The organism is uncultured Sutterella sp., from assembly GCF_937923675.1.
In the GTDB taxonomy this organism is placed as follows: Bacteria; Pseudomonadota; Gammaproteobacteria; order Burkholderiales; family Burkholderiaceae_F; genus Sutterella.
In genome coordinates, this window is the sequence record NZ_CALDXB010000029.1 from 115344 (window position 1) to 227877 (window position 112534).

102 protein-coding genes and 4 tRNA genes (2 of these 106 only partly in view) are annotated in these 112534 nt (G+C 60.0%); 47 read left to right on the forward strand and 59 right to left on the reverse strand.

Annotated elements, in window-relative coordinates; all coding sequences use genetic code 11:
* The 4 genes from Q0106_RS03445 to Q0106_RS03460 form a co-directional block, all read left to right on the forward strand.
* Positions 1 to 2996: the 3' portion of a YhdP family protein gene (locus tag Q0106_RS03445; protein ID WP_297608848.1), read on the forward strand. It extends 1099 nt beyond the left edge of the window; 2996 of the gene's 4095 nt are visible here — the last part of the coding sequence; its start codon lies off the left edge, out of view; its stop codon occupies positions 2994 to 2996.
* A 9-nt stretch (positions 2997 to 3005) separates the two neighbouring features.
* A complete protein-coding gene (locus Q0106_RS03450) occupies positions 3006 to 3323 on the forward strand; it encodes a thioredoxin family protein (RefSeq protein ID WP_297608851.1) in 318 nt (105 codons plus the stop codon).
* 106 nt (positions 3324 to 3429) lie between these two features.
* Positions 3430 to 4023 (forward strand): lysophospholipid acyltransferase family protein, encoded by a 594-nt coding sequence (locus Q0106_RS03455; protein ID WP_297609144.1) that lies wholly within the window; start codon positions 3430 to 3432, stop codon positions 4021 to 4023.
* Positions 4020 to 4991, forward strand: coding sequence for a phosphatidate cytidylyltransferase (locus tag Q0106_RS03460; RefSeq protein ID WP_295488566.1), 972 nt, complete (start codon positions 4020 to 4022; stop codon positions 4989 to 4991). Before Q0106_RS03455 ends, Q0106_RS03460 begins: the two co-directional genes overlap by 4 nt.
* A gap of 110 nt (positions 4992 to 5101) precedes the next feature.
* Here Q0106_RS03460 and infA read toward each other — a convergent pair whose 3' ends face one another.
* Entirely contained in the window at positions 5102 to 5362 is a 261-nt protein-coding gene (gene infA, locus Q0106_RS03465) for a translation initiation factor IF-1 (RefSeq protein ID WP_139688113.1), read from the reverse strand.
* A 511-nt stretch (positions 5363 to 5873) separates the two neighbouring features.
* On the opposite strand from infA, the gene hemG reads away from it, so the two are divergent.
* Together hemG and Q0106_RS03475 are read left to right on the forward strand one after the other, a co-directional pair.
* Entirely contained in the window at positions 5874 to 6413 is a 540-nt protein-coding gene (gene hemG / locus Q0106_RS03470) for a menaquinone-dependent protoporphyrinogen IX dehydrogenase (protein ID WP_297608856.1), read from the forward strand.
* 167 nt (positions 6414 to 6580) lie between these two features.
* Entirely contained in the window at positions 6581 to 8260 is a 1680-nt protein-coding gene (locus Q0106_RS03475; RefSeq protein WP_297608859.1) for an AMP-binding protein, read from the forward strand.
* 128 nt (positions 8261 to 8388) lie between these two features.
* Here Q0106_RS03475 and Q0106_RS03480 read toward each other — a convergent pair whose 3' ends face one another.
* Positions 8389 to 9654: a M20/M25/M40 family metallo-hydrolase gene (locus Q0106_RS03480; RefSeq protein WP_297608862.1), complete on the reverse strand. Its 1266-nt coding sequence runs from the start codon at positions 9652 to 9654 to the stop codon at positions 8389 to 8391.
* 42 nt (positions 9655 to 9696) lie between these two features.
* On the reverse strand, positions 9697 to 9948 hold the full coding sequence (locus Q0106_RS03485; RefSeq protein ID WP_297608864.1) for an RNA-binding S4 domain-containing protein: 252 nt from the start codon (positions 9946 to 9948) through the stop codon (positions 9697 to 9699).
* A 171-nt stretch (positions 9949 to 10119) separates the two neighbouring features.
* On the opposite strand from Q0106_RS03485, the gene Q0106_RS03490 reads away from it, so the two are divergent.
* Both Q0106_RS03490 and Q0106_RS03495 read left to right on the forward strand, forming a co-directional pair.
* Positions 10120 to 10476 (forward strand): CidA/LrgA family protein, encoded by a 357-nt coding sequence (locus Q0106_RS03490; RefSeq protein WP_297608867.1) that lies wholly within the window; start codon positions 10120 to 10122, stop codon positions 10474 to 10476.
* Positions 10477 to 10481: 5 nt separating this feature from the next.
* Positions 10482 to 11216: an LrgB family protein gene (locus tag Q0106_RS03495; protein WP_297608870.1), complete on the forward strand. Its 735-nt coding sequence runs from the start codon at positions 10482 to 10484 to the stop codon at positions 11214 to 11216.
* A gap of 69 nt (positions 11217 to 11285) precedes the next feature.
* On the opposite strand, the gene Q0106_RS03500 is transcribed toward Q0106_RS03495, so the two are convergent.
* A complete protein-coding gene (locus Q0106_RS03500; RefSeq protein WP_297608873.1) occupies positions 11286 to 12398 on the reverse strand; it encodes a nitronate monooxygenase in 1113 nt (370 codons plus the stop codon).
* 75 nt (positions 12399 to 12473) lie between these two features.
* Here Q0106_RS03500 and mnmA point away from each other — a divergent pair, with 75 nt between their 5' ends.
* Positions 12474 to 13562 (forward strand): tRNA 2-thiouridine(34) synthase MnmA, encoded by a 1089-nt coding sequence (gene mnmA / locus Q0106_RS03505; protein ID WP_297608876.1) that lies wholly within the window; start codon positions 12474 to 12476, stop codon positions 13560 to 13562.
* A gap of 84 nt (positions 13563 to 13646) precedes the next feature.
* On the opposite strand, the gene Q0106_RS03510 is transcribed toward mnmA, so the two are convergent.
* The 3 genes from Q0106_RS03510 to recA form a co-directional block, all read right to left on the reverse strand.
* Positions 13647 to 14420, reverse strand: a complete 774-nt coding sequence (locus Q0106_RS03510; protein ID WP_297608879.1) for a TerC family protein — start codon at positions 14418 to 14420, stop codon at positions 13647 to 13649.
* An 82-nt stretch (positions 14421 to 14502) separates the two neighbouring features.
* On the reverse strand, positions 14503 to 15534 hold the full coding sequence (recX, locus tag Q0106_RS03515) for a recombination regulator RecX (RefSeq protein ID WP_297608882.1): 1032 nt from the start codon (positions 15532 to 15534) through the stop codon (positions 14503 to 14505).
* A gap of 59 nt (positions 15535 to 15593) precedes the next feature.
* Positions 15594 to 16739, reverse strand: a complete 1146-nt coding sequence (gene recA / locus Q0106_RS03520) for a recombinase RecA (RefSeq protein ID WP_297608885.1) — start codon at positions 16737 to 16739, stop codon at positions 15594 to 15596.
* A gap of 364 nt (positions 16740 to 17103) precedes the next feature.
* On the opposite strand from recA, the gene Q0106_RS03525 reads away from it, so the two are divergent.
* From Q0106_RS03525 to trmB, 7 genes are all read left to right on the forward strand, one after another.
* Positions 17104 to 17179 (forward strand) — tRNA-Lys (locus tag Q0106_RS03525).
* A gap of 24 nt (positions 17180 to 17203) precedes the next feature.
* Positions 17204 to 17279 (forward strand) — tRNA-Lys (locus Q0106_RS03530).
* Positions 17280 to 17325: 46 nt separating this feature from the next.
* Positions 17326 to 17401, forward strand: a tRNA-Lys gene (locus Q0106_RS03535).
* 209 nt (positions 17402 to 17610) lie between these two features.
* Positions 17611 to 18654, forward strand: coding sequence for a methionine ABC transporter ATP-binding protein (locus Q0106_RS03540; protein ID WP_297608888.1), 1044 nt, complete (start codon positions 17611 to 17613; stop codon positions 18652 to 18654).
* Entirely contained in the window at positions 18647 to 19300 is a 654-nt protein-coding gene (locus Q0106_RS03545; protein ID WP_297608891.1) for a methionine ABC transporter permease, read from the forward strand. The genes Q0106_RS03540 and Q0106_RS03545 overlap by 8 nt, the downstream gene beginning before the upstream one ends.
* Positions 19301 to 19463: 163 nt before the next feature.
* Positions 19464 to 20204 carry a Fic family protein gene (locus Q0106_RS03550; RefSeq protein WP_297608894.1) on the forward strand — a complete coding sequence of 247 codons (741 nt, stop codon included), beginning with the start codon at positions 19464 to 19466 and terminating at the stop codon, positions 20202 to 20204.
* A 100-nt stretch (positions 20205 to 20304) separates the two neighbouring features.
* Positions 20305 to 21024, forward strand: coding sequence for a tRNA (guanosine(46)-N7)-methyltransferase TrmB (trmB, locus tag Q0106_RS03555; protein ID WP_297608897.1), 720 nt, complete (start codon positions 20305 to 20307; stop codon positions 21022 to 21024).
* Between the two features lie 56 nt (positions 21025 to 21080).
* Here trmB and Q0106_RS03560 read toward each other — a convergent pair whose 3' ends face one another.
* Positions 21081 to 21920 (reverse strand): undecaprenyl-diphosphate phosphatase, encoded by an 840-nt coding sequence (locus Q0106_RS03560; protein WP_297608900.1) that lies wholly within the window; start codon positions 21918 to 21920, stop codon positions 21081 to 21083.
* Between the two features lie 203 nt (positions 21921 to 22123).
* On the opposite strand from Q0106_RS03560, the gene Q0106_RS03565 reads away from it, so the two are divergent.
* On the forward strand, positions 22124 to 22828 hold the full coding sequence (locus Q0106_RS03565) for a UPF0149 family protein (protein ID WP_297608903.1): 705 nt from the start codon (positions 22124 to 22126) through the stop codon (positions 22826 to 22828).
* A 98-nt stretch (positions 22829 to 22926) separates the two neighbouring features.
* Here the strand turns inward: Q0106_RS03565 and ettA are convergent, their stop codons facing one another.
* The 4 genes from ettA to Q0106_RS03585 all read right to left on the reverse strand — a co-directional run bounded on the left by ettA (position 22927) and on the right by Q0106_RS03585 (position 26439).
* On the reverse strand, positions 22927 to 24591 hold the full coding sequence (ettA, locus tag Q0106_RS03570) for an energy-dependent translational throttle protein EttA (RefSeq protein ID WP_297608905.1): 1665 nt from the start codon (positions 24589 to 24591) through the stop codon (positions 22927 to 22929).
* A gap of 139 nt (positions 24592 to 24730) precedes the next feature.
* Positions 24731 to 25417, reverse strand: a complete 687-nt coding sequence (locus Q0106_RS03575) for a hypothetical protein (RefSeq protein WP_297608907.1) — start codon at positions 25415 to 25417, stop codon at positions 24731 to 24733.
* A 110-nt stretch (positions 25418 to 25527) separates the two neighbouring features.
* Positions 25528 to 25932, reverse strand: coding sequence for a hypothetical protein (locus Q0106_RS03580; protein ID WP_152158003.1), 405 nt, complete (start codon positions 25930 to 25932; stop codon positions 25528 to 25530).
* 72 nt (positions 25933 to 26004) lie between these two features.
* Positions 26005 to 26439: a universal stress protein gene (locus tag Q0106_RS03585; protein WP_139688134.1), complete on the reverse strand. Its 435-nt coding sequence runs from the start codon at positions 26437 to 26439 to the stop codon at positions 26005 to 26007.
* A gap of 472 nt (positions 26440 to 26911) precedes the next feature.
* On the opposite strand from Q0106_RS03585, the gene Q0106_RS03590 reads away from it, so the two are divergent.
* Together Q0106_RS03590 and Q0106_RS03595 are read left to right on the forward strand one after the other, a co-directional pair.
* Entirely contained in the window at positions 26912 to 27811 is a 900-nt protein-coding gene (locus Q0106_RS03590; protein ID WP_297608909.1) for a universal stress protein, read from the forward strand.
* Positions 27812 to 28045: 234 nt separating this feature from the next.
* The gene (locus tag Q0106_RS03595; protein WP_297608911.1) at positions 28046 to 28765 is read left to right on the forward strand and encodes a response regulator transcription factor; all 720 of its coding nucleotides are present in this window, start codon (positions 28046 to 28048) and stop codon (positions 28763 to 28765) included.
* A 9-nt stretch (positions 28766 to 28774) separates the two neighbouring features.
* Here the strand turns inward: Q0106_RS03595 and moaC are convergent, their stop codons facing one another.
* Complete coding sequence (moaC, locus tag Q0106_RS03600; protein ID WP_297608914.1) at positions 28775 to 29260, reverse strand: cyclic pyranopterin monophosphate synthase MoaC; 486 nt, start codon at positions 29258 to 29260, stop codon at positions 28775 to 28777.
* 191 nt (positions 29261 to 29451) lie between these two features.
* On the opposite strand from moaC, the gene Q0106_RS03605 reads away from it, so the two are divergent.
* The gene (locus Q0106_RS03605; protein ID WP_297608916.1) at positions 29452 to 30957 is read left to right on the forward strand and encodes a M48 family metalloprotease; all 1506 of its coding nucleotides are present in this window, start codon (positions 29452 to 29454) and stop codon (positions 30955 to 30957) included.
* Positions 30958 to 31101: 144 nt separating this feature from the next.
* Positions 31102 to 32184 carry an NAD(P)/FAD-dependent oxidoreductase gene (locus Q0106_RS03610; RefSeq protein WP_152158009.1) on the forward strand — a complete coding sequence of 361 codons (1083 nt, stop codon included), beginning with the start codon at positions 31102 to 31104 and terminating at the stop codon, positions 32182 to 32184.
* 100 nt (positions 32185 to 32284) lie between these two features.
* On the opposite strand, the gene apbC is transcribed toward Q0106_RS03610, so the two are convergent.
* Positions 32285 to 33373 (reverse strand): iron-sulfur cluster carrier protein ApbC, encoded by a 1089-nt coding sequence (gene apbC, locus Q0106_RS03615; RefSeq protein ID WP_297608918.1) that lies wholly within the window; start codon positions 33371 to 33373, stop codon positions 32285 to 32287.
* A gap of 246 nt (positions 33374 to 33619) precedes the next feature.
* Between apbC and Q0106_RS03620 the strand changes: the two genes are divergently transcribed.
* From Q0106_RS03620 to Q0106_RS03630, 3 genes are all read left to right on the forward strand, one after another.
* Positions 33620 to 34609 (forward strand): tripartite tricarboxylate transporter substrate binding protein, encoded by a 990-nt coding sequence (locus Q0106_RS03620; RefSeq protein WP_297608922.1) that lies wholly within the window; start codon positions 33620 to 33622, stop codon positions 34607 to 34609.
* Positions 34610 to 34779: 170 nt separating this feature from the next.
* A complete protein-coding gene (gene metG / locus Q0106_RS03625) occupies positions 34780 to 36837 on the forward strand; it encodes a methionine--tRNA ligase (RefSeq protein WP_297608925.1) in 2058 nt (685 codons plus the stop codon).
* Between the two features lie 137 nt (positions 36838 to 36974).
* Positions 36975 to 38717, forward strand: coding sequence for a SulP family inorganic anion transporter (locus Q0106_RS03630; RefSeq protein ID WP_297608928.1), 1743 nt, complete (start codon positions 36975 to 36977; stop codon positions 38715 to 38717).
* A gap of 65 nt (positions 38718 to 38782) precedes the next feature.
* Here the strand turns inward: Q0106_RS03630 and Q0106_RS03635 are convergent, their stop codons facing one another.
* The 6 genes from Q0106_RS03635 to Q0106_RS03660 all read right to left on the reverse strand — a co-directional run bounded on the left by Q0106_RS03635 (position 38783) and on the right by Q0106_RS03660 (position 46281).
* Positions 38783 to 39754 carry a ScpA family protein gene (locus Q0106_RS03635; protein WP_297608931.1) on the reverse strand — a complete coding sequence of 324 codons (972 nt, stop codon included), beginning with the start codon at positions 39752 to 39754 and terminating at the stop codon, positions 38783 to 38785.
* 85 nt (positions 39755 to 39839) lie between these two features.
* A complete protein-coding gene (locus tag Q0106_RS03640) occupies positions 39840 to 40817 on the reverse strand; it encodes an energy transducer TonB (protein WP_297608934.1) in 978 nt (325 codons plus the stop codon).
* Positions 40777 to 41172, reverse strand: coding sequence for a TonB system transport protein ExbD (gene exbD / locus Q0106_RS03645; protein WP_152158014.1), 396 nt, complete (start codon positions 41170 to 41172; stop codon positions 40777 to 40779). Before exbD ends, Q0106_RS03640 begins: the two co-directional genes overlap by 41 nt.
* Positions 41173 to 41601 (reverse strand): TonB-system energizer ExbB, encoded by a 429-nt coding sequence (exbB, locus tag Q0106_RS03650; RefSeq protein ID WP_297608938.1) that lies wholly within the window; start codon positions 41599 to 41601, stop codon positions 41173 to 41175.
* Positions 41602 to 41729: 128 nt separating this feature from the next.
* Entirely contained in the window at positions 41730 to 43889 is a 2160-nt protein-coding gene (locus Q0106_RS03655) for a TonB-dependent receptor (RefSeq protein ID WP_297608941.1), read from the reverse strand.
* Positions 43890 to 44256: 367 nt separating this feature from the next.
* Positions 44257 to 46281, reverse strand: coding sequence for a TonB-dependent receptor (locus tag Q0106_RS03660; RefSeq protein WP_297608944.1), 2025 nt, complete (start codon positions 46279 to 46281; stop codon positions 44257 to 44259).
* A 431-nt stretch (positions 46282 to 46712) separates the two neighbouring features.
* On the opposite strand from Q0106_RS03660, the gene Q0106_RS03665 reads away from it, so the two are divergent.
* The 5 genes from Q0106_RS03665 to Q0106_RS03685 are packed head-to-tail and all read left to right on the forward strand — an operon-like array spanning position 46713 to position 51529.
* The gene (locus Q0106_RS03665; protein ID WP_297608946.1) at positions 46713 to 47759 is read left to right on the forward strand and encodes an iron chelate uptake ABC transporter family permease subunit; all 1047 of its coding nucleotides are present in this window, start codon (positions 46713 to 46715) and stop codon (positions 47757 to 47759) included.
* Positions 47756 to 48742 carry an iron chelate uptake ABC transporter family permease subunit gene (locus Q0106_RS03670; protein ID WP_295491225.1) on the forward strand — a complete coding sequence of 329 codons (987 nt, stop codon included), beginning with the start codon at positions 47756 to 47758 and terminating at the stop codon, positions 48740 to 48742. Before Q0106_RS03665 ends, Q0106_RS03670 begins: the two co-directional genes overlap by 4 nt.
* A 6-nt stretch (positions 48743 to 48748) precedes the next feature.
* Complete coding sequence (locus Q0106_RS03675) at positions 48749 to 49504, forward strand: ATP-binding cassette domain-containing protein (RefSeq protein WP_297608949.1); 756 nt, start codon at positions 48749 to 48751, stop codon at positions 49502 to 49504.
* A 50-nt stretch (positions 49505 to 49554) separates the two neighbouring features.
* The gene (locus Q0106_RS03680; RefSeq protein ID WP_297608951.1) at positions 49555 to 50523 is read left to right on the forward strand and encodes an ABC transporter substrate-binding protein; all 969 of its coding nucleotides are present in this window, start codon (positions 49555 to 49557) and stop codon (positions 50521 to 50523) included.
* Between the two features lie 19 nt (positions 50524 to 50542).
* Entirely contained in the window at positions 50543 to 51529 is a 987-nt protein-coding gene (locus tag Q0106_RS03685; protein ID WP_297608954.1) for an ABC transporter substrate-binding protein, read from the forward strand.
* A gap of 192 nt (positions 51530 to 51721) precedes the next feature.
* Here Q0106_RS03685 and Q0106_RS03690 read toward each other — a convergent pair whose 3' ends face one another.
* From Q0106_RS03690 to Q0106_RS03730, 9 genes are all read right to left on the reverse strand, one after another.
* On the reverse strand, positions 51722 to 53341 hold the full coding sequence (locus Q0106_RS03690; RefSeq protein WP_297608957.1) for an NAD-dependent malic enzyme: 1620 nt from the start codon (positions 53339 to 53341) through the stop codon (positions 51722 to 51724).
* Positions 53342 to 53633: 292 nt separating this feature from the next.
* Entirely contained in the window at positions 53634 to 54383 is a 750-nt protein-coding gene (gene ybgF, locus Q0106_RS03695) for a tol-pal system protein YbgF (RefSeq protein WP_297608960.1), read from the reverse strand.
* A 104-nt stretch (positions 54384 to 54487) separates the two neighbouring features.
* Complete coding sequence (pal, locus tag Q0106_RS03700) at positions 54488 to 55009, reverse strand: peptidoglycan-associated lipoprotein Pal (protein ID WP_152157639.1); 522 nt, start codon at positions 55007 to 55009, stop codon at positions 54488 to 54490.
* Positions 55010 to 55053: 44 nt separating this feature from the next.
* A complete protein-coding gene (tolB, locus tag Q0106_RS03705; RefSeq protein WP_366139473.1) occupies positions 55054 to 56361 on the reverse strand; it encodes a Tol-Pal system beta propeller repeat protein TolB in 1308 nt (435 codons plus the stop codon).
* A gap of 176 nt (positions 56362 to 56537) precedes the next feature.
* Complete coding sequence (gene purH / locus Q0106_RS03710; RefSeq protein WP_152157640.1) at positions 56538 to 58091, reverse strand: bifunctional phosphoribosylaminoimidazolecarboxamide formyltransferase/IMP cyclohydrolase; 1554 nt, start codon at positions 58089 to 58091, stop codon at positions 56538 to 56540.
* 2 nt (positions 58092 to 58093) lie between these two features.
* Positions 58094 to 58381, reverse strand: a complete 288-nt coding sequence (locus Q0106_RS03715) for a helix-turn-helix domain-containing protein (RefSeq protein WP_366139475.1) — start codon at positions 58379 to 58381, stop codon at positions 58094 to 58096.
* 65 nt (positions 58382 to 58446) lie between these two features.
* Positions 58447 to 59448 (reverse strand): tRNA dihydrouridine synthase DusB, encoded by a 1002-nt coding sequence (gene dusB, locus Q0106_RS03720; RefSeq protein ID WP_297608967.1) that lies wholly within the window; start codon positions 59446 to 59448, stop codon positions 58447 to 58449.
* A complete protein-coding gene (locus Q0106_RS03725; protein WP_297608970.1) occupies positions 59445 to 60140 on the reverse strand; it encodes a nucleotidyltransferase family protein in 696 nt (231 codons plus the stop codon). The genes dusB and Q0106_RS03725 overlap by 4 nt, the downstream gene beginning before the upstream one ends.
* Before the next feature lie 6 nt (positions 60141 to 60146).
* A complete protein-coding gene (locus tag Q0106_RS03730) occupies positions 60147 to 61154 on the reverse strand; it encodes a phosphotransferase (protein ID WP_297608973.1) in 1008 nt (335 codons plus the stop codon).
* A 169-nt stretch (positions 61155 to 61323) separates the two neighbouring features.
* On the opposite strand from Q0106_RS03730, the gene Q0106_RS03735 reads away from it, so the two are divergent.
* From Q0106_RS03735 to rsmA, 4 genes are all read left to right on the forward strand, one after another.
* Complete coding sequence (locus Q0106_RS03735; RefSeq protein ID WP_297608976.1) at positions 61324 to 63639, forward strand: LPS-assembly protein LptD; 2316 nt, start codon at positions 61324 to 61326, stop codon at positions 63637 to 63639.
* Positions 63632 to 65068 (forward strand): peptidylprolyl isomerase, encoded by a 1437-nt coding sequence (locus Q0106_RS03740; protein ID WP_297608979.1) that lies wholly within the window; start codon positions 63632 to 63634, stop codon positions 65066 to 65068. The genes Q0106_RS03735 and Q0106_RS03740 overlap by 8 nt, the downstream gene beginning before the upstream one ends.
* Positions 65069 to 65186: 118 nt before the next feature.
* Complete coding sequence (gene pdxA / locus Q0106_RS03745) at positions 65187 to 66158, forward strand: 4-hydroxythreonine-4-phosphate dehydrogenase PdxA (RefSeq protein WP_297608982.1); 972 nt, start codon at positions 65187 to 65189, stop codon at positions 66156 to 66158.
* A complete protein-coding gene (gene rsmA, locus Q0106_RS03750; RefSeq protein ID WP_297608985.1) occupies positions 66139 to 66945 on the forward strand; it encodes a 16S rRNA (adenine(1518)-N(6)/adenine(1519)-N(6))-dimethyltransferase RsmA in 807 nt (268 codons plus the stop codon). The genes pdxA and rsmA overlap by 20 nt, the downstream gene beginning before the upstream one ends.
* Here rsmA and Q0106_RS03755 read toward each other — a convergent pair whose 3' ends face one another.
* From Q0106_RS03755 to Q0106_RS03825, 15 genes are all read right to left on the reverse strand, one after another.
* Positions 66946 to 68382: a SprT family zinc-dependent metalloprotease gene (locus Q0106_RS03755; RefSeq protein WP_297608988.1), complete on the reverse strand. Its 1437-nt coding sequence runs from the start codon at positions 68380 to 68382 to the stop codon at positions 66946 to 66948.
* Between the two features lie 58 nt (positions 68383 to 68440).
* Entirely contained in the window at positions 68441 to 69154 is a 714-nt protein-coding gene (locus Q0106_RS03760; protein ID WP_297608990.1) for a lysophospholipid acyltransferase family protein, read from the reverse strand.
* Between the two features lie 120 nt (positions 69155 to 69274).
* On the reverse strand, positions 69275 to 71365 hold the full coding sequence (glyS, locus tag Q0106_RS03765) for a glycine--tRNA ligase subunit beta (protein ID WP_297608993.1): 2091 nt from the start codon (positions 71363 to 71365) through the stop codon (positions 69275 to 69277).
* A 26-nt stretch (positions 71366 to 71391) separates the two neighbouring features.
* Complete coding sequence (glyQ, locus tag Q0106_RS03770; protein WP_139688165.1) at positions 71392 to 72303, reverse strand: glycine--tRNA ligase subunit alpha; 912 nt, start codon at positions 72301 to 72303, stop codon at positions 71392 to 71394.
* A gap of 205 nt (positions 72304 to 72508) precedes the next feature.
* Positions 72509 to 74050 carry an apolipoprotein N-acyltransferase gene (gene lnt / locus Q0106_RS03775; RefSeq protein ID WP_297608997.1) on the reverse strand — a complete coding sequence of 514 codons (1542 nt, stop codon included), beginning with the start codon at positions 74048 to 74050 and terminating at the stop codon, positions 72509 to 72511.
* A gap of 13 nt (positions 74051 to 74063) precedes the next feature.
* Positions 74064 to 74900: a transporter associated domain-containing protein gene (locus tag Q0106_RS03780; RefSeq protein WP_297609000.1), complete on the reverse strand. Its 837-nt coding sequence runs from the start codon at positions 74898 to 74900 to the stop codon at positions 74064 to 74066.
* Positions 74901 to 74947: 47 nt separating this feature from the next.
* A complete protein-coding gene (gene ybeY / locus Q0106_RS03785) occupies positions 74948 to 75400 on the reverse strand; it encodes an rRNA maturation RNase YbeY (protein ID WP_297609003.1) in 453 nt (150 codons plus the stop codon).
* 2 nt (positions 75401 to 75402) lie between these two features.
* Positions 75403 to 76452 (reverse strand): PhoH family protein, encoded by a 1050-nt coding sequence (locus Q0106_RS03790; protein ID WP_297609148.1) that lies wholly within the window; start codon positions 76450 to 76452, stop codon positions 75403 to 75405.
* 49 nt (positions 76453 to 76501) lie between these two features.
* On the reverse strand, positions 76502 to 77827 hold the full coding sequence (miaB, locus tag Q0106_RS03795; protein WP_297609006.1) for a tRNA (N6-isopentenyl adenosine(37)-C2)-methylthiotransferase MiaB: 1326 nt from the start codon (positions 77825 to 77827) through the stop codon (positions 76502 to 76504).
* Between the two features lie 73 nt (positions 77828 to 77900).
* Positions 77901 to 77977: transfer RNA gene (locus Q0106_RS03800), tRNA-Met, on the reverse strand.
* Positions 77978 to 78046: 69 nt separating this feature from the next.
* Positions 78047 to 78880, reverse strand: a complete 834-nt coding sequence (gene thiD / locus Q0106_RS03805) for a bifunctional hydroxymethylpyrimidine kinase/phosphomethylpyrimidine kinase (RefSeq protein ID WP_297609008.1) — start codon at positions 78878 to 78880, stop codon at positions 78047 to 78049.
* Positions 78841 to 80154: a 3-deoxy-D-manno-octulosonic acid transferase gene (locus Q0106_RS03810; RefSeq protein WP_297609011.1), complete on the reverse strand. Its 1314-nt coding sequence runs from the start codon at positions 80152 to 80154 to the stop codon at positions 78841 to 78843. The genes thiD and Q0106_RS03810 overlap by 40 nt, the downstream gene beginning before the upstream one ends.
* Before the next feature lie 14 nt (positions 80155 to 80168).
* Complete coding sequence (gene waaC, locus Q0106_RS03815; protein WP_297609014.1) at positions 80169 to 81140, reverse strand: lipopolysaccharide heptosyltransferase I; 972 nt, start codon at positions 81138 to 81140, stop codon at positions 80169 to 80171.
* Complete coding sequence (locus tag Q0106_RS03820; protein ID WP_297609017.1) at positions 81137 to 82606, reverse strand: glucose-6-phosphate isomerase; 1470 nt, start codon at positions 82604 to 82606, stop codon at positions 81137 to 81139. The genes waaC and Q0106_RS03820 overlap by 4 nt, the downstream gene beginning before the upstream one ends.
* Positions 82607 to 82618: 12 nt before the next feature.
* Positions 82619 to 84001: a phosphomannomutase/phosphoglucomutase gene (locus tag Q0106_RS03825; RefSeq protein ID WP_297609020.1), complete on the reverse strand. Its 1383-nt coding sequence runs from the start codon at positions 83999 to 84001 to the stop codon at positions 82619 to 82621.
* A gap of 212 nt (positions 84002 to 84213) precedes the next feature.
* Between Q0106_RS03825 and rfaE1 the strand changes: the two genes are divergently transcribed.
* From rfaE1 to rfaE2, 4 genes are all read left to right on the forward strand, one after another.
* Complete coding sequence (gene rfaE1 / locus Q0106_RS03830) at positions 84214 to 85137, forward strand: D-glycero-beta-D-manno-heptose-7-phosphate kinase (RefSeq protein WP_297609023.1); 924 nt, start codon at positions 84214 to 84216, stop codon at positions 85135 to 85137.
* 63 nt (positions 85138 to 85200) lie between these two features.
* Entirely contained in the window at positions 85201 to 86202 is a 1002-nt protein-coding gene (rfaD, locus tag Q0106_RS03835) for an ADP-glyceromanno-heptose 6-epimerase (RefSeq protein ID WP_139688176.1), read from the forward strand.
* Entirely contained in the window at positions 86202 to 86774 is a 573-nt protein-coding gene (gmhB, locus tag Q0106_RS03840; protein WP_297609027.1) for a D-glycero-beta-D-manno-heptose 1,7-bisphosphate 7-phosphatase, read from the forward strand. The genes rfaD and gmhB overlap by 1 nt, the downstream gene beginning before the upstream one ends.
* Positions 86771 to 87265 carry a D-glycero-beta-D-manno-heptose 1-phosphate adenylyltransferase gene (rfaE2, locus tag Q0106_RS03845; protein WP_297609031.1) on the forward strand — a complete coding sequence of 165 codons (495 nt, stop codon included), beginning with the start codon at positions 86771 to 86773 and terminating at the stop codon, positions 87263 to 87265. The genes gmhB and rfaE2 overlap by 4 nt, the downstream gene beginning before the upstream one ends.
* 83 nt (positions 87266 to 87348) lie before the next feature.
* On the opposite strand, the gene galU is transcribed toward rfaE2, so the two are convergent.
* Positions 87349 to 88188: a UTP--glucose-1-phosphate uridylyltransferase GalU gene (galU, locus tag Q0106_RS03850; RefSeq protein ID WP_297609034.1), complete on the reverse strand. Its 840-nt coding sequence runs from the start codon at positions 88186 to 88188 to the stop codon at positions 87349 to 87351.
* Positions 88189 to 88330: 142 nt separating this feature from the next.
* Here galU and Q0106_RS03855 point away from each other — a divergent pair, with 142 nt between their 5' ends.
* Positions 88331 to 89152 (forward strand): symmetrical bis(5'-nucleosyl)-tetraphosphatase, encoded by an 822-nt coding sequence (locus Q0106_RS03855; protein ID WP_297609037.1) that lies wholly within the window; start codon positions 88331 to 88333, stop codon positions 89150 to 89152.
* A gap of 71 nt (positions 89153 to 89223) precedes the next feature.
* Here Q0106_RS03855 and Q0106_RS03860 read toward each other — a convergent pair whose 3' ends face one another.
* The gene (locus tag Q0106_RS03860) at positions 89224 to 90066 is read right to left on the reverse strand and encodes a lysophospholipid acyltransferase family protein (RefSeq protein WP_297609040.1); all 843 of its coding nucleotides are present in this window, start codon (positions 90064 to 90066) and stop codon (positions 89224 to 89226) included.
* 3 nt (positions 90067 to 90069) lie between these two features.
* Positions 90070 to 90489 carry a Holliday junction resolvase RuvX gene (ruvX, locus tag Q0106_RS03865; protein WP_297609043.1) on the reverse strand — a complete coding sequence of 140 codons (420 nt, stop codon included), beginning with the start codon at positions 90487 to 90489 and terminating at the stop codon, positions 90070 to 90072.
* A gap of 157 nt (positions 90490 to 90646) precedes the next feature.
* Between ruvX and Q0106_RS03870 the strand changes: the two genes are divergently transcribed.
* Genes Q0106_RS03870 through Q0106_RS03880 form a run of 3 tightly spaced genes read left to right on the forward strand, consistent with a single transcriptional unit; the run spans position 90647 to position 92103 of the window.
* The gene (locus Q0106_RS03870; protein WP_297609047.1) at positions 90647 to 91150 is read left to right on the forward strand and encodes a YbaK/prolyl-tRNA synthetase associated domain-containing protein; all 504 of its coding nucleotides are present in this window, start codon (positions 90647 to 90649) and stop codon (positions 91148 to 91150) included.
* A gap of 14 nt (positions 91151 to 91164) precedes the next feature.
* Entirely contained in the window at positions 91165 to 91620 is a 456-nt protein-coding gene (locus tag Q0106_RS03875) for a DUF2721 domain-containing protein (RefSeq protein ID WP_297609050.1), read from the forward strand.
* A 12-nt stretch (positions 91621 to 91632) separates the two neighbouring features.
* Entirely contained in the window at positions 91633 to 92103 is a 471-nt protein-coding gene (locus tag Q0106_RS03880) for a DUF2721 domain-containing protein (protein WP_139688185.1), read from the forward strand.
* A 74-nt stretch (positions 92104 to 92177) separates the two neighbouring features.
* Here the strand turns inward: Q0106_RS03880 and Q0106_RS03885 are convergent, their stop codons facing one another.
* The 5 genes from Q0106_RS03885 to Q0106_RS03905 all read right to left on the reverse strand — a co-directional run bounded on the left by Q0106_RS03885 (position 92178) and on the right by Q0106_RS03905 (position 95509).
* On the reverse strand, positions 92178 to 92606 hold the full coding sequence (locus Q0106_RS03885) for a cyclophilin-like fold protein (protein ID WP_297609054.1): 429 nt from the start codon (positions 92604 to 92606) through the stop codon (positions 92178 to 92180).
* Positions 92607 to 92682: 76 nt separating this feature from the next.
* Positions 92683 to 93729: an alpha/beta hydrolase gene (locus Q0106_RS03890; RefSeq protein ID WP_297609057.1), complete on the reverse strand. Its 1047-nt coding sequence runs from the start codon at positions 93727 to 93729 to the stop codon at positions 92683 to 92685.
* 24 nt (positions 93730 to 93753) lie between these two features.
* Positions 93754 to 94161, reverse strand: coding sequence for a cytochrome P460 family protein (locus Q0106_RS03895; RefSeq protein WP_297609059.1), 408 nt, complete (start codon positions 94159 to 94161; stop codon positions 93754 to 93756).
* Positions 94162 to 94247: 86 nt separating this feature from the next.
* Positions 94248 to 95006, reverse strand: coding sequence for a carboxymuconolactone decarboxylase family protein (locus Q0106_RS03900; protein WP_297609062.1), 759 nt, complete (start codon positions 95004 to 95006; stop codon positions 94248 to 94250).
* Entirely contained in the window at positions 95003 to 95509 is a 507-nt protein-coding gene (locus Q0106_RS03905; RefSeq protein WP_297609065.1) for a cupin domain-containing protein, read from the reverse strand. The genes Q0106_RS03900 and Q0106_RS03905 overlap by 4 nt, the downstream gene beginning before the upstream one ends.
* Positions 95510 to 95693: 184 nt before the next feature.
* Between Q0106_RS03905 and Q0106_RS03910 the strand changes: the two genes are divergently transcribed.
* Positions 95694 to 96587, forward strand: a complete 894-nt coding sequence (locus tag Q0106_RS03910; RefSeq protein WP_297609068.1) for an AraC family transcriptional regulator — start codon at positions 95694 to 95696, stop codon at positions 96585 to 96587.
* A gap of 7 nt (positions 96588 to 96594) precedes the next feature.
* Here the strand turns inward: Q0106_RS03910 and Q0106_RS03915 are convergent, their stop codons facing one another.
* A complete protein-coding gene (locus tag Q0106_RS03915) occupies positions 96595 to 98862 on the reverse strand; it encodes a patatin-like phospholipase family protein (protein WP_297609071.1) in 2268 nt (755 codons plus the stop codon).
* A gap of 135 nt (positions 98863 to 98997) precedes the next feature.
* On the opposite strand from Q0106_RS03915, the gene galE reads away from it, so the two are divergent.
* On the forward strand, positions 98998 to 100029 hold the full coding sequence (gene galE, locus Q0106_RS03920; protein ID WP_297609074.1) for a UDP-glucose 4-epimerase GalE: 1032 nt from the start codon (positions 98998 to 99000) through the stop codon (positions 100027 to 100029).
* Here the strand turns inward: galE and Q0106_RS03925 are convergent.
* Both Q0106_RS03925 and uvrA read right to left on the reverse strand, forming a co-directional pair.
* Positions 100020 to 100988 (reverse strand): sugar nucleotide-binding protein, encoded by a 969-nt coding sequence (locus Q0106_RS03925; protein ID WP_297609077.1) that lies wholly within the window; start codon positions 100986 to 100988, stop codon positions 100020 to 100022. The genes galE and Q0106_RS03925 overlap by 10 nt on opposite strands.
* Positions 100985 to 103789: an excinuclease ABC subunit UvrA gene (gene uvrA / locus Q0106_RS03930; RefSeq protein ID WP_297609080.1), complete on the reverse strand. Its 2805-nt coding sequence runs from the start codon at positions 103787 to 103789 to the stop codon at positions 100985 to 100987. The genes Q0106_RS03925 and uvrA overlap by 4 nt, the downstream gene beginning before the upstream one ends.
* A 113-nt stretch (positions 103790 to 103902) precedes the next feature.
* Here uvrA and Q0106_RS03935 point away from each other — a divergent pair, with 113 nt between their 5' ends.
* The 4 genes from Q0106_RS03935 to Q0106_RS03950 all read left to right on the forward strand — a co-directional run bounded on the left by Q0106_RS03935 (position 103903) and on the right by Q0106_RS03950 (position 107985).
* Positions 103903 to 105117 (forward strand): MFS transporter, encoded by a 1215-nt coding sequence (locus Q0106_RS03935; RefSeq protein WP_297609084.1) that lies wholly within the window; start codon positions 103903 to 103905, stop codon positions 105115 to 105117.
* A 39-nt stretch (positions 105118 to 105156) separates the two neighbouring features.
* Positions 105157 to 105660 (forward strand): single-stranded DNA-binding protein, encoded by a 504-nt coding sequence (locus tag Q0106_RS03940; RefSeq protein WP_297609087.1) that lies wholly within the window; start codon positions 105157 to 105159, stop codon positions 105658 to 105660.
* 11 nt (positions 105661 to 105671) lie between these two features.
* A complete protein-coding gene (locus Q0106_RS03945) occupies positions 105672 to 105947 on the forward strand; it encodes a metal-sensing transcriptional repressor (RefSeq protein WP_297609089.1) in 276 nt (91 codons plus the stop codon).
* 142 nt (positions 105948 to 106089) lie between these two features.
* Positions 106090 to 107985, forward strand: coding sequence for a cation-translocating P-type ATPase (locus Q0106_RS03950; RefSeq protein WP_297609092.1), 1896 nt, complete (start codon positions 106090 to 106092; stop codon positions 107983 to 107985).
* Positions 107986 to 108077: 92 nt separating this feature from the next.
* On the opposite strand, the gene Q0106_RS03955 is transcribed toward Q0106_RS03950, so the two are convergent.
* The 4 genes in view from Q0106_RS03955 to Q0106_RS03970 are tightly spaced (at most 23 nt apart) and all read right to left on the reverse strand, a layout consistent with a single transcriptional unit that may run on beyond the window.
* Positions 108078 to 109286, reverse strand: coding sequence for an ABC transporter permease (locus Q0106_RS03955; RefSeq protein WP_297609097.1), 1209 nt, complete (start codon positions 109284 to 109286; stop codon positions 108078 to 108080).
* A complete protein-coding gene (locus Q0106_RS03960; RefSeq protein ID WP_297609100.1) occupies positions 109283 to 110026 on the reverse strand; it encodes an ABC transporter ATP-binding protein in 744 nt (247 codons plus the stop codon). Before Q0106_RS03960 ends, Q0106_RS03955 begins: the two co-directional genes overlap by 4 nt.
* 23 nt (positions 110027 to 110049) lie before the next feature.
* Positions 110050 to 111354, reverse strand: coding sequence for an efflux RND transporter periplasmic adaptor subunit (locus Q0106_RS03965; protein WP_297609102.1), 1305 nt, complete (start codon positions 111352 to 111354; stop codon positions 110050 to 110052).
* A 21-nt stretch (positions 111355 to 111375) separates the two neighbouring features.
* Positions 111376 to 112534, reverse strand: partial view of an efflux transporter outer membrane subunit gene (locus tag Q0106_RS03970; RefSeq protein ID WP_297609105.1) — the 3' portion only. Its footprint extends 254 nt past the window's final position; only the last 1159 of its 1413 coding nucleotides appear in the window; its start codon lies beyond the right edge, outside the window — the gene reads right to left on this strand; its stop codon occupies positions 111376 to 111378.

Sequence of the window (112534 nt, forward strand, 5' to 3'; positions counted from 1 at the left end):
GCGCGAAAAACGCTGCCGAGGACGTAAGTTCATGCAATTTCGGTGCGTCTGAAGTCTCCATCGGAACGCTCGCCAAAATCGCCTCATCGCTTCCGCTGCCTCACGACGCGCTCGACTTTCTCTCCGAGCGCCCGATCTCCGGCATCCTCCAGGAAGCGAGCGCCTCATTTCACAGCGACTATAAAAATCCAAGCAACTGGAGCTTCGCAGGGGTCTTTCGCGGCATCACGGTTCCTCCGGGTGAGGACGGGCTCCCCGGCATACGGAACCTTTCCGGCTCTGTCCGCACGGATACCCCCGGCGAATTCGACATCACGCTCGACATGCATTACGGCGCGCTCTATTTTCCGGGCGTCTTCAGAAATCCGCAGCTCAACGTGACGAGCCTTACGGGCCGGGTAAAGGCATCCATTCACTCGGAAGTCAATCTGGCCTTTGAAGACATCAAGGTCGCCAACGACGATCTCGCCGCGCGGGCAGAAGGGACCTGGAAAAATTCCGGCGGCGCGGGCTCGATCGACATTTCGGGTTCGGTCGAGCGCGGCATCGGCGCCTCCGTCATCAAGTATCTTCCCAACGTCATCGGCGATCCGGCGCTCGACTACGTCGAGGCCGCAATCATGGGCGGCCGGATTACGGGGGGCAGATTCGTCGTCCGCGGACCCCTGAATGCCTTCCCCTGGGACGGCTGGAATCCGGCCGAGGGCGAATTCCGGATTGAAGGCGATGTCGCTGACGGCTCCATGGACTTCATGCCGACGCGCGAAAGAACGAAGGACGGCAAAGCCTGGGTCCGGGGCGGCGAATTCCCGGTGCTCACCCGCGTCGGCGCGCATCTCGCCTTTGTCGGCAACCGGATGACCATTACCGGAAATTCCGCGAGGTGCGGAGCGCTCTCGGCAACAGACGTCAAGGTTGAAATCCCGTCCTTTGTTTCCAATCCGCCGCTCCTTACGGTTGACGGGAAAATCAATGGCGATTTCGGTGAAGCGCTCGGCTACCTCGGGAGAGCCGGATTCCTCGCTGATCTGATCGGGAAGCCTTTTGAGGAATCCCGCGGAAGCGGCGCAACTGAGGCCGTCCTTTCGCTTCGGGTCCCGCTCGGAAACGGCACTACCGAATATTCGGTCGACGCCGCGCTCTCCCAGGGCACCTTCGCTTATCTGCCGTTCCTCCCGGAGGTGAAGAACCTGTCGGGCAGGCTCACCGTGTCCTCGAAAGGCATTTCAACGCCTCAGGTCTTCCGCGGCAGCACTGCCGCCGGCCCCGTCACGGCATCAGCACAGTCGGACAAAAACGGCGTCACGCTCGACATTCATTCGGCGGCAATCCCGGAGGACCTCCAGAGGCTCGTAGATGCCGACTGGGTCACGCCCTGGTTCGGCGCGCTCTCCGGGAAAACTGAAGTCCGCACCCGCGCCACGATTCCCTGGGATTCGAAGAAGCCTCTCAGAATTGAAGGTGACTCGTCCCTTGAAGGACTTGCGAGCGAACTTCCCGAACCTCTCGGAAAATCAGCTCAGGCAAAAATTCCCGCCAGATTCACCTATGAACACGACGGGACTCATGCCTCGCTCTCAGTCTCAGCGTCGCCCCTCATTAATCTGAATTTCGGCTGGCAGGGAGAGAAGCTCACGCGCGGCTATATTGGCCTCGGCGCACCGATGCGCAGCGTTGCTTCGGGTCTCGAAGCCGCAATCCGCACCGACAAGCTCGACCTCACGCACTGGACCGGGCTCTGGACGAAGCTCCAGAAAACGCCGGCAGCGCCGCAAAAGGAAGCTTCCCCGGCGAGCGCCGTACCGGACATTTCCAAGCTTGATTTTTATGCGGGGAACGTCACCTGGAAGGACCAGTCGCTCGGCACCATTGACGGCGTCTGGCGGCAGCTTCCGGGACTCTGGCATCTGCGGGTTCACGGCGACATGGCAATGGGGCAGGCCGAATATGCCTATGAAACTTCGAATGCCGCGCCGAGGCTTACGCTCAAGCTCAACAGCCTGCGCCTTCCGGAAATTGCTGAAGACAAGCCGGAATCCGTCCCGACAGGCACCGGCACTCTGCCGCTTTCGGCTGCAGTACCCCCTGAAAATCATTCCGCTCTTGCCGGCGCGCTCGAAAAACTTCCCCTGCTGCCGGATCTGCGCATTGTGATCGATGAACTTGTCTACGGAAAAAGAAACGTAGGCAAAGTCGAGCTCTCCGCAGACAACCGGATTGCGCCGGAGGGCGGGCGCGACTGGACGCTCAACGCGCTCACGATCCGCAATGCAGGCGGCACGCTTACGAGTTCAGGCCGCTGGCACCGCGTGAGCATGGACGATCCCGGGCGTTCCACGATCAATTCCGTCATCGATGTCCGGGACGCCGGCAATGTTCTTTCGAGCCTCGACATCAAGGGCGTCCTTCGGGAAGCGCCCGGCGAAGCGAAGATCAATCTTTCCTGGATCGGCCGACCGAGCGGATTCAACCTTCAGACGCTCTCTGGCGAGGTATCCGCGCATACGGGTGCCGGGCAGCTCCTTCAGGTTGAGCCCGGCGCCGGCCGGCTGCTCTCGCTCCTTTCGATGCAGCACCTTCTCAGGCGGCTCACGCTCGACTTCCGCGACGTCATCTCACAGGGCTTCCGATTCGATTCCTTCTCCACCAGTTCCGAAATAGAGAACGGCGTCATTCACGTGAAGCGCACCACTGTCGCCGGAAGCGCAGCAACAGTGGTGACCTCGGGCGACGTCGATCTCGTCAACAATATCCTTGACCTGAAGGCGCTCGTTCTCCCGAGCATCAACGCCGAAGGCGCCTCGCTCGCGCTTGCCATTGCCAATCCCGCCGTCGGTCTCGGCACGCTCCTCGCGCAATGGGTGCTGAAGGACCAGATCTCGAACTTCCTCTCTACGGAATATGAGGTGAAGGGTTCGATCGACGACCCGGCGATCGAGAAGATTCCCTTTGCGCAGCGTCAGGCGGGATCCGGCACGCCGCAAGTGAATCACTGAAAAAAAATCATGTCAGATTCTCCAGCCATTCTTGCTCTCACGCGCCGCATCGCGTCGGGCGCGCCCGTATTTCTCTTCTTTTCGGGGAGCTGGTGCGGCGCCTGCCGCGCAATGAAGCCAATCTTTCTCGAAGCTGCTGAAACGCATGCGCGAGAAGCTGAATTTGCCGTCGCCGACATCGAGGAAGCAAACTATCTCGCCGCCGACTGCGGCGTTTCGTCGCTTCCCGCCATCGTCTTCTTCAAAGACGGCGACGATGTAGACATGCTCTCAGGGCGATTCTCCAGAGCAGAACTCGAGACTTTCATTTCCCGCATGCTTCTCTGATCTGCGCTCAAATGCCGCCTTGCTTCGGCAAACCCGCGCCGACTGCAGGATAATGTCGGGATTCACTCATTCAGACGGAAAAGAAGTGTTCAGTCCCTTCAAGCTGATGACTCCGATCGTGTGGCTTACGCGCCTTCTCGTTGGCGCCTATCCGCACTGGCAGGGCTGCGCCCCATCGCCGAAGCAGCGCATTTACTTCGCCAATCACACGAGCCACCTCGATACCATCGTGATCTGGGCCTCTCTCCCCCCGGCGCTTCGCCGGCACGTACGCCCGGTCGCAGCTAAAGACTATTGGGAAAAAGGCCTCCTCAGACGCCGCATCGCGCTCGATGAACTCCACTGCGTGCTGATCGACCGGCGCCGCACCGAGCACACGAACCCGCTCGACCCGCTGCGCGAAGCCCTGCGTCAGGGAGACTCCCTCATCATCTTCCCGGAAGGCACCCGGCGGCCCCAGCCGCTGCCGAGTCCCTTCAAATCCGGCATCTGGCACCTGATGACTGAATTCCCGAATGTCGAATTCATCCCGGTCTACATTGAGAACCTGCACCGCGCAATGCCGAAGGGCGTCCTGATTCCCGTACCCACCGTCTGCTCGGTGCGCTTCGGGGTTCCGGTCGAGCATTCGCCTCAGGACCTCAAGGAAGATTTTCTCAACCGTGCGCGCGACGCCGTTATTGAACTTTCAAAAGCATGAGACTCGGATTCACCATTCAGGAGGCGTACACCTTCCTCTTCTTCGGACTGGTGCTGCTCGCGGCGCTCGGCACCTTCTATGTTTCCTGGGCGCTTGACCGGGCAACAGAACCCGAACGCCAGCAGAGGCTGCGCGCCGTGAGTTCGCGCCTGCGCATGGCCTGGTGGCTGATCGTCGTCTTTACGATCGCTTTTCTTCTCGGACAGCCCGCGCTTCTCGTCTTCTTCGCCTTCATCAGCTTCTTCCTGCTGAGGGAATTCATCGCCATTACGCCGACAAAGCCCACGGACCACTATGCGCTCGTGGTTGCGTTCTATCTGGCGATTCCGCTTCAGTACCTTGCGATCGGGTTCGATCAGCCCGAGATCTACACGCTCTTCATCCCGGTCTACCTCTTCCTGGTGCTGCCGGTGATCATGGCGTTTTCGCGCGACACGGACCGCTACCTCGAGCGCGTCGCCAAGGTCCAGTGGGGCCTCATGCTCTGCGTCTTCTGCCTCTCGCATGCGCCGGCAATCGCCATGCTTGATCTGACGCGCTACGGCTCCTCCGGCCCGCTTCTCATGCTCTTCTTCCTGCTCGTGATCTTCGTCTCCGACCTCACGAGCTCGATTGCGAGTTCCATGCTCGGCGGCAGAACGCTGCGCTTCAACATGAACCGCACGGTCGTCGGCAACGTGATCGGCGGCTTGGGCGGCATCATCGCGAGCGCGCTCATGTTCTGGATTACGCCCTTCCGCTTCTGGCAGGCGCTTCTCATGGCGCTTGCCGTCGTGATCGCGGGCGTTCTCGGCGACATGGTCTTCAACTGCGTCCGCCGCAGCATGGGCGGCGAACGGCTTGCCGGCGAAGGCGACATCTACATCACGCGCGGGCTCCTCGCCCGCCTTGCGCCCATCACTTTTGCCGCCCCCGTCTTCTATCACCTGACGACGATCTTCTTTATTACCTATAAGGACGTCTTCTAAGAAGCCATTGCGCAGAACGCAAAAAAGCCCGCTTCAGGGAATTCCTGGAGGCGGGCTTCTTTTTTTGCCCCGGGAACCGGACGTGCGGCTTCCTCAGGGTTTAAAGACCATCAGCGGCGGCGCTGCTGGCCCTGGGGCGCCGGAGCGCGGCCCTCAATATGACGGAAGGTAATGCGGCCCTTCGTGAGGTCATACGGCGAGAGCTCAAGCGAGACGCGGTCGCCGGCGAGAATGCGGATATGGTGCTTGCGCATCTTGCCGTTGGTGTAAGCGATAAGTTCGTGACCGTTGTCGAGCTTCACTCGGTAGCGGGCGTCCGGGAGCACTTCCAGGACCTGACCCGACATCTCAATGAGATCTTCCTTTGCCATATGAATCCATGTGTATGGGGAAACGTAAATCCCGGCATCCTGAGGCTGAACCTCTCCCCTCCGGGAGAGCCCGCCCATGCCGGACATGCTTCTGCGCCGCAGCCATTCAAAAATGAATGAGTAATGCGGCAAGCAACATCTTCGAAGCGCAGGATTTTACACCTACCATTTGCAAATCTGCGATTCTTGGGCGAATTTTTCGCTTTCTTCCATCCAAAAAGCTCCCTCGCACCGAAATGGCAGTAATCCTCCTTAAGAACTAGAAAATCGCCGCGGGGTAATATTCTTTTCGTACCCCTCGGGCTTCGAGGCATTCCGACGCCCCGGAGCGCACGATTCGGTCAGCTTTCCGGCCGCACCATGCAATTTCCAAGCGCCTCACCAGGAAGCCAAGCGGCACACCCTCAGAAGATTTGGCGGGTACGGGTCTTGCCTCTAAACCCCATGCGCAGGACTCCTGCACCATTGTCTTTTCTGCAAAAGCAATTTATCGGAGCAAAGGAATAATCCTATGAAGTCAGTCCTCGTTCTTTACCACAGCAATTCCGGCCACACCGCCCGCATTGCGCGCCGCATCTGGGAAACGGTCATTGCCGAAGGCAATCAGGCTGATCTGATGTGCGTCATGGAAGCGGATCGCGAAGGGCTTGACTGGAACAAGTACGATCTCGTGATCGTCGGCGCTCCGGTTTTCTACGGCAAGTTCAGCCGTCAGCTCGTGGCCTTCGTCAATCGCTTCAAGTCCGTTCTGGATGCCAAGGCGACGAGCTTCTTCTCGGTCTCTGTCGTCGCCCGTACGCCTGCCAAGTGCACGCCTGAAGGCAACGTCTACACGCGCAAGTTCCTCCAGGGCAATCCCTGGAAGCCGAAGGATGCGCACTGCTTCGCCGGCAAGGTCGACTACCCGAACTGGGGCTGGCTCGACACCAAGATGATCCAGATGATCATGAAGATGACGAAGGGCCCGACGGAGCCGACCGCCATCATCGACTACACCGACTGGAAGGATGTCGAGGACTACGCCCGCCACTGCCTGACGCTTGAAGCCTGAGAATCCTCTGGCGCAGTACGCCCTTGAGGCGTGATCCCCGCAAATGCCGGTTTTTCTGATTCGGGTTATCCCCGAAGAGAAGACCGGCATTTTGCATTCTGACGGGGCGTTTTTGTCGCTCCAATCGACTACACTGCGCTCCACCCTGATTTTTCTAAAAATTGCCCATGTCCGATTTCCTTTGGTACGGCGCCTATCCTGCCGGCATTCCTCACACCATCGATCCTGACAGCATTGCAAACATCCCGGCGATTCTCGATGCTGCGGCGAAGAAGTTCCCGAAGCGCACGGGCTACACGAACCTCGGCGCCAACCTGAGCTACGCCGACGCGGCAAAGCGCTCCAAGGAATTTGCGGCATATCTGCAGTCGCTTCCTGAATTGAAGCCCGGCGACCGCGTCGCCGTCATGATGCCTAATCTCCTGCAGTACGTAATTGCGGTCTTCGGCATCCTGCGCGCGGGCATGACGGTCGTGAACATCAACCCGCTCTATACGGCGCGAGAAGTTCACCATTCGCTCAAGGACTCAGGCGCCAAGGCGATCGTGATCATCGAAAACTTCGCCCGCACGCTCGAACAGGCCCTGCCTGGGACGAACTGCACGCGCTTCATACTGACCGGCGCCGGCGACATGCTTTCCTTCCCCAAGCGCGAGATTGTGAATTTCATGATCCGCCATGTGAAGAAGATGGTCCCGGCCTATACGCTTCCCGGGGCGGTGAACTTTCGCGATGCGCTTTCGATCGGTCGATCCGCAGGCTTCAAGCCCGTGGACGTCAAGTCCTCCGACCTTGCCTTCCTTCAGTACACCGGCGGCACGACCGGCGTCGCCAAGGGTGCGGAGCTCACGCACCGCAACATGATCGCCAACGTCCTGCAGGTGAGCGCCTGGATTTCGCAGCGCTTCCATGAAGGCGAGGAAACCGTTCTCACGGCGCTGCCGCTCTACCACGTCTTCTCGCTCACGGCGACCATGGTCTTTACGCACTGGGCCGCCGAGATGGTGCTCATCACGAACCCGCGCAACCTCGATTCCCTTGCCGGCGAATGCGTGAAGCACGATGTCTCCGTCATCATCGGCGTCAATACGCTTTTCGCTGCGCTCCTTCGCAACCCGGTCTTCAAGCGTGCGAAGCTGAAGCGCCTCAAGCTCACCTGCGGCGGCGGCGCTCAGGTCCAGAAGGTCGTCGCCGAAGAATGGCTCGCCCAGACCCAGTGCCCGATTCTTGAAGCCTACGGCCTCACGGAATGCAGTCCGGCCGTCTGCGGAAACATCCCGGGCGCTCCCTGGGACGGCTCTGTCGGCGTACCGGTTCCGTCCACTGAAGTTTCCATCCGCGGAGACGGATTCCGCGATCTCGGATTCTGCCCTGAGGGCGAGGATCCCACGCCTTACACCGGCGAAATCTGCGTGAAGGGCCCGCAGGTGATGCGCGGCTACTGGAAGAAGCCCGAGGAAACCGCCGGCGTCATTCGGGACGGCTGGCTCAGAACCGGCGACGTCGGTCACATGGACCATCGCGGCGTCGTCTACATCACCGACCGCAAGAAGGACATGATCATCGTTTCGGGCTTCAATGTTTACCCGAACGAAGTCGAAAACGTCATTGCCGCCATGCCGGGCGTTCTGGAAGTGGGCGTCACCGGCGTCTCGTCGCCTAAATCCGGCGAAACGGTGAAGGCCGTCATCGTGAAGAAGGATCCGGCGCTCACGGAAGAAGACGTAAAGAACTGGTGCCGCAAGGAACTCACGCGCTACAAGGTTCCTCACGTGATCGTCTTTGTCGAGAGCCTCCCGAAAACGCCAGTCGGGAAGATTCTCCGCCGCGAATTGAAGGATCTCTGATCCCTTAAACGCTGAAGCTTTCAGAGAAACGGCCGTGCGCCTCAGATAGAGGCGCACGGCCGTTTAGCTTTAGCGGGTGAACAAGCCTCGCCGCTCAAAGACCTCAAAGGCCTCTGAGCGGATGCAGATTACTTGCGCACGGGAAGAACCGGCTTTTCGCCGCAGGCGCCGACGAGGGCGGCAGCCGTGAGGAAGACCAGCTGAGGACCGAGCTGCGTGTCGACCTTCTCGAAATACTCCGTCACGGAGTGCGCATTCACGCCGCGGCCGCCCGAGCAGAGGCAGGTCGAGGGAATGCCGAGGCTCATCGGCGCATTCGCGTCGGTCGAGGAGCACATGTACTTGGTGAGCTCAATGCCGAGCACCTTCTGCGCGGAGCGCGCCGTCTGAAGGACCGGGCAGTCGTCCGGACGCATGCCGGCAGGACGGTTGCCGATCTGGGTCTTCGTGAGCTTGAGCTTCAGGCTCTCGTCCGTAATGCCCCAGAAGTCGTTCTCTTCCTGAACGGCTTCCTCAAAGGCCTTGAGCACGCGGGCTTCGAGCTTGAGGAGCTCCTCGTTGCTCACCGAGCGCATGTCGACCTCTACCTCGCAGTGCGCTGCAATGGTGTTGACCGTCGTTCCGCCCTTGATCGTGCCGATGGTATAGGTGGTCTTCGGGTCAGCCGGGACCTTGAAGCACCCGACCTTGGCGCCGGCGCGGCAGATGGCGTGAATTGCCGACGGGCAGCGTCCGAATTCCGCATAGGAGTGGCCGCCCTTGCCGTCGATGGAAAGACGCCAGCGATGCGAACCGGTAGCGCCGTTGAGGACGCGGCCCACATCGGTCGAGTCGATGGCGATGAAGCCGTCAATGTGGCGGGAGCCGTCAAAAAGGGCCTTGGAGCCGCGGATGTCGCCGTTGCCTTCCTCGCCCACGGTGCCGACAAAAAGAATGTCGCCTTCGGTCTCGATTTTCTGGTCGTTGAACATGCGCAGAATCTGCAGAAGCGCACGGAGGCCCGAGCAGTTGTCGCCGATGCCCGGAGCGCGGTAGATATTGCCCTCGCGGCGAACCTTGACGTCGGTGCCGGCCGGGAAGACCGTATCCATATGCGCGCCGAGGGCGAGCACGGGGCCGCTGCCCTTGCCGGGACGACGGCCGACGACGTTGCCGATCGGATCAGTCACGACATCCGTGAGGCCGTAGGCGCGCATGAGTTCAGCCACGCGCTTGGCGCGGACTTCCTCATGGAACGTCGGCGCCTCGATCTCGCAGAGCTCAATCTGCTCCTCCATGGCGCGGTCGACCTCGCGGGCGGCCTGCTCCATGGCAGCCTTCACTTCCGGCTTCTCCGCAAGCTTCTTCACCTGAGCGAGCACCTCTTCCGAAAGGGGCGGAATGTTCTGAGTCATTGAAATCTCCTCCTTCAACGATTTAAGAAGAAAGCCTGACAATCAGGCTTCCTTCGAGCTATTGTTTACAGTGGCTTCAATGCGGATTCTCTTCCCGAGAGCCTCCACGCATTCGCCTCCGCGGAGCTTACGCCCGCGGCGGCTTTCCGGTTCGCCGTCGACGCGCACTTTGCCTTCCTGAACAAGCACCTTGGCTTCGCCTCCGGTAGAGGCGATACCGGCAGCCTTTAGAAGGGCATCGAGCGTGATGTATTCACCGCGCAGCGCAAACGGCGCTTCTTTTTCCTGTGTCATAAACCTTTCTTTTGCTGAAATAGTCGCATCCTCTTATCTCACGTCAAGGAAGCTAAGACAGCAGTTTCTTGAAACCGTGACAGAATGCCATCTCTTAATTATCCAAGAATGCAGGACCCGAATTAACCTTAATGGGAAAAACCCTCAAAGAGCCCTGCGGGATTCATTTTCATGCTTTCCTCCATTGCGATCGTTCTCGGGTACCAGGTCGTCGGCGAACTGATCAGCCGCCTCACGGGCATCCCTGTTCCGGGGCCGGTTATCGGCATGGTGCTCATGCTGCTTTCCTTCCTCATCAAGGACAACCTGATCGGAATCGTACGCCCGACCGCAGGCGTGCTGCTCTCCAACCTTTCGCTTCTTTTCGTACCGGCCGGCGTAGGCATCATGCGCCACGGCCAGCGCTTCCTCGATGAGGGCGTCGGCATCATGGTGACGCTCGTTCTGTCGACCGTCATCGCCATGCTCGTAACGGCCTACGTCATCATCGCCGTCGAAAAGTGGATGAAGATCAAGGATGAGGATTAACTGACATGGAAGATCTTTTCCTCAACGCCTTCGCCCACCTCGAAAAGAACCCGGCGTTCTGGCTCTGCCTCACGCTTGCGCTCTATGTTTTCGGCCAGCTCGTTTTCCGCGCGGCGAAATTCAACCCCTTCGCGAGCCCGATCATCATTTCGGTCGCGATCCTCATCACGCTGCTTGTCGTCACGGGCATCCCGTACGACACCTACTTCGCCGGCGCGGGATTCATTCACTTCCTGCTCGGACCGGCAACGGTTGTGCTTGCGGTCCCGATTTATGAACAGCGCTCCAAGCTCGCTCGCCTCTGGCTCCCGCTCTCGCTCGGTCTTCTTGCCGGCTGCACGGCAGCCATCGTTTCCGTGATTCTCATCGGCAGCGCTCTCGGCGTCTCGTCGGCAACGCTGATGTCTCTCGTGCCGAAGTCGGTCACGACCCCGATCGCCATGGGCATTTCGGAGAGCATCGGCGGCCTGCCCGACCTCACCGCAGCACTCGTCGTGCTTACCGGCATGACGGGCTCGATCATCGGACGTCCGCTCTTCAAGCTCCTCAGAATCCGCTCCGAACCGGTCTGCGGCTGCGCGCTCGGCCTCTCCGCCCACGGCATGGGCACGGGCGCCGCGTTCCTGATCGGTCAGAAAGCGGGCGCCTTTGCCGGCCTCGCGATGGGCGTTTCGGGCATCATTTCCGCCTTCCTCGCTCCGCTTCTTGCGTTCCCGATCATGCATCTGCTCGGCCGCTAACAGGCGGGACGACAAACCTTCAGGAAAAGCCGCTGCGTTCGACTCTGAACTGCAGCGGCTTTTTTCTGCTTAAAAATATTTCGAGAGCGCCTCCACTGCCTCCCGGGCAGTGCGCCAGCTGCTTCTTCCTGCAGACTGTCCGAGATAGACCGCCTCGAGCTCCTCGCGGCCCTGTCTGCGGGCGGCTTCCGTCAAAGGGCCCATCAATGCCTCAGGCGCCGGCCAGGCGGGAAGCCTCGGCTCATAATCCTGAAGCGCATCAAGAAGCGGCGACCGGAGCGCCCGCACCAGCCGCCCGGTATAGAGCCTTGTCAGCGTAAGGTGCGCCGCCGTCGTCCAGATGAGCACATTCCGCACGTAGGGACTTGCCAGCGACTCGCGGGTCGAAAGAAAGGCTGTGCCCGCCATTACGCCGCTCGCCCCCGCGAGAAGCGCTCCGCAGGCCTGCGTGCCTTCAGAGATGCCGCCGGCAGCAATTACCGGGAGCCGCGTCGCACGCGCCGCAGCCGGCACGAGGCTCATGAGCCCCGTGAGCACCTCGTCGGAATCTTCAAAATTGGATCTCGGTCCGGCCGCTTCCGCACCCTGACAGATAATCGCATCCGCTTTCGCCGCGCGCAGCACCTTGGCTTCGCGAAGCGTGGTCGCCGTGCCGATATTCATGATCCGGGCATCGAAGAGCGCTTCCGCCTCAGGCTCGCGAAAGCCGCCTGAGGTTGAAATGACGGCTGCGGGCTTCGCGGCAAGAATTGCCTTAAAGCGCTCGTCGAAGGTCTCATGCTCGCGCGCCGACGCGAAATCGTAGAACGCTTCACCCTCGGGCGAGAGCGGATCGGGAAGCCGAAGCCCCTTCAGGACTTCCGCAAGGCCTTCGGCGAGCTCGCGAAGATCCTGAGGACGATGCGTGACTTTCGGGGGAATGCGGATCTGAATAGCGAAGGGCTTATCCGTCAGGCTGCGGATTTTCTCTGCCGCCTTTTCGATCTCAGAGACCGACATGCCGCCCGTCGGAAGCACGCCGAGTCCGCCGGCAGCGCTCACGGCGGCAACCAGTTCCGGCCCGGCCGTACCCGTCATCGGTGCAGAAAGCACTGCGCGCTCGATGCCGAGGCGCTCCGCAAACGCCTTTGCCCGCTGCTGCGCCTCTTCAAGAATGCCGATCGATTCCGACGTACTCGTCATTTGTCCCTCGTTAAAATCAGCGCCGGTTGAAACTTTTTTGCCGGCACCAGAATTCTAGGGTGCTCTCTCTTTTCAATGTCTAAAGAAAAAGTCGTCGTCGGCCTCTCCGGAGGCGTGGATTCCTCCGTCAGCGCCTGGCTCCTCAAGGAGCAAGGCTACGAAGTCATCGGTCTCTTCATGAAAAACTGGGAGGATGATGACGACAGCGAATACTGCTCCTCGCGTCAGGACTTCATTGATGCGACGGCGGTGGCTGATGTGATCGGCATCGACATCGAGGCCGTCAATTTCGCGCGCGAATATAAGGAACGCGTTTTCTCCGACTTCCTTCGCGAATATTCCGCCGGGCGCACCCCGAATCCGGACATTCTCTGCAATTCCGAGATCAAGTTCCGGGCGTTTCTCGATCACGCCATGCGCATGGGCGCAGACTGGATCGCCACGGGCCACTATGCGCGCGTCAGGCGTGAGAACGGCATGACGGAGCTTCTTCGGGGCGTCGATCCGGGAAAGGACCAGAGCTACTTCCTCCACCGCCTCTCCCAGGAGCAGATCCGCCGCGTGCTCTTTCCCGTGGGCGGCATGCTGAAGACGGAAGTGCGCCGGATTGCCGACGAAATTGGTCTTCCCAATGCGAAGAAGAAGGACTCAACCGGAATCTGCTTTATCGGCGAACGTCCCTTCCGGGAGTTCCTCAACCGCTATCTCCCGACCAAGCCCGGCCCCATCAAGACGCCCGACGGGAAAATCGTGGGCGAACATATCGGCCTCTCCTTTTATACGCTCGGCCAGCGAAAAGGCATCGGCGTGGGCGGCCAGCAGGACTCCACGGGCGAACCCTGGTTCGTCGCCGCAAAGGACCTCAGGACCAATACGCTCTGGATCTGCCAGGGGCACGATCATCCCTGGCTTCTTTCCCACGAACTCACGGCCGTTCACCCGAGCTGGATCTCAGGCGCCGCTCCGGATCCGTCGATTCCCGTTACGGTGAAGACCCGCTACCGCCAGAAGGACGGCCCCTGCCGGCTGGGCTCCGTCACGCCGGACGCGTTCGAACTTCTTTTCGACGAACCCCAGTGGGCGGCTACGCCCGGTCAGAGCGCGGTGCTCTACCAGGGCGACGTCTGTCTCGGCGGCGGCTTCATCGATGTTGTTGAGCGCTGAACCGGAAGAAAAATCGAAAGCGCTTCAAGAAAAACGGCGGGAGCCCTTCAGAGTTCCCGCCGTTTCTTTATCGGACTTTTCTAATTATTCGCTCTTTGCTTCACCGGCATTTCCCGCCCTGGGCGAAACCTTGCGCAGTTCAAGCTGAGCCTCATGTTCCGCGCGCTTCTTTCGCGCGATCAGGTGCCCGATGACGACGACCACAGCAGCGCCGCCGATGCAGAAGGGATAGTGCGCCATGAAGCTGAATTCAGGCCAGTGCGTAGCCACATAACCGTCGGAAACGATCATGCCGCCCGCGATCCAGCCGAGCAGGCCGCCGCCGAAGTAAATGATGATCGGGAAGCGGTCGAGGAGCTTGAGCACGACCTGGCTGCCGAACACAATGAAGGGCACCGAAACGATGAGGCCGAAGATGACGAGGAGTGTCTGGTGCGCCTCATGAGCCTGCTGAGCAGCGCCCGCAATGGCGATCACGTTGTCGAACGACATGACGAAATCGGCAACAATGATGGTCTTGATGGCCCCGAGAAGCCTGGAGCTCCCCTCAATTTTTTCGTGCGAATCGTATTCCGGGATCAGGAGCTTGACGCCGATCCAAAGCAGAAGGAGCGCGCCCACGACCTTGAGGAAGGGCAGATCGAGAAGCATCACCGCAAAGGTAATGAGCACCACGCGCAGCGCGATTGCGCCTGCGGTACCCCAGAAAATGCCCTTTGCGCGCTGCTCATGCGGCAGGTTGCGGCAAGCCATGGCGATGACGACTGCGTTGTCGCCGCCAAGGAGGATATCGATCATGATGATCTGTCCGACTGCCCCCCAATGCAGATTCACCAACAGATCCCATAAATATTCCACGGTGTCTCCCCTTAAGTTGGATTTTTTTGGACTTGAGATTTTAAACGTACAGGTTTACACCTGCTCTAATTTCTTACGCCCGTTACATCTCATTTTCCGGCAGCTCCACCTCGCCGCGAAGAACCTTCTGAATCGCGGACATGCTGAATCCCCGGGTTGCCAGGTATCGAACCATCTTTTCGCGTTCCTTCCAGTCCTTCGGCGGCTCGCTCCAGCGGCGGTTCCATATCCGGAGCGCCCGCACCTCTTCGGGCTCCTCAAGCGCCGACATGGCTTCTTCAATGGCTTCATCGGAAACGCCGCTCATGCGGAGTTCCCGCCTGAGGCGCATGTCGCCCATGCGTCCGGCGCATGACCGGATCTTCGCTTCCGCATAGCGTTCATCAGAAAGGAGCCCCATGCCTTCGAGCTTGTCGAGCGCCGCAGTAATTTCCTCGCGGGTTTCCCCCTCGAGCAGCCCCTGAAGAAGCTTTCTGCCGAGCTCGCGCCGGGAGTATTCGCGCCTCGAGAGCGCATCCACTGCGCGCGTGAGAATGTTTCTGACGGGTTTGGGCTTCCTCCCGCCGCTGCGCCGCCTGCGCTCGGCTTCAAAAACCTCCGGATCCGTACAGGTGTCGCGATCCACCTCTACGACGGTGCCGTCATCGCGCATCACGTCGAAAGCTGCGATATCTTCGGGCGACGTAATGATGCGGGGACCCGCAGGATTTCCTTCCTGCGCTTCCCCAATGCCTGCAGCCGCTTTCCCGGCAGCTCTCTTCCGCCGGGCAGGCTTTTCCGCTTTCTGCTCTTCTTCGCTGAAGGGGTCAGATTCAAAAGCCGGCACGCTTTGCGGAAGTTCAGGAGGCGCCGCCGCAGAGGTTTTTATCCAGTCAGGAAGCTTTGCGGGCGGCGCGCCGAAAGGCCCGGGCGCCGGAGCAAACACGGGTTCGAGCCCGAGCGCATCCTCCAGATCGCCGAAAAGCGACTCCTCGTGCGGTTCGGCAGCCTTTGCTGCCGCCTTCGGCGTATGGAACGGCGATGCACCGGACTTCGCGGGCTTCTCCGGCTTCGACTGCGCCGCTTCCGGCACGGGCTCCAGATCTTCGTCCGTAAAAATAACTTCCATCGGCATGAAGAGGCCCCCGCTTTGCTTAGGCGGAGGCCTCCGGAATGTGTGTCTGAGAAATTAAATCACAGATCGTCATCCACTTCGCGGGCGGGCGGAACGTCGTCAGCATCCGCTTCTTCCGTCGGCATGTCGAGCGCCTGCATGTCCTCATCATCCACGGAGGTGATGCTCGAAACATGCGCACCCTTAAGCTCGCGGATCTTCTTCTCGATCTCCTGCTGCAGCTCAACGTTATCCTTGAGCAGATCGCGCACCTTTTCCTTGCCCTGACCGAGCCGGTTCCCGTTGTAGGAGTACCAGGCGCCCGACTTCTCGAGCACATTGAGTTCCGTACCGATGTCGATGATTTCGCCGAGACGCGAAATGCCCTGGCCGTACAGAATGTCGAACTTCACCTGCTTGAAGGGAGGCGCAACCTTATTCTTGACGACCTTCACCTTCGTTTCGTTGCCGATCACTTCGTCGCCCTTCTTGATCGCGCCGACGCGGCGGATGTCAAGACGCACGGAGCTGTAGAACTTGAGCGCATTGCCGCCGGCAGTGGTCTCCGGATTGCCGTAGCCGCCGATCTTCATGCGGATCTGGTTGATGAAGATGACGATGCACTTCGTGCGGGAAATGCTGGTCGTAAGCTTGCGAAGGGCCTGCGACATCAGACGAGCCTGAAGGCCGGGGAGCGAATCTCCCATCACGCCTTCAATTTCGTTTTTAGGCGTAAGGGCGGCCACCGAGTCAACGACGACCAGATCGACGGAACCCGAACGCACCAGCGCATCAACGATTTCGAGAGCCTGTTCGCCCGTATCCGGCTGCGAAAGCAGCAGATCGGGAACCTTAACGCCGAGACGCGACGCGTACTGGATGTCGAGCGCGTGCTCGGCATCAATGAAGGCGCAGGTGCCGCCCGTCTTCTGCATTTCTGCAATCACCTGAAGCGAGAGCGTCGTCTTGCCCGAGGATTCCGGCCCGAAGATCTCAATAATGCGGCCCTTCGGAAGTCCGCCCACGCCGAGCGCGAGGTCGAGCGACAGCGACCCGGTCGGGCAGACTTCAATGTTCTGCGGTTCGAGATTGTCGGACATGCGCATGATGGCGCCCTTGCCGAACTGCTTCTCGATGCTGGCAAGCGCTATGGACAACGCCTTTTTGCGCTCATCGCCTTCCTTGCGTTCCACGGGCTGGGAGCGTGCGCCGTTCTTTGTAGCCATGATGTTTGTCCTTACAGAGAGTGTTCGTTTCACCCGTTCAAGTGAAAAATTCTCAATAATTTTTCGAACGAGGATCAAAAGATCATTTTTTGGAGATTATGCACAAAAATGATCTTCTACTTTGTTGATAGTTAGGTAAAATTAATTCGCAGTCGTCCTGCGACAAACGAACAATAGCATTACTTCACTCGAATGCGCAATGGTCTATTTTGTTAGTGGTTACCCTAACATTCGACACAAATAGACGCTTCATGATTTTCTGTCGTTCTGGTTTTCTTTTCTGACGCTCTTGACAAGCGGAAATGATTGGGGCAAAATTCGCTTCCTCAAACGAATGCTCCTGTGCGGCTGATGACCGTCACTTGGGTCGTTAGCTCAGCTGGTAGAGCAGCGGACTTTTAATCCGTTGGTCGTGGGTTCGAATCCCGCACGACCCACCAAACACAGTCAGCAGTCGTTAAGTTGGGAACGTAGCTCAGTTGGTAGAGCAGCGGACTCTTAATCCGTCGGTCCAGGGTTCGAATCCCTGCGTTCCCACCAGGTTTCAATGAAGCTGGTGCAGAAATTTAAAATCTGCGTCATCTTCGGGAACGTAGCTCAGTTGGTAGAGCAGCGGACTCTTAATCCGTCGGTCCAGGGTTCGAATCCCTGCGTTCCCACCAATTTCAAAAAGCCCGCCGAAATGGCGGGCTTTTTGTTTTTCTGCCTCCGGCGTTGTCAGGTAATACCTCAGCATTGCGCGGAATTCTGTCGTGCAGAGGCATCATCGCCGCCGCTTCAGTCTGTAGACTGCATCAAATCCGCTTTTCCCGGAAGCACTTCACTCAAAAACGAGCGCGCTTCCGCCGCAATCCTCTTTTGACCTCATCCCATGATCAAGCTCGAACACATTACGCAGACTTACGTCAGTCCTGACGGAACGGCGTTTGATGCGCTCAAGGATGTCTCCATACACATCCGATCCGGAGAAATCTTCGGCATCATCGGTCGCTCGGGCGCAGGCAAGAGCACGCTCGTACGCTGCATCAACCTGCTCAACCGCCCGACGAGCGGCAGCGTCATCGTCGACGGCCAGGACCTCACGAAGCTTCCCGACGACGATCTGCGCAAGGTCCGCCGCTCCATCGGCATGATCTTTCAGCACTTCAATCTGCTTTCCTCGCGCACGGTCTACGACAACATCGCGCTTCCGCTCGAACTCACGGGAACGCCGAAGGACAAGATCCGCGAGAAGATCACTCCGCTCATCCACCTCGTGGGTCTTGACGAGCATGCGAACAAGTATCCGTCCCAGCTCTCGGGCGGCCAGAAGCAGCGCGTCGGCATCGCCCGCGCGCTCGCGAACGACCCGAAAGTGCTGCTTTCGGACGAAGCCACATCCGCGCTTGACCCCGAAACCACCGTCGCCACCCTGGAGCTCCTGAAGCGCATCAACCAGGAACTCGGCGTCACGATCGTCATGATCACGCATGAAATGAACGTCGTGAAGCAGATCTGCGGCCGCGTCGTCGTGATGAACAAAGGCCAGATCGTTGAGGAAGGCGACGTGATCGACATCTTTGCGCGTCCGCAGTCCGAAACGACGCGCGCGCTCATCGGCCAGGTGATGGCCCGCGATCTGCCGCAGTCGATCGTCGATACGGTGAATGCCTCGCGCGCCCTCAACGGCCGCGACAACGTGCACCTGCTCCATCTTTCCTTCATCGGCGGCGAGGTTACGGAACCCGTCATTTCGCTCGCTTCGCGTGAATTCGGCATCAACTTCAACATCCTGAGGGGCACGGTCGACGACCTTCAGGGCCGCACGCTCGGCACGCTCACGCTCCTTGTCGTAGCCCCGGGCGAAACCTATCGAAAAGCCGTGGAATTCATCCGCGACCGCGGCGTTCTCGTCGAGGAGATCCAGAATGTCTAATACGCTCGTCAGCATGATCTCGTCCTCCTTCCTCGAGACCATCATCATGGTGCTCGTCTCGGGAGGCATTGGCTCTGCGCTCGGCATCCCGCTCGGCATTCTGCTCTTCGTCACCGACAAGAAGTCCTTCATGCCGATGCCGAAGTTCCACTTCTGCCTCGCCATCGTCATCAATGCGCTGCGCTCGATTCCGTTCATCATCCTCCTCGTCGCGATCATTCCCTTTACGCGTCTCGTGGTGGGATCCTCCATCGGTACGGCGGCAGCCATTGTTCCGCTCACCATTGCGGTAGCGCCCTTCATTGCCCGCATTGTGGAAACGAGCCTGCGCGAAGTCGACAAGGGTCTCGTGGAAGCTGCCCAGGCCATGGGCGCCTCGAATGCGCAGATCGTCTGCAAGGTGCTCCTTCCTGAAGCGCTTCCCGGCATTCTCGCCGGCCTCACCATTGCCACGGTGAGCCTGATCGGCTTCTCCGCCATGGCGGGCGTGGTGGGCGGCGGCGGCCTCGGCGACCTCGGCATCCGCTACGGCTACCAGCGCTTCATGCCTGAAGTGATGTGGCCTGTCGTCTTCGTCCTCATCGTGCTGGTTCAGGGCCTCCAGTCGCTCGGCGACTACCTCGTGCGCAGGCTCTCCCACAAGTAAGCTCGGAAGATCACGCCGCTTCATAGAAGCCGCCACTTGGTCCCGGCACAAGCTGCCGGAACCATTGGCGGCTTTCTTTTTTGCCGCGCAAGTTCATCTTCGATGCATTCTGTCTTCTATACACTTTCCTTCAGTTTTCAAACTCATCAGCGAGACGATTGTCATGGCCGATTTGTCGGATACTGCGAAGCGGAACGCGCTCAACGGCATGTTCTGGCAAACATTTAAAACGTCTGCACTGCCCTGTATCGGAGACCCGATTAAAGCCACCAGAATTTTTCACTCCAACCTTGCGGCCATCACCTGGAATAGTCTCTCAACGCTTGAGCAAAACCCTGCAACGCTTCCGCAGACCTCCACAATCCTTGCAGGTCAATCCGTTGGAGGCATCAGTATTGATGATCTCATGCAGGTCAAAAACTTTGCTGACGGCGCTAAAAAACTGATCGAAATGGTTCGCAGCGGCGCATTCAATCTGGACGTTGAGACTGCCTGCGCGCTTCACAAATATGTTGGAAAGGACGAGGCTCTCGACTGGGGAGTCCTGCGCTATTCGAAGGTTTCCATTCAGGGATCGGCGTATCTCCCGCCAGACGCCGAGCTTTTGCCGAAAATCGCAGAAACGGGCTTCCGTTTTCTTCGCAGCCAGATAACCAATCCTATTGAACGCGCTTTTGCGGCATTTCTCTTCATGTCCCGATCGCAGCTTTTCTTTGACGCCAACAAACGCACGTCGGTCCTCATGATGAACGGGATTCTTCTCTCGAATGGGTTCTATCCTGTGACGATCCTTAAAAAAGACAGCGAAGTCTTTTATGCAAAACTTGCCGTCTTTTATGAAACCGGAAACGCTTCCGGGATGATGGAATTCCTCAGTTCTCTCGCCGGGCAAATGTACGGATAACGCCCATTCTTCGAGAACTCCGCCCCGGGCGTTGACGTTTTCGCCTCAGGCGCGGGATAATCGCGAGCTCAATTTTTGCCCAACCGTCCTCAGAAAGACCATGGAAAAGAAGGAACTTACGCCCGAAGAACTCGAGGAGCTCAAGCAGCGCCACATCCGCAGCTTCGTCATGCGCAGAGGGCACATCTCGAACGCGCAGAAGCGCGCTCTCGAGGAAGCGCTTCCGCGCTACGCCGTCGAGTATGAGCCGAAGCTCCTCGACTTCAATGCCGCATTCGGCCGTGAAGCCCCTGTTGTGCTTGAGATCGGCTGCGGCATGGGCGAAACAACCTGCGCAATCGCTGCCGCGCACCCGGAAATCAACTTCCTCGGCTGCGAAGTCTTCGCCGCCGGCGTGGGCGCGCTCGCAAAGCGCCTCGATGAAATGACGCTCACCAATGTGCGCATCGTGCGTCACGATGCCGTTGAGGTCGTGCGCGACATGATCCCGGAAAACTTCCTCGCGGGCGTGCACATCTACTTCCCCGATCCGTGGCGCAAGGCGCGCCACCACAAGCGCCGCCTCGTTGCCCAGCCCTTCATCGGCATGCTCGTTTCCCGCATTGCTCCGGGCGGCTACATCCACTGCGCTACCGACTGGGAAAACTATTCCGAGCAGATGATGGAAGTCCTCTCAGCGGAACCGCAGCTCAGAAATCTCTATGACGGCTTCAGCCCCGTCATGGCGAATCCCCTCTGCGAACGTCCGCAGACGAAGTTCCAGGCCCGCGGTGAAAGGCTCGGCCACGGCATCTGGGATCTCGTCTTCATTCGCCGATAATCCCTGACCTTCCTTTGAAAAAGGCGCCTGCTTAAGGCGCCTTTTTCATTAGAGGCTCAGACCGCCCGCCATTCAATCCAACCCATAGTGGTTGCGGCGAGAATCACAATGCCGAAAATGATGCGGTACCAGCCGAATCCACGGAAATCGTGCCCCGCCACAAACCGCAGAAGCCAGTGGACCACCAGCAGGGCGCTCACGAATGAGACGGCGGTGCCGATGGCGAGTCCGGGAAGATTGTCGAGCACCAGGTCGTTCCTCGCCTTCCAGAGGTCGTAGACCGTAGCGCCGAAAATCGTCGGAATGGCGAGGAAGAAGGAAAATTCCGTTGCCGCCCGGCGGGAAAGCCCCAGCACCATGCCGCCGATAATGGTGGCGCCCGAGCGGCTTGTACCCGGGATCATGGCGAGACACTGCATGAACCCCACGAGAAGCGCATCCTTCCAGGTCATGTCGTCCATCGTGGCGACTCGCGGCTGGGTGCCGAGCCGGGCCTGCCTCCCCTCAATCCAGAGAATGATGAAGCCGCCCAGGATAAGCGCAACGGCAACCGTCAGGGGATTAAAGAGATAGGCCTTGATGACGCCGGCCACAAGCACGCCGATCACCGCGGCCGGAAGGAAGGCCACGATCGTGTTGACCGCAAGCCTCTGCTCCTTTCGATTCGAGAACAGTCCCCTGAGGATCGAAAGAATCCTCGCCCGGTAGTACCAGCAAACCGCGAGAATGGCACCCGACTGAATGGCGACGACGAATTCGTCGGCGCCCGGGGTTTCAGCGAATCCGACAATGTCGCTCGCAATGATGAGGTGACCCGTTGAGCTGATCGGCAGGAATTCCGTAAGGCCTTCGACGATGCCGAGCACGGCAGCCTGAAGTGAATAAAGCCAGTCCACTTGTTAAAAACTCTGAATCTGAGGTTGAAGAGAGTCCGACATTATCCGCGAGAGAAGCCGCCCTGCGCGGCGAGTAGAGCGGCTCCGAAACAGCCGGAAACCAAAGAGCCGTGCGGATGCTCTGCGCTATGATCTCGAACCAGCCGGAGGCGCAATCGTCCCTGCGTCCCCGGCATCCGTACATATCCCCGAAGGAGACATTCATGGCTGAAGACACCAAGCTCATTGACAGCGCTGAAATTGAAGAAATGCAGAACCGCATCGAAGCGCTCAAGAGTGAGGAGGCGATGGACGCGGGCGTGCTCGACGGCTACCTTACCGCCACGGCGCTCAATCCCTTAAAACCCTCCGACGAAGATGTGCTCCCCTTCATCTTCAGCGCATCGGGGGATCCGGAAGCGCTCCCCGACGACGAGCGCCTTCTCGAACTCATCCGCCTGCGCATGCGCGAAATCAAAGCCGCCCTCAATGCCGGCGGCGGCCTTGATCCGGTGATCTTCCCGCTCGTCGATGACGAAGGCAAGGAGATCACGAATGAAGAAGGCATCGAAGCGGTTGTCCCCTGGGCCGCGGGCTTCATGATGGGCGCAACGCAGTGGCCCGACGAGACAACGGACGCTGCGGCGACGCAGAAGGCCCTGATCCCGATCGCCGCCCGCATGGCAACGGAAGACGACGAGCTCGAGGCTGATGCGAAAGCAGTCTGGCAGGCCGCGAGAAACCAATGCCCGCCGGCGAAGGATTTGGGCGAAGCGCTCTACCAGATGGTCGAAAGCGTCTTCCATCTCAAGGATCTCAATGTTCCCAATGAACCCATCCGCCGCGAGGCGCCCCGCGTCGGCAGAAACGACCCGTGCCCCTGCGGGAGCGGAAAGAAATTCAAGCAGTGCTGCGGCAAAAAAGCCTGAAGAGCGCGCTGACTGGCATTTCTAAAAAACAAAGCCTGCTTCCCCGGAAAATCAGGGAAACAGGCTTTTTTCATGCCGTTAAAGGCATGAGCGATGCATCAATGCTTCAGAGGCTTGAAGCGCAGGCGCTTCGGCTTTGCGCCTTCTTCGCCCAAGCGGCGGCGCTTGTCGGCTTCGTACTCGTTGTAGTTGCCGTTAAAGAAGACCACCTTGGAGTCGCCTTCGAAAGCAAGAATATGCGTCGCGATGCGGTCGAGGAACCAGCGGTCATGCGACGTCACGAGCGCGCAGCCGGCGAACTCGAGAAGCGCCTCTTCGAGCGCACGCAGGGTCTCGACGTCAAGGTCGTTCGAGGGTTCGTCAAGAAGCAGAACGTTCCCGCCCGCGAGGAGGGTCTTCGCGAGGTGAAGACGGCCGCGCTCGCCGCCAGAGAGATTCCCGACGAGCTTCTGCTGATCGGCGCCCTTGAAGTTGAAGCGCCCGAGGTAGGCACGGCTCTGCATCGAGAACTTGCCGACCTGGAGAATGTCCTGTCCGCCCGAAACGGCTTCAAAGGCCGTCTTGTCGTTGGGGAGCGAATCGCGCATCTGATCCACCGCAGCGAGCTTCACCGTCGGTCCGATCTTGATTTCGCCTGAATCCGGCTTCTCGCGGCCTTCAATCATCTTGAAGAGCGTCGATTTGCCGGCGCCGTTCGGGCCGATGACGCCCACGATGGCGCCGGGCGGAATGACGAAGGAGAGATCGTCGATCAGGAGCCTGTCGCCGAATCCCTTCGAGACGTGGCTGAATTCGATCACGTTGTTGCCGAGGCGTTCAGCAACCGGGATGAAGATCTCGTTGGTTTCATTACGCTGCTGGTACTCAACCGAAGAGAGCTCCTCAAAGCGCGAGAGTCGGGCCTTCGATTTCGCCTGACGGCCCTTCGGATTCTGACGAACCCATTCAAGCTCGTGCTTGATTGCCTTCATGCGCGCGTCTTCCTGACGCTTTTCGATCTCAAGGCGGCGCTCCTTCTGGTCGAGCCAGGAGGAGTAGTTGCCCTTCCAGGGAATGCCTTCGCCGCGGTCAAGTTCGAGAATCCACTCGGCGGCATTGTCGAGGAAGTAGCGGTCATGCGTCACCGCAACGACCGTGCCGGGGAAGCGGTGCAGGAACTGCTCGATCCATTCGACCGACTCCGCGTCAAGGTGGTTCGTCGGTTCGTCAAGAAGGAGCATGTCCGGACGCGAAAGGAGCAGGCGGCAGAGCGCCACCCGGCGCTTTTCCCCGCCCGAGAGCACGCCGATCTTGGCGTCCCAGGGCGGAAGGCGCAGCGCATCGGCGGCGATTTCCATCTGCGTTGAGGCGTCGGTGCCGGCCGCGGCAATGATCGCTTCAAGGCGGGCCTGTTCCGCAGCGAGCGCATCGAAATCCGCATCCGGTTCGGCATAAGCCGCATAGACGGCATCGAGCTTCGCCTGCGCCTGCATGACTTCGCCCATGCCTTCCTCTACCGCTTCACGAACGGTCTGTTCGGGATCGAGCTTCGGTTCCTGCGGCAGGTAGCCCATCTTGATCCCGGGCATCGGAATCGCTTCGCCTTCATGATCCTTGTCCACGCCCGCCATGATCTTGAGGAGCGTTGATTTGCCCGCGCCGTTGAGACCGAGCACGCCGATCTTGGCGCCGGGGAAGAAGGAAAGAGAAATGTCCTTGAGAATCTGACGCTTCGGGGGAACGATCTTCCCGACGCGGTTCATCGTGAAAACGTACTGTGCCATGTGTTCCTGCAAGAATTCGGCGAAAAAAGCTTCTGTCGGCTCCCGGGCCCTGAAGGTGAAACCCGGGAAGCACTGAAGACGGCTACGGATAATACCGTATCCAAAATTTTATCGCTCTGATAATTTAGGGAATTTTCCCTTATTTTCTGAGTTTTCTGCGGCCGCAGTAGCCGTGAAGAATCCAGAAGCGGCGAAGCCGGTTCACGCGTGCGAGCTCCTCGCGGCGATATTCCCCCATGGCTTCGGGCTGATAGCGCTTCCACTTCTTGTAGGCGCCCGACATGTCCATGGCTTCGAGCTCCTTCACGATCACGCGGGGAAGATGCGTGGTCACCAGGCCGGACTGGAAATCGATCAGCCCGGGCGTGCCGTCGAGACGCATGATGATGTTGCCGCCGCCCCGCAGATCGAGATGCACGACGCCGCGGTCATGCACCCTGCGGATAAGCGCCTCTAGCTTTTCAAGAAACTCGGGCGTAACGCTCGCGGGCGCGACTTTATCAAGCGACCGACCCTCAATGTATTCAATCGCCAGCATGCTCGGTCCAACGCGTACTACATGCTGTGCAATCCCGCTGATGCCCTTCAGCCTTCTGATGGAAACGATTTCGCGCGATATCAGAATGGGGGCTATCAGCTTCCTCACGAACCATGAGCGGCAGGAAAAATCCTTCACCACCCATTTGCACCCGTCAATCTCAACTTCCGTCACCCGGGCGTTTGCGCAGCGTCCCTCGCGCAGAAGACGCGACGGGGCCTCCTCAATCTGAGCGATTGAAATGCTGATGTTGCTGCTTGCGGCCTGCGGCGCTTGGTCCTTACACATCCCTGCTGCTGCTTCCTTGAAGCAAAGAGCGTCCCTGTATCAAGGCAGGAACGCTCTGCTTCAAGGGCAATCTATTGATTGCCCTGAATTCCTGAGTGTTGATCCGTTGCTCAGGGCATCACCAGACCGCTCGAGCCGGCAGCCGGAGGAGCCTGGAAGCCGGGCATGCCCGGAGTCACGATCTGATTGGCGGCTTCGCGGCGCATTTCGCGAAGGCGCTCAACCGTATCCTGAAGACCCTTCTGAGCAGCGGCGCCGTAGCCCGCAACCGCTTCGGCAAGGGTCTTTGCCGGGATCTCGAAGTTGATGGGAATCGGGCCCACCTGGGTCATGATCTGCGCCTCGCCCAGGAAGACGATGTCGCGGCTCTCGTCGCGCGTGCCGTCGACAAGAATCGGCGTCAGCACGCGCAGCGATCCCACGCGGCGATCAGAAATAATTTCCTCGCGCACAAGGCTCTTCGGATCCATCTGAGCGTCGAGTTCGTCCGTTCCGGCCTGAGTATCTTCAGCCATTGCAGCTCCCACAAAGTAGTCGAATCAAAAATTTCGGTGGCCGCCCCTGTGAGGCAGCCGGAATTCTTAATCTTAGCGATAAACCATCACCGGGAAGCGGGAATGCGTGAGCACCTTCTGGGTTTCCGATCCCAAAAGCACAGCAGCAATGCCCTTGCGCCCGTGGCTCGCCATGAAGATGATGTCGCAGCCGTTCTTTTCGGCCTGCTCGATGATCGCTTCCGAGGGCGAGAAGCTCTTCACCATCACGGTCTTATTTTCCACGCCAACGGCATCCGCCACGCGCTTGGCCTCTGCGAGACGCTCCTCAGCCTCAGCAGATACGCGCTCGTCATACTGCTCGATCGACTCAGGGCGATATTCCGCAAGGTTCGTATAGGAATAGGGCTCGATCACCGTCATGATGACGAGCGTTGCGCCAAGGGGCTTGGCAAAGCGGGCCGCGCCCTCAACCGCCTTCACGGAACGTTCCGATCCGTCCGTCGGCACAAGAATGCGCTTGTACATGCTGATTCTTCCTTTTGTAGTCAAAGCGTTCCAGGACGCATCTTCTGCTCAATGCGCCATAACTTACATTTTAGGGCGCGGCAGTGATGTGCGTTCGCCCTTGACGGCGTGCTGAAGCAATTTTTGACCGTTCGACTCCGGCCGCAGCGCTTTCTCTTCTTTTTAAACTAAGCAATTACGCCTATACGCTGCAGAATAAAAAGTCGTGCACAAATTCAATGCAATGATCAATATGCATTTTTATTTTTCACACGGACGCACCTTGAATTTGCATATCATTGCCTTCGGACAAACTTTAGGGAGATTTTGAATCAATTTTGCCTCGCTCTGCTCTCGCACTCCCTGCCCGCCGTGGTAACGTAGCCTCATCCAGATAAAGAGAGGGAGTCGCCCCGAAAAGGATCTTCCCCGGACCAGCGGAAAGTCTCTTTCATCAGGCGCATCTTCTCCCTCCGTCATAAGGAGACACTTCATGCGCATTCTCGTACCGGTTGACGGCAGCACCAACTCCCTCAACGCTGTCTCGTTCATCGCATCGCGCCAGACGCTTCTCGGAAGCAATCCTGATATTGAGCTTCTCAACATTCAGCTTCCGCTCCCGGCACGCGCCTGCCGCCTCGTCGGCCAGGACGCCATCCAGCGCTACTACGAGGATGAAGCGGAAAAGGTATTTGAACCCGCCCGCAAGATCCTGCAGAAAGTAGGCTTCAAGGCCGTTGAATCCTTCGTCGTGGGCGAACCTGCCCCGTCGATTGCAAAGGCGGCGGAAAAGACGAGCGCCGACCTGATCGTCATGGGCTCCCGCGGCCAGAGCGCCATCAAGGGGCTCTTCTTCGGTTCGGTCTCAAACGGCGTCCTTGCTCAGACGAAGTGCCCGCTGCTCGTGATCCGCGGCAAAGCCACCACTGAAGACGATGCGCTTCGCGTCGGCATCGCGGTCGACGGCTCGAAGTACGGCCGCGCAGCCGTACGCTACGCCCTCAAGCACATTTCGCTCTTCGGCACCGGCGCCACCTTCTTCCTGATCAACGTTGTGAGCGACTACGCCGGCGCCGTCATGCCCGACATGGCCGGCATGGCGCTTCCGGCGCTTTCTGAAGAGGAAGTGCTCGATCTGCAGCGCGAGGAATTCAACGAAGCGGTTGAGCCGCTCCGTCCGCTCCTCGCCAAGGCTGCCATCAAAGCGAAGGAAGTCTGCCTCGTCGGCAACCCTGGCGACGAAATCTCGGCCTTTGCCCGCAAGCGCCGGCTCGACCTCATCGTTATGGGCTCGCACGGCTACGGCCGCTTCAAGAGCGCCATCATGGGCTCGACCGCCACGCGCATTGCGGCAACGGGCAACGTGCCGCTTCTCGTCATCCGCCAGCCCTGATGCGGCATCAGCTCATCAGTGAGCGGAGTGCGGCGCCTCAGCCGCACTGATGAAAGCCCGTCGGCTCCATTCCGGAGCGGCGGGCTTTTTCATGCTCTGGAAATGGCGAAGCCATCACGCATATCCGGGATCCCGTGATAAGATCGCCCCCGCCTGACGCAGGGCGGCAGGCCCGGACGACCCGGCGCTCACGCCGTCGTTCGGTCGTTCCAGAGTCTTTTTTCCACTTTTACGATGACAGAATCACTCAGGAAGGGGTCCGCCGTCCGCGAACCTCTGCGCGTCTTCATTGCCGCCGAGAACCAGGCGGAGTGCGACCGCATCGCCCAGCGTCTCACCCGCGCGCTTGATATGAAAGTTGCCGGCAGCGCCACGAGTGCGGCAGAACTCGAAGCCGCCATGCGCTGCGACGCGAAGCTTGACGTGCTGATCACGGACGTCATGCTCGGATCTGACGACATGGCTCCGGTGCTTACGCGCATCAAGCACCTGCGCGACGATCTCGACATCCTCATCTACACCGCCTTCTCTCAGGATCCGTTCGTGATCCGCGCCATCCTGGCCGGCGCCACCGGCTACATCCTCAAGGGCGACCAGGAAGACCTCGTGACGAGCGTGAGGCTTCTGAAGGGCGGCGGCTCCCCGGTGTCCCCCACGGTGGCAAGAAGCGTGCTGCGCGCCATTCATTCGCGCACTTTTGCGCCTCAGCCCCAGCAGCCGCAGAAGCACGAGGCGCCGGAGAACCTTCTTCTCTCGCAGCGCGAAACCGAAATCCTCACGCTCCTCGCGAAGGGCATTTCGTTCTCGGAAATCGCCGACATCCTCTCGATTTCCCACCACACGGTGACGGCGCACATCAAGAAGATTTACCGGAAGCTACAGGTGCATTCGAGAGGCGAAGCGGTCTATGAAGCCTCCTGCATGGGGCTCCTCTCAGACCGCATCGGGAGCTGACTTTGTTCCTCAGACTTCGCCTTCGCGAAGCCAGTGGCCGGACTTTCCGCCCGCTTTTTCCAGAAGGCAGATATCCTTCATCACCATTCCGCGGTCTACGGCTTTGAGCATGTCGTAGACCGTGAGAAGGCCCGCCTGCACGGCCGTGAGCGCCTCCATTTCGACGCCGGTCTTGCCGCAGCACTCGCACTGCGCATAGCAAATGACGCGCGAATGCTCCTGATCGAGCTCAAAATCAACCGCAACGCGCGTGAGCGCAATCGGATGACAGAGGGGAATAATTTCCGCCGTCTTCTTTGAAGCCATGATGGCCGCAATTCGCGCAACGCCGATGACGTCGCCTTTCTTGGCCGTTCCCGCCTCAACGAGCGCAAACGTTGCGGGCGCCATGCAGATTTCGCCGCGGGCGCGGGCAATGCGCTTCGTTTCCGCCTTGGCGCCGACATCAACCATGTGCGCGTCGCCCTTGGCGTCGAAGTGCGTGAGTCCGTTCATATCCTTCTCCTGATGAGAGCCTTGATTCTTTCAGGCAATTTTTCGACACTTCTCTAATGCTTTTCTCACTTAAGCATCGGTCCCCTCCGGGCCATAATGCTTGGAATCTGTGAAAGAAGCCCCGGCAGCCGGATGTGCGCTGCCCGTGGCGAGATTAGCACCCAAACGCGCTCATTGAAGACCGGATCCCAATGTCCCGATTCCTGAAGTCCGTCATTGCCATTGCATCGAGCCTCATTACAGCGGCAGTCCCTGTTTCTGCCTCTGCCGCGAGCGCGCTCGACCTGAATCTTCCGTCGCTCGGCTCCACCGCCGATGCGGGGCTTTCCCCTCAGGACGAATACCGTCTCGGCACGCAGCTCATGGCGCAGGTGCGGGCGGATCCGACCTATCTTGCCGACCCGGAAATCATGGATTATCTCGGACGCCTCGGCTACCAGCTCGTGAGCCATGCGCGCTCGAGCACCTACAACTTCTTTTTCTTTCCCATCCGCGACGACACGCTCAACGCCTTCGCGCTCCCGGGCGGCTACATTGCCGTCCATACCGGCACCATCATCGCCGCACAGAGCGAAAGCGAGCTCGCGGGCGTCATGGCGCACGAAGTCAGCCACGTCGCGCAGCGCCACATTGCCCGGATGATTGAAGGCCAGAGCGGAAACCTCGCGCTCACGCTCGGCTCCATTCTGCTCGCGATCCTCGCCGCTCGCGCCGGCGGAAGTTCGGGCGGCCACGCCGCCGCGGCGATTGCCATGGGCTCTCAGGCAGCCATGATCCAGTCGCAGCTCAATTATTCGCAGAACGCCGAACGCGAAGCCGACCGCATGGGGATCGCCACGCTCTACGCCGCCGGCTTCGACCCGCACGGAATGGAGGACTTCTTCTCGCGCCTCCAGGCGAGCAACCGCTTCTACCGTTCTGCGGCGCCTGCCTACCTTTCAACCCACCCGCTCACGGCGGAACGCATGGCGGACATGGAAAACCGCACGCGGCAGCTCCCCGTCCAGCGGCACCAGGACTCCCCCGACTTCGGCCTCATTCAGGTCCGCGCCCGGGTCCTCCAGGAGACGAGCTGGGACGGCTGGAACAAGGTGAAGAGGGAATTCACCCGGGATCTTGCCGCCGCTTCCGGCAACCGCGCCTGCACGCTCTCCTACGGCATTTCCGTAGCCGAAGGGATGCTGAAGAATACCGACGCCGCCTACCGCGCAGCCCAGGATTCCATGAAGTGCGGCATCCGCTCGGCCATTCTCGAAAGAAACCTCACGCGCACAGCCTTTGACGCCGCAAAAACCCAGAAGGCGAAGCTCGACGCCCTGGCGGCCGCCAAGGCGGCGCTCTCGCGCTATCCGCTCTCCGCGATGATGGCGGAAAACTATGTCGACCTGCTTTATGCGCTCGGCCGCCACCAGGAGCTCATCAACTTCCTGAGAAACGGCACAGCGCTCTCCGACACCTCGAGCGACTACCACGCGCTTCTTGCGCGCTCCTATGAAGCGCTCGGGAAAAAGAGCCTCCAATACATGCATACAGGAGAGATGTACGCGCAGCTCGGCGCCACGGAAGCCGCGGTTTATCAGTATTCGCTCGCGCAGAAGGCCAACGACGGCGACTTCTACACCATGAGCGAGATTGATGCGCGCCTCAGGGATCTGCGCCGGCAGTACGACGACGAAAAGAAGGCTGCCGAACGGTGACGGCGCACCTGAAGCGGCGCAAAAGTCGTCTTTCCGGACGATTCTTTCGCCCGCGGCAGTGTGCGAAAATAGCCCAACTTTTTGCCCCCTTTTATTTTTGCGACGCGGCGCGCCTCTTTTCAGGCGCGCACCGCGCCATTTGTTATGGCTATTGAAGATTTTCTTACCGTTGCCGCCCCTGTCGATGAAATGATCGAAACCGATGCCGTCGTCGTCGGTGCGGGCCCCGTCGGCCTCTTTCAGGTTTTTGAGCTCGGCCTCCTTGAGATCAAGTGCCACGTGATTGATTCGCTTCGCACCGTAGGCGGCCAGTGCATGGAGCTCTACCCGACGAAGCCCATCTACGACATCCCGGCTGTTCCGGTCTGCTCCTCCTATGAGCTCACCGAAAACCTCCTCAAGCAGAACCATCACTTTGCGCCGGTCTTCCATCTCGGCGAAGAGGTGACGGATGTGAAGAAGCTCGAGGACGGCACCTTCCACGTGACCACGTCCGCGGGTTCGCGCTTCCACTCAAAGGTCGTGATCATCGCCGCCGGCGTCGGCTCCTTCCAGCCGCGCCCCCTTCGCGTAAAGGGTATCGAGAAGTTCGAGGGCACGCAGCTTCACTACAGCTGCAAGGATCCCTCGATCTTTGAAGGCAAGAATGTCGTCATCCTGGGCGGCGGCGACTCGGCGCTTGACTGGACGCTCAACCTGGTCGGCAAGGCCGAGAGCGTCGTGCTCGTCCACCGCCGCGACGGCTTCCGCGCGCAGGCTGCTTCCGTTGCCCGCATGAAGGAACTTTGCGAAAACTGGGAAATGCAGTTTGAAGTGGGTCAGGTCACTGGCTTTACGGAAGAGGACGGCAAGCTCACCGAAGTCGCCGTTTCCGGCGCCGACGGCGTCACCCGCCGCATCCCGCTCGACCATCTTCTCGTCTTCTTCGGCCTTCAGCCCAAGCTCGGCCCCATCGAAAACTGGGGCCTCAACCTCGAGCGCAAGCAGATCGTCGTCGACACTGCCCGCTTTGAGTCGAGCATCCCCGGCATCTTCGCCGTGGGCGACATCAATACGTACCCCGGTAAGAAGAAGCTCATTCTCTCGGGCTTCCATGAATGCGCGCTCGCTGCCTTTGCGGCCTGCGACTACGTCTTCCCCGAAAAGCGCGTCTTCCTGCAGTACACGACGACGAGCCCGAAGCTTCACAAGGTGCTCGGCGTCGAAACGCCGACCTTTGACGACTAAAGTCTGAGGGGGCGCGCGATTCGCGCGCTTCCAGAAAAAAAATCCCCGCCGAACCGAAAGGAACCGCGGGGATTTTTTTTGATTTCTGAAGCGGCCGGAATCAGTCGTTCTTCACCGAGATGGTCGGCATGCGGGCCGAATAGTCCTTGCCGAGCTTGGCGACAGCGCCGGCGATCTTCATGGCGATCGAGCGGTACATCTTCGCGGCAGGACTTTCCGGGTCGGCCGCAACGGTGGGGTTGCCGCTGTCGGCCGCCTCGCGGATGTCCGCAGAGAGCGGGAGTTCCCCGAGAAGCGGAACGCCGTAGGTTTCGCTCATGCGCTTCGCGCCGCCCTCGCCGAAAATATGCTGAACCTTGCCGCAGCAGGGGCAGATGAAGACGGACATGTTTTCGATGATGCCGATCAGAGGAACGTTCACCTTCTCGAACATTCTGAGGCCCTTCTTCGCATCAATGAGCGCGATGTCCTGCGGGGTCGTGACAACGACGGCGCCCGTCAGGGGTGAGCTCTGCGAGAGCTGGAGCTGAATGTCGCCCGTTCCCGGAGGCATGTCGACGATGAGATAGTCGAGGTCGTGCCAGTTGGTGAGCGTGAGGAGCTGGTTGAGGGCGCCCGACGCCATCGGACCGCGCCAGATCATCGGCTCATCCTCGTCGACCATGAAGCCGACGGAATTAATCTGAAGGCCGTGAGACTCAAGGGGCTCCATGGTCTTGCCGTCAACAGTCATCGGCTGCCCGTGAGCGCCGAGCATGGTGGGCTGGGAGGGCCCGTAGACGTCGGCGTCGAGAACGCCGACCTTGGCGCCTTCATAGCTGAGCGCGAGTGCGAGGTTCGCCGATACCGTCGACTTGCCGACGCCGCCCTTGCCGGACGAAACGGCAATGATGTTCTTGACGCCCGGGAGGACGCGCTGCGTGCCCTGGACCTTATGCGCAATGATGTTCTGCTTCACGTCGGCAGTCACCGTCTCGGCGCCGAGCTCCTTCACGGCGCTTTCAATAGCGGCCTTCACGGACTCAACGGCAAAACGGGCGGGGTAGCCAAGCTCGACATGAACCACCACGCCGCCCTTGTCATCCGTTTCAATGCCCTTCAGCATGCGGCCGGAGACATAGTCCGTACCGACCACGGGATCGATCAGTTTGGAAAGGCGCTCCTCGACCTGAGAAGTGGAAATCGTCATGGGGGACTCCTCAAAATAAGAAAGAGCCGATTCTGCTGCTCTTTTTGTAATGCCTGAGAGATTCTAATTGGCCTCTCCAAAAGCTTCCTTACGTCGATCGGACTAAGGACGGAAACAATTCGCAAACTTTAAGTCCTCGGATTCGTAGTCAACTGCGGCTACACTCGGCGGACCTGCTTTTATCCCACAGAAAGCATACCTATTCAATAACCGACGGTTTAATTTCACCTACCGGAGCTGACCTTCATGTTCACGCGTCGTCAGATCATTCAAAACGCCGGCCTTCTCATGGGATTTGCCGCAAGCGGAGCTTTCGCCGCCAACGCTTTCGCCAACACCGAATCAACCGGCCTCGTTGTTCCTTTCCCGGCGGGAGGCGGCGGCGACGTCCTCGCCCGCTCGGTTGCGGGCGCCCTCGCTGAGGAGCTCGGCACCAAAATCTGGGTCGACAACCGTCCGGGTGCGGGCGGCACGATCGGCGCCCGCCATCTTTCGCGCGCCCGCGCCGACGGATCCATGCTCGGGTACGTTACGAACGGCATCCTCTGCGTCAATCCGCTCCTTTATCCCAACGTTCCCTTTAATCCGCGCGAAGAGCTTCGCCCGGCCGGCATGATTTCCGAAATCGGCCTTGTGGGCGTTCTCAATCCGAATGCCATCGCCGGCGTCACGGATCTGAAGAGCCTCGTCGCCTGGGCCAAGGCGCACCCGAAGGAAGTGAACTTTGCCTCTTCGGGCATCGGCACGACGAGCCACCTCGCGGGCCTCCTCTTTGCGCGCCGCGCGGGACTTGAACTCACGCACGTGCCTTACCGCGGAGGCGCGGCCGCCATGCTCGACGTTCTCTCGGGCCGCATTCCCTTCATGATCGACGTGGCGCCTAATGCCCTGCAGCACGTACGAAGCGGCAAGCTCACGGCGCTCGGCGCCGCGTCCAAGCAGCGCCTTGCGATCGCGCCCGACATTCCGACCTTCGCCGAAGCGGGCGTCGCCGACGTCGAACTCTCCGCCTGGGACGGCATCGTGCTCCCCAAGGGAGCTCCGGACGAACTCGTCAGCCGCGTCTCCGCCGCGCTCGCGCGTGCGCTCAAGCGCCCTGAAGTTGTTGCGAGCCTCTCGAAGAAGGGCGCCGAACCGCGCCCCGGGACGAGCGCCGACTTCATCCGCTTCATTGAGTCCGAAACTCCGAAATGGGCCGAGCTCGTGGCGGCGATTCAGGCGGAAACCTCGCAGTAAATCGTCTCTTTCCTTAAAAAACCATCTTCTCACGGGCGCCCGGGCGGCAGATAATGTAAATTCTTTGCCGCATTTTTCCTCCCGCATCGGTGCGGGCGCCCGGACCGGCTTCCATCAGGCCGCTGAGATGCGCCCGCGCTGAAATTCTCATCAGAATCTGAAGACAACACATGACTCAGCGCAAACTTTTCGTGACCACGGCTCTTCCTTATGCGAACGGCGCCTTCCATATGGGTCACATCATGGAATACATCCAGGCCGACATTTGGGTTCGTCACGAACGCATGTGCGGCAACATCGTGCATTTTGTCGGTGCGGACGACGTGCACGGCGCGCCGATCATGATTGCCGCCCAGAAGCGCGGCCTTACCCCGCAGGCCTTCGTCGCTGAAATCGCCGCCGGCCGCAAGCAGTACCTCGACGGCTTCCACATCAGCCACGACTACTGGGGTTCGACCGACTCGAAGGAAAACCACGAACTCTCGCAGGAGATCTACCGCCGCCTCAAGGCCGCGGGCCTCATCTACACGAAGGATGTCGAGCAGTTCTACGACACCGTGAAGTGCATGTTCCTCGCGGACCGCTTCATCAAGGGCACCTGCCCGCGCTGCGGCGCGCCCGATCAATACGGCGACAACTGCGAAAAGTGCTCGGCCGTCTACTCGCCCACCGAGGTGATCAACCCCTATTCGACGCTTTCGGGCTCCCGCCCGGAACTGCGCACGTCCACGCACTACTTCTTCAAGCTCTCCGACCCGCAGTGCGTTGAGTTCCTGCGCCACTGGACGAAGGGCACGGGCAAGGACGGCAAGCCCTCCGTGCAGGAAGAAGTGCTCGCCAAGGACAGCGAATGGCTCGGCGCCGACGGCCACCTCGCCGACTGGGACATCTCGCGCGATGCGCCCTACTTCGGCATCGAAATCCCGGACGCTCCGGGCAAGTACTTCTACGTGTGGCTCGACGCCCCTGTGGGCTACCTCGCCGCCCTCAAGGCCTATTCCGAAAAGAAGGGCTTTGACTTCGAAAAATTCCTCGAAGACCCGGAAACCGAACAGATTCACTTCATCGGCAAGGACATCATCTACTTCCACACGCTCTTCTGGCCTGCCATGCTGAAGTTCTCCGGCAAGCCCTTCCGCGTGCCGGATCACATCAACGCCCACGGCTTCATGACCGTGAACGGCGAAAAGATGAGCAAGAGCCGCGGCACGGGCATTTCGCCGCTCGAATACCTGAAGCTCGGCATGAATGCCGAGTGGCTGCGCTACTACCTCGCCGCCAAGATGAATTCGCGCGTTGAGGACGTCGACTTCACGAAGATCGACTTCGCGCAGCGCGTCAATTCCGACCTGATCGGCAAGTACGTGAACATCGCCTCGCGCGCCGCGGGCTTCATCGTGAAGCGCTTCGAGGGCCGCGTGCTTGATTCCGCCATGACGGATCCCCTGGTCGGGAAGCTCATGAGCCGCGTTCCGGAAGTCTCCGCCTTCTACGAGGCCCGCGAGTTCGCCCGCGCCACGCGCCTTGTGATGGAGCTCGCCGACCTCGTCAACGAATACGTCGATGAGAAGAAGCCCTGGGAGCTCGCGAAGCACCCTGAAAAGGCCGAGGAGCTGCACCACGTTTCCTCCGTTGCGCTCGAATGCTTCCGTCTCCTCACGCTCTGCCTCAAGCCCGTGCTGCCCGCCACGGCCGAACGCGTCGAAAACTTCCTCTCGATCGCGCCGCTCGCCTGGGCCGATGCCGCCAAACACCTCTCGAGCGCGGATCAGATCAAGCCCTACCAGCACCTCATGCAGCGCGTCGACATGGAGAAGCAGCTCAACGTCCTCGTGCCCGAAAAGGCGCCGGAACCCGAACCCGCGGTCCCGGGCGGCGAACCGATCGCTTCGGAAGTGACGATCGACGACTTCACGAAGGTTGACCTTCGCGTCGCGAAGATCGTCAAGTGCGAAGAGGTTGAAGGCTCAACCAAGCTCCTTCGCCTCACGCTCGACCTCGGCGAAGGCCGCACCCGCAACGTCTTCTCCGGGATCAAGAGCGCCTACAAGCCCTCCGACCTCGAAGGGCGCCTTACGGTGATGATCGCGAACCTCGCCCCGCGCAAGATGCGCTTCGGCGTCTCCGAAGGCATGGTGCTAGCCGCGTCGGACGCCGCCGACAAGTCGCTCGGTCTCTTCCTCCTCTCGCCTGATTCGGGCGCTCAGCCCGGTATGCGCATTCGCTAAGGAATAACCCGAGATTGCCGCACAAACGGTAATCGCTTTGAGTTAGCGCAAAAGGGCGCGGCCATATGGCCGCGCCTTTTTTCTTAAACTATTGGCCCTCTCTTTTTTCCCTCATTGCCCTCTTTTCTCTCAAAAAAATGAGCTTCTCAAAGCAGGCAGGAGAATTCCTGCACCATCTGCCGCTCGCGCACTTCCGGCCGGTGCTTCTTGACAGCATCAAGGGCTACAGCCGCCACATGCTTACCCGCGACATCTCTGCCGGCCTCACCGTCGGCATGGTGGCGCTCCCGCTTGCCATGGCCTTCGGCATCGCTTCGGGCGTTCCGCCGGAAGCAGGCCTCTACACGGCCATCATCGCGGGCTTTCTGATCTCGCTTCTCGGCGGCTGCCGCGTGCAGATCGGCGGACCGGCCGGCGCCTTCGTCGTCATCATCTACGGCATCATCGCCCAGTACGGGCTCTCGAATCTGATGCTCGCGACCATCGGCTCGGGCATCATTCTCTTCTTCATGGGGCTCTTCAAGCTCGGAGGCTTCATCAAGTTCATCCCGATTTCGATCGTGATCGGCTTTACGAACGGCATTGCGGTGATGATCGGCCTGCAGCAGGTGAAGGATTTCCTCGGCCTCTCGATTGCCAAGATGCCGGCCGACTTCTTCGAGATGATTCTCACGATCATCGCGCACATCAAGACCTTCAATCCCTGGGCCTTCGGCATTGCGCTTACGAGCTTCCTCGTGATTTTCTTCTGGCCGAAGGGCTATTCGATGAACGGTCCGCAGTGGAAGCGCTGGATCGCGCATCTGCCGGGCACCGTGGTCGTGCTCATTCTCTCGACCGTTTTCGTGAGTCTCTTCAACATCCCCGTTGAGACGATCGGCAGCAAGTTCGGCGGCATCCCGCAGGGGCTCCCTGAATTCCGCCTCCCGGAATTCGACTGGCAGAGCGCCAAGCAGCTTTACGGCGCCATGCTGACCCTCGCCGTGCTCGGCTCCATTGAAAGCCTCCTCTGCGCCCGCGTTGCCGACACGATGACCGACGACCGCCACGACCCCAATCAGGAACTGATGGGTCAGGGCGTCGCCAACATGGTCGTGCCCTTCTTCGGCGGCATTCCCGCCACCGGCACCATCGCGCGTACGGTGACGAACATCAAGTCGGGCGCCTTCTCGCCCGTGGCCGGCATGGTCCACGCCGTGACGCTTCTCGTCGTCATTCTCGTCGCCGCTCCGCTCGCCGCGAGCATTCCGCTTTCCGCACTTGCCGCGATCCTCGTCTTCGTTGCCTGGAACATGGGCAACTGGAAGGAATTCGTGCGCCTGAAGCGCATGTCGCTTTCCTATAAGGCCACGCTTCTTCTCACCTTCTTCCTCACAGTGATCTTCGACCTTACCGTGGCGGTCGAATTCGGCCTCGTCGTCGCCTGCATCTTCTTCCTCATCCGCATGAACAACATCACGGTTGTGGAACCCGCGACGCTGCCCTTCCACATGCCCGAGACAGTCGAAGCCTGGCACATCCGTGGCGCGCTCTTCTTCGGCTCCATCTCGAAGCTCGAGCACGTCACCGATCCGCACCGACTCATGGCCGCGGATTCCGCGAAGATCGTCATTCTCGACTTCACGGATCTCGTCAACATCGACAATTCCGCGATGGACCAGATCGAGGTCTTCGTGAGAGCGCTCCACCGCCATCATCACGAGCTCATCATCGCGGGCGCTTCCGGCCATCCGCTGCGTCAGCTTGAACGCACGGGCATTGCGCAGGCGCTCGGCCCCAATCTCGTCCCCGACATGGAATTCGCCATGGCGCGCGCCGATATTGTCCTTGCGGAACTCGCTGAGGAAGAAAAGAAGGAAAAGGCAGAACTTCAGGCCTGATTGAAAGACTGAAGATTGAGCGCCTTAAGGCCGCCCGAGATCCTCTCCGGGCGGCTTTTTCGTATTTAGAAGAGCGTTCCCTGGGTGCCGGGGAGCTCAATGCCCTCAAAAAACTCCTTCCATTCGGCTTCGAGCTCTTCGGGCGTCTTTCCCTTATCAGTCGAGGGCGCCTCCTCATAGACCATGAAGGAACGATCGTCATTGCGGAGATAAATAGCACTGTAGGACTCCGCCTGCTGGATCTGAATGAGAAAGACCTTTGCAAGCTCAAGCGATGCGAGAAGCCACACGGTGAGCTGCTGCTGATCCGCCTCGTCGCCCATCAGGTCTGTGAGACGAACATAGTCCTTCCCCTGAAGCATCCTCAGAATCCCCGTCATGTGCTCTCTCACCGAGAGCTCCTCCCGCGTCACGTGGTGGTTCGCGTAGAGCGCGGCATTGGCTTCCACCGCTTCCCAGGCAAGCGAAAGCTCTGCGGGCGTAATAACGGGAAGATCCTTCACAGGAACATCAAAAAAGCCCCCCGCCGGAACAAGAAAATCCCTGTCCAGGCGCGGAAGTTCATCGAGAAGCCTTGCCGCCTCCCGCATGCGTTCGTATTCGAGGAGTCTCCGCATGAGCTCGGCTCTCGGATCCTCGGCTTCCTCGCCCTCAGTGGCGTCGGGACGTTTGGGAAGAAGCATCCGGCTCTTGATCGCCATGAGAGTCGCCGACATCACGAGATAAGCAGATGCGAGTTCCAGATTCGTGCGGCGGATAAGTTCCACATACGCCATGTACTGTTCCGTGAGCTTTGTCATCGGAATGTCCATGACGTCGAACTTCTGGCTGCGGATGAGCCAGAGAAGAAGGTCAAGAGGGCCTTCGAAGCGGTCAAGAATGACTTCCAGCGCGTCGGGAGGAATGTAGAGTCCCTCCGGAAGCTCCGTCATCGGTTCGCCGTAGAGGCGCGCAACGACCCGCGCGCCCGGGCGGGACTCTTCTCCCGCAGGCGCCTTTTGATTCGGATCCGGATTCGATGAAGGAGCTTCTGTCATGACCCGGGAATGATAAAGCCTCCGTCCGGATGCGCTCTTCGCGCATTCGGAAACGGAGGCTTTACCTGGCTCTGAAAAGGAGCAATCAACCCTTCAGCTGGAACTGAATCGGGAAGCGCAGGCGCACGGTTCCCTTCGGACGGCTCCAGAGCGATTCAGCATCCGACACGGCGCGCATGGCGGCCTTGTCGAGGAGCGGATGCCCGGCGGATTTATAAATCGTGAGCTCAGTCAACTTGCCGCTCGGATTGACGATGAACTGCACGACGGCCGTACCCTCGATGCGGAACATTCTGGCCTTGCGCGGATAGTGGAGCGATTCCTCCACCGCACGCTTCACTTCAGTGAGGAACGGATCGTCAATTTCACCGTAAACCAAAGTGGAGATGCCGTTTTCCGCATGGGCGGTCTGAGCGCCGGCCGGCTGCGCAGCGGGCCCCGGAGCAATTGCCGCCGGCGCGGCTGCTGCCTGAGGCGCGTCTGACTTCTTAGCCGTCTCGACGGGCTTCGACTGTTCAGTCTTCTGCTTCTCGGTCTTCGGCTTTTCAACCCGCTTTTCAGGCCTGGGCTTCGGCTTCTCGACCGGCTTCACCACTTCCTTCTTGACAGGCTTCGGCTTCGGCGGTTCGGGCTTGGGCTCCGGCTTGGGTTCGGGTTTGGGCGGTTCCGGCTGAGGTTCAGGTTCCGGAATCGGCTCTGGTTCGGGTTCAGGCTCGGGCTGAGGTTCCGGTTCCGGCTCGGGTTCCGGTTCAGGAATAGGCTCAGGTTCCGGCGGCGGCGCTTCGGGTTCCGGCTCCGGCTCAGGTTCAGTCTCCGGCTCCGGTTTGGGTGCGGCTTCAGGCTGCGGTTCGGGAGCAACCTCTTCCTGAGGCGCTCCGCCCCCGGAAAGCTGCGCGAACGAAAGCGACACCGACGCCACCTGCCCGGAGGGCTTGTAGGTGAGCGCCGGCGCACTCCAGAAAATCACCCAGATGAGCGGAGCGTAGACGCAGCACGCCAGAAGAAACGACTGAACGTTGCGTTCAGTGTCCTTCTTTTTCTGTTGCGATGGTGAAGTTTTCATGGTTGTTCGCCTTGAAGAGGTCAATCACCTGAATGAAGCGGTCGAATTTCGAGTCCTTGTCGATGCGAAGGAGCACGCGCTGGTCGCGCGGCATATGGGCAATCACATCGTTCAGCTCATCGAGCGACATCTTTTCGCCGTCCCAGAAGAAGTCGCCCGCAGCATCCACCTGAACCAGCTTCGGATGCTGGTCAGCCTGCTGAGGCGTCGCCGCAGACTTCGACTTCGGCAGATTGATCTGGATCTCGCCCTTGGCGATGAAGGTGGAAATCGAGAGCACCATTGCCAGCAGCACCAGCATGATGTCGATGAAAGGAACGATGTTGAGCGGTTCCTTTTTCGGGATCTCAATCATTTACTGCTCCTCTTTTGCGCTCTTCCAGCGCGACGAAAGGACATTGATCTTTCTCTGAAGACCGTTGTAAATAATGAGGGTCGGGATCGCGACCGTGAGGCCCAGAGCCGTCGCCTTCAAGGCGAGCGAAAGGCCCGTCATGATGTCGGAAGCATTGATGTTCCCGGACTGGCCCATGTCGTAGAAGGTGATCATGATGCCGATCACGGTGCCGAGAAGACCCACGTAGGGGGCATTTGAATAAATGATGTAGAGCGTCGTCAGATTGTTGGTGAGCGCTTCGTCGTACTCATCCTTAGTCGCATAGTCCGAAGGCCGGCACTTCTTCATGAACATCAGGCGTTCAATCGTGAGCCAGATGGTCACGAAGCCCATCAACCCGAGAATGATGAAGATCGCGTAGTCAACGCTTTCCTTGAGGAATTCCATTTTTAAACCTCAGACAAATGGAAATAATGCGGGGCGTGGAAGCGCTCCCGTTTCGCGGAAGCGGCCCGACCGGCTTTTGGCCAGTCGAGCCGGGGATTAAAAGATTTCATCAAACGCTTGCGCGCTTATCAGAAAGAGTAGGTGTAGGAGAGCCAGAGATTGCGGCCGTCAAGGTAGTCGCGATAGGCATTGGCGTAACCGCTGTGGCTCGTATTAGGCACCCATTCGAGCCCCACATCCGTCACGTTGTTGAGTGCGACCGCAAACGTATGGTTCTTCGCCCAAACGTAGGACGCACCAATATCGAGAACTGTGTAGTTCTTGTATTTATTAATATCGGGGCCGCCCTTGGTGTTTTGATTCTCCGAATCAAACTTCGACGTCGTCTTAATGTACGCATTGAAGTTCTGATAGTCGTAATCCAGACGTGCCGTAAGCGAGTGACGCGGCAAATCGTTCGGACGCTTGCTAGCAGGCCACTTTCCTGCTCGAGGAGTCAGATCCCCAGACATAACTTCCGCATGCGTATAGGTGTAGCCACCCGTGAAGCGGAATCCCGAAAAAGATGCCGTATTCAGGAGAACTTCTACACCTTTCGATCGCACCTTTCCTCGATTAATGTCCTGCATGTCACCAGGTGTATTTTTTCCCGCCGGATTGATCTCTTCCGTATCGAGCTGATTCTTGAAATCCGTCCAGAAAACACCAACCGTCAGGTTAAATGCACTCGGCACAGCAAGAGTTGTGGAAAGCTCATAACTCCAGCTTTCCTCGGGCTTTAAGTCAGGATTCCCGTGCAGGTTGTATGTTTTACCGCTCGATGTGTTGGTACCGTAGATCCCATCGTAAAGCTTTCGGATCTGAGGAGTCTTATAGCCATTGGAAATGCCGCCCTTAAAGCTAATGAGCTCAGCAGGCTTATAAACGACATACGCACGCGGAGAAAAATGTGCACCAAAGATATCACTCCAGTGCAGACGTCCGCCCACCGTAGCAATCCACTGCTCGTTAATAAAATATTCGCCCTCCGTAAAACCCGAAAGGATTGTCTGATCCATATCGAACTTTTCGGCGGCATCATTGTCTTCAAACGTCTCAAATTCGCCTTCGAGACCGCTTGAAAGCATGAGATTGCCGTTGGAGCCGAAATCAATTGGGCTCGTAAGCTTCGTATTGAACGTATAGCTGCGGCTAGCCTTCATAGGACTACCCGTTTTTGTCGTCCAGGGCGCTTGACCATCGTTATCACTGGTAAGCGTTTTTACCTGCTCGAGCGCGTTGTACTGGAAATAACTGTCGAGAGTTCCAATGTCGTATTTGCCTTGGTGCCCCACCACAGCGTTGTACTTATTCCACCATCTATACGTCTGAATGCTCTTCCCGCTGGTATTCATAGCGCCACCCTTGTATCGGGTATAGTCGCCATCGATGTAAACATCATTCGACGGATTCAGCGTCATATCGAGTCTTGCACCGACATTACCGGTAAAGCCTTCCGTCGGCGAATGGCCAGCATAGGGATTCCCTGAGGTCACCCCGGGCTTTTTAAGACCTGACGCATCACGACTCAGATACTTCGCGCGCAATTGGAGTGACAGTGCATCTTCCTTGATCGGCACGCCAAGATAAGCGCTCGTACCCCAACGGTTGCCGTAGCTGTCGTCATCATCGAACTGAGTGCGTTCAATCGAGATCGACCCCGTGAACTTATTCGGGTGCTTCTTCGTGATGATGTTCACGACGCCGCCCACAGCGTCCGAACCCCAGACAGTAGACGCAGGACCGCGGATCACTTCAATGCGTTCGATGGCGCCCACGGGCGGCATAAAGATTCGCCCCGGATCAAAACCGTTGTTGATCATGCTGCCGGAAGTGTTCTGCTTGCGGCCGTCAACGAGAATCAGCGTATAGGAGGAGCCGAAGCCACGGATAGAAATGTCGGCTGCGCCCATCTTATTGGTGGAGATATCCACGCCCGGGACGTCGCCGATAGCGGAACCGAGGTCCGTCACCGGCTTCGTTGCCAGTTCCTTTTCCGTAATCACTGAGACGCTGGCGGGCGCCTCACGCGTGTCCTGCGCATAGCCGGCAGCGGAAACAACAGAGGTATCAAGAGTAGTGTAGTCGTCATCGGCGGCGAAGGCGGCAGACACAGCCATCGCAAGCGGCAGCATGACGAGCGCTTTGCGGTTGTAGTTCATTCTTTTAGGTGCATGGGCAAGGTCGCGCTTGAGAAAGTTCGGTAGCGTAATGCCGTTCCGGCAGCGGACCTTATGGTTGATGTGCATTGGCGCGTCTGAAAGTCCTAGAGACCTCCGGCCGCGTCACGTTCGAATAGTACATAAATGTAAATGAGTCTTATTCTCTTGTAATAATCCATTTCAAGATTTAGTTAGATATCACACGAAATTTAAAACTCTTAAATATCAATAAGGTAAATCCCTAATCCACTTTCTGTTTACGATTGCGAATCATTATCGTTTAATTGTAATTAAATGTAATGATTTTGATTTTTATCCTTTTGATCTATGCCAAAAGGCATGTAAACATCTATCGCTCTCGTCTAGGCGGAAGGCGGATCTCATCCGCCTTCCGCATTTCCCGAATCAAACGACTGGGACGCGGGATGCCTGCCGCGAGGTATCCCGGCCTTCATCAGAAGGCGTACGTGTAGGAGAACCAAAAATTGCGGCCGTAGAGGTAGTCGCGATACAGATTGGAATATGACGTTCCTCTCTTACTCGGCACTGCGACCCAGTCGTAGAACTCTTCATCCAAGAGGTTGTTGACTGTGAAGGCAAACTTGTGATTCTTGAGGAGCGTGTAATTCAAACCCAGATCAAAGACGCGATAGTTTTTATATTTATCAAAGGCCGGAGTGCCCCTTGAAGAGACATTGGGCGTGTCGTACTTGGCCCTCATCCTCAGGAAGGCATTGAAGTCCTGGTTCGTATAGTCGACTCGAGCAGTCACAACATGCCGCGGCAGAGAGCTCAGAGGCTGACCATTACGCGATCCGGAAGCAACTCTGGAATCGGTGTAGGTGTAGCCGCTTGACAGGCTGAATCCATTGAATTTCCCCGTCTGGAGCAGGAATTCCACGCCTCTTGCGCGAACTTTGCCGATATTGATGCGTCTCTGCGCATCAAGCTTCTGATTCTCAGGATCGGTCGCTCCTGGGGGCAGATAATCGAAGTATTCGTAGTCGATCTTGTTTTTGAAGTCCGTGTGGAAGCCCGTAAGCGTCATGTCTAAGACATGCCCTAAGCGCCAATTGGCTGAGAGTTCGTAATTCCAGCTCTCTTCAGGCTTCAAGTCGGGATTGCCGAAACGCGGATAAGCAGTATCAGGCTGATTGTTGATTTCATAAGCGCCGTCCATCAGTTCCTTCAAGGCAGGAACCTTGTAGCCGCGGGAGACACCGCCCTTGATGCTGAAGGCATCCACAGGCTTATACACAAGATAGGCACGGGGCGTGATTTCACCGCCGAAAATATCGCCCCAGGTATATCGAGCGCCGATCGTGGTAGACCACTGATCATTGATGAAGTATTCGCCTTCGGCAAAGCCAGAAACCTGCGTCTGATGCAGTCGGTTCCCGGCGGTATCCGTCTTGAGATACACACTGGGAGCATCCTCGAAATTACGCCACTTACCAGGAGAATCATCTAGGAACGTGGAATACATAACCTCCACGCCCGTGGAAAGCATCATGCTTCCCCAGCCGCCGAAATCCATTGGCTTTACGAGCTTGGACCCCAATACATAAGTGGCAGACTCCAACGCAATATCGCCGGTTTTTTCCAGGTTGCTTAACTGGAAGTAGGTGTCCGTCCTGCCAAAATCGTAGTTGCCCTCATGCGCGATCGTCAGGTTTTCCTTATTGGCAAACCACAAAGACTTGACGCCCGCCGACGACGTGCTCATCGAGCCGCCCTTGAAGCGGAAAAAGTCGCCATCGATATAAAAATTGTTCGCCTCGTTCACGGTGTAGTTGAGGCGTCCGCCAATGCTTCCCGTGAAGCCTTCAGAGGGCGAATGGCCGGCATAGTTGCCATTCGGCACTCTTAAACCAGCAGCGCTCTGCTGATAGTACCGACCGCGCAGCTGCAGGGTCATCGTGTCCTGAATAAGCGGAATGGAGAGATAGGTGTTGGTCGCCCAGTTGTTGCCGTACAGGTCGTCATGTTGCTGGAGCGTTCCTTCAACGCCGACGCTGCCGGTGAATTTGCCGGGGTTCTTTTTCGTGATGATGTTCACCACGCCGCCAACGGCGTCCGAGCCGTACACGACCGAAGCCGGGCCGCGCAGGACTTCGATCCGCTCAATGGCTGCTGGGCTGGGCATGAGACTCCCCGTCGGGTCCATGCCGTTCTTGAAGAAACCGTCATCGGGATTCTGACGCTTACCGTCAATCAGGATCAGGGTGTACTTGGATTCAAAGCCGCGCAGGCGGATCGTGTGCCCGCCCATCTTGGTCTGCTCAATGTCGACGCCGGGAACGTCCTGAATCGCCTCACCGATATCGGCGACGGGGCGGGTTGAAAGATCCTTATCCGTCACCACTGAAATGCTCGCAGGAGCATCGCGCGTGTCCTGGGCATAGCCCGCGGCGGAAACGACAGAGGTGTCGAGCGTCTGATAGCCGTCATCGGCTGCAAAAACGGCGGAAACTGCCATTGCGAGCGGCAGCAGGGAGAGAGCTTTGTAGCGGTAGTGCATTTTTTAAGGGCGAATACGGGCCGCGATCCCGCCTTCGGAGGATCGAAAAATCACTCCTGGCGTCAGGCCTCAAGGTTGATCACGAGGACGCATTCATCAGCACTCTCCCTTTGCTTCTGAAGCGTTGCCCCTGCATCGTAAACGCAAATGAATCTTATTCATTCACACTTCTCCGCACAGCCATTGATACCGCCCTGATCGTTTTATTTATTTTTTCATATAAATCATTGAATAAAACCGTTATTTAGGAGCAACACACAAACGAGAATAATTACCATTTATTTGTAATTAATTGTAATTTTGTTAATTCTCGTTCACAGTATTTATGCAGAATGCGTCGAAACAGCACCTTGTCCGAGGGATTACCCGGCATCGTTTTCAGCACATTCATGCCCAGATCAACCGCCATACTTCTGACGTTTACGCTCATCGTCGGCCTCCTGTCGCTTCTCGTCGGCGCCGCGGACGTTTCGTTCATGTCTCTCCTTTCGGGAGACGCCGAAAGCCTTGAACTTCTTCTGATTTCCCGCTTGCCGAGGCTCCTTGCGATCCTCTGCACGGGGGCCGGCATGAGCATTGCCGGCCTCATCATGCAGCAGCTCTGCGCGAACAAGTTCGTTTCGCCGACCACTGGCGCCACGATTTCGTCCGCACAGTTCGGGATTCTCATTGCGCTCCTCTTCATGCCGGATTCCACGATCTGGTCGCGCGCGGCATTTGCCTTCGCCGCCGCAATCATCGGCACCTGGATCTTCGTCTGGTTCATTCTGCGGATGCCCATGAAGGATCCGGTCATGGTGCCTTTGGTCGGCATCATGTTCGGCAACGTGATCGGCGGCATCACAAGCTTTCTCGCCTTCCGCTTCGACATGACCCAGGCGCTCTCGACCTGGCTCGTCGGCCATTTTTCACTTGTGCTCCGGGGCAACTACGAGCTCGTCTACCTCGTTGTGCCGCTGATCGCCATTGCGTGGATCTATGCCAAGTGGTTCAACATTGTTGGTATGGGGCGCGATTTTTCGAAGAACCTGGGCGTCAACTACACCTTCGTTCTCTTTTCGGGGCTTTCCATCGCCGCGATGATCACGGCTTCCATCGTGACCGTCGTCGGGAGCATTTCCTACATCGGCCTCATCGTTCCCAATCTCGTCGCGATCTTCAAGGGCGACGACCTGCGCTCGACACTCGCCGATACGGCGCTCTTCGGCGCGCTCTTCGTGCTTTGCTGCGACCTGATCGGGCGCCTCATCATCCTGCCCTACGAGCTTCCGATCGAACTCATCATCGGCACGCTCGGAAGCCTCATCTTCATCGTCCTCATCTTCTACCGCCTGCGCTTCGGCCGCCGGTCGCTCAACAAGGACCTTCTCATGAAGCTCTTCGGCTTTGAAAAGAAGACGCCGGTCTGCACCTCGGTGAACGGAGGCGCCCGATGATTGCCTCGATTTCGTCGTCCTTTTCGTCGCCGCGCCTCAGAAAGCTTGCGCTCGCGATGACGGCGCTCGTTGCGCTCACGCTTATTGCCGCAGCGCTCTACCAGTTCGCCTTCGTGAACCCGAAGTTCTTCAGCTACGCGATGGAGCTTCGTGCGCCGCGCCTCATCGTGATGCTCACGGCCGGATTCTCGATTTCCGCTGCAGCGATCGTCTTTCAGACCATCATCCGCAACAACATCGTGACGCCGTGCCTGCTCGGCATGAATTCGCTCTACCTGCTCATCCACACCGCCGTCGTCTTCTTCTTCGGCTCAGGGAGTCAGTTCGCAACGAATCCGGTGATGGCGTTTGCCGTCGACATCGTCCTCATGGGCGTGATCGCGACCTTCATTTACTACTCGATCTTCAAAAAGACTGGCGGCAACGTCCTCTATGTGCTCCTTATCGGCACGGTTCTGTCGACATTTTTCTCGAGCATGCAGAATTCGCTCACGCGCATCATGGATCCCAACGAATACGATGCGCTCCTCAATACGCTCGTGGCTAGCTTCACGAACGTCAACATGGCCTGCATCATCCCCGGGATCCTCATTCTCGTTCTGATCGCCCTCTGGCTGAGAAAGGACATTGCGATCCTCGACATCATCAGTCTCGGGCGCGATCAGGCGATCAGCCTCGGCGTCGACTACGAACGCGTTCTGAGGCGCCTCATGGTGGGCGTAGCGCTCTACATCGCCGTCGCCACGGCGCTCGTCGGACCGCTCTCCTTCCTCGGCCTCATCACCGCCAATGTCGCGCGTCAGGTCTTCACCACCTACCGCCACACCTACCTCATTGCCGGCGCCGGCTTCGTCGGAATGCTCATCCTCTGCGCCGGCCAGTTCGCCGTCGAGCACATCATGGTCTACAGCGTTCCCGTGAGCGTCTTCGTCACGATCGGCGGCGGCCTCTACTTCCTCTACCTCATCCTCACGCAGAAATAACCCGCCATGCTCACCATCAGGAATCTCCGCAAGACCTACGAAGATGCGACTGTCGTCGACGACGTCTCGCTTGAACTCCCGCATGGAAAAGTTATTTCCATGATCGGCCCCAACGGCGCGGGCAAATCCACCGTGCTCGGCATGATTTCGCGCCTCGTTGCGAGAAGCTCCGGCGCCGTTGAGTTCAAGGGAAAGGACCTCGACAAATGGGAAAGCCGGGAGCTCGCGAAGCACCTCGCCATCCTCACGCAGGCCAACAACGTTCAAATGAAGCTCACGGTCCGCGAACTCGTCGCCTTCGGGCGCTTTCCTCACTCGGGCTCGAACCTGAGCCGGAAGGACTGGGAGATCGTCGACCGCTCGATCAACTACATGGAACTCGAGGACTTTGCCGAACGCTTCATCGACGAAATGTCGGGCGGTCAGCGCCAGCGCGCCTTCATCGCGATGGTTCTCGCTCAGGACACCGAATACGTGCTCCTTGATGAACCCACCAACAACCTCGACATCTACCACGCCACGCAGATGATGAAGCTCGTGCGCCGGCTTTGCGACGAGCTCGGAAAAACCGTGATTCTCGTGCTTCACGAAATCAACCTCGCCGCCTTCTATTCCGACTACATCTGCGCCTTCAAGAACGGAAAAATCGCCGCCTGGGGAACCGTGAACGAAGTGATGACGCCCGAGCAGCTCAAGCTCATCTACGGCGTCGACTTTCAGATTCACGAGATCGACGGACGTCCGCTCGCGATCTTTCACTGACACCGGTTTTTCATCCAAGCACTCCCTGAAACAGAGGAAGCCACACCACCATGTCCATGCTCTTCACCCGCCGCACCCTCGGCGTCGCCGCGCTCTCTGCGGTTTCCCTCGCGCTCCTTCCGGCCTCGCCCGCCTTCGGCACCGAAACCGTTGAAGTGAATTCCCTCAACGGCAAGAACCAGCCCGTCAAGGTGACGGTGCCGAAGGATCCGAAGCGGATCGCGATCGCCGACTACGCCGTTCTCGATACGCTCGACCACTGGGGGCTTGCCAAGGACCGCATCGTCGCGATCACTCAGACCACCGCGCTTCCCTATCTGCCCGAGTACTTCAAAAAGTCTCCGAAGATGAGAAACATCGGCACCCTGAAGGAAATCGACTTCGAGGGCCTCATGGCAGCCGAACCCGATGTCATCTTCATTTCCGGCCGCCTTCAGAAGAAATACGACGAGCTCTCCAAGATTGCCCCCGTCGTCTACATGTCGATCGACCGCACGAAGGGCACTTTTAAGAGCTTCTCGGACAATCACATGAACCTCGCGACGATCTTCGGAAAGGAAGCTGAGGCCAGGGCCGACATCGCGCACTTTGAGGGCCGCATTGAAAAAATCCGCAAGGCTTCCGAAGGGAAGACCGCCATCGTGAGCCTCGTTACGAGCAGCCACGTGAACCTTCTCGGCAGCCAGGCCCGCTGCGCCATCATCAGCAATGAATTCGGCTTTAAGAACGTCGCTCAGGACGCCAACGCCAACCACGGCAACGAAGCCTCGTTCGAACTGCTCCTCAAGCTCAACCCCGACTACTTCTTCGTTCTCGACCGCGACTCCGCCATCGCCCGCCCGGGCGCGAAGCTCGCTCAGGACGTACTGAAGAACGAAATCGTCGACCGCACGAAGGCGAAGAAGGAAGGACACATCGTTTATCTCTCTCCGGCTGCCTGGTACCTCGCCGAAGGCGGCTACACCTCCCTCGAAATCCAGTTTAAGGATGTCGAAAAAGCCCTCGACCTCGCTCAGTAACCCTTCGAAGAGAACACTCATGAACCTTACCCGCCGAAACCTTCTTGCCGCAGGCGCAATCCTTTCGCTCCCGGGCTTTGCCTCCTCCGCTTTTGCCGCGGAAACGGTAACCGTTCCCTCACAGACGGGCGACGTTGCCGTGCCGGTCGATCCCAGGCGTCTTGCAGTGCTCGACATTTCCATTCTTGAAAACCTCGCCTACCTCGGCCTCTCCGACCGCGTGGTCGGCTCCGTGACGCCCGGCACCGTGACCTGGGCCAAGGCGCCCGCGGGCGCAAAGCCCCTCGGCGGCATGAAGACCATCGACATCCCGGCCGTAAAGTCCGTGAATCCGGATCTCGTCTTCATTTCCGGCCGTGTTGCCCGCGCCATCAACGAATTCAGGAAGGCCGCACCCACCGTCTGCCTCGTTCCCAACTATCAGACGGGCGCCTGGCAGAGCTTTGAAGGGAATCTCCGCTCCCTCGGGCGCATCTTCCGGAAGGAAAAGGAAGCCGACGCCGCCATTCTTGCCGCGAAAAAGCGCGTCGACGTCATCGCGAAGAAGGCTGCCGGCGAAAAGATCGCCATTCTCATGATGGTTGGCGGCCGCATCGGCGTCCTTCCGGACAACGGCCGATGCTCGCTCCTTACGAATGCGCTCGGCTTCTCGAACGTGAAGCCCCCGCGCACGGGCGACGCTCCCAAAAAGGCTGCTCCCAAGGGCAATCCGCCCCCGAAGCCTACTGCTCAAGAAATCGCCGCCATGAACGAAAAGAGCTTTGCGGAACTCGCTTCGCTCAAGCCCTCGCGCATCTTCGTTCTCAACAAGGACCTCGCGGTCGGCGCGAAGGAACCGAAGCTCTTCGCCGACGCCGTCAGGGGAAATGCCGTCTGGCAGGGGCTTGATGCCGTCAAGGTCGGCCGCGTCACGGAACTCACAGGCCCGGCCTGGTACCTGGGCGAAGGCGGCGTTGAGAGCATGAGCCGCATGCTGGGCGACGTTGAAAAGGCGCTCGGCATCTAAAAGCCGCACAACCTTTCTTTTTCAAATCCCATTTCCCGAGCCGCCGGCGGATGCCGACGGCTCCTTTTTTTTCGTTTTCAAGCTCGAAAAAAAAGCCTTCGCCCGACATGATGCGCATGTCGGAAGCGAAGGCTCAGATGCTCGGGCATCAGGCCGGAGCCTCCTCATTGAAGAAGCCCGGCTCAGCCGTCATTACGGACGGTACATGAAGGCTTCAACAGCCTTCTCGAGGTCCGCCGGACGTTCATTGCCGGCAAGGCCGTTGTCGTAGGCATAAGCCGCGACAGCAGCGCCGATCTTGACCGAGACCGGACGGATGTCGTCGAGCGACGGATAGAGCGAACCCTGCTCAAGGTCGGCATCCGTGACGAGCTCAGCCAGCTTCTTCGCAGCGACGAGGAACATGCCGTCAGGCATCCACTTCGAGCGGCTGAAGACGGCGCCGAGGCCGAGGGCCGGGAAGACGTAGCTGTTGTTGCCCTGACGCGGAACAAAGGTCTTGCCTTCGTATTCGACCGGCGCGAAGGGCGAGCCTGAAGCGTAGAGGGCCTTGCCCTTCGTGACGCGATAGGCTTCCTCGGCCGTGCATTCGGCGCGCGAGGTCGGGTTCGAAAGCGCGAAGATGATCGGGCGTTCGTTGAGCCTGGCCATCTCTTCGAGCACTTCGGTCGTGAAGGTGCGCGGCTGAGCGGCGACGCCGATGATGCCGGTCGGCTTGATCATCTTGATCGCTTCAACGAAGTCCGTGCACTTCGCGTAGTCGTGCGCAAAGGGCTTCTTGTGAGCAGCAAGCTCATCCATGCGGGACTTCGTGACGAGGCCCTTCGAGTCAAAGAGCGCGCAGTGCTTCAGAGCTTCCTCGCGGGTCATGCCTTCGGAGACGAGCGCGTCGGCGATGAGGTTCGCAATGCCGCAGGCCGCTTCGCCGGCACCGAAGAAGAGGAACATCTGATCGGTGAGCTTCTCCTTCTTGATGCGCATGGCGCTGTAGAGGCCCGAAACCACGACGGAGGCAGTGCCCTGAATGTCGTCGTTGAAGCAGAGGATCTTTTCCTGGTAGTCCGCAAGGAGCTTGAAGGCGTTCTGGTTGCCGAAGTCCTCGAACTGGATGAGGACATTGGGCCAGCGGCGGCGGGCTTCGGTGATGAATTCATCGACGAGCGCGCGGTATTCCGGACCGCGGCTGCGGGGCTTGCGAAGGCCGAGGTAGAGCGGATCGTTCAGGTATTCCTCGCGGTTCGTGCCGACGTCGAGCACGACCGGGAGGGTCTTGGCGGGATCAATGCCGGCGCAGGCGGTGTAGAGCGCGAGCTTGCCGATAGGAATGCCCATGCCGTTGATGCCCTGGTCGCCGATGCCGAGAATGCGTTCGCCGTCGGTGACGACGATCACGTCGACTTCCTTGTTGGGGGCGCGTTCAATCACGTCGCGGACGTGGCCGGCATGCTGGTAGGAAATGAAGAGGCCGCGCGGATAGCGGAATATGTGGCTGAAGCGCTGGCAGTATTCGCCCACGGTCGGCGTGTACACAACCGGCATGTATTCGGCCGTGTAGCGCGTGAGGAGACGGAAGTAGAGATCTTCATCCGTCGCGTGGAGGCTGTCGAGCACGAGCGCCTTGTCGATCGGCTTCTCAAAGCGGTCAAGGATTTCATGCATGCGCTCGACCTGCTGGTCATTGGTCGAGACGGCCGTCGGAAGCAGGCCGCTCAGTCCGAGCTCCTCGCGTTCCTTTTCCGTAAAAGCAACACCCTTGTTGGTAAGCGGGCAATGGAAAACAGCCGCGCCGGTGTGCTTGCAGCACTGGGTCATGGGGACACCTCCATTTGTCGTCCGGTCAATCGGACGGACTCAAGTCGTGGTCAATTGCCGGCTTAAATCAGCTCAAGCCGGCATCTTTTCATTCGTCCCGGCGCGGAAGGCTCTTTTGAAGAAAAGCCTCTCCGCCGCCGGAGAGGGAGTAGATGCAACCATACCCCTTTAAGGGATGCGGTGCATTTCTGCTGATTGAAATTTACCCTTATCGAAAAGGATATTCACGAATTATTTTTCTATCAACGCCCTAGAGAAAACCCCTGATTCAAGGCAGGGTTCCTCCCTATCTTTACTTCTTTTGGCCTAAGTCTTTCAGCCGCTGGCCGGCTTCCTTAGCCACTTCCGTTTTCGGATAGGTGCGGATGATCTTGTTTAATGTATTACGTGCCGCCGTGATGCTGCCGCTTGCCGCCTGGGAGCTTGCGACGAGCATCATGGCATCGGGCGCGCGGGAGCTCTTCGGATATTCGCGAAGGAGCTGATTCTGGGTCGAAATGGCGGTTTTATAGTGCTCAGCCGCAAAAGCGCTCGTGCCCCACCAGAAAATGGCGTCGGGACGATAGGGCGACTTATCCCAGCGGGTTGAGAACTCCTTGAAGGCCTTTTCGGCATCGAGGAACTTCCCCTCCTGGAGGAGCTGAACCGCTGCCTCATAGGCGTTCTTTTCGTCGGCCTGCACCTGAACGCTCTGTCCGTCAATCACCACCATCTGGGGCTCAAAGACGCCGAGACGCTTGTCCACGGATTCATAGAGCGTGCGGGAATTTCTCTTTTCCACGGCGAGCTGATTGGTGAGCTCTTCAACGCGGCCCGTGAGCTGGCGGTTCTGCTCCCTGAGAGAGGTAATTTCGTTGGCAAGCTGAAGCTGCCCCGATCGCACGGAGTCGATGTCGGACTGCATCTGCTTCACGGTTTCGCGAAGCTCGAGAATGGCCCGGCGGGCATCGTCGTCCGCAAAGGCGAAGGCCGAACCCGCGAGCGTGAGCGTGAGGAGCGCAGCTGCCGTACGACGGGCAAGGGGAGTGAGCGAAAGAATCATGTTGGTCGGTCAAAAATAAAAATGCCGGCGTCCGCTCCCCGCAGAAGCGAGGGAGAGCCGCCGGCCGGATGTCTGAGAGCAGGACTCAGAGGTCCCATCGGGCATTACTTGGTCTGAGCGCCCGTACCTTCCGGATAAACGATGTCGGCACGGCGGTTCTGAGCCCAGGCTTCTTCCGTGTGGCCGGTAGCGACAGGCTTTTCCTTGCCGAAGGAAACCGCCTCAACGCGGTCGCCCGTCACGCCGAGGAGCTGCATGCGCTGACGCACGGCTTCAGAACGCTTCTGGCCGAGCGCGAGGTTGTATTCGCGGCCGCCGCGTTCGTCGGTGTTGCCCTGAATGACGATCTTCACGTTCGGATGTTCGGCAAGCCACTTGGCGTGCGCTTCAACGATCGCAGCGTACTCGGGCGAGACTTCATACGAATCGAAGGCAAAGTAGACCGAGCGGTGCGAAAGCGGATTCGAGGGATCCGTGAACGGATCCTGCACCGTCTGCTGCTGAGCGGCCTGATTGCCGGCAAGCGTGCCTTCCTTGGCGCCCTCGTCGAGGGAAACGGAAGAGCAGCCCGAAAGCAGCGCAGCGGCTGCCGCCGCAGCGGCAAGAACCTTCCAAGCGATAGTCATTTTGTTGAGCTCCTTAATTGAAATAAAAGTATTTTTCATCCGTCTTACTGCAGGATCGGGCCCCATGCAGGTTCGCGGATGTTGCCCTCGCCCGAAAGACGGGTGGAGAGGCGTGCGTCGGCAGAGCAGGTGCCAAGAATGCCGCGACCGGACACTTCCGTGGCGTACACGATGAAGCGGCCGTTGGGCGCGAAGGACGGCGACTCATCGCGTTCCGTATTCGTAACGAGAAGATCCTGCCCGGTGGCAAGGTCCATCACCGCAACGCGGAAGCTCGAGTCGATTCGCGAAATGTACGCCATGCGGGCGCCGTCAGGCGAAATATCCGGGCTGATGGCGTAGTTGGAACCGAAGGTAACGCGCTCGGCATTCCCGCCCGCAACCGGCTGCCGGTAAATCTGAGGCGTGCCGCCGCGGTCGCTCGTGAAGTAGACCCAGGCGCCGTCGCGCGTGAAGACGGGTTCCGTATCAATGCCGTAGCTTTGCGTGAAGCGGCGCAGACCTGAACCGTCGACTCCGATCAGATAAATCTGCGTGAGGCCGTCGCGCGAGAGCGCCACCGCGAGCGTGCGCCCGTCGGGCGACCAGGCGGGAGCGGAGTTGTTGCCGCGGAAGGCCGCCACCGGGCGGCGCACGCCCGTCGCGAGCTCATGCACGTAGACAATGGGCTTGCGGTGCTCGAAGCTCACGTAGGCGAGCTTCTTGCCGTCAGGCGACCAGGAAGGCGAAATGATGGGCTCGGGCGACTGAAGCGCCGTTCTCGGCACACCGCCGTCGCTGTCGGTGATGATGAGTTCGTAGCGTCTTTCGGCAAGCTGCGCCACATAGGCGAGCTGGGAAGCGAACATCGGACCTTCGCCCGTGAGCTTTGTGTAGATTTTATCCGCGCAGCGGTGCGCCGCCATGCGAAGGAGATCCGTACCGGCTGTGTAGCCCACGGAATCGAGCTGCTCGCCGCTCACGGCATCAAAGAAGAGGCAGCGCACATCCCAGCGGCCGGTTCCGATGCGCTGCACCGAACCCACCACATAGACCGTGGCGCCCGCCTGCGCCGCGCGGGCGAGGCCCTCGGGCTTCTCAAGATTCTCTGCGGGATCCGCCGGGCCGACATCCACGAGACGGAATGCGCCGGAACGAAGCAGATCCGCTCCGATCACTTCAGCCGGATCAACCGGCGCAGCGGCCGCGCCCTGAAAAGGTCGAATGGCAATCGGCAGCTGATTCGCGCCGACTCCGGTAATTTCGATGCGCAGATCTGCGAGCGCAGGACAGGCGCCGAAAACGCCCGCGGCCATGCCGGCGCCGATCAGCGCGCGGCGCGTGAGGCGCATGGATTCGCTCAAATCTTTCACAGACTTTTCTCCGAAAGCTACTTTTGGACTGCGCAGAGCGGACGCCCATGCTTCAATGAAGTCTAGGCACGAGCGATGTTTCCCATGAACCCCGCGCAAAAGAAGTCAGTCCAATATACGCGAACGGGCACCGCCCTGCGATGATGCCGGCGGCGCCCAAATGAAACAAGCAATGATTAGTGGCGGAAGTGGCGTTCGCCCGTGAAGACCATCGCAATGCCGCGTTCATTGGCGGCGTTGATCACTTCCTCGTCGCGAATGGATCCGCCCGGCTGAATGACGGCCGTGCAGCCCGCGTCCACAACGACGTCAAGACCGTCGCGGAACGGGAAGAAGGCATCCGAGGCGGCCACGCTGCCCGTCAGGGAAAGTCCGCCTTCCTCAGCCTTGATCATGGCGATGCGGGCGCTGTCGACGCGGCTCATCTGACCGGCGCCGACGCCGAGCGTCATGCCGTCGCGCGCGTAGACGATGGTATTGGACTTCACGAAGCGGGCAACATTCCAGGCAAAGAGCAGATCCGTGATCTGAGCCTGCGTGGGCTCCTTCTTCGTGACGCAGCGGAGATCCTTCTCGGTCGCGAGCTGGATGTCGGGCGTCTGAACGAGCAGGCCGCCGCCCACGCGCTTGAAGTCGAAGTCGTTGTGAGCCGTGCCGCGGGCGATCTTAAGAAGACGGAGGTTCTTCTTGGCGCTGAAAAGTTCGAGCGCGCCTTCATCAAATTCGGGCGCGATGATCACTTCGGCGAACTGGTGGGAAACCTTCTCGGCGCAGGCGCGGGTAACGGGGCCGTTGAAGGCGATGATGCCGCCGAAGGCCGACTTGCTGTCTGTGAGGAAGGCCTTCGCATAGGCTTCTTCGCAGGTGGGCGCAACCGCAACGCCGCAGGGGTTTGCATGCTTGATGATCACGCAGGCAGGAGCGTCGAAGGAGCGCACGCACTCCCAGGCCGCATCGCTGTCGGCGATGTTGTTGTAGGAGAGCTCCTTCCCCTGGAGCTGCTCGTAGCCGGCGAGAAGACCGGGCTCGACGTTCTGCTCGCGGTAGAAGGCGCCCTGCTGGTGGGGATTTTCGCCGTAGCGGAGATCCTGAACCTTCACCCACTGGCGCGTGAGCACGGCCGGGAACTTCTGGGGCTTCGCCTCCGCGTCGAGGCTCGTGAGGTAGTTCGTGATCATGCCGTCGTAGCGGGCGGTGTGCGCAAAGACCTTCTTCGCGAGCGCAAAGCGCGTGGCGGAGGAGACTTCGCCCTGAACCTTGATTTCGTCGAGGATCAGCTCGTAGTCGGCAGGATCCACAACCACGGCGACGGACTCGCAGTTCTTCGCCGCCGCGCGGATCATCGTCGGGCCGCCGATGTCGATGTTTTCAATCGCTTCCTCGAGCGTGCAGTCGGGGCGCGCCACGGTCTGCTCGAACGGGTAGAGGTTCACGCAGACGATGTCGATCGGATCGATGCCGTGCTCCTTGAGCGCCGCCATGTGTTCCGGAACCGGACGACGGGCGAGGATGCCCGCATGGATCTTGGGGTTGAGCGTCTTCACGCGGCCGTCGAGCATTTCGGGGAAGCCCGTGTAGTCGGCCACTTCCTGAACGTCGATGCCTTCGCGGGCGAGAAGCTTCGCGGTGCCGCCGGTCGACAGGATGTGATATCCCGCCTCGACGAGGCCGCGGGCGAACTCGACGATGCCCGTCTTATCCGAAACGGAGAGGAGTGCTTGCTTGCGCATGTCTACTTTTCCTTAAATTTTCTGGAAGTCCCCCGCGCAGGAAGCATTCCATGTTCCTGGAGCTTCTTGCGCAGCGTATTCCGGTTAATGCCAAGTAACTGGGCTGCCGCGCACTGATTGTTGGCGCACATCGACATGGCATAGTCGATCAGCGGGCGCTCCACGGCGTGCACGACAAGATCGTAAAGGGGATGCGGGTCCCGGCCTTCGAGCCGGGCGAAATAAAGGTCGAGCCTGCGGACAATGACTTCCTCGAGATCGTTCTCATCCCCGGGGAGCCTTTCCTCCACGGGGTCGCCGCCTGCGGACGCATCTTTCTCGGGAGCGTCAACGGAATCGTGCAGGTCCTTCGGGATCATCGGTTTTCTGAAGTGCGCAGAGTCTCGGGTTCGCGCGCAATGCCTTCAAGAAAGGCGCGCACGAGGTCGGCCTGCCGCTCAGCGTCCTCTTCGCGAAGGATCTCGTCGAGCGCCCTTCTGGCGCCGCTGAACGGTTGGAGATAGCGGGAAAGATGCTTGCGGAAGGTGCGCATCGCCCGCGGGCCCTCATAGTAGTCGAAATGGCGCTTTCTGTGATCCAAAATGATCCGGAGAAGTTGTTCCGGATCAGGCGGAGAGAAGCTCCGGCCGTGAAGCGCCGCACGGATTTCAGCAAATATCCAGGGCCGTCCGATCGCGGCCCGCCCGATCATGAGGCCGTCCGCCTGAGTAACCCTGAGAACCCGCCGGGCCTTCTCTCCCGAATCAATGTCGCCGTTGGCGGCAAGCGGAATCGAAACCGCCGCCTTCACCCGTGCAATGGTTTCGTATTCGGCCTCCCCGCGGAACCCGTCCGCCCGCGTGCGCCCGTGCACGGCAAGGGCCGCGATGCCGCAGTCCTCCGCCATCCGGGCGATACGCGGCGCATTCTTATGTTCGCGGTCCCAGCCCGTTCTCATCTTGAGGGTCACCGGGATCTTCACGGCGCCGGCGACAGCCGACAAAATTTCCCGAACGAGCTTTTCGTCGCGCATGAGCGCGCTCCCGCATTCCGCGGAAAGCACCTTTCGCGCCGGGCACCCCATATTGATGTCCACCACGTCCGCGCCGTCCGCTTCCGCCGCCCGGGCGGCCTCGGCCATCACGGCAGGGTCGGCCCCGAGAAGCTGCACGACGTGGAGTCCCGATTCCTCTTTTTCCACCCAGCGGGTGAGGCTTTTCTCCCGCTCGCGCAGATCCTCGCGGCTTGCCGTCATTTCCGCCACGGCATAGTCGCAGCCGAAAGAACGAGCGAGCTCCCGGAAGGGAAGATCCGAATAGCCCGCCATCGGGGCGAGCATGAGCGCCGGGGACGCGATTTCATGAGGACCGATTTTCACGCGGGATCTCCGGCAAAGAGCGCTTCCGCGCGGGAAAGCTCCCCGGGCGTGCCGACATTGGCCCAGCGCCCGCGGTAGAGCTCTCCGGAAACCTGTCCCCTGTCGATCCATTCATTCATCCAGGGGAAAAGCTTCGCACGCTCGTCCGGAAGGCCTTCAAACATTGCGGGATGATAGAGGGCAAGACTCGAAAAGGTGAATTTTTCTCCTGTCCGGCAAACTTTTCCGTCAGCGAGACCGAAATCGCCCTTCGCGTGAAACCCGGGATTGGGCACCAGCACAAGATGCGCAAGGCCGCCCCCGGGCGAGAGCGTCCCGGCGCGGCGCACGAGCGTTGAATAATCAAAGTCCGTCACGATGTCGCCGGCAACGGCGATGAAGGGTTCGCTCCCTAAAAGCGGGAGCGCCCGGACAATGCCGCCCCGGGTTTCGAGCGCGTCTTCCGCAGAAAACCCTTCAACCGACCAGTGAAGCTTCACGCCCAGGCGGCTGCCGTCTCCGAGTTCGGCCATGAGGATCCTTGCGCCGTGCGCGGCATTCACCACGATTTCCGTGATTCCGGCCTCTCTGAGCGCAAGAATCTGGCGCACGGCCATCGGAATGCCGCCGACCTCAATAAGGGGCTTGGGCAGAATCTGCGTAAGGGGCCGCATGCGACGGCCTTCGCCGGCCGCAAAAAGAAGCGCGCGCATTTCCGGTCAGAACGTGTAGCCCGCGCTCTCGCGCACGCCGGCAAGTTCATCAAGGAGGTGCTTCAGGGGCGAAAGCTCCACATAGCGCCCCGCCGTCTGGCGCGCATACTTCATGAAGCGCGGCGTATCTGCGAGGTACTTGGGCTTCCCGTCGCGGTAGTTGATGCGCGCGAAGATGCCGAGCACCTTCAGGTGGCGCTGGAGCCCCATGAATTCAACGCTGCGGTAGAAGGCGCCGAAATCCATCGGTACGGGGAGACCCGCCTTTCTCGCCTTTTCCCAATAGCGGATCGTGATGTCGAGGACGAAGGATTCGTTCCAGCTGATGAAGGCGTCGCGCAGGAGCGAGGCGATGTCGTACGTGATCGGGCCCTCGAGCGCATCCTGGAAGTCGAGAACGCCCGGGAGCGGGTCGCTCATCATGAGGTTGCGCGGCATGAAGTCGCGGTGCACGTATACGACCGGGTCGGCGAGATTCACCTTGAGGATCGCTTCCCGGCTCATCTCCCACCATTTCTGATGCTTTGCATCCCATTCAACGCCGCAGTGGCGCCTCACGTACCACTCGGGGAAAAGCTCCATTTCGCGCGTGAGAACCGCCCGATCATAGGGAGGAAGCACGCCGCGGCGGGTCGCCGCCTGCCATTTGACGAGCGCAGTGGTGGCCGCGTCCATGAGCTTCGCCGCATTCTCTTCATTGAGAACGTCGAGGAAGGTTTCGCGCCCGAGGTCCGAGATGACGGCAAAACCCGATTCCAGATTCACCGCAAGGATTTCCGGCACGTTGAGTCCCGCATCCTTCATGAGCTTCTGCACCCTGATGAAGGCAGGAAGGTTTTCATGCTGAGGAGGCGCATCCATCACGATGCAGGTGCCGCCGTCCGGACGCGTCATGCGGAAATATCGCCTGAAGCCGGCATCGGAACTCGCAGGAGCCATCGACTCCGGGTCGAAGCCGAGCTTCGCTGCTTCAGTGGCGAGCCAGGCCTTGAGCGCATCGTCACGTTCTGTCATCAATAAATCTCCCGCGGATGGGTTGGCAACAAAAGAAAACCGGAATCCCGATGCTGATAAAATCCGAGCACTATTCGTCCCTTTTGCTCCTTCAAGTTAAGGGAGAAAAACGGACGCATTCAGGAAAGTCGACCATTTTAAAGGCCTCTTCCGAGGCCTGCAGTCTCTCATGTCTCTGCCTCCCGTCCGCGCAATCGTGCTCAGCGTGGCCTCCGCGCTTGCCGCTTTTTCCTTTTCTGCGCAGGCGGCTCCCGCTTCAAGCGCTCTGCGGCTTGATCTTGAATCCGTTACCCGGCTCGACCCCGCTCGGGCGAACCCGGGCGAAGATGCCGTCAGCATCGTCTACGCGAACCGGATTGAAGGCAGCCCCGACGACGAGCTCAATCTGATCGGCGACGCGGAAGTGCGACGCGGCGGCGCCGTAATTACGGCCGACCGCATCAGCTACCGCCAGAAGACGGATGAAGTGACGGCAACCGGGAACGCGCACATCGCCCGCGAGGGCGCGAGCTTCTCCGGCCCGAGCATGAAATTCCGCCTCACCTCGCGCTCGGGCTCGATGGAAGACGCCGAGTGGGAATATGCGCCCCGCAATCTGCGCGGCTGCGCAAAGAACGTCAAGTTCCTCTCGGGCGACCGCACGAACTTTGAGGACGTGACGATTTCGACCTGCAAGCGGGACGACGAGGCCTGGTTCATCAGCCTCAACGACCTCGAAATCGACGAATACGACCAGACGGCTTCAGGCACGGGCGCCGTGCTCCATTTCCTCGGAGCTCCGATTCTCGCCTCGCCCTGGTTCTCGTTCCCGATCAGCACGGAACGGCGCTCGGGGTTCCTCACGCCCACCTACGGCATGAGCTCCACGCGCGGCGTCGATATTGCAGTTCCCTACTACTTCAACATCGCCCCCAACTACGACTACACCTTCACGCCCCGCGTCATGACGAAGCGCGGCGTGATGCTCGGCAATGAAGGGCGCTTCAAGTACGACAACTTCGAAACCCAGGTCAACTTCGACTACCTCCCCGACGACCGCGTCTATGACGACTCGCGCTGGGGCACCCGCATTCAGGCGGAGTACAACCGCGAGAAGCTCGCCTTCCGGGCGGACTACAACCGCGTCTCTGACGACGACTACGTCACGGACTTCTCGGGGAGCATCCGCGAGTCCTCGGAAGCGATTCTCCCGCAGGACTACAGCCTCTCCTGGACCGATACCTACTGGAATTCGACGCTGCGCGTGACGAAGAACCAGACTCTCGAAATCGAGGGCGTGACGACGATCGTTCCCTACGAACGCGTTCCGCAGGTGGTCTTCAACGGCTACGCCGCCGACTGGCGCGGATTTGAACTCACAACCATGGTCGATGCGACGAAGTTTTCCCATCCTTCGCGCATCGGCGGCACCCGCGTCGTTGCGAGCCAGGGCGTGAGCTATCCCTTCCGCGGAGCGGGCTGGTTCGTAATCCCCAAGGCCGAATTCATGGGCGCCTGGTACCAGCTCGACAACATGAGCCGCGACGCCTACTACCGGAACAAGACGCCGAGCCGCTTCACGCCGACCCTGACCCTTGATGCCGGACTTGAGTTCGAGCGCGATTCGAGCTTCTTCGGCAAGAGCGCCTATCAGACGCTCGAGCCCCGGGTCTACTACGCCTATACGCCCTACCGCAATCAGGACGACATTCCGGTCTTCGATTCCACCGTCACGGACCTCTCCTTCGCCACGCTCTTCACGCCGAACCTCTATTCGGGCTACGACCGCGTGTCGCAGGCCAATCAGCTCACTGCCGTCGTCTCGACGCGCTACATCGACAAGGCGAGCGGCCTCGAACTTTTCCGTGCGAGCGTGGGTCAGCGCCAGTACTTCTCCGATCAGGACGTGCACTTCATTCCGGAAGAAAAGCGCAGCGACCCCTACTATCAGGGCATTACGGAACCCAACGCCAACGTCCGAAGCGACCTTTTGGGCAGCGTCGGCGCGCGCCTCACGCGCTCGCTCTATGCGTCGGCCAATCTGCAGTACTCGTCCTCCCTCAACCGCGTGATGAACGTGAAGACTGGCCTCACCTGGCAGCCGAAGCGCATGTCGACGATGGGGCTCTACTACCGCTACAACTATTCGGCCAACGAGCTCACGGACGACAACAACATCAAGCAGATCGACTTCCAGATGCAATGGCCGATCTCGGGGCGCCTCTACGGCCTCTTCCGCTACAACTATTCGCTTCTCAGAAAGAAGCCCATCGAAATGATCGGCGGCGTGGAATATCTCCACGACTGCTGGACGCTGCGCGTCGCCGCTCAGCGCTATACGACTGCCGCCAATGAGGAAGAATCCAACTTCTTCTTACAACTCGAGCTTTACGGCCTCGGTAGCATTGGCATTAATCCGCTTTCAGAACTGCGCCGCAACATCCGCGGCTATCAGACGACAGGTCCGCTTCCGGGCGCGACCGGTCCTTACGACTTCTATGAATAATTCCAAGCTTCTTTCCGCGATTGCCGTTTCCACGGCGCTTGCCTTTGCCTCCGGCTTCGCTTCTGCTGCGAGCATCATGGACGGCGCGGCGCCGAGCGGCCCCGTCTATACGGCTCCTGCTCCGGCCGCGGCGCCCGCACCCGCGGCTGAAGCCGCTCAGTCGGCGGCTCCCCTTGAAGCGGGCGAACTCGACCGCATCATCGCCGTCGTCAACAACGACGTCATCACCGAACACGAACTCGAGCAACGCGTGCACACGGTGGCGATCAACCTGCGCCGCCAGAATATTCAACTGCCTCCGATGGAGCTCCTGCGCGCGCAGGTTCTCGAGCGCCTCATTTCCGAACGCGCGATTCTGCAGCGCGCCCGCCAGACGGGCATCCGCGTGGACGACCAGATGGTGAACGCCTCCATCGAGCAGATTGCGCGCCAGAACAACCTTACGGTTGAAGAACTCCGTCAGCGCCTTCTTGCCGACGGCGTCACGTTCCCGGCCTTCCGCAATGAAATCCGCGACGAAATCACGACGCAGCGCCTGCGCGAGCGCGAGGTGACGGAGAAGATCGAAATCTCCGAGAGCGAGATCGATGCGTACCTCGCCGAACAGGCGGGCTTCAAGGGCGAGGATACGACCGAATACCACGTCGAGCACATCTTCCTTCCGGTCGGTACGCCTGAAGAGAACGACAGCGTCCGCGCCGCCGCTGAGTCGCTTGCCGACCGCGCGAAAAAGGGCGAGGAATTCTCTTCCCTCGCCGCTTCCTTCTCGCGCGCCGACGATGCGATGCAGGGGGGCGAGCTCGGCTGGAAGACCCTTTCCGACCTGCCGACGCCCTTTGCTGAGGCGATCCGCAAGAATCCGAACGAAACCTACTACGTCTTCAATTCCCAGCGCGCCTGGCATGTGCTCAAGGTCTCCGGCAAGCGCGACGGCGTGCAGGCCAAACTCGGCGGCGGCCCGGTCGAGCAGACCCACGCCCGCCACATCCTGATGTTTGTTTCCGACATTACGCCGGAAGCCGACGTCATCCGGCGCTTGAACGACATCCGCTCGCGCGTCGAATCGGGTGAAGCCGACTTCGCCACGATGGCGCGCCTCCATTCCGTCGACTCGACCGCGACCCGCGGCGGCGACCTGGGGTGGCTGCAGCCCGGCGATACCGTGCCCGACTTTGAGGCGGCCATGGCGAAGCTCAAGCCCGGTCAGGTTTCCGAACCCATCCGCACGCCCTACGGCTACCATCTGATTCAGGTGGTTGAGCGCCGCACGGCGAAGGAAGGCAACCCCGAACGCGTTCGCGTTGCCGCCCGTCAGGCCATCCGTCAGAAGAAGCTCAACGAAGCCAACTACAACTGGGAGCGCGAGCTTCGCGACGAAGCGTACGTCGAAATCCGCGATCCGCAGCTGAAGGAAGCGCTTCGCCGCTGATCTTCGAGCGCTTTAAGCTGCATCCGGCCGCTTCTTCGAAAAGAAGCGGCTCACCGGAAAGAGGACGGGTTACAAGCGCCGTCCTCTTTTCTTTTATTTCGTTGAGAATTTTTCCGAAATGCGTTCATCCATCAAGCCTCAGGCGATCACCACCGGAGAACCGGCCGGCATCGGTCCGGAAGTCTCCGTCAAGGCGGCCTGGAAGTCGTCGAGCCCCGTCATCCTGGTCGGCGACCGGGACATGCTTCTTGCAGAAGCCCGCCGCCTCGGACTCCCCGAGCCTCCCGCCCAGGTGTCCTTTCACCATGTGCCGCTCGCGGAAGCGCCGGTCCCGGGGAAGCTCTCGCTCAAAAATTCCGCTTACGTCATTGAAACGCTCTCTGCCGCGCACCGGCTTTGCACGGAAGGCGCCGCAGGCGCCGTCATTACGGCGCCGGTCCAGAAGAGCATCCTCATTGAAGCGGGCTTTCGCTTCACGGGACACACGGAATTCTTCGCTGAGGCCGCAGGCGTTCCGCGCGTCGTCATGATGCTCGTCTCCTCACCCCGAAGGGACGCCCTCAAGGTTGCGCTCGCGACGACGCATCTGCCGCTGCGGGCGGTCCCCGACGCCATCACGCCGGAGCTTCTCGACGAAGTCCTCTCGATCCTCAGGCGAGAGCTTCAGGTTTCCTACGCCATCCCGCATCCGACGATTGCGGTCGCGGGGCTTAACCCCCATGCCGGCGAAAACGGCCACATGGGGACGGAGGAAATTACGGTAATCAGTCCCGCTCTGGAGCGCGCCCGCGACGGCTCTGCGGATATCATTGGGCCCCTTCCTGCCGACACGATCTTCGTTCCCGGCAAAATGGAAAAGTGGGATGCCGTCCTCTGCATGTACCATGACCAGGGACTCCCAACGCTCAAGCACGTGGGCTTCGCCGAAGGCGTCAATGTGACGCTCGGCCTCCCCTACGTGCGCACATCAGTTGACCACGGCACGGCGCTCGATATCGCCGGCCGGGGCATCGCCGACGCCCGCAGCATGACTGCGGCCCTCGAACTCGCTCATACGCTCGCAAAGAACCGTGACTCAAGAATGGCTTGAAGGGCATCGCGCCCGCAAACGCTTCGGACAAAACTTTCTCCACGATCATCACTGGATCGAGCGCATCGCGCGCGCGATTGATCCGAAGCCCGGCGATGAACTCATTGAAATCGGCCCGGGCCAGGCCGCGCTCACGCGCGAGGTGATCGCGCGCGCCGGACGCCAGACGGCTGTCGAAATCGACCGCGACCTTGCGGCGTTCCTGCGCACGCAGTTTCCGGACGGATCGCTCGAATTGATCGAAGCCGACGCCCTTACGCTCGACTGGTCGACTGTGCTTGAAGGAAAGCGCCTGAGAGTCTTCGGGAACCTCCCCTACAACATCTCCTCTCCGCTCCTTTTTGCGCTCCTTCCCGCCGCGCACCGCATCATCGACCAGTACTTCATGCTGCAAAAGGAAGTGGTCGACCGCATGATTGCCGCTCCGGGATCCAAAACCTACGGGCGGCTCTCCGTCATGCTCCAGTACCGCTACGTCATGCATAAGCTTTTCGACGTGCCGCCCGGAGCCTTCACGCCTGCGCCCAAGGTGACCTCTTCGATCGTGAGGATGGTCCCGAAGCCTGAGGAAAAGCTCCTCCCCGTCGACTGGGATGTCTTCAGCGCACTTGTCGCAGCGGCCTTCCAGCAGCGCCGCAAGACCATGCGGAATGCCGTTTCGGACTTTCTCGACGAAGAGGGTTTTGCTGAAGCAGGCGTCCTGCCGACCGCCCGTGCGGAGACGCTCGATGTCGAAGCCTTTGTGAGGCTCGCAAACGCCGCCGCCCGCCGCTGTCAGAACGCCTGATTAAAGCGCATCGAGCATTTCATTCAGCCTTCTGGCCTCGATCCTCTCGTGGCGCTCCCGCCAGTCGGGGAGAATCTCCCCGACCTCGCGCCAGAAAGCCGGCGAATGATTGAACTCCATCAGGTGTGCGAGCTCATGAGCCGCCACGTATTCGATCTCCTCGTCTGAAAGCGCGATCAGGCGCCAGGAGAGCCGGATGTTGTCCTTACTTGAACAGACGCCCCAGCGCGAGCGGGCGTCGGAAAGCTTCCAGCCTTTCGGAAGCCGCTTTGCCTTCGGGATAACGCGCATCCAGCAGTCGTTGATGATGCGCCAGGCGGCCTCCTTGAGAAGCGCGGCGAGAGAAATCCTCACCGCCTCCTCGGAACTCCCCTTGGGAAGCGTCAGCCAGAGCTCATATCCATCGGGGACGGGCACTACCAGATTGCACTTCGCCCCGAGCCGCAGGACGGCCTTTTTCCCTCGATAAGGAATGAAAGCGCCATCCCTCAATTCCAGAGGAACCTTCTTGGCAAGCGGCAGGTTGGCCATCAGCCAGTCCGCAATCTCTCTGAGATACCTTTCCGCCGCGGCCCGGCTCGCATTCCAGGTGGGAGTGCGCACCTCCACGCCTCTCCCCGGGACAATGACGACGCTCATGCGGCGGCGCCCCCCATGGGGTTTGATGACGTACGGTATCCGGCGCCCCCGGATTTCGATGACATGCTCTCCCGGAAGGCGGCCGAGCCAGTCGTCGGTGTCATCCGCCACTGCACCGTCATTCCTCTTTTCTTCCGCAGCGGACGCCTGAATTCCGCCTTGAGAGGGGGCCTCTGAGAGCTCGCTTAGCCATTTCGAGCCAGGGGTTCTAGGACTGTTCTCCGGACCCAACAGTATTTCCGCCATGATGAGACTTTTCTTCATCCACGGCAAATAACCCTCTGCAGCCTTGGAGGCATCCGCCCCGAGCGGCAATTTCAGCGTGAAGGTGCGCTTGTCCGGATCGAATTCCATGTGCGACATGCTCTTCAGCCGGGCGCTGCGGAGAATGTCGATGCGCGCGCAGAATCCCGGGATTTGCGCGATCAGATGCGAATCATCCGCGCCTTTTTCTATCCACGAGTCCGAATAGTGATGCTTAGGCGCCGGAGGCGGCTCATCCCTGACTGCCGCCTCAGCTTTATCCTTTTCAGCCCAGTAAGCCGCTCTGTCGCCCTCGGGCAGGCAAAACGGCTTCTCCTCAAGCACTGAACGTATCCAGTCGCTCTTGTATCGTGCGAGCACGAAGGGATCCGACGCCTCAGGAATGAAGAGGTTGAAGGAACAGGATCTATATTCAGCCCGGATCAGAAAATTCTTTTTGCGCCTTTTGCTGCGAATGACGTTGATCCGATATTTCCTACCGGCAAATTCAACCGTCAGGTACGAGTCGTCCGTTCCCCGGGTAATCGTGGGCACTGCGTTCACATTATTCCTTTGAGCTTCAAAAATCTGTTCCGGAAGCGTCGATCGCTCCTTAACGCACGTGCGCCTCGATCCAGGCTTCAACTTCAGCCGTGACGTCGTGGGGGTCCCGCCCCTTCGTTTCAATGAGGGGCCCCACGACCACCTGAACGGTGCCCGGGATCTTCGCCACGCTGTTCTTGGGCCAGAAGCGCCCGGCATTATGCGCGACCGGCAGAATCGGAAGCCCCATGGCGCAGGCAAACCTCGCGCCGCCCGTCTTCCATCGAACGTGTTCTCCCGGAGGAACGCGCGTTCCTTCAGGGAAAAGCGTCACCCACCAGCCGCGCTTTTCAAATTCGGGCCCCCGGCGCATGAACTGCTCGAAAGCCTGACGGCCCTTGCTGCGGTCGATCGCCATCATGTTCATGGACGCGAGCGCCCAGCCCAAGAAAGGCAGCCAGTGAAGCGACTTTTTGTAGATGAAGCAGGGCGGATGCTTCAGATAGGCGCCGAGCCAGAAGGGATCCCACGCCGACTGGTGCTTAGCGAGCACGACCACAGGCGTGTCCGGCATGTTTTCCAGGCCCTCGGCCTTCACGTCAACTCCGCAGGTGATCCTGAGGAGCCAGAGCGCGAGCTTCGCCCACGGGCGGCAGATCGCCTCATAGCGGCGCTCGTAGCTCATGAAGGGCCAGGTGATGAGGAGCAGGATGGTGAGCCCGATGATGGAAACGGCGAGGAGCAGATAAAAAATCCACCCGCGCAGCGTATGGATGAAGGACATAAGGCTTGATCTCCAGAGTTGAGCGCCAAACGAAAGGCCCGCGCCGCAATGCTGTCGTCATCGAGGCAGCATGCCGCAGCGGGCCTATTGTCGCTTTATGCCGTTAAGGCCTGAAGCAGATTACTTCGCGAGGCGGGCGATTTCCGCAACGCGGTTCATCACGAGGTAGAGGCGCTTCAGAAGCGCGAGGCGGTTGGCACGCAGCGCCGGATCCTCGGCATTCACCATCACGCTCTCGAAGAACGCGTCGACAGGCGCGCGAAGCTTCGCGATCAGAACGAGCATCTCCTCGAAGCGCCCTTCGGCGTAAAGCGCGTCGGCTTCGGGCTCAATGACGGAAAGCTCCTCAAAGAGGCGCTTTTCGGCATCTTCCTTCAGATTGGAGATGTCGATCACATCCTCAACATGGCCTTCGACCTTCTTGAGAATGTTGCCGATGCGCTTGTTGGCGGCCGAAAGCGCCTCGGATTCGGGGAGCGCCATGAAGGCCTGAACGGCGGCAAGACGCTTCGGAATGTCGGCGAGCTTCGCGAGGTTGAGAGCCAGAATGGCATCCGCTTCCTGAGCCGTGGCGCCGCGGTCGCGCAGCATCACGCGCAGACGATCGGAGAAGAATTCAGCAAGGGCCGGACGATTGTCCGTCACGCCCGGCACTTCCTTTTCAGCAGCCCAGGCGGCGTCGATCATCTCGGGGAGGCTCACGTGGAGCTCCTTCTCGATCAGCATGCGCAGAACGCCGAGCGCATGACGGCGGAGCGCGAAGGGATCCTTCTCGCCCGTCGGAAGCTGCCCGATGCCGAAGAGACCCACGAGGGTTTCTAGCTTGTCGGCAAGCGCCACAGCGAGGCTCACGGGCGTAGAGGGAAGCGCGTCGCCCGCGTAGCGCGGCTGATAGTGTTCGCGGATCGCGAGCGCCACGTCGTCGGGTTCCTTATCGTGGTGCGCGTAGTATTCGCCCATGATGCCCTGGAGCTCAGGGAATTCGCCCACCATCAGGGTGCGGAGGTCAGCCTTCGCGAGGGTGGCCGCGCGTTCAGCTTCAGCACGGTTCGCGCCGATCAGATCCGCGATGGCGCCGGCGATGGCGCGCACGCGGAGCATGCGTTCATACTGGCTGCCGAGCTTATTGTGGTAGACCACGTGGCGCAGGCCCTCGACGCGGCTTTCAAGCGTCGTGAGGCGGTCCTGGTCGTAGAAGAACTTCGCGTCGGCGAGACGCGCGCGGACAACGCGCGCGTTGCCTTCGGAAATGGCCTTGCCGCCGTCCTTCGCAACGAGCTGAGAAACAAGGAGGAACCGGTTCATGAGCTTGCCGGAAGCATCGCGCAGCGCGAAATACTTCTGGTTGAGCTGCATCGTGAGAATGAGGCATTCTTCCGGAACCTGGAGGAATTCCTTTTCGAACTGGCTCTCATAAATAACCGGCCATTCCGTGAGCGCGGAGACTTCCTCGAGAAGGTCTTCGGGCATGATGGGCGTGGCATTCAGCGCCTCGGCGCGAGCCTTGAGCCCGGTCTCGATGCGCTCGCGGCGGGCGTCGTAGCAGGGCTCGACGAAGGCTGCGCGCATCGCGGCTTCGTAGCTGTCGGCATCCGCAATCTCAATGGGCTCATGCGTATGGAAGCGGTGGCCGCGCGTCGTGCGGCCGGACTGAAGGCCGAAGAGCACGACGGGAACGACGTCGGCGCCGTAGAGCGCCGTGAGGTAGCGGACCGGACGCACGAAGGAGACCGTCGTTTCGCCGTCGGCGAGCTGATAGGTCATGACCTTCGGAATCGGGAGGTGCTTCACGGCATAGTCGAGCGCCTTCTGAAGGGCGGGCGCGAGTTCGGAACCCGGACGGACGCCTTCGTAAACGAGCTGCTCATTCTTGCCGTCATTGACGCGCTCGAGCTTTTCCACCGGGCAGTCAATGCCGAGCGCCGCCATCTTCTTCTTAAGGGCGGGCGTGGCCGAACCGTCAGCGGCGATGCCGACCTTGACCGGCACGAGCTTCTGGCGGAAGGTTTCATCCGGGCTCACCGCGCGGACGTTCGTGATGTGGACGGCGAGACGGCGCGGCGCACCGTAAACCGTCGTTTTGCTTCCCTCTTCGAGGAAGTGGGCCTCGTCAAGGCTCTTCTGAACGCCTTCGGCGAAGGCTTCCGAGAGCTTCCTCAGCGCCTTCGGCGGGAGCTCTTCGGTCTGCAGTTCAACGAGAAGATTCGTCATTTTCTGTTTGTTCTCCATCAACCGTATCAGCGGGCTTCATGCTTTTTGAGCATCGGGAAGCCGAGGCGCTCGCGCGAGTCGTAGTAGCTCTGCGCAACATTTCTCGAAATGGCGCGGATGCGGGCGATGTAGTGGGCGCGCTCCGTCACGGAAATGGCGCCGTGCGCGTCAAGAAGATTGAATGTGTGGCCGGCCTTCAGAACCATCTCGTAGGCAGGCAGCGCGAGATTGAGGTCCATGAGGCGCTTGGCTTCGCCTTCGAAGTAGTCGAACTGCTTGAGGAGCTTGTCGCAGTCGCTCGCTTCGAAGTTGTACTTCGACTGCTCGACTTCGTTCTGGTGGAAGACGTCGCCGTAGGTGAGAACGCGCTCGGAGCCGTCCGGATCCTTCCAGGTCGTGAAGACGAGATCGAAGACGTTGTCGCAGTTCTGCAGATACATCGTGAGGCGCTCGAGACCATACGTGATCTCGCCCGTGATGGGCTTGCATTCGAGGCCGCCCACCTGCTGGAAGTACGTGAACTGCGTCACTTCCATGCCGTTCATCCAGACTTCCCAGCCGAGACCCCAGGCGCCGAGCGTCGGGTTCTCCCAGTTGTCCTCAACGAAGCGGATGTCGTTCACTTCGGTGTCGACGCCGAGCGCGCGCAGCGACCCGAGATAGAGGTCGACGATATTCGTGGGAGCAGGCTTCAGCACAACCTGATACTGATGGTGCTGATGCAGGCGGTTGGGGTTTTCGCCGTAGCGGCCGTCCTTCGGACGGCGCGAGGGCTGAACGTAGGCGGCACGCCAGGGTTCAGGCCCCAGGGCGCGCAGGAACGTGGCGGTATGAGAGGTGCCGGCGCCGACTTCCATGTCGATCGGCTGCAGAAGCGCGCAGCCCTGCCGATTCCAGTATTCCTGCAGGCGCAGGATCACTTCCTGAAAAGTAATCATTGTCGTGTCCGCGCCGCCCGGCGGGGGAGGCGCAAAAAATAAGAAGGAAATGCCGCAGGAGGCGGCACTCGAGGCAAAGCAATAATTATATTCGCCTCAATCAGGCGTCTGCCGCGCATGAAGGCCGGCAACGTGCGGGCTCTGCGCGCTCCCAGGCACTGCTTCACTGCAAATGGGCGCGCACCTGAGGACAAAGCCTCCTGCCTCAGACGCCCTGAGACTCGCGCTTCAGCGCCGCCCGAGCGGCGATGAAGGCGGCAAGAGCAAGCAGAACGGACAGAATCAGCGCTGCGGCATTCCCGAAGCGGATAAAGGGCGTCGCAGGCCCCTCGCGGAGCTCCACTTCGCGCGTGAGCACATCCTTTCCCGAGCCCTTGGCAAGCGCCGTCACGCGGCCGTCCGGGTCGACAAAAGCCGAAAAGCCGTCCATATTGACGCTCGCCGCAGGCCGGGCGGAAGCCCGGGCGAGAAGCCGCGTCATATCGAGGTGCTGTCCGATCATCATCGGATGGAACCACCCGAGATTCGCCGTCACGAGGAGAAGCTGAGGAGCGCCGTCCGAGTCCTTCCAGAAGGAGCGGAGCACTTCGCCGTCGATGTTCTCGTAGCAGATGAGAACGCCTGCACGGAAGTTCTTCCCGAACTGAAGATTCTTCTGATCCATGCTGCCGGGAGTCAGATCCGTGAGCGGAATGCCGAGCAGATCCACAAACCACCGGAAGCCGGGCGGCACGAACTCCCCGAAAGGCACGAGCTTTCTTTTATCCGTCACCGTGAGGCGCCCGTCGGCAGCAAGGAAGGAGGAATTGCGCCAGCCGCCCGCTTCATCGCGCCTGAAGCCGTTGAAGAGCATCGGAACGCCCTCTGCCGCATCGACAAAGCGAACCAGCGCTTCCTGGTCAGCGGGCTTCAGTCTCAGAATGTCCGTCGTCAAGATGCCTTCGGGCGTGAGAAGAAGCTTCGGGGATTCCCCGGCCGGCCAGGGTTCCTTCATCAGGCTCGAAACGGCGTCAAGACGCTCTGCCGCAGTTGCCCTGCTCCAGCCGTCGACGACCGGGAGTCCGGGTTGAATCAGACGGATTTCCGCACGGCCCGCCGGTTCCGACCAGATCGCAGTCATGCCCCAGAAGCCGAGCCCCTTCAGAGCTACCGGAATTAAGAGGAGCCAGAAGCGCGCCCTGGATTTCCCGAGAAGGAGCACAACGAGCGCTGCTAGGGACGTGAAGAAAGCAAAATTGATGAGATGCGCGCCGCCCAGGGGAGCAAGCCCCTCAAGCGACGTATCGAGGAGCGCCAGCGCAGGCGTAAGCCACGCAAAGTCGGCGAGCCCTTCGCCGCGCAGCCATTCGGCAAGCGTAAGAAAAGCGGCCAGCATGAAGGCGCGCGAAAGCAGCGTCTTCGAAACCCTGGCCGCAAGTCCCGCCGCTGCGCCCCAGAAAAGTGCCAGAAAGGCGGCAAGCAGAAGAAGCCCGAGCAGCGCGAGCGGCATCGGGAGGCGCCCGAACTCATTCATCGAGCGCACCGTCCAGTAGAGGCCGGGCGCAAAGAGCCCGAGCGCAAAGAGCCAGGCCCGCAGGAAAGCAGGCTTAAAGGAGTCCGCTCTGACAATCAGGAAAAAGCCGAGCAGAAATGCCGGAAGTCCGAGCCACGTAGCGTGAAGGGGCGCGTAGGCCGAAACCGCAAGCACGCCGGCAATCAGGGAAAGGCAGGCAGCGCCGAGCGCGCCCGGAAATTTGAAGCGCGTCACGGCACCATCCTTCTCAAATTCGCTCAACGGAAAGGACTTCAACCTGCCGCTCGTCGCCTTCCTCAATACGGAAGCGGAAGCCTTTTTCCTCGATCACCTCGCCCACCTTTGGCACATGTTCGAAGCGGTCCGTCACCAGGCCGCCGATCGTGTCGCAGTAGTTGTCGACGAGCTGAGAGCCGAAATAATTGTTGAACTGATCGATCGGCGTGAGCGCCTTCACGCGCCAGCGGTCGCCGTCGGCCACGATGTTCGTCTTGCTGTCGTCGTGATCGAACTCGTCCGAGATGTCGCCGACAATCTGCTCAAGCACGTCTTCGATCGTGATGAGGCCGGAGATGCTTCCGAACTCGTCGATCACGAGCGCAAGGTGGCTTCTCGTCGTCTTGAAGTCGCGCAGGAGTACGTTGAGGGGCTGGCTCTCCGGAATGAAGCGCGCGGGGCGCAGGAGCGTCTTCGGATCAACCTTGGGATCAATGAGAAGCTTGAGGAGATCCTTTGCGTGAAGAACGCCGAGAACGTTGTCGAGGTCGTCCTCCACGGCCGGAAAGCGCGAATGTCCGGATTCAAGCACCATGCGGACCCATTCTGTTCTCGGCTGCGAAAGGTCGATGGCATCGACCTGCGCGCGGGGAATCATCAGATCCGACGCACGCAGATCCGGGACCTTAAGCGCCCCCTCGATCATGGAATATGCGTCGGCGGCAATGATGCCGTTGGCCCTTGCTTCAGAAAGCGCCTCCGCGAAGTCGTTCTTCGCGGATCCCTCGTCGGATTCCCCGTTGCGGAAGGCGGAAGCTATGCGGTCTAAAAGGCCCTTCGAGCGGCCTGAAGGTGGTTCGCTGGACATTGAAGAAAATAAAAGTACAGAAACTTTGACTATACCGCGCCGCAGGCTCAGTCATGGACCATGCCGATGCGGTCGCTGTACGGATTGGGAAAGCCGAGCCCCGTGAGAATCTCCGTCTCCTTCGATTCCATCTCCTCGGCTTCCTCATCATTGAGATGGTCGTAGCCGCGGGCATGAAGGACGCCGTGAACGAGGAGATGCGCAAGATGATCCCGGAAGGGCTTTTCCTGCTCCTTCGCCTGACGCTCGAGCACTGCCGGGCAAATCACGATGTCCGCCGTCACGACGGGTTCGCGCGTGTAGTCGAAGGTGAGGACGTTCGTTGCATAGTCCTTCCTGCGGTACTGGTGATTGAGCTCGCGCCCTTCGTCCTCAAGAACGAACCGGACGGTGAACTCCCCGTCGTGACCTTCAAGGGCTGCGCGCATCCAGCGCGCCATGGTCGAACGGTGCGGAAGCTGAAAAAGCCCCGCCTGCTGGAGGTGAAGCGTAAGCGCCATGATTAGTTCTCCTCGCGATGATCGTTCCGGCGCGCCTCGCGCTCGGCCTTCCTCGCCGCTTCCTCTGCCTGCGCGGCAGCGTCGTAGGCTTCAACGATGCGGGCAACGAGCGGGTGGCGCACGACGTCGGAGCTCCTGAAGTGCGTGAAGCTGATGCCGCGCACGCCCTCGAGCACGCGCGACGCCTGCTTGAGGCCGGAAAGAACGCCCTTCGGAAGGTCGATCTGCGTGATGTCGCCCGTGATCACGGCCTTGGAACCGAAGCCGATGCGCGTGAGGAACATCTTCATCTGCTCGCCCGTCGTGTTCTGCGCTTCGTCAAGAATCACGAAGGCATTGTTGAGCGTGCGCCCGCGCATGTAGGCAAGAGGCGCAACCTCAATCGACTGCCGCTCCATCAGGCGCTGCGCCTTGTCGAACCCCATCAGGTCGAAGAGCGCATCGTACAGCGGCCGCAGATAGGGGTCGACCTTCTGCGACAGGTCGCCGGGCAGGAAGCCGAGCCGTTCGCCCGCCTCAACCGCCGGACGCGTGAGCACGATTCTCTCCACCGTGCCGCGCTCGAAAGCGTCGACCGCGGCCGCTACGGCAAGATAGGTCTTGCCCGTGCCTGCCGGCCCGATGCCGAAGCTGATGTCGTGCTCAAGAATCGCCCTCAGGTACGCGCGCTGATTTGGGGTGCGGCCGCGCAGATCGCGCCGGCGCGTCTTGAGAACGGGCTCTCCCGCCCCCATTTCGCCCGACTCCATCTGCTCGGTGCGGTAGACGTCGTCGCCCCCGACAAAGTGCCACTGCACGTCGTCGACGGTGAGTTCCTTGCCGGTGCGGGTGACGCGGTCAAGAAGCACCTCGAGCGCACGAAGGGCGCGCCTTGCGGCATGCGCCTCGCCCGTCACGCGAAACTGTGCGCCGCGACGGGAAATCGTGACGTTGAGAATTGTCTCCATCTGGCGGAGATTTTCATCGAGCGGGCCGCAAAGATGCGCGAGCGCCGCTCCATTGTCGGCGGCAACGAAGGAAAGGTGCTCCATCTTTGCGGGCGCCTCATTCATTGCCTTCTTTTTTCCTTCCTCGGGCATGACAGTTCCTTAGAAAAGCGTCTCAGACGAGTTCGCCGCCGAGCGTATGCGGAAAGACTTCCGTGATGCGCACGTTCGCCATCTGATTGATGAGCGACGCCGGGCCGGGGAAATTCACGATGCGGTTGTTGTCCGTCCGGGCCATCAGTTCGCCTTCGCCGCGTCTCGCTGGCCCGAGAACGAGCACACGCTCGATTTTACCGAGCATGCCGCGGCTGATTTCCGAAGCATTCTCATCAATGCGCTTCTGCAGGCGCTGCAGGCGCGCGAGCTTCACGCTGTAGGGCGTGTCGTCGGGAAGCCGTGCGGCCGGCGTCCCGGGACGCGGGCTGTAGACAAAGCTGAAGCTTGCATCAAACCCGACGTCCTCAATGAGATCCATCGTGCGCTCAAAGTCGTCTTCCGTTTCGCCGGGGAACCCGACGATGATGTCGGTGGCGATCGCAATTCCAGGACGCGCCGCCTTGAGGCGCCGGATGATCGACTTGTATTCAAGCGCCGTATAACCGCGCTTCATGGCGGCGAGGATTCGGTCGGACCCCGACTGCACCGGCAGATGCACGTGGGAGACGAGCTTCGGGAGCTTTTTATACGCATCAATCAGACGCTGCGTGAATTCGCGCGGATGGCTCGTCGTGTAGCGAATGCGCTCAATCCCCTCAATCTCGCTCACGTATTCGAGAAGGAGCGCAAAGTCCGCCTCGTCGCCGGCAGGCGTCCGTCCGCGGTAGGCGTTCACGTTCTGTCCGAGAAGCGTCACTTCCTTCACGCCCTGATCGGCGAGCTGAGCGACTTCCACCAGAACGTCGACGAGCGGACGCGAAATTTCCTCGCCTCGCGTATACGGAACGACGCAGTAGGTGCAGTACTTGGAGCAGCCTTCCATGATCGAAACGAAGGCCGCCGCGCCGCTCGCATGCGGTGCGGGAAGCGAATCAAACTTTTCAATTTCGGGGAAGCTCACGTCGACCTGCGCGCGGCCGGTCTTTTCCCTTTCGGCAAGAAGCTCAGGGATGCGGTGAAGCGTCTGCGGCCCGAAGACCACGTCCACCCAGGGCGCGCGGTCAAGAATCTTCTTTCCTTCCTGGCTCGCCACGCACCCGCCTACGGCAATCATCATGCCGGGACGGCACTTCTTCGCCTCGCGGATGCGGCCCAGGTCGGAAAAGACCTTTTCCTGCGCTTTTTCGCGGATTGAGCAGGTATTCAGAATGACGACGTCGGCCTCATCGAGGCTCTCCGTCTTTTCAAGACCCATGCGCTCCTCGAGCAGATCAGCGATGCGCCCGGAGTCGTAGTCGTTCATTTGGCAGCCGAAGCTGCGGAGATAGAGTTTTTTCGCGGTCACGGCTTATACCCGTTGCGTGAAATATGCAGATAAGAAAAAAGCCCCGCACACTGGCAGGGCTTCCTTCGAAATTTGGTGGCGCATCACGGATTCGAACCGCGGACACAAGGATTATGATTCCTCTGCTCTAACCGACTGAGCTAATGCGCCGAAGAGGATGTGATTATGCCGATCACTTTTGAAGTCGTCAAGAGAATGAATCGGATTAGTTACAAATAATTACATTTGTTGCCACAGCTGCCAGAAGTGGTGCGTGGGCCCGTGCCCGCCGCCAACAGAAAGATCATCGGCATGGCGAATGGCGCCCGTGAGATATTCCTTCGCTTTTCTTACTGCCTGAGGAACGCTTTCCGTCTGCGGCAGAAGCGCTGCAATGGCGGACGAAAGCGTGCAGCCGGTCCCGTGCGTATTTTTGGTGTTTGTTCTCGCCGCAGAAAACCATTCCGTGAAGCCGTCCGGCCCGCAAAGACAATCCGCAGATTCCTCGCCCGAGAGATGGCCGCCCTTCACAAGCACCCATTCAGGATGAAGATGCGCCCTGATGTCCTGTGCGGCCGCCGACATTTCCTCCCGGCTTTTCATTTCTCCCCTGGCGAGAAGCTCTCCCGCCTCCGGGAGATTAGGCGTCACGAGGGTTGCGAGCGGCATCAGGCGGCGCTTCAGTGCATCAAGAGCATCCTCGCGCAGGAGTCTGTCTCCGCTCTTTGCCACCATAACGGGATCGACCACGATCCAGCGGGGAGAATGCTTTTCAAGCTGAGAAGCGACCGTTTCAATAACCCCGGCGTCGTTGAGCATCCCGATCTTGACGGCATCGATCTGAAGGTCGGAAAACACTGCCTCAAGCTCAGCCTCAACGAAAGCTGCCGGGATCGGCATGACGCCGCTGACGCCCCGCGTATTCTGCGCCGTGAGCGCTGCGGGGACACCTGCCGCGTAGGCGCCGAGTGCGCTCATTGCCTTCACGTCGGCCAGAAGCCCGGCTCCGCCCGAAGGGTCAATGCCGGCGATCGTCAGTACATTCGGGATTCGTTTTTGCGCGCGTACGTCCATAACTTCTCCAGTACAGCCATCATGCGGCCGGTTGCGCCGGCGCAGCGCCGGGCGAAATCTGCTGCCCGGGCGCCTGCCAGTTCCCGCTCCTGCGGATCAGCGAGCCACTTTTCAACCACATCAAGCGATTCCGCGGCACTCTTCACCTGCACCATGCCGCCGGCGGCAATGCCTTCGCGGATGATGCGCTCAAAGTTGAAGGTCGAAGGTCCGACCACTACCGGAGAACCTGCCATCGCGGGCTCGATCACATTCTGCGAACCGCAGGGCGCGAAGGAGCCGCCCATGATGGTGACGCTCGCAAGGGCGCAGTAAAAGCTCATTTCGCCCATACTGTCGCCGAGGATGACGTCCGTATCCGGAGGCAGTTCCTCGGGCGCCTGGAGCCGCGAACGGCGCACGACCCTGAAGCCGGACTCCTTAAGAAGCGCCTCCACACGATCAAATCGTTCCGGATGACGGGGAACGAGCACGACATGAGTTTTCCGCAGCAGATCGGCGTGCGTCTTCAGGGCTTCGGCAAACATCGCCTCTTCGCCGTCGCGGGTCGAGGCGATGAGGATCACCGGGCGCGTCAATCGTGCGGCGAGCGCTTTCGCCGTCGCCACCTGAGAGAGGTCCGGGCGGATGTCGAACTTGACGCTTCCCGTTACCTGCACATCGACGGCGCCGAGGCTCTCAAGCCTTTCCTTATCCTCGTCGCTCTGCGCAAGCACGGCAGAAAATGAACTGAAGGCCGGCGCCATGATGTCCATGAAGCGCGCAGCCTGCGCGCGGGACTTTTCGCTCTCGCGTGCATTGGCGAGCACCACCGGAATCTGGCGGCGCTTCATTTCACGCATGAGATTAGGCCAGACCTCGGTTTCCATGATGACTCCGAGCGTAGGCCGCGTCTGACGCACGAATTTCTCAACCGCATAGGGCGCGTCATAGGGGAGATAGCACTGATGGATGCGCTCGGGCGCCATGCGCACGAGCTTTTTTCCGGCTTCTCGTCCGGTAGGCGTCATATGCGTCAGAATCACGTCGCATTCGGGCCAGGCGGAAAGCATGGCTTCAAGAAGGGGCTTGGCCGCATTGGTTTCCCCGACGCTCACCGCATGAATCCAGACGCGCGGCCGCTGGGTTCTCAGGGGATAGGTCCCCCAGGCAAAGCGTTCGTCCCAATAGTCTCGGTAGGCCGGCTGCCGGCGCGAACGCCACATGAGATAGAGACTGGCAAGCGGAAGCGCCACAGTAGTAATGGCGCGGTAAAGCCCGGGGGTGATTTTCATAATTCTTTAGTTCTTTATTTTTGTGCGCGCACGCGGCGGGAGGCTTCAAACACTTCGTCGACCGTAGGCATCTGATTCGTGCCGCCCAGGCTCTCGCAGGGACCGTCCCCAATGAGACGGAGCGTTTCCGTAGGCGTTGCAACGAATATCCCGACGCTCGGGCAGCCGAGCGCTGCGGCGAGGTGAGCCAGCCCCGTATCGACGCCGACCATCAGTTCGGCCTGAGCGAGACTCACGGCAACCTGAGAAAGCCGGGCGCGCGGCGCCACTACGGCGCCGGGAATGCCGGCCGCCACACGCTTTGCACGCACCTCTTCCTTCGCGCCGCCCCAGTAAATAACGGGCGTAAGACCCTCGGCAATGAACCTGCGGCCAAGCTCCATCCAGGAATCATCCGGCCAGAGCTTTTCATCGCGGCTCGTATTCACAGCAAAGGAAACGGTCTTCGCATCCGTTTTGACGGAAGGCTCTCCCTTCGCAAGAAGTCCGAAGTGCGGATGTTCCGGATCGATTTCGTAGCCGAGCGTCTCGGCCGCTGCAAGCCGATATCGCTTTACGGCGCCCAATGACTCGGGAAGATCGAGCTTGTGCGCATAGGCAAGAGACGCGAGCGGCTCGCGGATGGTCCCCCACGTATACCCGGTGGACGGCACGCCCGTCCAGCGGGCGACAAGCGCGGAGCGCATGAGCCCCTGGATATCGAGAACGCAGTCGTAATGCTCTGCTGTCAGCTCCCGCTTCAGGGATGCGATTTCCGCACGCGTCCCTGCGCTCAGAAGAGACTTTCGCCAGCGGCGGAAGGCCGTGACGCGCACGGCTTCAACCGCAGGCGCAAGAAGCGGAATGTCCCGGAAGCTCTCCTCCGCCACCCAGTCGATCCGTGCATCAGGGAGCGCCCTGCGGATGTCATGCGCTACGGGGAGCGCATGAATGATGTCTCCCATGGACGAAGACTTGATGATGAGGATGCGCTTTGCCCCTTTCATGACGCACTCGCTTCAGCGAGAGCCTTCTTCGGGTCAAGCCCGCGTTCAGCACTTCTCGAAAGCCGCTTGCCGAGCTCGACGCCCGGCTGATCGAAGGGGTTGAGTCCGAAGAGGTGGCCGAGCATCGTGGTCTTATGTTCGTACATGGCCATCAGCGCCCCCAGGCGCCTCGGCGTCACGGCATCGAGCACGATCGTCGATACGGCGTTGAAGAAGGGGCTTTCCGGGCCGCGCATGACGAGCGCTTCGGCCTGCGCACGGGCATTTGCAAGAAGCACGCGGTAGTGCTCGGCATAACGGTGCCCGGGCATTTCGCTCCAGACGAGATCAATGCTGGTTCTGCCGGTTCCGTCGCGCAGCCACTGGTAGAAGCTGTGCTGACCTTCGTTGCCGTTGGCGCCCCAGACCTCGAGTCCGGTATTGCCTTCAACGAGATGCCCGTCAGGGCCGTGCGTTTTGCCGAGCGACTCCATCTCGAGCTGCTGCAGCCAGGGAACGATCACGCGGAGCCGTTCGTCATAGGGCAGCAGACAGTGGGAGGTGATGCCCATCTTGGTCGCATTCCAGTACTCCATCATGGCGAGAAGCACCGGAATGTTCTCGGCTTCAGGCGCAGAAACCGAATGCCGGTCCATTTCATTGGCGCCCATCAGGAATTCCGTAAAAGCCTCCGTTCCCAGCGCAAGCACGACGGGCAGACCGATGGAGCTCCAGACAGAGAAGCGCCCGCCCACCCAATTCCAGAGACGGAAGCGGTTTTCGGGCGGCAGGCACATGATGTCGGCCGCTTCAGCATTGGCTGACACCACCACCATATGGCGGCTTCTGTCAGCGCCCACAATGCCGTTGTCGAGAAGCCATTGATCAACAGCTGTCGCATTCACCTGCGTTTCGCGGGTCGTAAAGCTCTTTGAGGAAACGACGACAAGGGTTGAACGGGGATTGCAGACGGAAAGAATGCGCTCAAGGAGCACGCCGTCGACGGAAGCCAGAAAGTGAAGCCTGAGATCAGGGTTCGCCGTTCTGAGCGCATGCCAGACAGCAAGCGGGCCCATTTCCGAGCCGCCGATCCCGATATTGATCACATCGGTAATGCGGTCGCCGCGGCAGCCGCGCCAGCGGCCGTCGCGCACGCGCTGCGCAAAGTCAAAGAGGCGCTTTCTTTCGGCAAGCACCTCGTCGTATCGCGGCGCTTCGGCAGAAAACGCGCGCAGCGACGTATGAAGCGCCTGACGATGTTCGCCCTGGTTCACGGTTGCCCCCTGAACCATTGCCCGGTGAGCCTCGAGAAGTCCCTTCTTTTCAACGAACCTCAGAAGGCCGTCGAAGTCCGCGGCGGAAATGCGCTGACGGGAAATATCAAGCTTGATGCCGCAGGCGCGGATTTCCGTACGGTCGGGAGCACTGTCGCGCAGAAAAGGCACGCTCACGGGAGCCTGAGTCTTTTTGCTGGAAGCGGAAGTCATCGGATGGTTCCTTCAGGCAGGAATGGTGATCGAAGGGTCAATGCGCTTCATTTCATCCGTGAAGCGCTTTTCAATGCGCGCAAGCGCTTCCGGCGTATCGCCCTCAAAGCGGAGCACCACAACGGGCGTCGTATTGGACGAGCGTGCAAGCGCGAAGCCGTCCTTCCATTCCACGCGGACGCCGTCCACCGTAATCACATGTTCGGCGTCGTCGAACCTGCATCCGGCGCTGAAGCGTTCAATAAAGCGCCTGGGGGCGCCTTCCTCCATGGGAATCTGAAGTTCCGGCGTATTGACGGCGTTGGGAAGGCTCCTGAGCGTTTCGGACGGATCCTCAGAGCGGGAAAGAATCTCAAGGAGCCTCAGAGCCGCATAGATGCCGTCGTCAAAGCCCGTCCAGCGCTCGTCATTAAAAAAGAGGTGCCCGGACATTTCGCCCGCAAAGGGCGCCTTCGTTTCGCGCAGCTTCGCCTTCACGAGCGAATGCCCCGTCGGGCTGATGGTCGGAATGCCGCCTTTTTGCGCAACCCAGTCGACGAGCTTTCTCGAGCATTTCACGTCGTAGACGATGGGCTCTCCCGGATGACGGGTGAGAATGTCGGCCGCGAACAGCATCATGAGGCGATCGGGGAAAATGATGTCGCCCGTATTGGTGACGACGCCCAGGCGGTCGCCGTCGCCGTCGATCGCGAAGCCGTAGTCCGCACCCGTTTCCTTCACGCGGGCAATGAGATCCGAAAGGTTCTTGGGCTTTGAAGGATCGGGATGATGATTGGGGAAGGTGCCGTCCGGATCGCAGAAGAGCGGGATCAGGTCGACATCGACGCGCGAGAAAAGCGCCAGCATGGTGGGGCCGCCGATGCCGTTTCCGGCATCCGCCACGACCTTCAGACGGCGCTCAATCCTGATGCCGGAGAGCGCCTTTTCAATGTACGGGTCGACGGCGTCGATCACCTCGACTTCGCCGGGCTTTTCCGCCGTGATCCAGTCGCCCACTTCCGCGCGGCGGCGGATGTCCTGAATCTTGTCGGCAAAGAGCGTTACCCCCGCGACCATCATCTTGAGGCCGTTCCATTCAGGGGGATTGTGCGACCCCGTGACCGCAACGCCGGTGCCGTTTCCAAAGTACTTCGTCGCGTAGTAAAGAACTGGGGTCGGAACTGCGCCGGCATTGAGCACCTTGATTCCGGTTGAGGCAATACCGTCAATCAGGGCATTGAGCAGCCGCTCGCCGGAAACGCGACCGTCGCGGGCCACGCAGAATGAGGGGGCTCCCGCTTCCACCGCCAGAGTGCCGAGCACCCGGCCGACAGCACGGACAGCCTCTTCGGTAAGGGTCTTGTCGACTATGCCGCGAATGTCGTACGCCTTGAAAATGGAAGAATCAAGCTGCATCTCTCTATATCTCCGGACAGAAACCGAATGGAAGCGAGCAAGGCCCGTCAAGTCTGAAGAGCCCCGTACCGCTTCTGAAGTAAGCCTTTAATTTTAGCCGGGAGGCACAGCGGGAATTGCCGATCTCGCGCAGGCAGAAAGGCCCATTTACAATCCGGAGAAATTGATTCCGGAGAGGCTCAGCCTCTCCATCTGATCCTGAAGTGCCACCAATGGATAAAGCTCAGCTCAAAAACGCCCGCGTTCTCGTTGCGGGCGACGCCATGCTCGACCGCTACTGGTTCGGAGACGCCGAACGCATCTCCCCGGAAGCTCCCGTTCCCGTCGTGCGCGTGACCCGCACCGAGGAACGCCTCGGGGGCGCCGCCAACGTTGCGCGCAACATTGCCTCCGTGGGGGCATCCTCCACGCTTCTTTCCGTTCTCGGAAGCGACGAAGCGGGCCGCACGATTGAAAGGCTCCTCCTCGAGGAAGGCATTACGCCCCGGATCGAATTCGATCCGGCGCTCAATACGACGGTGAAGCTTCGCGTCGTCGCCCGTCAGCAGCAGCTTGTGCGCTGCGACTTTGAGGCCTTCCCGGCCGAAGAAGTTCTGAAGCGCCACCTCGGCCTCTTCAACGAACTTCTCTCGGAAACCAATGCGCTCGTGCTCTCCGACTACGGCAAGGGCGGGCTCTCGCACATCGCCGACATGATTGAAAGCGCCCGCGCGAAGAACCTCCCGATTCTCGTCGACCCCAAGGGCGACGACTACAGCCGCTATCGCGGAGCCACCGTCATTACGCCCAACCGCGCGGAACTGCGCCAGGTCGTCGGGAGCTGGTCGTCTGAAGCCTCGCTCATCGAGCGCGCCCAGAACCTGCGCCGCGAACTCAACCTTTCCTACCTCCTTCTCACGCGCTCCGAGGAAGGCATGACGCTTTTCGGACCCGAGGGCGAATTCAACGTGCCCGCACAGGCGCGCGAAGTCTTCGACGTTTCGGGCGCGGGCGACACCGTGATCGCCATTCTCGCCGCGATGCTTGCGACCGGCATGCCGATTGAGGACGCCGTCCGGATTGCCAACCGCGCCGGCGGCATCGTTGTCGGGAAACTCGGCACCGCTGCAGTATCCTATGAGGAGCTCTTCGCGTGAGCCTCAGACGGCCGCGAATGACGCCCTTCTGGTTTTTTGTTTCCTTTCCGTTTAGGAATCTGAATGAGCATTCTCGTTACGGGCGCAGCCGGCTTCATCGGCTGCAACAATGTGATCGCGCTCAATAAGCGCGGCGTTACCGACATCATCGCCGTCGACAATCTTGAGAAGAGCGAGAAGTTCGTCAATCTCACGAAATGCGCGATTTCGGACTACTTCGACAAGCGCGACTTCATCGCGCGCGTCCGCGCCGGAACGGCCCCGAAGCCGGAAGCAATCTTCCATCAGGGCGCCTGCTCGGACACGATGGAGCTTGACGGCAAGTACATGATGGAGAACAACTACCGCTACACCCTTGAGCTCTACCGCTGGGCTCAGGAGCTGCGCATCCCCTTCATCTACGCCTCGTCGGCCGCCACCTACGGCGCGCACACCGAATTCATTGAAGACGTCCGCTACGAAGGCCCGCTCAATGTCTACGGCTACTCGAAGTACCTCTTCGACCAGGTGCTGCGCCGCGAGCTCGGGTACCTTCGCGCCCCCGTGATCGGCCTCAAGTACTTCAATGTCTACGGTCCCCATGAGCAGCACAAGGGCCGCATGGCCTCCGTCGCCTTCCACCAGTACTTCCAGTACCGGCGCGACCATAAGGTGAAGCTCTTTGAGGGCTGCCTCGGCTACGCCAACGGCGCGCAGGAACGCGACTTCGTCTACGTCGAGGACGTCTGCAAGGTCCTCATGCACTTCCTCGATCGTCCGGTGTCGGGCGTCTTCAATTGCGGCACCGGCCGCGCCCAGCCCTTCAACGCCGTTTCGCTCTCCGTCGTGAATACCATTCGCGAGAGCGAGGGGCTTCCCGCCTACACGCTTGAAGAAGCCGTGGGAGCCGGCGAAATTGAGTACATTCCGTTCCCGGAAGCACTCAAGGGCAAGTATCAGGCCTACACGCAGGCCAACCTCGAGAAGCTTCGCGCCGCGGGCTGCGACGTTGAATTCCGCTCCGTCGAGGAAGGCACGTCCGACTACATGAAGGTGCTCCTCAAAGAGTATCCGACCGTCGCCTGATGACGCGCGCAGCTTTTCTCGACCGCGACGGCGTGATCAACATCGATCACGCCTACGTCCACGACCGGGAGCATTTCGAATGGATTCCGGGCGTGCTTGAAGCCGCCCGGATTCTCCATGATGCGGGCTTTCTCCTTGTCGTCGTCACCAACCAGTCCGGCATCGGACGGGGCTACTACAGCATCGAGGACTTCCAGAAGCTCACCGACTGGATGAAGGACGAGTTCGCCCGTGCGGGCGCACCCATCGCCGACGTGCGCTTCTGCCCGCATCATCCGGAAAAGGCGCTTCCGCCCTGGCGCATCGACTGCAGCTGCCGAAAGCCCAAGCCCGGCATGATCCTTGCCGCGGCCGAAGCGCTGCAGATCGACCTCAGCCGCTCCATCATGTTCGGCGACAAGCCGGGCGACTGCACCGCAGGACGTCTTGCCGGACTCCCCGAACGCGTGCTTCTCGGCACCGACGGGAAATTTCTGCCCGAACCCTCGCCCGATGCCACGCACGCCGCCCGGGACCTCCTTTCTGCCGTCCGCTCCGACTGGATGGCGTCCTTCATGGAAGAAGCACAATGAGCCTTCGCTGCCCGCCGCCGTCATTTGAGAAGAAGATCTGCACGATGGAGGAGCTTCCTCTTCGTGCGGCGAAACTCCCCAAACCTGTCGTCTTCACCAACGGCGTCTTCGACATCCTTCACCGCGGACACGTCACCTATCTCGCGCAGGCAAGAGCGCTGGGCGCGAGCCTCGTTCTCGCCATCAACAGCGACGCCTCGGTCAGAATGCTCGGCAAGGGCGACGACCGCCCGATCAATACGGAAGACGACCGTGCGGCTGTCGTCGCGGCGCTCGAGTCCGTCGATCTCGTCGTGATTTTCCCGGAAAAAGTGCCGCTGAAGCCGCTTGAGCTCGCTCGTCCCGAGATTTACGTCAAGGGCGGGGACTATGAACCCGAGGACCTTCCGGAGGCAAAGCTTGCCGCCACCTGGGGCGGAAAGTGCATCACGATTACGTTTGAGCACCAGCGCTCGACGACGGCGCTCCTCAAAAAAGTGAGAGCCGGATAGCTCCTCATGAGTCTCCGGAAATGCCAACGGCCTGAAGGATATTCTCCGACAGGCCGTTTTTCATGGATTCAGTCCGCAGGCAATCACCCGATGCGGAAGCCGCGCTTGCGCGCAAAGTGAATCGTGGCGTCGAGGAACCCCTGCTTGCTGCCGCAGTCAAAGCGCGTGCCTTCAAAGCGATGAGCATAAGCGGGCGATTCGTTGAGCATCGAGGCGATGCCGTCGGTGAGCTGGATTTCGCCGCCGACGCCCGGAGCAATCTTCGCGAGGTGGTCGAAGATTTCGGGTTCAAAGACATAGCGGCCGATGACGGCAAGGCGCGAAGGCGCAACGCTCGGATCAGGCTTCTCAACGATGCCGCGCAGACGGGACGTATTCTGCGTCTGGTCGTCAACGCTCACAATGCCGTACTTCTTCGTTTCTTCGGGCGCCACGTCCTGAACGGCGACGACCGACCCGCCGCCCTGCTCCTCGCGGGCGCGGATGAGCTGCAGCGTCGTCGAAACCTTGCCGTCGATCAGGTCGTCTGCAAGGATCACGGCGAAGGGAGAATCCTCCACCACGGGCTGAGCGCAAAGAACGGCATGGCCGAGTCCGAGCGGAACGGGCTGACGGATGTAGATGCAGCGCACGCCCGGCGGAACAATGCCGCGGACGATTTCGAGGAGCTCTTCCTTGCCCTTCATCTCAAGCTCGCGCTCGAGTTCCGGATAGCGGTCGAAATGGTCTTCAATGGCGCGCTTGTGGCGGCCGGTGACGAAGATCATTTCCGTCACGCCGGCGGCGGCAGCCTCTTCAAGCGCGTACTGAATGAGGGGCTTGTCGACGACCGGGAGCATTTCCTTCGGCATCGCCTTGGTGGCCGGAAGGAAGCGGGTGCCGAGACCATTAACGGGGAAGACTACTTTACGGACGGGCTTCATATGAACTCAAACCTTGAATATCGCTGGACGGGGCAGGACATCCGCCAAGCTGATGCCGCTTTAGAATGCCTGCGCACGAGAGATGCGCGCAGGAGCTTAGCGCGCATTGATGCAACTGAGCAAGAAACGGAGGACTTTTCGCATGGCGCGCGAACTTTTCGCGATCGGAGATCTTCAGGGATGCCTTGAAAGCCTGAAGGGACTGCTCGAACAGATCCCGGAAGATGCCGAACTTCTTTTTCTCGGCGACATTGTGAACCGCGGCCCGGAATCGCTTGAAACGCTGCGCTTTGTGAAGAACCTCGGGAGCCGCGCCGAAACGCTTCTCGGGAATCACGATCTTCATCTTCTCGCCGTAGCCGCCGGCGCCGGCAGCGTTCATCGCCGCGACACCATCTCCGACATTCTGTCGGCCCCCGACCGCGACGAGCTCATCGACTGGCTTCGCGCCCGGCCGCTCATGATTGAGCGCGAGGGCATTACTTTCGTTCATGCGGGCATGAATCCCGCCTGGGATCTGCCCACAGCGAGAATGCTCGCGCGGGAAGCTGAACATCGCCTCTCCGGGAAGCACTGGAAGGAAGCGCTTGCCGGCATGTACGGCGGCACGCAGTGGGATCCCAATCTCAAGGGCGAAGCCCGCATGCGCGCGATTCTCAACGGCTTCACCCGAATCCGCTTTGTCGATCGCGAAACCGGCGAGCTCGACTTTGATCAGAAGGAAGGCACGGGAAAGGCGCCTCCCAACCTCATGCCCTGGTTCGACTATCCGCTCAGGAAGACGGCGGGCGCGCCTGTCTGCTTCGGGCACTGGTCGACGCTCGGCCTCATCAATCGCCCCGATCTGATGGCCATCGACACGGGGTGCCTCTGGGGCGGCGAGCTTACGGCGCTCAGAATCCGCGACCGGCGGATCTTCACGGAAAAGTGTCCCTGCTGGGCGGATCCGAAGGCCTACTCCTGAAGTCCGTCTCCAGTCGTCAAAAAAGGCAGGATGCTGTTGAGCGTCCTGCCTTTTGCGTTCTGCGGCGCCGCTTACGCCCGGGCGGCGTCAGCGTGATGCACGCCTGCCTGGCGAAGCTTTTCTTCGCGCGCCTTTTCCTTCTCAGCCGTCGCATCGGGCCAGCCGAGCGCGCCCGCCATGACGCGGGAGGCTTCGAGCGCGAGGTCGCGCCGGTCGCGCCCCGCCGTCGGGATCGGATCGAGAATGGTGACTTCCGCGACGAGCCCCGGAGTAAAGACAATCTGCTTGAGCACCGTCCAGAGAGGCAGGCTCGCATATGCGGGAATAAGCGACGTCCTGCCGTCGAGCGTATAGCGAATCGTTACCGGGAGGAGGTCCGCACCTGCAGGCTCCGCCGCGGCGAAAAGATTGGCATAAAAGGGGAGAAGCTTGTCGCCCGGACCCGTCGTGCCTTCCGGGAAGAAGAGAACGTTGGTGCCTTCCTTCAATGCCGCCGCCATAGCTTCCGCAACCTCAAGAACGGCGCGCTTTCTCGAGCGGTCAATGTAGATCGTGCCGACATGGGTGGTGATCGGCCCGAAGACAGGCCAGCTGCCGATTTCCTTCTTGGCAATGAAGCGCACCGGCAGGATGGAATCCATGAGGAAGATGTCCATGAAGGAAATGTGATTCGCGCTCACGAGATACCCCGGACCATCCTCGCGCACGCCGCGGGCGGCCGCCTCATTCGGAATGCGGCCCTTGACGGCAACCTTCATTCCGAGCACCCAGGGAATGACGGGCGCCAGGGTTTTGATCACCTTTGCGCGCGAACGGGCCTGAAGCACCGGAAGGATGCCGATAGCCACAAAGAAGATGAAAATCGTCAGGAAGAAGAGACAGACGAGTCTTACTGAACCGACAACGTATCGCATGGTTCACTCTAAGCTGGAAGAATCCGAAGCCGTACCGGCCTCGCGGAAAAACTGCTCAAGGATGACGGCCGCAGCCTTGTCGTCAATGCGCTCGCGGCCGTTTGAGACCTCAACGGAAGAAAAACGCTCGTCGACGGTGAAGACCTTTTTCCTAAAGCGCCCGCCAAGCTGCCGGGCGAATCGCTCGCAGCGCGCCGTAAGGGTTGACGGCGTTCCGTCCCCCATGCGCGGCACGCCGACCACGAGGAATGCCGGCTGCCACTCCTCAATGAGCGGCGCAATGCCCTGCCAGCGCGCATCATTCGTCGGCGAATCAATGATCGCCAGCGCCCGCGCCGTACCCGTCAGGGTATTGCCGACTGCCACGCCCGTACGAGCGAGACCGAAGTCGAATGCCAGAACCACGCCCTGAGGAATTTCCATCAAAAGCATCCTTGAAGAAGAAAAATATCACCTGCAGGCGTACACTTTCCGGTTTTCTATTAGAAAAAACCGCGCAAAAGTTCTCTGCCTGAACCGGCGTATTCTAAGCGCGGCACATAAGAAAAACGCTTTCTGACCCAAGCCTCTCGCTCTCATCATGATCGACCACGTCCTCGAGCGCCTTACGACGCTCTTCACTGAAGGCGGCGCCCGCTTCCGCGTCGTCCATCACCCCCAGGCCGGACAGTCCAGCCAGTCTGTTGCGGAAATCCGCGGCACCGAACTCGGCCAGGGCGCCAAAGCCCTCTGCTGCACCGTCAAGGGCAACGGCGTCAAGAAGCACGTCCTCGGAGTTCTTCCTGCCGACATGCAGGCGGACCTCGCAAAGCTCGCCGCCGCTGTCGGCGGCCGCCGCGCATCGCTTGCCTCTCCGGAGGAAGTGATGGAGCTCACGGGCTGCATTTTCGGCGCCGTTCCTCCCGTAAGCTTCCACCCGGATCTTGAGCTCATCTGCGACCCGACGCTCTTCACGCGCTACGACGAACTCGCCTTCAATGCGGGCGGCCGCGACGTCTCGATCATCATTTCGACCGAAGACTTCAAGCGCATCGTGAATCCGAAGATTGCCGACTTCCTGCGGGAAGCCCCGGCGGCGGCCTGATCAGGAGCTCTGTCATGGACTTCTTTTCCGGCATGCTTGCCAATTCGCTCACGCCGATCACGCTCATTTCGGGCGTCGGCCTGATGCTCCTCTGCATGGTTGCCCGATACAACCACACGACGGACCGCATTCGTCAGCTGCTCGCCCGACGCGAAGCCGGCGATTATGAAAACGAACCCGACATCGACCGCGAGATTCACCTGATCTTCCGCCGCGCCAAGTATCTGCGCCGCGCGATGCTCTGCCTCGTGCTCTCGGACGTCTGCTCGGGTCTTCTCGTCGCAACGAACGTTTTCGCGCATCTCTCGAACCTCAACTTCGTCTTCGCTTCCTCGATCTGGCTCGGCTTCGCTCTGGCGCTCATCGTTGCATCGACCGCCTACTTCAGCCTTGAGGTCCGCGTCTCCCTGCATGCGCTTCGCATGGCCATCGAGCACCTTCCGGGCAAGTCCCCGCTGCCCATGGACTAACGGAGGCCTGAAATGATCAACATCACTGAATTCAATCAGTCGCTCGCTCTGGCGCTCGGTCCCATTACGCTCATTTCCGGCGTGGGCCTTCTCATGATCTGCATGACGAACCGCTACAACCACGCGACGAACCGAATCCGCCAACTGATGAAGAAGCGCCACGAAGACGCCTCTCAAGCGCTGCTTCCCATCATCGACGAGGAAATCGATCTTCTTTACATGCGCGCCTCGCTCCTGCGCCGCGGCATGCTGTCGGTTGCGCTCTCCGCACTCCTCTCGGCACTCCTCGTTGCCGTGAGCGTCGGAAGCCGCTTCCTCGGCATCAATCTCATGGTGCTCGAGAGCGTGATTCTTGTAGCCGCAACGCTCCTCATCGTGCTTTCAGCGCTTCTCTTCTCGAGCGAAATCAGCATCTCGCTCAAGGCGCTCAATCTCGCCGTCAAGAACATCCCTCCGGGAGGCGGAAAATCTGAAGCCCTCTGATTGCCGCTGAAATTGCAAAAGCCGGGATCTCCACCGAGGGAGACTCCGGCTTTTTCATTTCGGCGACTGTCCGATCACTCTGCCCGCGTGAGCCGAGCCTTTGCATCTCCCAATTGAGCAAGTTCGTCAATCCCGCTCTCAACTCTGCCGACCGACTGCATGTCGAAGGCTTCGCCGTTCTGTCGGTAGAGAATCACAAAGCTGTGCCTCGGCGGCCAATAAACGACCTCGCCCACCTCATAGCCGCGTATCCCGACTTCCCGGGCCGGCAGCGCCTCGCGGAAGCGATAGCAAAGCTCCCGTCCGTAGAGGTCCTCTAAGTCAAGCGTAAGCGGGAGCTTTGAGTAAAGCGCGCGGGCAGTCTCATTGTTTTCAAGGAGAATCGTCCAGCTTTTTCCCCTGGCTTCAATCTGAATCTTCATTTTGATTGTCTCCGCGGCGCCTGCGCCCTGATGAACAAGCATGTTCGTCACGGCAAACGCCAGCAATTTTCTTCGCTGCATGGTACGTCCCTCCGGGCAGCGCTCAATCACCCGGGTTCAGGGGGCATTAAGCGCCCTGGGCCCATTTCCGAATGTCTCAGCCTAGATTTGCACGGAAGAATCCCGAGAGTTTTTCCCATGGGATCATGCCGGTACGGTCATAAAGATCCGTCCGGTTGGCGCCCTCAATCACGAAGCGCTCCTTCGGCTCGTCCGCCCGCTTATAGGCTTCATCCGTGTAGCAGCGCGAGGGCGCGTCCGCTCCCACAATGAAAAGAATGGGGCGCGGCGAGATGGAATCCAGGTCATTGAGCGGGTAGAAATTCATGAACTTCACATAGGTGGCCGGCGTATTGCGGCGGTCATTCGGTTCATAAAGTCCTCGCGACGTACGGTAGAAATCATTGGATTCCGCGGCTTCGGCAAAGACCGGATCATTCTGCCCGGGGCCATAGACGGGCTTGCCGGAATCCACCGTCTGCCAGCGGGAGGCTGCAGCTTTGTCAAGATCGGATGCCCGAAGCGACTTCGCGCGATCGCCGTTGATCCCCGTGCGGAAGTATTCGCCCATGTCGTACATGCTCACGGTAGCAACGGCCCGGATTCGCGTATCGATTTTGGCGGCAGCGAGCGCGAATCCGCCGCTCGCGCAAATTCCGAGCGCTCCGATGCGCTGCCGATCCACATAGGGCAATGTGCCGACATAGTCGACCGCGGCAGAGAAATTCTCCGTATAGACGTCGGGCAGGATGGAGCCCCGAGGCGTTCCGCCGCTTTCTCCCCAGTAGGACTGGTCGAAGGCTAGCGTCACGAATCCGGCTTCAGCGAGCTTCTGTGCATAAAGAAGCGCAGACTGCTGGCGGACAGCGCCGAAAGGATGGCTGATGACGAGGGCTGCATGCTTTTGCGAACGGTTCAGGCCTTCCGGTGCATAAAGGTTCCCGACGAGTTCAAAGCCGTAGATGTTTTTGAAGCGCACAAGTTCCGACGTGACGGCGCTGCTCTTGTACCAGTTGTCCCCCGCCGGCTTCGTCGTGGCCGCCGGAGCCGGCGCAGCAGCGGCCGCACCCAGCCCCGGAGTCAAAGCCGCGCCCAGCACGGCCACCGTTTTGAGGGCGTTGCGGCGATTGATGTTTGTCTTCATGATGGAATCTCCCATTTTTAGAAATCAATTTCTGCGCGCAGCGGCCTTCAGGTCCTCTGCGGAATAAACGTAGTCGCTCGAAGCCGCGCTCCGGTGGCATGAGAGGCACCGGCTTACCGGGTCCTCGCTCTCCGTAAATGCTCTGCGATCACCGTGATATGCCTGGTATTCCCACTCCCCGTTGCGCAGACTTTCGGGATAAATAGCGCCCCAGCCTTTTTCCTTCTGCATGACGATGTAGCGCCGCACGCCGGCACGCTCTCCGGAACGGGAGTGGTATTCGATGAGAAGCAGCCGTGATCCATAGGGGAAGCTCTCCGCCGTCTTCATTGCTTCCATGACCTCTTTGGGCGCATACATGTCTTCAATCACGCTCCCGCGGTCCGACGTGCGGTAAAGCACCCAGTCGGACCAGTCCCCGGGAAGCGCCACTCGAGGATCTGCTGAAGCCGCGCCCGCTTGAGAAAGAATGGCGCATGCAAATAAAGCTGATGCAAAAAATCTCTTAAAAATCACCTTCAACTCCCGGATGATGTTTTTGTCTGTTGTCCACGATTGCGCAGAACGCGTTCAAGAACCGCCTCTGCAGCATCCGCACGATCGCTGCCGCATTCGCTCCGTATCACCTGCACGAGGCTTTTCATTTCCGCAGCAGAAACCCCCGTATTCATGGCTGCATTCATGTGGAACACCATCTGTCCCGCAGTCCCCGTCATGCCGGCAAGCGCCCCGACGGTTGCAAGCTCCCGGCGCGTATGCGTCAGGTTGTCGCGAATAAAGATGTCGCAGAAGAGGTGTTCCTTGAGGAAGGCATCGATCGCCGGAGCAAAAAGCTGATATCCCGAAGGCGGCGGAATCACGGTTCGTCCGCCGAGCCTGGCGCGCATCTCAGCGCCGTAGCGATCGCGGTCTAGGTCTGCCGGCACGGGCGAGGGCTCTCGCCCGACGGGATCGGTCTTTCCTGCCGCCTGACGCGCATCCATGACGTCCATAAAGGCATGAATGCCGTTGAGGCTCCGAGGGAAGCCCGTATAGGCATAGAGCTGAACAAGCACTTCCTTGATTTCATTCACCGTGAGCCCTGCGTCGAGGCCGTCGTTGAGGTCATCCTTCAATGCAGAGAGGTTCCCGTCCGCCGTATGCGCTGCGATGGCCACAACTGCCTGATCCGCAGGACTCAGCGCTCCATCGGAAGCCGACACTTCGCCGCCCGCAAAAGCGGCCAGTCCGAGCGCGCACATGAAAGCCGACTTCGTCGTCCTTGCGAGCATTGTCATTTCGCTTGCTCCCCGGCTTCAGGAAAGTGATAGTCGTCCGCAGAGACTTCTTCCATCCACGTGACATTGCGGCCGTCCTTCATGTTGGTGAAGGCCATGTGGCTCATTGCGGTCTTCGGCGCAGCGCCATGCCAGTGCTTGAGCCCCGGCGGGCACCAGACGATGTCGCCCGGGTGAACGCGTTCGATCTTCCCGTCCGGAGTTCCGATCAGTCCTTCGCCCGACAGAATGAAAAGGCGTTGTCCGGCTGGATGGGTATGCCAGAACGTTCTGGCGCCGGGTTCAAATGTGACGATGGAAACGCTGTAGGGACTGTCGGCGTCGGCACGGTTAATGCTGTCGTGACGCACCTGCCCCGTGAAGGTCGAATGCGCGCCCGCATTGGAAGGCAGATCCCCGGGGTGAACGATGGTGTGGCTCAGTTCCGCCGCCGCGGCAGGCCCGGCGGCTCCCATGATGCCAGCGGCGCCGACGGCGGCTGCCATTTTGATCAACTTGTGCATTTCTCTCGTCCTCAGAAGTTTCTCGGTGTCGCTCTTCATTCGCGACGAGATGGAGTTTAGGAATCAGCCTGCAGGCAACAGACAGGCAAAATCTCAAATACCTGCTAAAAACTCTCAGGACGTACTTTTATTTATATTCCAAACTATCATTTTGGAAATATGAAATCCTTTCCAGAAACGCTTTATGCCTTTCATTCTTGATTCCACTCGCGAAGCGCTTGCACGCCTTGCAATGCAGCATGCCGGCAGCATCGGCTTCAACCCCACGGGCATTGCCGGATTCAATGTCGTCAAGCGCATCGAACGCGGGGAAAAGCGCTCATTTCAAAAGCCCTATGCCGCGCTCATTTTTCAGGGGCGCAAGCGCACGCGCGTCGGCGACATTGAGCATGTCTACGGTCCGGGCGACGTGGTCGTCACCTGCATTGACTTCCCTTCCTTCACAACGATTGAAGAAGCCTCCATTGAGAAGCCCTTCCTTTCCTGCGTTCTCGAGCTCAACCGCGACCTCATGGCGGAGCTCTCCCTCATGCTTGGACACGCTCAGGCTCCGGACGACCCGGCGGGGCAGCCCTTTTTCGTCACGCGCTGCGAGGAAGACATCGCGCAGAACTTTCTGCGCCTCCAGGAACTCTCTGATGCTCCGGAGAAAATTTCCCTTCTTGCTCCAATCCTGATTCGCGAGCTGCACGCGCGCTTTCTTCTCGGGCCTCAGGGCGCCTGGATCCGCAGCGTCTGTTCCTACGGCACGCACTCCCATCAGATTGCCGCGGCGGTTTCACTGATCAAGGAAAAATTCCGCGAGCCCATTTCGGTCGCGGACATTGCCGGAACCATCGGCCTCTCGGAACCGTCGCTCCACCGGCACTTCAAGAACATGACGGGCTTCTCCCCCATCAAGTACCAAAAAATCCTGCGCCTCTACGAAGGCAGAAACATCCTCAGAAGCGGCAGAAAAACCGTTTCGGGCGCAGCATTTGAGGTTGGATACGCAAGCAGCTCGCAGTTCACGAACGACTACCGCAAATTCTTCGGCCTTTCGCCGCGGGACGATGCGCGTACAGGCTTTGCCGCCTGACGCGCCTTCACTCCCGGTAGCCCCAGAGGAAGTAGATCCCGGTACCTTCCCCCATGGTGCGGCCGACCGTCAGCATCACCGGTCCGATCAGGCTGTCGATGCCGACATAAGCCGAAACCGACTTATGCCAGTCGCGCCCGCCGCTCGTCAGGTCGTCACCCATCACGCTGTTCCAGGCGCGTCCGAATTCCGTCTGCACGCCGGCCCAGACAGGCGCCTCGAGCGGCATGAATTCCGAAATATTTCTCGCGAGCGCAAAGCGCGCATATTCCAGACGGGACCCGGACCAGCGTCCGTAGGGCGATCCCACCATGCGGCTCGCGCCGCCGAGCTGGAAAGCGCCGGAAACGGTCGATCGTCCGATCTCTGCCTCGAGCAGCGCCGTCCATTTTTCCCTGCTCCAGGGAACGAGCACGTTCACTTCAAAGACGTGCGTGCCGCCGCGGCCGTCAATATTTTCGTCGCTCGTTCTCCCCTCGGCCGTCAGGCGATATCCCTTTGTCGGGAAGCTCACGTTGTCGAGCGTATCGAGGAAGAGATGCGCGCCGATATAGGGAGCTTCGTAGCGCTCCTGAGGCGGCGGATCGCGGCCGATCTCCGGCTTGGCCCGCATGGAAATCCAGCCTGCGGAAATGCCGGCATAGCCGAGTCTTGCCATTTCCCAGCCGAACAACACCTGGCTGTCGAACTGCGTCGCGCGCCAGCGTGCAATCGCCTGCTTCCCTTCCGTGCCGTAAATGTCGTAGGACTGGCGTTCAAAGGAAATGCTCGGCTGAATAAAAAGCGGCAGCGTGGTTCCGAGCGGCTGATAGAACTCTGAAAGAAAGCGCTGGCGCTCGCCGATCTGAATTTCGTTGCGCCATTCCGCACCCCAGCTGTTTAGAAGATGCCAGGAATGCGCAAAGAGAAAGTTGAAGGAACTCACCTTGTCGAAATCGGTTTCGAGCGACCCGCCGAAACGCACGCTCGACCAGACGGAATCTTTTTCGCGGGGCTCCAGCACCACGACGGAAGTCCCGTCAGGCCCCGGATCGAGCCGATACGTCACGCTTTCAAAATATCCGTCCGCAAATACGGAGCGCGCTGCGGCATCGAGTTCGCCGCGCGTGCGCACGCTGCCCGGCCGGATTGCGGCGCGCTCTATGGTTCTCTCGGGAGGAATGCGGGAATTCCGGCCTTCGTCAACGAGCACTTCATAGACCCGGGTCTTCTTCTTTTCAGGCGGATCAAAAAGTTCCGTACGGGCTTTATTCCACGCGGCCCATTCAGACTTCGGTCGCGCCAGTTCCTTGAGCCGCTCTGCGGCTTTTCGCCCGGCCTCCTCTCCTCGGGCGATGATCTCCGCGCTTTTCTTGAGATCTGCGGAAGAATATTCCGCGAGGTCGGGCGTAATCAGAATATCCCTGGAAGAGAGTTCGCCCAACGACTTTCTCACATTCTGTTCCGTAAGGAGATTCACCATCTGCGCCATCACGCCGACCACATTCGTGAGCTTCTCCTTATCTGAGAGCGGCGTGCCGACATTCACGGCAATCACCACATCCGCCCCCATTTCACGGGCGAGCTCTACAGGCAGGTTGTCGACGAGGCCGCCGTCAACGAGAAGCTCGCCCTTATATTGCGCCGGCGCAAAAGCACCCGGAATGGACATGGACGCACGCATGGCTTCCCTCAGCGTGCAGTCCTTCTGCATGACGACGCGATAGCCCGTCACCAGATTGGTCGCGGGAGCAGCAAAGGGAACGGGGAGCCTCGAAAGGTCCCGCACCATGTCGAAGGCCGAGGTTTTTCGGGCGAGGAAAAGTTCGAGTTCTTCCGAAGGCACGAAAGCCGCAGGCAGCATCGGCGTTCCCTCGCGGGACATTTCAAGTCCGCTCGACGGGAGGCTCTTATAGTCGTCAAGCTTTCTGCGCCAGTTGACGAGCTGACGGTCCGGCCGCGGACCGAGCATGCGGTCCCAGTCGACGCCGAGAACCGTATCCTCGAGCTCGGAAAGCGTGAAGCCCGCCGCATAGGCGCCCCCGACCATGGACCCCATGGACGTTCCGGCAATCACGTCGATCTTGACGCCGAGTTCCTCAAGCACGCGTATCACGCCCACATGCGCGAAACCGCGGGCGCCACCGCCGGAAAGCACGAGTCCCACGCAGGGCCGTCCTTCAGCGCGGCACGCCGCACGCACCTCGTCAGGCGTTTTTGCATTGGCCGCTCCGGCAATGCAGAGCCCCAGGAGCGCAAGCGCCGCAAGAACGGCTGAGGTTCTTCTTTCTGGCATGGCTCTATCGACTCCTTCTGGCTCAAGCTTGCTGTATGCACCCGGTCCGGGACAAAATTCGCTTCTGCAGGAGACATGGAAAACGTTGATTTCCATGCCCCTCGATTTCCCGAGAATACTCAATAGGATGATTGTATGCGCGTACTTCTGACGGGCGGCATGGGCTTTATCGGCTCCCACACGGCTGTGGTGCTTCAGGAAGCAGGGCACGAACCGGTGCTCTACGACAACCTCTCAAATGCCGACCAGGGCGTCGCCGGGCGCATTGCTGCAATTACAGGGAAGACTCCGAAATTCATTGAAGGCGACATCCGCGACGAAGCGCGCCTCGAAAAGGCGCTTCGCGACGAGAGGATCGAAGCCGTCATCCACTTCGCCGGCCTGAAGGCCGTGGGCGAATCCGTGGCAAAGCCCCTTGAGTATTACGACAACAATCTGATCGGCACGATCCGGCTCCTTGAAGCCATGAGGAAAGCTGACGTCAAACGCCTCATCTTCAGCTCCTCCTCCACCGTCTACGGGACGCCGAAGAGCCTCCCGCTGCGCGAATCCGATCCGACGGGAGAAGCTACGAATCCCTACGGACGCACAAAACTTCAGATCGAGGAGATCCTCTCCGACCTCTGCCGGGCTGATCCTGAATGGAGCGCAATCTGCCTGAGATACTTCAATCCGATCGGAGCCCACCCGTCCGGGCTGATCGGCGAGGATCCGAACGGCATTCCCAATAATCTCCTTCCTTACGTGGCCCGCGTGGCAAACGGGCGGCTTCCCTGCCTCAACGTCTTCGGCGGCGACTATGAAACGCCTGACGGCACGGGCGTGCGCGACTACATCCATGTCATGGATCTGGCGCGCGGCCATGCTGCGGCGCTTCCCTACGCCATGAGCCACACCGGCTGGAAGGCCGTGAACCTCGGCTGCGGCAGAGGCTACAGCGTGCTCGAAGTCGTCAAGGCCTTTGAGAAAGCCTCAGGGCGCAAGGTTCCTCTCAAAATCGGTCCCCGCCGCGCGGGCGACATCGCCGCCAACTGGTGCGATCCCGCGCTGGCCAAGAAACTCTTCGGCTGGGAGGCAAAACTCGGCATCGACGACATGTGCCGCGACGCATGGCGTTTTGAAGAAAAGCGTGCTGAGGAACTCCGGGCCCAATCGAATCAATCCTGAGTTTCCCCAATTGCAAATCGTGGCAGGAGGAAATTATCCACGGACTTATCCACAGACTCCTGCCATGAATAACAACAACTTGCATTGAAAAACGCAAGTTGTTCACACGAAAGTCTGCAATTCTCGGGCTGACTCTTCTGATGCGTTCTGAAGCCCTTCATGCCAGCGAGCGCATTCCTGAACAGAACCTCCAGTCCTGAGTCTTCTCTCCCGGAATATTCCGCGGCCCGGGAAAGAATCCTTTTGGCAAGCGCATGCCGCGACACGTGTTTCCCCTGCGGCGCAAAATGCAGAACTTTCGGCTCGCCGCTGATGAGCGCGCGCTCTCCTCCGCCCATCATCATGGAGGCAGACCAGAAGGCGAGCGCCTCATAGCTTGACGGCAGCCCGAACTGATTGGTCCGCATGACAATGGGTTTTCCGGAGAGCGCCCGCTCGAGTACTTTTTGCGGGAAGCCTGCCCCTGTTGCTTCTGAATAGAGCCAGCCCGCCCGGACAATAAGAGCTTTTCCCCGGGATTTGCGGATGATGCGGAAAACCTCACGCTCCCCTTCGAGCTTTGTGCGTCCATACGCACCCTGAGGCTTCGGCCGCCGGTCAGAGTGAAGCAGCCGACGGCCGCCGCCCGAAAAGACATAGTCTGACGAATAGTGAAGCAGCGGCACGCCCCAGTGCGCCGCGGCAAGCGCGGCTCCGCGGGGAGCAAGCGCGTTTCCGCGAAAAGCGCCTTTCCGGTCGACTTCCGCACGCGCCACATCGGACCATGCCGCCGCGCAGACAACCCAGTCGGGGCGCCCTCCGGGAAAACGGCTCGAGAGGCTCAGGACCGCCGCAGGATCCGCCGCATCCGCCTCTGCGCGCGGTGCGGCAACTACATTCCTGCCGCCGAGCTGCCGAAGCGTCTTCTCAAGCACGCGTCCAAGCCTTCCGGCGCCGCCGAGAATCAGGATGCCGCTCATGCAGAAGCCCTCTCGAAATAAGTCCTGAGCCAGGGGCCGGTAATGCTTTTCTTATTGCGGATCAATGCCTTGGGCGTTCCTGCCGCAACAATTTCCCCGCCTGCCTCGCCGCCTTCCGGCCCCATGTCAATGAGCCAGTCGGCAGCTGCGGCTACGGCCAGATCGTGCTCAATGACGAGCACGGTATTCCCGAGTTCAGTGAGGCGCCTCAAAGCTCTGAGGAGCTTCGCCGTATCTTCAAAATGAAGTCCGGTCGTCGGCTCATCGAGAATGTAGAGCGTTCTTCCCGTATCGCGGCGCGCCAGCTCGGCAGCGAGCTTTACGCGCTGCGCTTCGCCGCCCGAGAAAGTCGCCGCATTTTGTCCGAGCCGGATGTAGCCGAGCCCCACGTCGGCCAGCGTATCGAGCTTGCGGATGATCTGAGGCTGCTGGGCAAAAACGGCGCGCGCTTCATCCACGGTGAGGTCAAGCACATCGGCAATCGAAAGACCCTTCCAGCGACATTCGAGCGTTTCACGGTTGTAGCGCCTGCCGCCGCAGACGTCGCAGGTCACAAAGACATCCGGCAGGAACTGCATCTCAACGCGTAGAAGGCCGTCCCCGGAACAAGCCTCGCACCTTCCGCCCCGGGCATTGAAGCTGAAGCGCGAGGCGTCGTAGCCGCGCTCGCGAGCAGTAAGCGTCTGCGCAAACACGTCCCGAATCAGCGTGAAGAGCCCGGTATACGTAGCTGCATTGGATCTCGGCGTTCTTCCGATCGGCGTCTGATCGACGGAAATGACCTTGTCGAACAGATCGCTTCCCTCAAGCTGCGCAAAGGGAAGCGCGGGCGTTTTCGCATTGTTGAGGAGACCCGCCATTGCGGGAAGAAGCGTATCCGTAATGAGGGTCGACTTCCCCGAGCCGGAAATCCCCGTCACGACCGTCAGCGCTCCGACCGGGATCTCGAGCGTCACATTTTTGAGCGTTCTTCCCGAGGCGCCGATGAGCCTCAGCCATTCGGCTTTCGCGGCCGAAAATTTCCTTGCCTTCGTCCCTTCATCCACGGTTTTGGTCCGCGAAAGATAAGGCCCCGTTACGGAAGCCGGATTCCTCATGATTTCGTCGGGCGTGCCGGCAGCAACGATGCGTCCGCCTTTTTCGCCGGCCCCCGGTCCGAGGTCCACAATCCAGTCCGCAGCGCGCATGACGTCTTCGTCATGCTCGACAATGACGACCGTATTGCCGAGGTCCCGCAGGTCCTTGAGCGTCCGGATGAGCCGGTCTCCGTCCCGCGGATGAAGCCCGATGCTCGGCTCATCGAGAACGTAGAGAACGCCCGACAATCCCGACCCGATCTGTCCCGCAAGACGAATCCGCTGACTCTCGCCGCCCGAGAGCGTATTGGCTCGTCTCGCAATCGTGAGATAGCCGAGCCCGAGCGCCTCAAGGCACTTCAATCGCGGAACAGCCCCCGCGACGAGCTTTTCGCCGATCTCGCGTTTGTTCCCGGAGAGCTTCAGGCCTTCCAACCGTTCGCGCAAGGATTGAAGCGTCATCCTGGAAGCGTCGGCGATGGTGAAGCCCCCGGCTGTTCTCTCTCCCACCCAGACATTGCGTGCGATCGGCCCCAATCCGGTTCCATCGCACGTCCTGCAGGAAAGCGGCCCTCTCGCATCCTGAAGTGCGGCTTGTTCTGGTTCGGTAAGGGCATTCCATTTGCCGTTGAGTTCCGGAATCACTCCCGGGAAAGACGGGTTGAGCGCTTTTGTTTCCGAATTTCCCCAGAGAAGCGCTTCCTGCTTCAACGGATCAATCTCGTTCCAGGGTACGGACGCATCTATGTCGAGCACTTCGGCGGCGGTAATGACCCGCTTCGGCTCCACTCCTTTAAGGACTCCGTCCTCGATCGATTTCGCAGGATCTGCGACAACCGACTGAGGAAGAAAGGAAATGATTTCTCCCGTCCCGCCGCACGAGGGGCATGCGCCTCTGGGACTCGTCGTTGAAAAGTCCGCCGGAGCAAGTTCTCCCGCCGTAAAGTCGCATAAGGGACAGGCATATTTCGAAGTAAAAGCGGCGCTCCAGTCCGAATCCATGTCCTGCGCAAGAACGCGCCCATTAGAAAGCGAGAGTGCATTTTCAATGCTTGAGGCAATGCGCTCGCGGGCATCCGGGCTCACGCGCAGACGGTCGACCACCACATCCAGATCATGAGGCTTCCCGTCTGTCAGGGCTGCTCCATCCGCGTCGTCAAGGCTCAGAACCTCTCCGTCCGCGCGAATGCGCTGATACCCCTGACTCTGCAGTTGGCCGAGGAAACGCCCGGCTTCGTGAGCCTCAAAAACATGCTGACGCTTCACGGGCGCCAGAATCAGCAGTCTCTTGTCGGCGGCATCCACGATGAGGCGATCCGACATATAAGCAACCGACTGCGCCTCCAGCTTCAGGTGATGCTCCGGACAGCAGAGATCCCCCGTGCGGGCAAAAAGAAGCCTCAGGTAGTCCGACACTTCCGTCGCCGTACCGACGGTTGATCGCGCTCCTCCCTGCGTTGTCTTCTGATCAATGGCAATCGCCGGGGGCAGTCCGCGGATTTCATCCACCTCAGGCCGGGGAAGGCGCTCGAGGAACTGCCGGGCATAGGCAGAAAGGCTTTCAACATAGCGGCGTTCGCCTTCAGCATAGAGCGTATCGAAGGCGAGCGAACTTTTTCCCGAACCCGAAACGCCGGTAAACACGATGTATCTGCCGCGCGGAAGATCAACTGAAACGTTCTTCAGATTGTGCGTGCGCGCGCCCCGAATAGAAATGGAATCCATGACTGCTTGAAACAAACCGCTTTTAAGGCACTGGAAAAGTGGAAAAACTATAACGCGGACATTCGGCCCGGCCAACATAGACCGGCAGACAACACCATCGCCCCGCCTTTTCCATGACTCAGTCAGCCCCCTGGCGCATGACGCCGCGCGAGAAAAAGTCGAGCATTTCGCTCGCGGGCATCTTCGCGCTCCGCATGCTTGGTCTTTTCGTCATTCTTCCCGTCTTTGCCATTTATGCGCGAGAGCTGCCCGGAGGCGACGATGAATTCATGGTGGGGCTTACGCTCGGCATATACGGGCTCGCTCAGGGCATTCTGCAGATTCCCTTCGGCGCCGCATCGGACCGTTTCGGCAGAAAGCCCGTCATTATTGCCGGCCTGCTGATCTTTGCGCTCGGGAGCTTCATCGCCGCCTGCTCGGGCTCCATCTGGGGCATTTTTGTCGGCAGAGCGCTTCAGGGTGCGGGCGCCATTTCCGCCGCCGTCACTGCCTTTATTTCAGATTCGGTACGCGAAGAAGTCATCACCAAAGCGATGGCAATGGTGGGAGCTTCCATCGGCCTCACGTTTGCCGTTTCGCTCGTCATTGCGCCGCTTCTTTCCGACCTCTGGGGCGTCCCCGGAATCTTTGCGCTCACCGGCATTCTTGCGCTCGCCGCGATCCTCGTTGCGAAATTCGTTGTTCCCGACGCCCCGCAGCACCTGAGGACAGAAGCGTCGGGCAAGCCCTGGCAGGAAATCCTCTTTGATCGTCAGCTGGTCAGACTCAACATCGGCATTTTTGTCCTTCATGCCTGCCTCACAGCTGTCTTCGTCGTCATTCCGACGCGGCTCCTCGAAATGAATCTGCCTTCCGAGCACCACTGGTGGGTTTATCTTCCCGCCGTAACCGCGGGCTTCATCGTCATGGCGCCGCTCATCATCATGGGCGAGAAGCGCGGCAGAATGGTGCGCATCATGAAGCTCGTGATCGGCTTTCTCACAGCCGCCTTCGTGCTCTTTGCCTACCTCATGCACTCGATCTGGGAAATCGCATTTCTTCTCGGCCTCTTCTTTGTGGGCTTCAATGTGCTGGAAGCGACGCTGCCGAGCCTCATTTCCAAGATTGCCCCGAAGAGCGACAAAGGGCTCGCCCTCGGGATCTACAACACCCTGCAGAACTTCGGCCTTTTTGCGGGCGGCGCTCTCGGAGGCTTCATCGCCCGGGAGTGGAGCGCAGAAGCCGTCTTCTTTACCTGCGCTTTTGCTATGCTTCTGTGGCTCGCCTCAGCGATTGGCCTCAAGGAGCCCAAACGCTCCAGCCGAAAACCTGGGGAAGCCTTAAATTAGCTTTTATTTCACACCATTACCTTTAGTTTTTGTCCGAATATGGCTTCCATCAACAAGGTTATTGTTCTCGGCAACCTCGGCGCCGATCCTGAAGTCCGCTACACCCCCGACGGCGGCACCGCCATCGCCACGCTGCGCATTGCCACCTCGCGCCGCTACAAGAACCGCGACGGCCAGCCCGTGGAAGAAACCGAATGGCACCGCGTCATTCTTTTCGGCCGCGCTGCCGAACTCGCCAAGGACTATCTGCGCAAGGGTAGCTCCGTCCTGATCGAAGGCCGTCTGCGCACCCGCAAATGGACCGACCAGAACGGCCAGGATCGCTGGACCACGGAAATCGTCAGCGAAAACATGCAGTTCGTCGGCGGCCGCAACAATCGTCAGGATAATGGCGGAGATGCGGGCTACGCCCCCTCGAACGACTTTGAATCGTCGCCGCGCCCCGCACCCGCTCGCCAGGCGGCTCCGGCACCTGCTCCGCAGCCTTCTCCTGCCGCAGCGTCTGCTCCGATCGACAGCCTTGACGAAGACGTTCCGTTCTGATCTGAAATCCCATGAAGCAGTGCATGGATGCGCCTAATCTTCACCGGCGCCTCAAAAAGATCATCGGCCAGGTTCAGGCCATCGACCGCATGGTTGATGAGGATGTCCCCTGCGAGGACATCCTCGTGCAGATCAATGCCGCCAAGAGCGCCCTTCATAAAGCAGGACAAATCGTCCTTGAAGGGCACCTGCAGCACTGCGTGCGCGACGGCATCGCCAAGGGCGATGCCGATGCAACCGTCGCCAAGTTTGCAAAAGCAGTTGAGCACTTCGCCCGCATGTCCTGAAAACAGCGGACACCTTGACAGTCCGCCGGCGGAGGCATAAGCTAACCCTAATACCCCATGGGGTATCGTTACTTCCAACAGGCCGCACATTGTGCGGCATGTTTTTTCGCCTTTTTTAATACCTATACGGGTATAGGTAAAAATGTCCTCGCTTTCCTTCATTCGCTCCCTCTGGCAGGATGAGACGCGACGTCAGATCGTTCTGATCGCGGTCTCCGCCATTGCGCTTCTCTTAGGCTTCTTCGACGTCGCGGTCGCAGGCATCGACCTCTCCTGGATCGCGATTCTGCTTTGCGGCACGCCGATCGTCATTGAGGCTGCGATCGGCCTCATTACGCGCTTTGACGTCAAGGCCGACCTTCTGGTGTCGCTCGCCCTCATTGCGTCCATCATCATCGGCGAATATTTCGCGGCGGGCGAAATCGCCGTCATCATGCAGCTGGGCGCTCTTCTTGAGGAAATGACCGTCGCCAAGGCTCGAAAGGGCATTGAGCGTCTTGCGTCCCTCGCCCCTGAAACCGCGCGCGTGGTTTCATCGGGAACAGAGCGCATCATCCCGGCCTCAGAGGTGAAGAAAGGCGAAGTCGTCCGCGTCAATCCCGGCGAAACCGTTCCGGTTGACGGAGAAATCCTCTCGGGCAACACCTCTGTGGACGAATCCGTTCTGACAGGTGAGCCCATCCCGGTGGACAAGACCGCCGGCGACCATGTGATGTCGGGTTCCATCAACCGCTTCGGCGTTTTCGAACTCCGCGCGGATGCCGTGGGCGAATCCTCCACGATCGCCCGCATGGCGAAGCTCGTCGAATCCGCGGATGCGAGCCGCGCGAAAATCGTGCGTCTTGCCGACCGCTGGGCAACCTGGATCGTTGCCGCTGCGCTCTCGATGGCTTTTCTCACGTGGTTCATTACGGGAGAGGAAATCCGCGCGGTTACGATTCTCGTCGTCTTCTGCCCGTGCGCTCTGGTGCTTGCAACGCCGACAGCCGTCATGGCGGCAATCGGCTGCGCCACCAAGCGAGGGGTTCTCGTGCGCGAAGGCGATGCGCTTGAGCGCCTTGCCGAAATCGATCGCGCCGCATTCGACAAGACCGGCACGCTTACCACGGGCGAACCCACGCTCTGCGGCGTAAAGAGCCTCTCGACCGGCTGTTCAGAAGAGGACATCCTGCGCCTCGCGGCTATTGCAGAGAAGCCGAGCAGCCACCCTCTCGGACGCGCCATTATCCGTGGGCTGAAGGACGCTGAACGGGCTCAATTGCCGAACCCGGACGACTTCAGAATGGAAAGCGGCAGCGGCGTAAGCGCGCGGATCGACAACCGTGAAGTTGCTGTCGGCCGTCTCTCCTGGCTTAAGCGCATCGGCGCCGCCGGCACCGAAGAAGCTCAATCCGCAGCCGCAGCTTTCGAAGCCGAAGGCGCCACCACGGTCTTCATCGCGCTTGACGGCACGGTTGCGGGCTTCATGGCCCTCTCGGACGCAATGCGCCCGGGCATTGCCGATGTGATGCACAGCCTTGAAAAACAGAATGTATCGCCGATGCTCATGACGGGCGACCACAGGGAAGCCGCAGAACATATTGCAAGAGAAGCGGGCATTGACGAACGCTTCGTCGATGCGGGCTGCATGCCTGAAGACAAGCTCCGCCGCCTCGAATCGCTCGAGCGCGCCACGATCCGAACCGCCATGGTGGGCGACGGCATCAATGATGCGCCGGCCCTGAAGCGCGCCTGGGTCGGCATCGCCATGGGCGGCATCGGAAGCGACATTGCCGTCAATGCCGCCGACATCGTGCTCGTGAGGGACGACATCCGCGTGATTCCATGGCTCGTCCGGCTCTCGCGCCGCATGATGCGGATGATTCGCTTCAACATCACGCTTGCGATGGGGATCAACTTCCTCGCCATCATCCTCGCCGCGCTCGGCCTGATGGGACCTGTTCTGGGCGCTCTGGTGCACAACGCCGGCTCCGTCCTCGTCATTCTCAACTCCGCAAGGCTTCTGAGAACGCCTGCTGAGGGCGAAAAGAAAGCCTGACCGAGCGAAAAGCGCTTCATAAAGCAGAAAGGCCTCCGGAAAGACATTCCCGGAGGCCTTCTCTTTGAAGGAGGCTGGAAAGCCCGCTTCACTCACTCATGACGCACGGCTTCGATCGGATCGAGTCTTGCCGCTCTTCTCGCCGGGAAGAAGCCGAAGACGATGCCGGTGAGCGCCGAAACCGAGAAAGCGAGCAGATTGATGAAGGGATCAACCGCAAAAGGCACATCCATCCAGGCGCAGAACACATAGGAAGCGCCGAATGCGACCGCCATGCCGAGAAGTCCGCCGAGGCACCCGAGCATCAGCGCCTCAATCAGGAACTGCATGAGCACTTCCCGGCCAAGCGCGCCGATGGCGAGGCGGATGCCGATCTCGCGCGTGCGCTCCGTCACGGAGACAAGCATGATGTTCATGATGCCGATGCCGCCCACGAGGAGGCTCACGCCGGCAACCGCCGCGAGAAGCGTCGTCATGATGCCGGTGGTTGAGGCTACCTTTTCAGCGATTTCCGCGGTATCCATGATCTGGAAGTTGTCGTCGTCGCCCGCAGAGAGCGAACGCCGCTCGCGCATCAGATCCTTCACCGCCTGCTTGAGGCGCTCGCGGTCGGAATTGCCGTCCATCAGGATCAGAAGCGAAGAAACGCGCGTGTCGCCGATCAGCCGGCGCTGCACGGTCTTGATCGGCATGATGACGACGTCGTCCTGGTCTCCTCCCATGGCAGCGGAACCCTTGGTGGCGAGAAGTCCGATCACGCGGCAGGAAAAGCTCCCGGTTCGGATGAGTTCGCCCACCACGCCGTCAGTGCGCCCGAAAAGTTCATTTGCAATCGTGGAGCCGATCACGCAGACGGCAGAGCCCGCCATTTCCTCGGACTCTTCGAAATCACGCCCGTCAGCAAAGGTGCGATTGTCAATCGTGAAGTAGCTCGACGTCGTCCCGGTAATGCTGGTCTGCCAGTTGCGTCCGTTTGCAACCAGCGTGACGCTCTTGCTTACCTGAGGCGCTACGGCTACGACGCCCGCGAGCTGCGTCTGAAGCGCCGTCACATCCTCCATCTTGAAGGAAGGAGCGCCGATCCTTTGACCGGGACCGAGGCGCATGCCGGGACGCAGCATCAGCTGGTTGTTGCCGAAGGATTCAATTTCCGAGCGGATCGCCTCGCTTGCGCCATTGCCGATCGTCACCATCGTAATGACGGCGGCGACGCCAATCACGACGCCGAGCACCGTGAGAAGACTTCTCATCGGATTGCGCCAGATCTGCCGTACGGCAAGAAGAAATGCGTTCCAGATCATGCTTCACCTCCGTCTTCCCTCGCGAGCGTCTGCGTTCCTGCGCCCGGGAGTCCCCGGTCGTCGCGCACGAGATGTCCGTCTCTGAAGATGATGTGCCTGCGCGCAAACTTCGCCATATCGGGCTCATGCGTAACGAGCGAAACCGTAATGCCGTCCGTTTGATTGAGGTCTGTCAGGAGCTTCATGATCTCAATGCTTCGGGCGCTGTCGAGCGATCCCGTCGGCTCATCCGCAAGGAGAAGCTTGGGCTTAATGACGATTGCGCGGGCAATGGCAACGCGCTGCTGCTGGCCGCCGGAAAGCTCTGCCGGCGTGTGGTGCGCCCAGTCGGCGAGCCCCACGCGCTCGAGCGCCGCGAAGGCGAGCTTCTGGCGCTCTGCACGCTTCAAGCCCCGGTAAAGCAGAGGCAGCTCGACATTCTCAAGCGCCGTCGTTCTCGGCAGAAGATTGAAGCCCTGAAAAACAAATCCGATATAGCGGCGGCGAAGCATCGCGCGCTCATCGTTGCTGAGATTTTCCACATGCACGCCCTCGAAGAGATATTCCCCCCAGGAGGGCCTGTCGAGCGCGCCGATGATGTTCATGGCCGTGGATTTGCCCGAACCCGACGGCCCCATGATGGCGACGAATTCGCCCTCATGGATCGTGAGATCAATGCTGTGGAGCGCCGTAAAAGCCGCCTCCCCGGTGCCGTAGCGCTTCCCGATGCCGCGGAATTCAATAAGCGGGATATCCGTCATTCATCAACTCCCCGTCCGGATCATCAGGATTTCTGAGCGCGCTGCTGGTCAACCACGACCGCATCCTTTTCATCGATTTCTCCGGAGAGAATTTCCGTATGCGCGCCGTCCGTGAGTCCGGTGCGGACGGTCACGGGCTGCGGGGCGCCGTCCTTCAGAACATAAACCGTGCGCACGCGTTCAGCCTGTCCCTGGGAGGAATCCTCGCGGGCGGACTTCTGCGCGCCCGAATGACGGGGCGGACCGGGCATGAAGGTTGAACGGGCGCTTGAGGATTCCTTCTGAGCAGCCTCGCGCGGCACGAACCTCAGGGCGGAATTCGGCACAAGGAGCACATTCTGGCGCTGAGCCGTGGAAATGGTTGCCGACGCCGTCATGCCGGGACGAAGCTGAAGATCAGCGTTCTCCACATCCAGATAGGTGGTGTAGGTAACGACGTTTTCCGTCGTCGTGGCGCCGAATGCCACCTTGCGCAGAGTGGCTGGGAAGCGCTTGTCCGGATAGGCGCTCACCGTAAAGTAGGCGCGCTGTCCGGACTTGACGCTGCCAATATCGGCTTCGTCCACCTTCACCTGAAGCTCCAGCTTGGTGAGGTCGGTAGCGAGCGTTAGAAGCTCCACTGCCTGGAGGCTTGCCGCCACGGCGTAGCCGGGCTCCACCGAGCGCGCAAGCACGACGCCCTCAATGGGCGAACGGATCATGGCCTTTGAGAGATCCGTCTCAGCCTGACTGAGAGAGGCCTCTGCATCCACAATCGAAGCGCGGGCGACCTCAACGGCAGCCCTGGCAGTTGCCACCGCTGCCTCCTGCTGATCAAGCTCGGTCCTCGAAGGCATCTTGCCGCCCGAGAGCTTGTTGAGCTCCTTCAGACGCTTATCCTTCACCTCGGCTTCCCGAAGCGTCGCCTGGCTTTCCGCAAGCTTGGCGTTGGCGCTAGCAAGCGTTGCACGGGCGCTCGCCACCTTGGATTCGAGGTTGCGGGTATCGAGCTCAATGAGCACATCGTTCGCGTGAATTTCGTCATTCACGTCGACATTGACCTTGCGCACGATTCCCGAGAGTTCGGAGCCGAGCGTCACCGTACGCGTCGGGTTGAGCGTGCCGTCCGCCGTCACCGTCACGCGGATCTCGCCCCTGGTCACCGGCTGAGTCACATACTGCACCTTGCTCCCGGCCGCCCGGTTCTGCTGCCAGTACCAGGCGCCCCCGCCGGCGACTGCGATCACAAGAACCCAGGGGATCGCACGGACGTACCAGGGCTTATGCACTTCGCCCAAGAGCTCCTTCACGGATTCAGGCGTCTGAGGCGTCTTCTTTTCGTCTGTCATGACCAAATTTCCTTCTTGTTCTTAATTCTTCTGAGCACCGTCTGCCCGTGCAGCATCCACTGCCCAGGCGCCTCCGAGCGCACGGTAAAGACGGATATAGCCCGCGGCGCGATCCGCGCGGTTGCTTAATTCGGATTCCTCTGCGGAAAGGAGCGAACGCTGCGTCGAAAGGAGCATCGTGTAGTCGCCGATTCCAGCTTCATATTCCTGGCGGGCGAGCATTTCGGCAGACCTGGCATGCTCAACGGCACGGGAGAGATCCGTGCGTCGGCGCTCCGCATTGGCAATCGATGCGATGGCATTGTCGGTTTCCTCAAGCGCCGCGAGGAGGGTTGACCGGTAGGCGGCTACATTTCTGTCCACGTCTGCCGCCGCGCTCTCTTCTCCGGCAATCAGCGATCCCCAGTTGAGAACAGGGAGCGAGAGCGCTGCAGCGAGCCCCGCCACGCCCGTGCCGGCCGTCCCCAGAGCACTCACCGTGGCTGCGGTCGTCCCGATGTTGCCCGAGAGATTGAGGGATGGGAAGAAATTGCTCTTGGCGCTCTTAAGCTGCATAACCGCAGCCTCGACATTGAGCCGCGCCGCACGCACATCCGGTCGGTTGGCAATCGTTTCGGCAGGAATCGCAACCGCGGCATCCTCGGGCGGCAGCGGGATGACGCCGGAGTCTCCGAGCTCGAGCTTTTCAACCGGCGTTGCGGTGAGCCGCATCAGCGCATTCCGGTATTCGAAAATGCTCCCTTCCAAAGTCGGGATGCGGGCGCGTGCTGAAGCAAGCTGCACCATGGCGTCCTCGGCTTCCGATGCAGCGCCCGTTCCCGCCTCGAACTGCCAGCGGGAGGTTTCCGCGGTTTCCATGTAATTCGCGAGCGACTTCTTGACGACTTCGAGCTGCGCCTGAGCCGCACGCAGATTGACGTAGGCTTCGGCGACGGCAGCCGCCGTTGCCGCGCGGACATCCTCGAGCGAATAGCGCGACGCGGCGGCAGAAAGCTCTGCCGCATCCGCCTTCCAGAATTCAGATCCGGCGAGATTGAGCGCGAGTCCGCCCGAACCCTCGAGCGAATATGAGTCGCGCGTCGTTCCGCCGGCACGGTTCTTCCCGGCGTTCGCCCCCAGCGAAGCCGTCGGCCAGAGCGCCGCATTGGCGGAAGTGATGCTCGCTTCAGCCGAACGCAGA

What these genes read in the sequence shown, in the direction of transcription:
- Q0106_RS03610 (WP_152158009.1), top strand. Translation starts at nt 31,102, where the DNA reads ATGGCTATTGAAGATTTTCTTACCGTTGCCGCCCCTGTCGATGAAATG.
- Q0106_RS03790 (WP_297609148.1), bottom strand. Translation starts at nt 76,452, where the DNA reads ATGAATGAGGCGCCCGCAAAGATGGAGCACCTTTCCTTCGTTGCCGCC.
- rfaD (WP_139688176.1), top strand. Translation starts at nt 85,201, where the DNA reads ATGAGCATTCTCGTTACGGGCGCAGCCGGCTTCATCGGCTGCAACAAT.
- ybeY (WP_297609003.1), bottom strand. Translation starts at nt 75,400, where the DNA reads ATGGCGCTTACGCTTCACCTCCAGCAGGCGGGGCTTTTTCAGCTTCCG.
- Q0106_RS03935 (WP_297609084.1), top strand. Translation starts at nt 103,903, where the DNA reads ATGACTCAGTCAGCCCCCTGGCGCATGACGCCGCGCGAGAAAAAGTCG.
- galE (WP_297609074.1), top strand. Translation starts at nt 98,998, where the DNA reads ATGCGCGTACTTCTGACGGGCGGCATGGGCTTTATCGGCTCCCACACG.
- Q0106_RS03925 (WP_297609077.1), bottom strand. Translation starts at nt 100,988, where the DNA reads ATGAGCGGCATCCTGATTCTCGGCGGCGCCGGAAGGCTTGGACGCGTG.
- purH (WP_152157640.1), bottom strand. Translation starts at nt 58,091, where the DNA reads ATGCGCAAGCAAGCACTCCTCTCCGTTTCGGATAAGACGGGCATCGTC.
- Q0106_RS03825 (WP_297609020.1), bottom strand. Translation starts at nt 84,001, where the DNA reads ATGCAGCTTGATTCTTCCATTTTCAAGGCGTACGACATTCGCGGCATA.
- Q0106_RS03565 (WP_297608903.1), top strand. Translation starts at nt 22,124, where the DNA reads ATGGCTGAAGACACCAAGCTCATTGACAGCGCTGAAATTGAAGAAATG.
- Q0106_RS03690 (WP_297608957.1), bottom strand. Translation starts at nt 53,341, where the DNA reads ATGACCCAGTGCTGCAAGCACACCGGCGCGGCTGTTTTCCATTGCCCG.
- Q0106_RS03590 (WP_297608909.1), top strand. Translation starts at nt 26,912, where the DNA reads ATGCGCATTCTCGTACCGGTTGACGGCAGCACCAACTCCCTCAACGCT.
- Q0106_RS03475 (WP_297608859.1), top strand. Translation starts at nt 6,581, where the DNA reads ATGTCCGATTTCCTTTGGTACGGCGCCTATCCTGCCGGCATTCCTCAC.
- Q0106_RS03575 (WP_297608907.1), bottom strand. Translation starts at nt 25,417, where the DNA reads ATGTGTAAGGACCAAGCGCCGCAGGCCGCAAGCAGCAACATCAGCATT.
- apbC (WP_297608918.1), bottom strand. Translation starts at nt 33,373, where the DNA reads ATGACGATTTCCACTTCTCAGGTCGAGGAGCGCCTTTCCAAACTGATC.
- Q0106_RS03620 (WP_297608922.1), top strand. Translation starts at nt 33,620, where the DNA reads ATGTTCACGCGTCGTCAGATCATTCAAAACGCCGGCCTTCTCATGGGA.
- Q0106_RS03640 (WP_297608934.1), bottom strand. Translation starts at nt 40,817, where the DNA reads ATGAAAACTTCACCATCGCAACAGAAAAAGAAGGACACTGAACGCAAC.
- Q0106_RS03725 (WP_297608970.1), bottom strand. Translation starts at nt 60,140, where the DNA reads ATGCGCGCGCTTCTTTTTGCGGCCGGCGAAGGCCGTCGCATGCGGCCC.
- Q0106_RS03890 (WP_297609057.1), bottom strand. Translation starts at nt 93,729, where the DNA reads ATGAAGACAAACATCAATCGCCGCAACGCCCTCAAAACGGTGGCCGTG.
- Q0106_RS03660 (WP_297608944.1), bottom strand. Translation starts at nt 46,281, where the DNA reads ATGGCAGTTTCCGCCGTTTTTGCAGCCGATGACGGCTATCAGACGCTC.
- Q0106_RS03685 (WP_297608954.1), top strand. Translation starts at nt 50,543, where the DNA reads ATGAACCTTACCCGCCGAAACCTTCTTGCCGCAGGCGCAATCCTTTCG.
- gmhB (WP_297609027.1), top strand. Translation starts at nt 86,202, where the DNA reads ATGACGCGCGCAGCTTTTCTCGACCGCGACGGCGTGATCAACATCGAT.
- glyQ (WP_139688165.1), bottom strand. Translation starts at nt 72,303, where the DNA reads ATGATTACTTTTCAGGAAGTGATCCTGCGCCTGCAGGAATACTGGAAT.
- metG (WP_297608925.1), top strand. Translation starts at nt 34,780, where the DNA reads ATGACTCAGCGCAAACTTTTCGTGACCACGGCTCTTCCTTATGCGAAC.
- pal (WP_152157639.1), bottom strand. Translation starts at nt 55,009, where the DNA reads ATGACTATCGCTTGGAAGGTTCTTGCCGCTGCGGCGGCAGCCGCTGCG.
- moaC (WP_297608914.1), bottom strand. Translation starts at nt 29,260, where the DNA reads ATGAACGGACTCACGCACTTCGACGCCAAGGGCGACGCGCACATGGTT.
- Q0106_RS03655 (WP_297608941.1), bottom strand. Translation starts at nt 43,889, where the DNA reads ATGCACATCAACCATAAGGTCCGCTGCCGGAACGGCATTACGCTACCG.
- trmB (WP_297608897.1), top strand. Translation starts at nt 20,305, where the DNA reads ATGGAAAAGAAGGAACTTACGCCCGAAGAACTCGAGGAGCTCAAGCAG.
- Q0106_RS03760 (WP_297608990.1), bottom strand. Translation starts at nt 69,154, where the DNA reads ATGTCCTTCATCCATACGCTGCGCGGGTGGATTTTTTATCTGCTCCTC.
- Q0106_RS03965 (WP_297609102.1), bottom strand. Translation starts at nt 111,354, where the DNA reads ATGACAGACGAAAAGAAGACGCCTCAGACGCCTGAATCCGTGAAGGAG.
- Q0106_RS03960 (WP_297609100.1), bottom strand. Translation starts at nt 110,026, where the DNA reads ATGACGGATATCCCGCTTATTGAATTCCGCGGCATCGGGAAGCGCTAC.
- Q0106_RS03955 (WP_297609097.1), bottom strand. Translation starts at nt 109,286, where the DNA reads ATGATCTGGAACGCATTTCTTCTTGCCGTACGGCAGATCTGGCGCAAT.
- Q0106_RS03595 (WP_297608911.1), top strand. Translation starts at nt 28,046, where the DNA reads ATGACAGAATCACTCAGGAAGGGGTCCGCCGTCCGCGAACCTCTGCGC.
- Q0106_RS03500 (WP_297608873.1), bottom strand. Translation starts at nt 12,398, where the DNA reads ATGACGAGTACGTCGGAATCGATCGGCATTCTTGAAGAGGCGCAGCAG.
- Q0106_RS03880 (WP_139688185.1), top strand. Translation starts at nt 91,633, where the DNA reads ATGATCAACATCACTGAATTCAATCAGTCGCTCGCTCTGGCGCTCGGT.
- Q0106_RS03585 (WP_139688134.1), bottom strand. Translation starts at nt 26,439, where the DNA reads ATGTACAAGCGCATTCTTGTGCCGACGGACGGATCGGAACGTTCCGTG.
- ettA (WP_297608905.1), bottom strand. Translation starts at nt 24,591, where the DNA reads ATGGCACAGTACGTTTTCACGATGAACCGCGTCGGGAAGATCGTTCCC.
- Q0106_RS03455 (WP_297609144.1), top strand. Translation starts at nt 3,430, where the DNA reads ATGACTCCGATCGTGTGGCTTACGCGCCTTCTCGTTGGCGCCTATCCG.
- rfaE2 (WP_297609031.1), top strand. Translation starts at nt 86,771, where the DNA reads ATGAGCCTTCGCTGCCCGCCGCCGTCATTTGAGAAGAAGATCTGCACG.
- exbD (WP_152158014.1), bottom strand. Translation starts at nt 41,172, where the DNA reads ATGATTGAGATCCCGAAAAAGGAACCGCTCAACATCGTTCCTTTCATC.
- waaC (WP_297609014.1), bottom strand. Translation starts at nt 81,140, where the DNA reads ATGAAAGGGGCAAAGCGCATCCTCATCATCAAGTCTTCGTCCATGGGA.
- Q0106_RS03580 (WP_152158003.1), bottom strand. Translation starts at nt 25,932, where the DNA reads ATGGCTGAAGATACTCAGGCCGGAACGGACGAACTCGACGCTCAGATG.
- Q0106_RS03780 (WP_297609000.1), bottom strand. Translation starts at nt 74,900, where the DNA reads ATGTCCAGCGAACCACCTTCAGGCCGCTCGAAGGGCCTTTTAGACCGC.
- uvrA (WP_297609080.1), bottom strand. Translation starts at nt 103,789, where the DNA reads ATGGATTCCATTTCTATTCGGGGCGCGCGCACGCACAATCTGAAGAAC.
- Q0106_RS03740 (WP_297608979.1), top strand. Translation starts at nt 63,632, where the DNA reads ATGAATAATTCCAAGCTTCTTTCCGCGATTGCCGTTTCCACGGCGCTT.
- Q0106_RS03665 (WP_297608946.1), top strand. Translation starts at nt 46,713, where the DNA reads ATGCCCAGATCAACCGCCATACTTCTGACGTTTACGCTCATCGTCGGC.
- infA (WP_139688113.1), bottom strand. Translation starts at nt 5,362, where the DNA reads ATGGCAAAGGAAGATCTCATTGAGATGTCGGGTCAGGTCCTGGAAGTG.
- Q0106_RS03900 (WP_297609062.1), bottom strand. Translation starts at nt 95,006, where the DNA reads ATGACAATGCTCGCAAGGACGACGAAGTCGGCTTTCATGTGCGCGCTC.
- rfaE1 (WP_297609023.1), top strand. Translation starts at nt 84,214, where the DNA reads ATGGATAAAGCTCAGCTCAAAAACGCCCGCGTTCTCGTTGCGGGCGAC.
- Q0106_RS03485 (WP_297608864.1), bottom strand. Translation starts at nt 9,948, where the DNA reads ATGACACAGGAAAAAGAAGCGCCGTTTGCGCTGCGCGGTGAATACATC.
- hemG (WP_297608856.1), top strand. Translation starts at nt 5,874, where the DNA reads ATGAAGTCAGTCCTCGTTCTTTACCACAGCAATTCCGGCCACACCGCC.
- Q0106_RS03730 (WP_297608973.1), bottom strand. Translation starts at nt 61,154, where the DNA reads ATGACAGAACGTGACGATGCGCTCAAGGCCTGGCTCGCCACTGAAGCA.
- Q0106_RS03735 (WP_297608976.1), top strand. Translation starts at nt 61,324, where the DNA reads ATGTCTCTGCCTCCCGTCCGCGCAATCGTGCTCAGCGTGGCCTCCGCG.
- Q0106_RS03635 (WP_297608931.1), bottom strand. Translation starts at nt 39,754, where the DNA reads ATGACAGAAGCTCCTTCATCGAATCCGGATCCGAATCAAAAGGCGCCT.
- Q0106_RS03670 (WP_295491225.1), top strand. Translation starts at nt 47,756, where the DNA reads ATGATTGCCTCGATTTCGTCGTCCTTTTCGTCGCCGCGCCTCAGAAAG.
- pdxA (WP_297608982.1), top strand. Translation starts at nt 65,187, where the DNA reads ATGCGTTCATCCATCAAGCCTCAGGCGATCACCACCGGAGAACCGGCC.
- ruvX (WP_297609043.1), bottom strand. Translation starts at nt 90,489, where the DNA reads ATGGAAATTCCTCAGGGCGTGGTTCTGGCATTCGACTTCGGTCTCGCT.
- Q0106_RS03495 (WP_297608870.1), top strand. Translation starts at nt 10,482, where the DNA reads ATGGAAGATCTTTTCCTCAACGCCTTCGCCCACCTCGAAAAGAACCCG.
- Q0106_RS03550 (WP_297608894.1), top strand. Translation starts at nt 19,464, where the DNA reads ATGGCCGATTTGTCGGATACTGCGAAGCGGAACGCGCTCAACGGCATG.
- glyS (WP_297608993.1), bottom strand. Translation starts at nt 71,365, where the DNA reads ATGACGAATCTTCTCGTTGAACTGCAGACCGAAGAGCTCCCGCCGAAG.
- Q0106_RS03905 (WP_297609065.1), bottom strand. Translation starts at nt 95,509, where the DNA reads ATGCACAAGTTGATCAAAATGGCAGCCGCCGTCGGCGCCGCTGGCATC.
- ybgF (WP_297608960.1), bottom strand. Translation starts at nt 54,383, where the DNA reads ATGATTCTTTCGCTCACTCCCCTTGCCCGTCGTACGGCAGCTGCGCTC.
- Q0106_RS03870 (WP_297609047.1), top strand. Translation starts at nt 90,647, where the DNA reads ATGATCGACCACGTCCTCGAGCGCCTTACGACGCTCTTCACTGAAGGC.
- Q0106_RS03480 (WP_297608862.1), bottom strand. Translation starts at nt 9,654, where the DNA reads ATGACTCAGAACATTCCGCCCCTTTCGGAAGAGGTGCTCGCTCAGGTG.
- Q0106_RS03945 (WP_297609089.1), top strand. Translation starts at nt 105,672, where the DNA reads ATGAAGCAGTGCATGGATGCGCCTAATCTTCACCGGCGCCTCAAAAAG.
- thiD (WP_297609008.1), bottom strand. Translation starts at nt 78,880, where the DNA reads ATGGACGTACGCGCGCAAAAACGAATCCCGAATGTACTGACGATCGCC.
- Q0106_RS03875 (WP_297609050.1), top strand. Translation starts at nt 91,165, where the DNA reads ATGGACTTCTTTTCCGGCATGCTTGCCAATTCGCTCACGCCGATCACG.
- Q0106_RS03855 (WP_297609037.1), top strand. Translation starts at nt 88,331, where the DNA reads ATGGCGCGCGAACTTTTCGCGATCGGAGATCTTCAGGGATGCCTTGAA.
- Q0106_RS03605 (WP_297608916.1), top strand. Translation starts at nt 29,452, where the DNA reads ATGTCCCGATTCCTGAAGTCCGTCATTGCCATTGCATCGAGCCTCATT.
- Q0106_RS03540 (WP_297608888.1), top strand. Translation starts at nt 17,611, where the DNA reads ATGATCAAGCTCGAACACATTACGCAGACTTACGTCAGTCCTGACGGA.
- Q0106_RS03545 (WP_297608891.1), top strand. Translation starts at nt 18,647, where the DNA reads ATGTCTAATACGCTCGTCAGCATGATCTCGTCCTCCTTCCTCGAGACC.
- Q0106_RS03630 (WP_297608928.1), top strand. Translation starts at nt 36,975, where the DNA reads ATGAGCTTCTCAAAGCAGGCAGGAGAATTCCTGCACCATCTGCCGCTC.
- recX (WP_297608882.1), bottom strand. Translation starts at nt 15,534, where the DNA reads ATGCCGATGGAAGTTATTTTTACGGACGAAGATCTGGAGCCCGTGCCG.
- Q0106_RS03910 (WP_297609068.1), top strand. Translation starts at nt 95,694, where the DNA reads ATGCCTTTCATTCTTGATTCCACTCGCGAAGCGCTTGCACGCCTTGCA.
- exbB (WP_297608938.1), bottom strand. Translation starts at nt 41,601, where the DNA reads ATGGAATTCCTCAAGGAAAGCGTTGACTACGCGATCTTCATCATTCTC.
- mnmA (WP_297608876.1), top strand. Translation starts at nt 12,474, where the DNA reads ATGTCTAAAGAAAAAGTCGTCGTCGGCCTCTCCGGAGGCGTGGATTCC.
- Q0106_RS03680 (WP_297608951.1), top strand. Translation starts at nt 49,555, where the DNA reads ATGTCCATGCTCTTCACCCGCCGCACCCTCGGCGTCGCCGCGCTCTCT.
- galU (WP_297609034.1), bottom strand. Translation starts at nt 88,188, where the DNA reads ATGAAGCCCGTCCGTAAAGTAGTCTTCCCCGTTAATGGTCTCGGCACC.
- Q0106_RS03450 (WP_297608851.1), top strand. Translation starts at nt 3,006, where the DNA reads ATGTCAGATTCTCCAGCCATTCTTGCTCTCACGCGCCGCATCGCGTCG.
- Q0106_RS03490 (WP_297608867.1), top strand. Translation starts at nt 10,120, where the DNA reads ATGCTTTCCTCCATTGCGATCGTTCTCGGGTACCAGGTCGTCGGCGAA.
- Q0106_RS03675 (WP_297608949.1), top strand. Translation starts at nt 48,749, where the DNA reads ATGCTCACCATCAGGAATCTCCGCAAGACCTACGAAGATGCGACTGTC.
- Q0106_RS03950 (WP_297609092.1), top strand. Translation starts at nt 106,090, where the DNA reads ATGTCCTCGCTTTCCTTCATTCGCTCCCTCTGGCAGGATGAGACGCGA.
- Q0106_RS03940 (WP_297609087.1), top strand. Translation starts at nt 105,157, where the DNA reads ATGGCTTCCATCAACAAGGTTATTGTTCTCGGCAACCTCGGCGCCGAT.
- Q0106_RS03915 (WP_297609071.1), bottom strand. Translation starts at nt 98,862, where the DNA reads ATGCCAGAAAGAAGAACCTCAGCCGTTCTTGCGGCGCTTGCGCTCCTG.
- recA (WP_297608885.1), bottom strand. Translation starts at nt 16,739, where the DNA reads ATGGCTACAAAGAACGGCGCACGCTCCCAGCCCGTGGAACGCAAGGAA.
- Q0106_RS03860 (WP_297609040.1), bottom strand. Translation starts at nt 90,066, where the DNA reads ATGCGATACGTTGTCGGTTCAGTAAGACTCGTCTGTCTCTTCTTCCTG.
- Q0106_RS03460 (WP_295488566.1), top strand. Translation starts at nt 4,020, where the DNA reads ATGAGACTCGGATTCACCATTCAGGAGGCGTACACCTTCCTCTTCTTC.
- Q0106_RS03885 (WP_297609054.1), bottom strand. Translation starts at nt 92,606, where the DNA reads ATGCAGCGAAGAAAATTGCTGGCGTTTGCCGTGACGAACATGCTTGTT.
- Q0106_RS03810 (WP_297609011.1), bottom strand. Translation starts at nt 80,154, where the DNA reads ATGAAAATCACCCCCGGGCTTTACCGCGCCATTACTACTGTGGCGCTT.
- Q0106_RS03820 (WP_297609017.1), bottom strand. Translation starts at nt 82,606, where the DNA reads ATGACTTCCGCTTCCAGCAAAAAGACTCAGGCTCCCGTGAGCGTGCCT.